The organism is Pseudomonas sp. URIL14HWK12:I5, from assembly GCF_900176445.1.
Classification (GTDB): domain Bacteria; phylum Pseudomonadota; class Gammaproteobacteria; order Pseudomonadales; family Pseudomonadaceae; genus Aquipseudomonas; species Aquipseudomonas monteilii.
The window spans coordinates 56,519-169,553 of sequence record NZ_FWXQ01000007.1; the positions used below are offsets into that span (position 1 = coordinate 56,519).

General features: G+C 63.3%; 108 protein-coding genes (2 of these 108 cut by a window edge). 36 read left to right on the forward strand and 72 right to left on the reverse strand.

Annotated features, from left to right (window positions below):
- Positions 1-152, reverse strand: the beginning of a protein-coding gene (gene ppc, locus B9A31_RS16970) for a phosphoenolpyruvate carboxylase (protein WP_025753734.1). 2,476 nt of this gene lie to the left of the window's left edge; 152 of the gene's 2,628 nt are visible here — the first part of the coding sequence; it begins with the start codon at positions 150-152; its stop codon lies off the left edge, out of view.
- 165 nt (positions 153-317) lie between these two features.
- On the opposite strand from ppc, the gene B9A31_RS16975 reads away from it, so the two are divergent.
- From B9A31_RS16975 to B9A31_RS16985, 3 genes are all read left to right on the forward strand, one after another.
- Complete coding sequence (locus B9A31_RS16975) at positions 318-662, forward strand: hypothetical protein (protein WP_025753735.1); 345 nt, start codon at positions 318-320, stop codon at positions 660-662.
- A gap of 276 nt (positions 663-938) precedes the next feature.
- Positions 939-1,352 (forward strand): DUF4398 domain-containing protein, encoded by a 414-nt coding sequence (locus B9A31_RS16980; RefSeq protein WP_016712966.1) that lies wholly within the window; start codon positions 939-941, stop codon positions 1,350-1,352.
- Positions 1,353-1,402: 50 nt separating this feature from the next.
- Entirely contained in the window at positions 1,403-2,194 is a 792-nt protein-coding gene (locus B9A31_RS16985; protein WP_016712967.1) for an OmpA family protein, read from the forward strand.
- Between the two features lie 166 nt (positions 2,195-2,360).
- On the opposite strand, the gene B9A31_RS16990 is transcribed toward B9A31_RS16985, so the two are convergent.
- The 15 genes from B9A31_RS16990 to B9A31_RS17055 form a co-directional block, all read right to left on the reverse strand.
- Positions 2,361-2,687 (reverse strand): hypothetical protein, encoded by a 327-nt coding sequence (locus B9A31_RS16990; protein ID WP_003252219.1) that lies wholly within the window; start codon positions 2,685-2,687, stop codon positions 2,361-2,363.
- Positions 2,684-3,607 (reverse strand): alpha/beta hydrolase, encoded by a 924-nt coding sequence (locus B9A31_RS16995; protein WP_016712968.1) that lies wholly within the window; start codon positions 3,605-3,607, stop codon positions 2,684-2,686. Before B9A31_RS16995 ends, B9A31_RS16990 begins: the two co-directional genes overlap by 4 nt.
- Positions 3,579-4,856: a flavohemoglobin expression-modulating QEGLA motif protein gene (locus tag B9A31_RS17000; RefSeq protein ID WP_027609570.1), complete on the reverse strand. Its 1,278-nt coding sequence runs from the start codon at positions 4,854-4,856 to the stop codon at positions 3,579-3,581. Before B9A31_RS17000 ends, B9A31_RS16995 begins: the two co-directional genes overlap by 29 nt.
- A 26-nt stretch (positions 4,857-4,882) precedes the next feature.
- Positions 4,883-5,431 carry a hypothetical protein gene (locus B9A31_RS17005; RefSeq protein WP_016712970.1) on the reverse strand — a complete coding sequence of 183 codons (549 nt, stop codon included), beginning with the start codon at positions 5,429-5,431 and terminating at the stop codon, positions 4,883-4,885.
- Between the two features lie 29 nt (positions 5,432-5,460).
- Complete coding sequence (locus B9A31_RS17010; RefSeq protein ID WP_016712971.1) at positions 5,461-6,165, reverse strand: TetR/AcrR family transcriptional regulator; 705 nt, start codon at positions 6,163-6,165, stop codon at positions 5,461-5,463.
- A gap of 96 nt (positions 6,166-6,261) precedes the next feature.
- The gene (gene lysS, locus B9A31_RS17015; RefSeq protein ID WP_019097638.1) at positions 6,262-7,764 is read right to left on the reverse strand and encodes a lysine--tRNA ligase; all 1,503 of its coding nucleotides are present in this window, start codon (positions 7,762-7,764) and stop codon (positions 6,262-6,264) included.
- Between the two features lie 92 nt (positions 7,765-7,856).
- A protein-coding gene (gene prfB / locus B9A31_RS27065) for a peptide chain release factor 2 (RefSeq protein ID WP_097083287.1) occupies positions 7,857-8,952 on the reverse strand; the annotation gives its coding sequence in 2 pieces (ribosomal slippage) (positions 7,857-8,879 and positions 8,881-8,952; 1,095 coding nt in all).
- 116 nt (positions 8,953-9,068) lie between these two features.
- Positions 9,069-10,073, reverse strand: a complete 1,005-nt coding sequence (wspR, locus tag B9A31_RS17020) for a Wsp signal transduction system regulator diguanylate cyclase WspR (RefSeq protein WP_019097639.1) — start codon at positions 10,071-10,073, stop codon at positions 9,069-9,071.
- Between the two features lie 51 nt (positions 10,074-10,124).
- The gene (gene wspF, locus B9A31_RS17025; protein WP_019097640.1) at positions 10,125-11,138 is read right to left on the reverse strand and encodes a Wsp signal transduction system protein-glutamate methylesterase WspF; all 1,014 of its coding nucleotides are present in this window, start codon (positions 11,136-11,138) and stop codon (positions 10,125-10,127) included.
- Positions 11,135-13,438 carry a hybrid sensor histidine kinase/response regulator gene (locus tag B9A31_RS17030; protein ID WP_025753738.1) on the reverse strand — a complete coding sequence of 768 codons (2,304 nt, stop codon included), beginning with the start codon at positions 13,436-13,438 and terminating at the stop codon, positions 11,135-11,137. The genes wspF and B9A31_RS17030 overlap by 4 nt, the downstream gene beginning before the upstream one ends.
- A complete protein-coding gene (locus B9A31_RS17035) occupies positions 13,435-14,100 on the reverse strand; it encodes a chemotaxis protein CheW (RefSeq protein ID WP_019097642.1) in 666 nt (221 codons plus the stop codon). Before B9A31_RS17035 ends, B9A31_RS17030 begins: the two co-directional genes overlap by 4 nt.
- On the reverse strand, positions 14,097-15,368 hold the full coding sequence (locus B9A31_RS17040; protein ID WP_027609567.1) for a CheR family methyltransferase: 1,272 nt from the start codon (positions 15,366-15,368) through the stop codon (positions 14,097-14,099). Before B9A31_RS17040 ends, B9A31_RS17035 begins: the two co-directional genes overlap by 4 nt.
- A complete protein-coding gene (locus B9A31_RS17045) occupies positions 15,365-15,871 on the reverse strand; it encodes a chemotaxis protein CheW (protein WP_016712980.1) in 507 nt (168 codons plus the stop codon). The genes B9A31_RS17040 and B9A31_RS17045 overlap by 4 nt, the downstream gene beginning before the upstream one ends.
- Positions 15,872-15,876: 5 nt before the next feature.
- Positions 15,877-17,499, reverse strand: coding sequence for a methyl-accepting chemotaxis protein (locus B9A31_RS17050; protein WP_016712981.1), 1,623 nt, complete (start codon positions 17,497-17,499; stop codon positions 15,877-15,879).
- A gap of 149 nt (positions 17,500-17,648) precedes the next feature.
- Positions 17,649-18,332, reverse strand: coding sequence for a tellurite resistance TerB family protein (locus B9A31_RS17055; RefSeq protein WP_019097644.1), 684 nt, complete (start codon positions 18,330-18,332; stop codon positions 17,649-17,651).
- 216 nt (positions 18,333-18,548) lie between these two features.
- Between B9A31_RS17055 and ydcS the strand changes: the two genes are divergently transcribed.
- From ydcS to B9A31_RS17080, 5 genes are all read left to right on the forward strand, one after another.
- A complete protein-coding gene (gene ydcS / locus B9A31_RS17060) occupies positions 18,549-19,700 on the forward strand; it encodes a putative ABC transporter substrate-binding protein YdcS (protein ID WP_016712983.1) in 1,152 nt (383 codons plus the stop codon).
- Between the two features lie 88 nt (positions 19,701-19,788).
- Positions 19,789-20,820: an ABC transporter ATP-binding protein gene (locus tag B9A31_RS17065; RefSeq protein WP_019097645.1), complete on the forward strand. Its 1,032-nt coding sequence runs from the start codon at positions 19,789-19,791 to the stop codon at positions 20,818-20,820.
- 1 nt (position 20,821) lies between these two features.
- Positions 20,822-21,733: an ABC transporter permease gene (locus tag B9A31_RS17070; protein WP_016712985.1), complete on the forward strand. Its 912-nt coding sequence runs from the start codon at positions 20,822-20,824 to the stop codon at positions 21,731-21,733.
- Positions 21,723-22,529, forward strand: coding sequence for an ABC transporter permease (locus B9A31_RS17075; protein WP_019097647.1), 807 nt, complete (start codon positions 21,723-21,725; stop codon positions 22,527-22,529). Before B9A31_RS17070 ends, B9A31_RS17075 begins: the two co-directional genes overlap by 11 nt.
- A 17-nt stretch (positions 22,530-22,546) precedes the next feature.
- Positions 22,547-23,971 carry a gamma-aminobutyraldehyde dehydrogenase gene (locus B9A31_RS17080; protein ID WP_084297167.1) on the forward strand — a complete coding sequence of 475 codons (1,425 nt, stop codon included), beginning with the start codon at positions 22,547-22,549 and terminating at the stop codon, positions 23,969-23,971.
- Positions 23,972-24,130: 159 nt separating this feature from the next.
- On the opposite strand, the gene B9A31_RS17085 is transcribed toward B9A31_RS17080, so the two are convergent.
- From B9A31_RS17085 to B9A31_RS17095, 3 genes are all read right to left on the reverse strand, one after another.
- Positions 24,131-25,237, reverse strand: a complete 1,107-nt coding sequence (locus tag B9A31_RS17085; protein WP_019097649.1) for an NADH:flavin oxidoreductase/NADH oxidase — start codon at positions 25,235-25,237, stop codon at positions 24,131-24,133.
- 135 nt (positions 25,238-25,372) lie between these two features.
- The gene (gene recJ, locus B9A31_RS17090) at positions 25,373-27,082 is read right to left on the reverse strand and encodes a single-stranded-DNA-specific exonuclease RecJ (protein WP_025753741.1); all 1,710 of its coding nucleotides are present in this window, start codon (positions 27,080-27,082) and stop codon (positions 25,373-25,375) included.
- 8 nt (positions 27,083-27,090) lie between these two features.
- Positions 27,091-27,633 carry a YaeQ family protein gene (locus B9A31_RS17095; protein ID WP_003252169.1) on the reverse strand — a complete coding sequence of 181 codons (543 nt, stop codon included), beginning with the start codon at positions 27,631-27,633 and terminating at the stop codon, positions 27,091-27,093.
- Positions 27,634-27,764: 131 nt separating this feature from the next.
- Between B9A31_RS17095 and B9A31_RS17100 the strand changes: the two genes are divergently transcribed.
- Positions 27,765-28,964 carry a CaiB/BaiF CoA transferase family protein gene (locus B9A31_RS17100; RefSeq protein ID WP_025753742.1) on the forward strand — a complete coding sequence of 400 codons (1,200 nt, stop codon included), beginning with the start codon at positions 27,765-27,767 and terminating at the stop codon, positions 28,962-28,964.
- A gap of 21 nt (positions 28,965-28,985) precedes the next feature.
- Positions 28,986-29,861 (forward strand): TIGR02285 family protein, encoded by an 876-nt coding sequence (locus tag B9A31_RS17105; protein WP_027615504.1) that lies wholly within the window; start codon positions 28,986-28,988, stop codon positions 29,859-29,861.
- A gap of 138 nt (positions 29,862-29,999) precedes the next feature.
- Here the strand turns inward: B9A31_RS17105 and B9A31_RS17110 are convergent, their stop codons facing one another.
- The 6 genes from B9A31_RS17110 to xerD form a co-directional block, all read right to left on the reverse strand.
- The gene (locus B9A31_RS17110) at positions 30,000-30,281 is read right to left on the reverse strand and encodes a DUF3509 domain-containing protein (protein WP_019097652.1); all 282 of its coding nucleotides are present in this window, start codon (positions 30,279-30,281) and stop codon (positions 30,000-30,002) included.
- Positions 30,282-30,360: 79 nt separating this feature from the next.
- On the reverse strand, positions 30,361-30,780 hold the full coding sequence (locus tag B9A31_RS17115) for an ANTAR domain-containing protein (RefSeq protein ID WP_019097653.1): 420 nt from the start codon (positions 30,778-30,780) through the stop codon (positions 30,361-30,363).
- 132 nt (positions 30,781-30,912) lie between these two features.
- Entirely contained in the window at positions 30,913-32,322 is a 1,410-nt protein-coding gene (gene thrC, locus B9A31_RS17120; protein WP_084297168.1) for a threonine synthase, read from the reverse strand.
- 55 nt (positions 32,323-32,377) lie between these two features.
- Positions 32,378-33,682 (reverse strand): homoserine dehydrogenase, encoded by a 1,305-nt coding sequence (locus B9A31_RS17125; protein WP_016712995.1) that lies wholly within the window; start codon positions 33,680-33,682, stop codon positions 32,378-32,380.
- An 83-nt stretch (positions 33,683-33,765) separates the two neighbouring features.
- Positions 33,766-34,509, reverse strand: coding sequence for a thioredoxin fold domain-containing protein (locus B9A31_RS17130; RefSeq protein ID WP_016712996.1), 744 nt, complete (start codon positions 34,507-34,509; stop codon positions 33,766-33,768).
- Between the two features lie 153 nt (positions 34,510-34,662).
- The gene (xerD, locus tag B9A31_RS17135) at positions 34,663-35,559 is read right to left on the reverse strand and encodes a site-specific tyrosine recombinase XerD (RefSeq protein WP_016712997.1); all 897 of its coding nucleotides are present in this window, start codon (positions 35,557-35,559) and stop codon (positions 34,663-34,665) included.
- A 68-nt stretch (positions 35,560-35,627) separates the two neighbouring features.
- On the opposite strand from xerD, the gene B9A31_RS17140 reads away from it, so the two are divergent.
- On the forward strand, positions 35,628-37,433 hold the full coding sequence (locus tag B9A31_RS17140; protein ID WP_027609561.1) for a cation:proton antiporter: 1,806 nt from the start codon (positions 35,628-35,630) through the stop codon (positions 37,431-37,433).
- 3 nt (positions 37,434-37,436) lie between these two features.
- Here B9A31_RS17140 and B9A31_RS17145 read toward each other — a convergent pair whose 3' ends face one another.
- The 6 genes from B9A31_RS17145 to ffh all read right to left on the reverse strand — a co-directional run bounded on the left by B9A31_RS17145 (position 37,437) and on the right by ffh (position 41,507).
- Complete coding sequence (locus B9A31_RS17145; protein ID WP_010952562.1) at positions 37,437-37,844, reverse strand: acyl-CoA thioesterase; 408 nt, start codon at positions 37,842-37,844, stop codon at positions 37,437-37,439.
- Between the two features lie 95 nt (positions 37,845-37,939).
- On the reverse strand, positions 37,940-38,290 hold the full coding sequence (gene rplS / locus B9A31_RS17150; RefSeq protein WP_003252148.1) for a 50S ribosomal protein L19: 351 nt from the start codon (positions 38,288-38,290) through the stop codon (positions 37,940-37,942).
- A gap of 42 nt (positions 38,291-38,332) precedes the next feature.
- A complete protein-coding gene (gene trmD, locus B9A31_RS17155; RefSeq protein ID WP_003252146.1) occupies positions 38,333-39,085 on the reverse strand; it encodes a tRNA (guanosine(37)-N1)-methyltransferase TrmD in 753 nt (250 codons plus the stop codon).
- 3 nt (positions 39,086-39,088) lie between these two features.
- Positions 39,089-39,625, reverse strand: coding sequence for a ribosome maturation factor RimM (rimM, locus tag B9A31_RS17160; protein WP_084297169.1), 537 nt, complete (start codon positions 39,623-39,625; stop codon positions 39,089-39,091).
- A gap of 5 nt (positions 39,626-39,630) precedes the next feature.
- Positions 39,631-39,882 (reverse strand): 30S ribosomal protein S16, encoded by a 252-nt coding sequence (rpsP, locus tag B9A31_RS17165; protein ID WP_008094480.1) that lies wholly within the window; start codon positions 39,880-39,882, stop codon positions 39,631-39,633.
- Between the two features lie 248 nt (positions 39,883-40,130).
- Complete coding sequence (ffh, locus tag B9A31_RS17170) at positions 40,131-41,507, reverse strand: signal recognition particle protein (protein WP_012270758.1); 1,377 nt, start codon at positions 41,505-41,507, stop codon at positions 40,131-40,133.
- Between the two features lie 256 nt (positions 41,508-41,763).
- On the opposite strand from ffh, the gene B9A31_RS17175 reads away from it, so the two are divergent.
- The 3 genes from B9A31_RS17175 (at position 41,764) to B9A31_RS17185 (ending at position 45,365) form a co-directional block, all read left to right on the forward strand.
- Complete coding sequence (locus tag B9A31_RS17175) at positions 41,764-42,573, forward strand: cytochrome C assembly family protein (protein WP_016713001.1); 810 nt, start codon at positions 41,764-41,766, stop codon at positions 42,571-42,573.
- A gap of 9 nt (positions 42,574-42,582) precedes the next feature.
- Positions 42,583-43,788, forward strand: a complete 1,206-nt coding sequence (locus B9A31_RS17180) for a transporter associated domain-containing protein (RefSeq protein WP_019098709.1) — start codon at positions 42,583-42,585, stop codon at positions 43,786-43,788.
- Between the two features lie 275 nt (positions 43,789-44,063).
- Positions 44,064-45,365: an MFS transporter gene (locus B9A31_RS17185; protein WP_016713003.1), complete on the forward strand. Its 1,302-nt coding sequence runs from the start codon at positions 44,064-44,066 to the stop codon at positions 45,363-45,365.
- A 33-nt stretch (positions 45,366-45,398) separates the two neighbouring features.
- On the opposite strand, the gene purT is transcribed toward B9A31_RS17185, so the two are convergent.
- The 5 genes from purT to B9A31_RS17210 form a co-directional block, all read right to left on the reverse strand.
- The gene (gene purT / locus B9A31_RS17190) at positions 45,399-46,580 is read right to left on the reverse strand and encodes a formate-dependent phosphoribosylglycinamide formyltransferase (RefSeq protein ID WP_019098708.1); all 1,182 of its coding nucleotides are present in this window, start codon (positions 46,578-46,580) and stop codon (positions 45,399-45,401) included.
- A 76-nt stretch (positions 46,581-46,656) separates the two neighbouring features.
- Positions 46,657-47,124, reverse strand: coding sequence for a 7-cyano-7-deazaguanine/7-aminomethyl-7-deazaguanine transporter (locus B9A31_RS17195; RefSeq protein WP_019098707.1), 468 nt, complete (start codon positions 47,122-47,124; stop codon positions 46,657-46,659).
- Between the two features lie 117 nt (positions 47,125-47,241).
- Positions 47,242-47,439, reverse strand: coding sequence for a DUF1289 domain-containing protein (locus B9A31_RS17200; RefSeq protein WP_027609560.1), 198 nt, complete (start codon positions 47,437-47,439; stop codon positions 47,242-47,244).
- Entirely contained in the window at positions 47,429-47,953 is a 525-nt protein-coding gene (locus tag B9A31_RS17205) for a gamma carbonic anhydrase family protein (protein WP_025753749.1), read from the reverse strand. The genes B9A31_RS17200 and B9A31_RS17205 overlap by 11 nt, the downstream gene beginning before the upstream one ends.
- A 44-nt stretch (positions 47,954-47,997) precedes the next feature.
- Positions 47,998-48,597: a CoA pyrophosphatase gene (locus B9A31_RS17210; protein WP_084297170.1), complete on the reverse strand. Its 600-nt coding sequence runs from the start codon at positions 48,595-48,597 to the stop codon at positions 47,998-48,000.
- A 123-nt stretch (positions 48,598-48,720) separates the two neighbouring features.
- On the opposite strand from B9A31_RS17210, the gene B9A31_RS17215 reads away from it, so the two are divergent.
- The gene (locus B9A31_RS17215; RefSeq protein ID WP_019098704.1) at positions 48,721-49,278 is read left to right on the forward strand and encodes an NUDIX hydrolase; all 558 of its coding nucleotides are present in this window, start codon (positions 48,721-48,723) and stop codon (positions 49,276-49,278) included.
- A 24-nt stretch (positions 49,279-49,302) separates the two neighbouring features.
- Positions 49,303-49,857 (forward strand): L,D-transpeptidase family protein, encoded by a 555-nt coding sequence (locus tag B9A31_RS17220; protein ID WP_016713010.1) that lies wholly within the window; start codon positions 49,303-49,305, stop codon positions 49,855-49,857.
- A gap of 30 nt (positions 49,858-49,887) precedes the next feature.
- Here the strand turns inward: B9A31_RS17220 and B9A31_RS17225 are convergent, their stop codons facing one another.
- From B9A31_RS17225 to B9A31_RS17280, 12 genes are read right to left on the reverse strand one after another with little or no spacing between them, the layout of a single operon-like run.
- Positions 49,888-50,547 carry a general secretion pathway protein GspN gene (locus B9A31_RS17225; protein WP_027615498.1) on the reverse strand — a complete coding sequence of 220 codons (660 nt, stop codon included), beginning with the start codon at positions 50,545-50,547 and terminating at the stop codon, positions 49,888-49,890.
- A complete protein-coding gene (gene gspM / locus B9A31_RS17230) occupies positions 50,544-50,930 on the reverse strand; it encodes a type II secretion system protein GspM (protein ID WP_027615497.1) in 387 nt (128 codons plus the stop codon). The genes B9A31_RS17225 and gspM overlap by 4 nt, the downstream gene beginning before the upstream one ends.
- On the reverse strand, positions 50,927-52,003 hold the full coding sequence (gene gspL, locus B9A31_RS17235) for a type II secretion system protein GspL (RefSeq protein WP_084297243.1): 1,077 nt from the start codon (positions 52,001-52,003) through the stop codon (positions 50,927-50,929). The genes gspM and gspL overlap by 4 nt, the downstream gene beginning before the upstream one ends.
- Complete coding sequence (locus tag B9A31_RS17240; protein WP_025753752.1) at positions 52,000-52,590, reverse strand: prepilin-type N-terminal cleavage/methylation domain-containing protein; 591 nt, start codon at positions 52,588-52,590, stop codon at positions 52,000-52,002. The genes gspL and B9A31_RS17240 overlap by 4 nt, the downstream gene beginning before the upstream one ends.
- Positions 52,587-52,955 carry a type II secretion system protein GspI gene (locus tag B9A31_RS17245; RefSeq protein ID WP_019098314.1) on the reverse strand — a complete coding sequence of 123 codons (369 nt, stop codon included), beginning with the start codon at positions 52,953-52,955 and terminating at the stop codon, positions 52,587-52,589. Before B9A31_RS17245 ends, B9A31_RS17240 begins: the two co-directional genes overlap by 4 nt.
- Positions 52,952-53,383 (reverse strand): type II secretion system minor pseudopilin GspH, encoded by a 432-nt coding sequence (gene gspH, locus B9A31_RS17250; RefSeq protein WP_025753753.1) that lies wholly within the window; start codon positions 53,381-53,383, stop codon positions 52,952-52,954. The genes B9A31_RS17245 and gspH overlap by 4 nt, the downstream gene beginning before the upstream one ends.
- 2 nt (positions 53,384-53,385) lie before the next feature.
- Positions 53,386-53,820 carry a type II secretion system major pseudopilin GspG gene (gspG, locus tag B9A31_RS17255; RefSeq protein WP_019098381.1) on the reverse strand — a complete coding sequence of 145 codons (435 nt, stop codon included), beginning with the start codon at positions 53,818-53,820 and terminating at the stop codon, positions 53,386-53,388.
- A 17-nt stretch (positions 53,821-53,837) separates the two neighbouring features.
- Positions 53,838-55,040, reverse strand: coding sequence for a type II secretion system inner membrane protein GspF (gene gspF / locus B9A31_RS17260; RefSeq protein WP_016713018.1), 1,203 nt, complete (start codon positions 55,038-55,040; stop codon positions 53,838-53,840).
- Positions 55,041-55,043: 3 nt separating this feature from the next.
- Positions 55,044-56,492, reverse strand: a complete 1,449-nt coding sequence (locus B9A31_RS17265) for a GspE/PulE family protein (protein ID WP_027615495.1) — start codon at positions 56,490-56,492, stop codon at positions 55,044-55,046.
- Entirely contained in the window at positions 56,492-58,246 is a 1,755-nt protein-coding gene (gspD, locus tag B9A31_RS17270; protein ID WP_176431023.1) for a type II secretion system secretin GspD, read from the reverse strand. Before gspD ends, B9A31_RS17265 begins: the two co-directional genes overlap by 1 nt.
- Before the next feature lie 3 nt (positions 58,247-58,249).
- Positions 58,250-58,675 (reverse strand): pilus assembly protein PilZ, encoded by a 426-nt coding sequence (locus tag B9A31_RS17275; protein ID WP_016713021.1) that lies wholly within the window; start codon positions 58,673-58,675, stop codon positions 58,250-58,252.
- Positions 58,672-60,312, reverse strand: coding sequence for a bifunctional UDP-sugar hydrolase/5'-nucleotidase (locus tag B9A31_RS17280; RefSeq protein ID WP_084297171.1), 1,641 nt, complete (start codon positions 60,310-60,312; stop codon positions 58,672-58,674). Before B9A31_RS17280 ends, B9A31_RS17275 begins: the two co-directional genes overlap by 4 nt.
- A 224-nt stretch (positions 60,313-60,536) precedes the next feature.
- Between B9A31_RS17280 and B9A31_RS17285 the strand changes: the two genes are divergently transcribed.
- Positions 60,537-62,612, forward strand: a complete 2,076-nt coding sequence (locus B9A31_RS17285) for a PhoX family protein (protein WP_019099597.1) — start codon at positions 60,537-60,539, stop codon at positions 62,610-62,612.
- Positions 62,613-62,831: 219 nt separating this feature from the next.
- Here the strand turns inward: B9A31_RS17285 and B9A31_RS27770 are convergent, their stop codons facing one another.
- Entirely contained in the window at positions 62,832-63,614 is a 783-nt protein-coding gene (locus B9A31_RS27770; RefSeq protein ID WP_371851092.1) for an RHS repeat-associated core domain-containing protein, read from the reverse strand.
- Between the two features lie 187 nt (positions 63,615-63,801).
- Positions 63,802-64,767 (reverse strand): type II secretion system minor pseudopilin GspK, encoded by a 966-nt coding sequence (gene gspK / locus B9A31_RS17295; RefSeq protein WP_016713024.1) that lies wholly within the window; start codon positions 64,765-64,767, stop codon positions 63,802-63,804.
- 145 nt (positions 64,768-64,912) lie between these two features.
- On the opposite strand from gspK, the gene tatA reads away from it, so the two are divergent.
- The 3 genes from tatA to tatC are packed head-to-tail and all read left to right on the forward strand — an operon-like array spanning position 64,913 to position 66,194.
- Positions 64,913-65,146: a twin-arginine translocase TatA/TatE family subunit gene (gene tatA / locus B9A31_RS17300; protein WP_025753757.1), complete on the forward strand. Its 234-nt coding sequence runs from the start codon at positions 64,913-64,915 to the stop codon at positions 65,144-65,146.
- The gene (gene tatB, locus B9A31_RS17305) at positions 65,146-65,436 is read left to right on the forward strand and encodes a Sec-independent protein translocase protein TatB (protein ID WP_025753758.1); all 291 of its coding nucleotides are present in this window, start codon (positions 65,146-65,148) and stop codon (positions 65,434-65,436) included. Before tatA ends, tatB begins: the two co-directional genes overlap by 1 nt.
- Positions 65,433-66,194, forward strand: a complete 762-nt coding sequence (gene tatC, locus B9A31_RS17310) for a twin-arginine translocase subunit TatC (protein WP_019098097.1) — start codon at positions 65,433-65,435, stop codon at positions 66,192-66,194. The genes tatB and tatC overlap by 4 nt, the downstream gene beginning before the upstream one ends.
- 41 nt (positions 66,195-66,235) lie before the next feature.
- Here tatC and B9A31_RS17315 read toward each other — a convergent pair whose 3' ends face one another.
- Complete coding sequence (locus tag B9A31_RS17315; RefSeq protein WP_019098096.1) at positions 66,236-66,547, reverse strand: YqfO family protein; 312 nt, start codon at positions 66,545-66,547, stop codon at positions 66,236-66,238.
- A 3-nt stretch (positions 66,548-66,550) separates the two neighbouring features.
- Positions 66,551-70,450 (reverse strand): phosphoribosylformylglycinamidine synthase, encoded by a 3,900-nt coding sequence (purL, locus tag B9A31_RS17320; protein ID WP_016713029.1) that lies wholly within the window; start codon positions 70,448-70,450, stop codon positions 66,551-66,553.
- A 335-nt stretch (positions 70,451-70,785) separates the two neighbouring features.
- Here purL and mltF point away from each other — a divergent pair, with 335 nt between their 5' ends.
- The gene (gene mltF, locus B9A31_RS17325) at positions 70,786-72,243 is read left to right on the forward strand and encodes a membrane-bound lytic murein transglycosylase MltF (RefSeq protein WP_019098095.1); all 1,458 of its coding nucleotides are present in this window, start codon (positions 70,786-70,788) and stop codon (positions 72,241-72,243) included.
- An 11-nt stretch (positions 72,244-72,254) separates the two neighbouring features.
- Here the strand turns inward: mltF and tadA are convergent, their stop codons facing one another.
- The 6 genes from tadA to B9A31_RS17355 form a co-directional block, all read right to left on the reverse strand.
- Entirely contained in the window at positions 72,255-72,734 is a 480-nt protein-coding gene (tadA, locus tag B9A31_RS17330; protein ID WP_016713031.1) for a tRNA adenosine(34) deaminase TadA, read from the reverse strand.
- A complete protein-coding gene (locus B9A31_RS17335; RefSeq protein WP_025753760.1) occupies positions 72,734-74,116 on the reverse strand; it encodes a multicopper oxidase family protein in 1,383 nt (460 codons plus the stop codon). The genes tadA and B9A31_RS17335 overlap by 1 nt, the downstream gene beginning before the upstream one ends.
- A gap of 203 nt (positions 74,117-74,319) precedes the next feature.
- Positions 74,320-75,897: a glutamine-hydrolyzing GMP synthase gene (gene guaA / locus B9A31_RS17340; protein ID WP_016713073.1), complete on the reverse strand. Its 1,578-nt coding sequence runs from the start codon at positions 75,895-75,897 to the stop codon at positions 74,320-74,322.
- Positions 75,898-75,975: 78 nt separating this feature from the next.
- Entirely contained in the window at positions 75,976-77,445 is a 1,470-nt protein-coding gene (gene guaB, locus B9A31_RS17345; protein WP_016713074.1) for an IMP dehydrogenase, read from the reverse strand.
- 86 nt (positions 77,446-77,531) lie between these two features.
- Complete coding sequence (locus tag B9A31_RS17350) at positions 77,532-78,089, reverse strand: hypothetical protein (RefSeq protein WP_019098221.1); 558 nt, start codon at positions 78,087-78,089, stop codon at positions 77,532-77,534.
- Positions 78,090-78,136: 47 nt separating this feature from the next.
- A complete protein-coding gene (locus B9A31_RS17355) occupies positions 78,137-78,892 on the reverse strand; it encodes a sulfite exporter TauE/SafE family protein (RefSeq protein WP_025753761.1) in 756 nt (251 codons plus the stop codon).
- Between the two features lie 97 nt (positions 78,893-78,989).
- Between B9A31_RS17355 and B9A31_RS17360 the strand changes: the two genes are divergently transcribed.
- From B9A31_RS17360 to leuA, 5 genes are all read left to right on the forward strand, one after another.
- Positions 78,990-79,868, forward strand: a complete 879-nt coding sequence (locus B9A31_RS17360) for a LysR family transcriptional regulator (RefSeq protein WP_025753762.1) — start codon at positions 78,990-78,992, stop codon at positions 79,866-79,868.
- Positions 79,869-79,961: 93 nt separating this feature from the next.
- A complete protein-coding gene (locus B9A31_RS27775; RefSeq protein WP_371058801.1) occupies positions 79,962-80,657 on the forward strand; it encodes an RHS repeat-associated core domain-containing protein in 696 nt (231 codons plus the stop codon).
- 104 nt (positions 80,658-80,761) lie between these two features.
- Positions 80,762-82,141: an exodeoxyribonuclease VII large subunit gene (xseA, locus tag B9A31_RS17370; RefSeq protein ID WP_026020419.1), complete on the forward strand. Its 1,380-nt coding sequence runs from the start codon at positions 80,762-80,764 to the stop codon at positions 82,139-82,141.
- 3 nt (positions 82,142-82,144) lie between these two features.
- Positions 82,145-82,972, forward strand: coding sequence for a M23 family metallopeptidase (locus B9A31_RS17375; protein ID WP_084297173.1), 828 nt, complete (start codon positions 82,145-82,147; stop codon positions 82,970-82,972).
- A gap of 433 nt (positions 82,973-83,405) precedes the next feature.
- Positions 83,406-85,079, forward strand: coding sequence for a 2-isopropylmalate synthase (gene leuA / locus B9A31_RS17380; protein ID WP_016713080.1), 1,674 nt, complete (start codon positions 83,406-83,408; stop codon positions 85,077-85,079).
- A gap of 137 nt (positions 85,080-85,216) precedes the next feature.
- Here the strand turns inward: leuA and B9A31_RS17385 are convergent, their stop codons facing one another.
- From B9A31_RS17385 to zwf, 3 genes are read right to left on the reverse strand one after another with little or no spacing between them, the layout of a single operon-like run.
- A complete protein-coding gene (locus B9A31_RS17385) occupies positions 85,217-85,897 on the reverse strand; it encodes a bifunctional 4-hydroxy-2-oxoglutarate aldolase/2-dehydro-3-deoxy-phosphogluconate aldolase (protein ID WP_019098216.1) in 681 nt (226 codons plus the stop codon).
- Positions 85,898-85,914: 17 nt separating this feature from the next.
- Positions 85,915-86,628: a 6-phosphogluconolactonase gene (pgl, locus tag B9A31_RS17390; RefSeq protein ID WP_016713082.1), complete on the reverse strand. Its 714-nt coding sequence runs from the start codon at positions 86,626-86,628 to the stop codon at positions 85,915-85,917.
- Positions 86,615-88,084, reverse strand: a complete 1,470-nt coding sequence (gene zwf, locus B9A31_RS17395) for a glucose-6-phosphate dehydrogenase (RefSeq protein WP_016713083.1) — start codon at positions 88,082-88,084, stop codon at positions 86,615-86,617. Before zwf ends, pgl begins: the two co-directional genes overlap by 14 nt.
- A gap of 211 nt (positions 88,085-88,295) precedes the next feature.
- Here zwf and hexR point away from each other — a divergent pair, with 211 nt between their 5' ends.
- Entirely contained in the window at positions 88,296-89,159 is an 864-nt protein-coding gene (gene hexR / locus B9A31_RS17400) for a DNA-binding transcriptional regulator HexR (RefSeq protein WP_169774905.1), read from the forward strand.
- On the opposite strand, the gene B9A31_RS17405 is transcribed toward hexR, so the two are convergent.
- The 10 genes from B9A31_RS17405 to edd all read right to left on the reverse strand — a co-directional run bounded on the left by B9A31_RS17405 (position 89,152) and on the right by edd (position 100,997).
- Positions 89,152-90,006 carry a D-hexose-6-phosphate mutarotase gene (locus B9A31_RS17405; RefSeq protein ID WP_016713084.1) on the reverse strand — a complete coding sequence of 285 codons (855 nt, stop codon included), beginning with the start codon at positions 90,004-90,006 and terminating at the stop codon, positions 89,152-89,154. The two genes, hexR and B9A31_RS17405, sit on opposite strands and share 8 nt — an antisense overlap.
- 117 nt (positions 90,007-90,123) lie before the next feature.
- Positions 90,124-91,467 (reverse strand): carbohydrate porin, encoded by a 1,344-nt coding sequence (locus tag B9A31_RS17410; protein WP_019098215.1) that lies wholly within the window; start codon positions 91,465-91,467, stop codon positions 90,124-90,126.
- A gap of 41 nt (positions 91,468-91,508) precedes the next feature.
- Positions 91,509-92,663 (reverse strand): ABC transporter ATP-binding protein, encoded by a 1,155-nt coding sequence (locus tag B9A31_RS17415; RefSeq protein WP_025753764.1) that lies wholly within the window; start codon positions 92,661-92,663, stop codon positions 91,509-91,511.
- 3 nt (positions 92,664-92,666) lie between these two features.
- Complete coding sequence (locus B9A31_RS17420; RefSeq protein ID WP_016713086.1) at positions 92,667-93,512, reverse strand: carbohydrate ABC transporter permease; 846 nt, start codon at positions 93,510-93,512, stop codon at positions 92,667-92,669.
- Positions 93,505-94,413: a carbohydrate ABC transporter permease gene (locus B9A31_RS17425; RefSeq protein ID WP_019098213.1), complete on the reverse strand. Its 909-nt coding sequence runs from the start codon at positions 94,411-94,413 to the stop codon at positions 93,505-93,507. Before B9A31_RS17425 ends, B9A31_RS17420 begins: the two co-directional genes overlap by 8 nt.
- Positions 94,414-94,546: 133 nt before the next feature.
- Positions 94,547-95,833, reverse strand: a complete 1,287-nt coding sequence (locus tag B9A31_RS17430; RefSeq protein WP_025753765.1) for an ABC transporter substrate-binding protein — start codon at positions 95,831-95,833, stop codon at positions 94,547-94,549.
- 145 nt (positions 95,834-95,978) lie between these two features.
- On the reverse strand, positions 95,979-97,433 hold the full coding sequence (locus tag B9A31_RS17435; protein WP_025753766.1) for an ATP-binding protein: 1,455 nt from the start codon (positions 97,431-97,433) through the stop codon (positions 95,979-95,981).
- The gene (gene gltR / locus B9A31_RS17440; protein ID WP_084297174.1) at positions 97,414-98,139 is read right to left on the reverse strand and encodes a two-component system response regulator GltR; all 726 of its coding nucleotides are present in this window, start codon (positions 98,137-98,139) and stop codon (positions 97,414-97,416) included. Before gltR ends, B9A31_RS17435 begins: the two co-directional genes overlap by 20 nt.
- A 72-nt stretch (positions 98,140-98,211) precedes the next feature.
- On the reverse strand, positions 98,212-99,174 hold the full coding sequence (locus tag B9A31_RS17445; protein ID WP_027609552.1) for a glucokinase: 963 nt from the start codon (positions 99,172-99,174) through the stop codon (positions 98,212-98,214).
- The gene (gene edd / locus B9A31_RS17450) at positions 99,171-100,997 is read right to left on the reverse strand and encodes a phosphogluconate dehydratase (RefSeq protein WP_016713092.1); all 1,827 of its coding nucleotides are present in this window, start codon (positions 100,995-100,997) and stop codon (positions 99,171-99,173) included. Before edd ends, B9A31_RS17445 begins: the two co-directional genes overlap by 4 nt.
- 264 nt (positions 100,998-101,261) lie before the next feature.
- Here edd and gap point away from each other — a divergent pair, with 264 nt between their 5' ends.
- The 6 genes from gap (at position 101,262) to B9A31_RS17480 (ending at position 107,946) form a co-directional block, all read left to right on the forward strand.
- Positions 101,262-102,263 (forward strand): type I glyceraldehyde-3-phosphate dehydrogenase, encoded by a 1,002-nt coding sequence (gene gap, locus B9A31_RS17455; RefSeq protein ID WP_027609551.1) that lies wholly within the window; start codon positions 101,262-101,264, stop codon positions 102,261-102,263.
- A 200-nt stretch (positions 102,264-102,463) separates the two neighbouring features.
- Positions 102,464-102,976 carry an RNA polymerase sigma factor gene (locus B9A31_RS17460; RefSeq protein WP_084297175.1) on the forward strand — a complete coding sequence of 171 codons (513 nt, stop codon included), beginning with the start codon at positions 102,464-102,466 and terminating at the stop codon, positions 102,974-102,976.
- Positions 102,977-103,064: 88 nt separating this feature from the next.
- Complete coding sequence (locus tag B9A31_RS17465; protein WP_025753768.1) at positions 103,065-104,027, forward strand: FecR family protein; 963 nt, start codon at positions 103,065-103,067, stop codon at positions 104,025-104,027.
- A 126-nt stretch (positions 104,028-104,153) separates the two neighbouring features.
- Positions 104,154-106,742 (forward strand): TonB-dependent receptor, encoded by a 2,589-nt coding sequence (locus tag B9A31_RS17470; RefSeq protein ID WP_084297176.1) that lies wholly within the window; start codon positions 104,154-104,156, stop codon positions 106,740-106,742.
- A gap of 142 nt (positions 106,743-106,884) precedes the next feature.
- The gene (locus tag B9A31_RS17475) at positions 106,885-107,478 is read left to right on the forward strand and encodes a biliverdin-producing heme oxygenase (RefSeq protein WP_019098205.1); all 594 of its coding nucleotides are present in this window, start codon (positions 106,885-106,887) and stop codon (positions 107,476-107,478) included.
- 54 nt (positions 107,479-107,532) lie between these two features.
- Complete coding sequence (locus tag B9A31_RS17480; RefSeq protein WP_019098204.1) at positions 107,533-107,946, forward strand: YbaN family protein; 414 nt, start codon at positions 107,533-107,535, stop codon at positions 107,944-107,946.
- Here B9A31_RS17480 and arcD (B9A31_RS17485) read toward each other — a convergent pair.
- Positions 107,926-109,353, reverse strand: coding sequence for an arginine-ornithine antiporter (arcD, locus tag B9A31_RS17485; protein WP_027609549.1), 1,428 nt, complete (start codon positions 109,351-109,353; stop codon positions 107,926-107,928). The two genes, B9A31_RS17480 and arcD (B9A31_RS17485), sit on opposite strands and share 21 nt — an antisense overlap.
- Positions 109,354-109,788: 435 nt before the next feature.
- On the opposite strand from arcD (B9A31_RS17485), the gene arcD (B9A31_RS17490) reads away from it, so the two are divergent.
- From arcD (B9A31_RS17490) to B9A31_RS17500, 3 genes are all read left to right on the forward strand, one after another.
- Positions 109,789-111,216, forward strand: coding sequence for an arginine-ornithine antiporter (gene arcD, locus B9A31_RS17490; RefSeq protein ID WP_019098202.1), 1,428 nt, complete (start codon positions 109,789-109,791; stop codon positions 111,214-111,216).
- 33 nt (positions 111,217-111,249) lie between these two features.
- The gene (gene arcA / locus B9A31_RS17495; RefSeq protein WP_025753771.1) at positions 111,250-112,503 is read left to right on the forward strand and encodes an arginine deiminase; all 1,254 of its coding nucleotides are present in this window, start codon (positions 111,250-111,252) and stop codon (positions 112,501-112,503) included.
- Between the two features lie 69 nt (positions 112,504-112,572).
- A protein-coding gene (locus tag B9A31_RS17500) for an ornithine carbamoyltransferase (RefSeq protein WP_016713102.1) crosses the window boundary here: on the forward strand, positions 112,573-113,035 show its beginning. Its footprint extends 548 nt past the window's final position; only the first 463 of its 1,011 coding nucleotides appear in the window; its start codon is at positions 112,573-112,575; its stop codon lies off the right edge, out of view.

Consider the following 113,035-nt stretch of genomic DNA (forward strand, 5'->3'; position numbering starts at 1 on the left):
TCGCCGGGGCCGCGCCGGTCGGCCTTGGCACTGTAGCGGATGTCCTCGATCTTCTGCAGGAACGCATCGCCATGCTGCTGGCGAATGGTTTCGCCGAGCAGCTCACCCAACACATGGACATCTTCACGCAAACGCACATCGATATCGGTCATTGGCCCTCTCTTTGGCGCGGCTCTGGCGCACTCCTGTACACAGCTCTCCCGAAGAGTGCCCCCAGGCTGGAGGCAATGGCAAGCCGTGATCGGCTAAAGCAAACTAAAGTGAAGGCATAACACTCCCATGCCATGCAGCCTTAGCAGGCGTAACCAGAGGTCATCATGAAAATCCGTGAACTCGCCCAGCACTGGGAACAGAATGCCGCCGGCACCCTCAGCCGCACGGGCCATGTCCTGCACCTTGACCTGGAGTCAGAGGCGCGTCTGGCCGCGCTGATCGACATGTACCCCAAACGTACCGCCGAGGAATTGCTCGGCGAACTGGTAGCCGCCGCCCTTGAAGAGGTGGAGGCCAGCTTCCCCTATGTGCAGGGCCGTCAGGTCATCGCCACCGATGAAGAAGGCGACCCGCTGTACGAAGATATAGGGCCTACCCCACGCTTTCTGTCGCTCTCGCGCCAGCACCTGCACAGCCTGAGCAACACCGCTGCCGACAGCGACGAATAACCTCCGCGCCACCGTTCCGGGCCTGCTCGAGGCCCGGAATACCGCTTTCGCCCGCGAAAGTTCAAGAAAATCCTCGCTGACCAATCAGTCAGAAATAATCGCTCGTGCGGATCACTTTTTTCGGAACCATTCGAAAAACGATCGAGTCGGAGCCAATAGCCATCACGCTAAAACCCTGCACACCTGTCCTTGTGCACCGTTCAGCTGAAGCGCACGGAGTTGTCAGGGAATGAGCGATGGACTGCTACGGACATCGTCGTAATCAGGAGTGATCCAATGGAGCTGACCACCATGAAAACCCGCACTAGCAAACTGTCATCCACTCACGTGCGCGGGTTCAAGCTGGCCGCGCTGGCCCTGGGCAGTAGCCTGGTCCTGGCCGGCTGTGCTGGCAACCCGCCTACCGAGCAGTATGCCGTTACCCAGTCCGCCGTGAACGCCGCCGTCAGCGCTGGCGGTACCGAGTTCGCCGCCGTGGAGATGAAAGCGGCCCAGGACAAGTTCAAGCAGGCCGAAATCGCCATGCACGACAAAAAGTATGACGAAGCCAAACTGCTGGCCCAGCAAGCCGAGTGGGACGCACGCCTCGCCGAACGCAAGGCCCAGGCGGCCAAGGCCCAGAAGGCCGTGCAGGACGCCCGCCAGGGTGTCCAGGACGTACGTGAGGAAGGCCTGCGCAGCGCTCAGTGAGCCCTGCCCCGCCAACCTTAGCCTTCGCACACGATCAAAGGATGAACACTATGCGCAATTACGTCATGATTCCCGCCCTGCTGGCCCTGAGCGTCGGCCTTGCTGCCTGCTCGCACGACCCTAACGCCAACCTGGAGGCGGCCCGCACCAACTTCTCCTCGCTGCAGAGCGACCCGCAATCGAGCAAGGTGGCGGCGCTGGAGACCAAGGACGCCCAGGACTGGCTTAACAAGGCCGACAAGGCCTACATGGACCGGGAAGACCAGAAGAAGGTCGACCAACTCGCCTACCTGACCAACCAGCGTGTCGAGGTGGCCAAGCAGACCATCGCCCTGCGTACCGCCGAAGGCGAGCTGAAAAACGCCGCTGCGCAACGCGCCCAGGCCAAGCTGGACGCCCGCGACGCACAGATCGCCAAGCTGCAGGACAGCCTCAACGCCAAGCAGACCGATCGCGGTACGCTGGTCACCTTCGGGGACGTGCTGTTCGACTTCAACAAGGCCGAGCTCAAGAGCAACGCCTACCCGAACATCACCAAGCTGGCCCAGTTCCTTCAGGAAAACCCTGAGCGCAAGGTGATTGTCGAGGGCTACACCGACAGCGTCGGTTCGGCCAACTACAACCAGAGCCTGTCCGAACGCCGCGCGGGTTCCGTGCGCATGGCGCTGGTGCGTGCCGGCGTAGACCCTGCGCGCATCGTCGCCCAGGGTTACGGCAAGGAGTACCCGGTAGCGGACAACGGCAGCAATTCGGGCCGGGCGCAAAACCGTCGGGTGGAGGTGACCATCTCCAACGACAACCAGCCGGTGGCGCCACGTTCGGTGAGCCAGGTCAGCCAGTAAGACCGGTTGGCTTAACCCAAGACCCCGCCTTCCTGGCGGGGTTTTTATTTGGGCGTTTGGTCTCGTGCCTTTAGAGATGTGGTGATTGGGAGACCGAGCGCCGCCCGCGCGGCGCATCGCGGGCGGCGCTCGATTTCCCAGGCGCCACAAAAATCACTTCGCTCCCTCACTGCACCTGCTGCGGTGTTTCCTCGCCCATGCAGCGCACGGCACGCTTGCGGTTGTCCACCAGCACGCCGGTCAGGCCTTTCTGCTGGGTGTCGAACAGCACCAGCACGCCATCGACGCACTGGGCCACTTGCGGCGCCGGGTCCAGCGAAACCTTGTAGTCCTCGCCCGGGATGGTCTTGAGCATGGTGAAGTCCTGCAACAACAGGGCATCCTCGGGTTTGGCGAAATGCAGGTAACCGTAGTACCACAAGGCCCCCACCGTCACGATGATGCTGCCGACGCCGGTCAGGATCAGCGGGATGGCGTTGCGCTCTTCACTCATTGCTTGTTCTTCTCGTCAGGGTAATTGGGCACTTCGGCCAGGCGCCGAAGGCCGTTGAAATGGCTGGGGTCGTCAAGGAAACGCAGCATCACCTGGCGCCAGGTAGGGTCGGCGAAGGTCTGCACATGGCCGCCTCGGGTCAGCTGCAGTACCCGTGGTGGCGGTGCGTGCTGGTACAGGCGGATGCCGTTGTCCATCGGCACCAGGTTGTCGTCGATGCTGTGGAAGAACAGCTTGGGCGGGCTGCTCAACTGCTCGATCGAACGGATTGCACTGTCGCCGTCCGGCACCAGCCACGACAGTGGCACCTGCAACGGCCAGGTCATCCATGACGTGCTGAGGGCATAGCGCCCTACCCCACGGTAACTGGCCGGTACGCCATCGAACACCAGGGCGCTGAAGCGCTGGCGCTGGTCGGGGTGGGCCGCCAGGTAGTGGATTGCCATGGCGCCGCCAAGGCTTTGCCCCAGCAGCACCAAAGGCTTGCCCTTGACCTCGGGTGCCTGGTCCAGCCAGGCCATGGCCGCCGCGATGTCTTCATACACCTCAGGCAGGGTCGGCGTGCCCTGCGACAGGCCATAGCCACGGTAATCGATCATCAGCACCTGGTAGCCCTGCTCCGGCAGCCAATAGCTACCCCCCAGGTGCCCAGGCAGGTTGCCGCCGTTGCCGTGCAAATGCAGTACCGTGCCCTTCACCTCGACACCCGCCTTGGCCGGCAACCACCAGCCGTGCAGGCGCAGGCCGTCCGACGTGACAAGGGTGACATCGCGGTAGTCGAGTCTGGCCCGTTCGGGGGTGAATGCCTGGCCACGCTCGGGATAGAACAGCAGGCTGCTGCAGCCGCCAAGGCCCAGCAGGACCAGGCCAAGCGCCAGCAGGCGGCAGCACTCAGAGAATGTTCGCGTAGTCGGCTTCAATACGGTCCAGGCTCAGGTGGTTGAGGAAGTTGGAGAAGCACATCCACGCCGACAGTGCGTTAAGGTCGCGGAACTGTTCGGGCAGGTACTTGGGCGGCTCGACCAGCCCCTCCTCCACCAACTGGCGCAAGGTACGCATGTCTTCCAGCGTGGTCTTGCCACAGAACAGCAACGGGATCTGTTCGAGCTTGCCCTTCTTCACGGCCAACTGAATGTAGTTGTAAACCATGATGAAGCCCTTGAGGTAGGACAAGTCCTTGGTGAATGGCAGGCCATTGGGCACCGAGCCGCGGAACACCCGGCTGGCGTTGCTGTAGCTCTGCGCCATCTCGAAGCCTTGCTCGCGGAAGAAATTGAACACCTGGAGGAAATCGGCGCCCTCCTCGACCATGTGGATGGCGCGGGTGCGGTTGGTGAGCTTGCGCAGGCGGCTGGGGTAGGAAGCAAAGGCGATGACCTCCATGAGAATCGCCAGGCCTTCCTGGGTTACCGTCGACGAGGGCGGGCCCTTGGCCAGGAAGGTGCAGATCGGCTGGTTCAGGCCGTTGAGCGTGGTGCCCACATGGACCAGCCCTTCGTGCACTTCGAGGGCACGCACATCACGGCTGTTGAACATGGCATCGGCGCGCACCTTGATGTAGTCGGCGCCAGCGGCGGCATCGGCCACGATCCCGTCAGATTCGAATACCCGAATGGTCTCCTCGGCTTCACCGAACACCTTGTTCAGCCGACGCTGGAGGATATCTACGGCCTCCTTGGCGGTGAGGTTTTTCGGTTCGTCCTTGAGATCGCCACGGCCATCGATGTTGTTCAGGTAATCCGAGAGCATGAGGCCGAGGTCGGCCAAGGTCGGGTCACCGGCGTGGAAGGCATCGGAGGCGGCGCCGTACAGTTCCTGAGAGATGAGGCCGAAATCCTCGGTGCCACGCGCTTCGAGCATGCGCACCACCATGCGGTATTCGCGGCACATACGCTTCATGATCTGCCCGACCGGGTTGAACTGGCCAAGCTGGCGAATGATGTCGCGCTCGATGGCCTGGAACTCGGCCTTGACCGCGCCGGAGTCGAACGCCAGCGGGCGCGACTGGTAATAAGCACGGTCGACGGCCGGCGGCTCCTTGCCCTTGGCGTTGAGAAAGCCCTGGCGAATGTTGTCGTCCCACTTCACCGCGTCCAGTACCCGGATCGGGGTCTGGGCTGCAACGATGCGGTCGGACAAGGCGCGGATGGTTCGCTGGTATTCGTCCACCGGGGACTCCTTTCTAGTACAGGCAACTACTTGCCAGAACGCTGGAACCGCGCCACTTCAACGAACAGGTCGGAGTTGGCCGGGTCATCCAGATAGGCCAGCACCCGCGCAGCCGGGCTGTCGATCAGCACGCCGTCGCCGTTGTCTTCCGGCACCTCGGTACCACGCCCGGTCAGTTCCTTCTTGTCCACCGCCTGCTGCACCTGCTCGACGTCCAGGTTGTACACCACCAGTTCCTTGCCATCGACGATATCGAAACCGCCAATCAGGAAGTTGCCACCCAGGCGCTTGGGCACGCCGGCCGACAGGTACCAGCGGTTGCCGTGGCGGGAGACGGTGAATACATATTCCTCAGGCTTCTTGCCCTTGGCCGTGGCAACGGCCTTATAGGCATCTGCACCGCTGCGGCTGATGGTCAGCTTCAACGGCTCGCCCCAGGCGTCCTTGCTGCTCCACTTGCCCAACAGGGCCTTGGGCGCCGCCTGGTTACTCGGCAACGGCTCATGGAAGGTCACCAGACAACCGCCCAGCAGCAGGAATGACAAAGTCAACAGCACCACACGCCAGGCTTTCATCAGGTTCTCCTTGAAAAGTCGGTCTCGGCTCAGGCCGATGCCAGCACCAGCTGCAGGTATCGGGTAAGCATAGCGAGCATCTGCCCATCGGCTTGCGCATTCGCATCCTTGAGCAGGCCCTGATATTCCATCTGCTCGATAATCGCCGTCAACATTTGGGCGTCCTGTTCCGGTTGCCGCGAGCCTACCACTTGCAGCAATTGCCGGGTCCCGTGCAACAGGATCTGCTCATGGGCGCGCACCAGCTCGGCCAGGCGTGGGCACAGCAATGCCTCCTGGCGGAAGGCCTGTTCGGCCATCAGGAAGTCGCGCCGGGTCAACAGTTGCCGCTGTACGTAGTCGGCCGTCATGCGGGCCACATCGTCAGCCAGCCGCGCCCGTGCCTGCGGGCTGCCGTCGCCCTGGGCCAGCAACTGGCGCAACACGACCTCGGTGTTGGCCCACAGCTTGGCCATGTAGGCCGCGCTGCGCTCGACGTACTGAGCGAAGGTGTCGGTGAGCAGGTCTTCGATGTCCTTGAAGTAGTAGGTGGTGGCCGACAGCGGCACACCGGCCTCGGCGGCCACGGCACGGTGGCGCACACCACGCACGCCATCGCGCACGACTATGCGCATGGCGGCGTCGAGGATCAGCTGGCGGCGCTGCTCGCTGCCTTGGCGGGCAGTCTTGCGGCCTTGGTATTGCACGCTTTCGGCGACGGCGGTGGCGATGCCGGCGGCGCCTTGGTCAGGCATGGCGGGTGTCACAGGGGTTACCTCATGGGCCAGTACAGACAACATAAAGCTTCAGGCAAGAAAAAGCCGCCTCGAAAGGCGGCTCGTTCACATCACTCAGGCCTGCGGACGCATGTGCGGGAACAGGATCACGTCGCGGATCGACGGCGAGTTGGTCAGCAGCATCACCAGGCGGTCGATGCCAATGCCTTCACCGGCGGTCGGCGGCATGCCGTACTCCAGGGCACGCACGAAGTCGGCGTCGTAGTGCATGGCTTCGTCGTCACCGGCGTCCTTCTCGGCCACCTGGGCCAGGAAGCGCTCGGCCTGGTCTTCGGCATCGTTGAGCTCGGAGTAGGCGTTGGCGATTTCGCGGCCACCGATGAACAGCTCGAAGCGGTCGGTAACCGCCGGGTTGTCGTCGTTACGGCGGGCCAGCGGCGACACTTCGAACGGGTACTCGGTGATGAAGTGCGGCTGCTCCAGCTTGTGCTCGACCAGCTCTTCGAAAATCATCACCTGCAGCTTGCCCAGGCCTTCGTGGCCCAGCACCTTGGCACCGGCCTTCCTGGCGATGTCACGGGCGCGGTCGACGTCCTGCAGGTCGGCAGCGGTCAGCTCCGGGTTGTACTTGAGGATCGAGTCGAACACCGACAGGCGGGCGAACGGTTCGCCGAAGTGGAACACCTTGTCGCCGTACGGCACGTCGGTGCTGCCCAGCACCAGCAGCGCCAGCTCGCGGAACAGTTCCTCGGTGAGGTCCATGTTGTCGCGGTAGTCGGCGTAGGCCTGGTAGAACTCAAGCATGGTGAATTCTGGGTTGTGACGGGTCGAAACGCCTTCGTTACGGAAGTTGCGGTTGATCTCGAACACCTTCTCGAAGCCACCCACGACCAGGCGCTTGAGGTACAGCTCCGGCGCGATACGCAGGAACATGGCCATGTCCAGGGCGTTGTGGTGGGTTTCGAACGGCTTGGCGGCGGCACCACCCGGGATGGTCTGCAGCATCGGGGTTTCCACTTCGAGGAAGTCACGCTCGATGAGGAACTTGCGGATGTGCGAAATCACCTGCGAACGCACACGGAAGGTGTGGCGGGTTTCTTCGTTGACCATCAGGTCGACGTAACGCTGGCGGTAGCGCTGTTCGGTGTCGGTGAGGCCGTGGTGCTTGTCGGGCAGCGGGCGCAGCGACTTGGTCAGCAGGCGCACGTTGGTCATTTCGACGTACAGGTCGCCCTTGCCGGAGCGGGCCAGAGTGCCTTCGGCGCTGATGATGTCGCCCAGGTCCCAGGTTTTGACGGCGGCCAGGGTTTCTTCTGGCAGGGTTTTGCGGTTGACGTAGACCTGGATGCGACCGGTCATGTCCTGGATCACCATGAACGAGCCACGGTTGAGCATGATACGGCCGGCTACCTTGACCGGGATCGCGGCTGCTTCCAGCTCTTCCTTGGTCTTGTCCGCGTACTGCTTCTGCAGGTCGTTGCAGTAGCTGTCGCGACGGAAGTCGTTGGGGAAGGCATTGCCCTTGGCACGCTCGGCGGCAAGTTTTTCCTTGCGCAGGGCGATCAAGGCGTTTTCTTCCTGTTGCAGGTCTTGCGATTCGGTCTTGAGGTCGCTCATGTCGTCATTCTTTCCATCAGGTGTTCGTTGCCCTTTTCGGGCAGGGCACGCGACACCGGCAGTTGCCAGGTATCGCGGCAGTGGTGTGCGGCTTACAGCCCTTGCTTGAGGCTCGCTTCCAGGTACTGGTCGAGGTCGCCGTCCAGCACCTTCTGGCAATCGCTGCGCTCGACGCCGGTACGCAAGTCCTTGATGCGCGAGTCATCCAGCACGTACGAGCGGATCTGGTGGCCCCAGCCGATGTCCGACTTGCTGTCTTCCAGCGCCTGCGAGGCGGCGTTGCGTTTCTGCATTTCCAGCTCGTACAACTTGGCCCGCAGCATTTTCATGGCGGTGTCCTTGTTGGCGTGCTGGGAACGTTCGTTCTGGCAGGCCACCACGGTGTTGGTCGGTACGTGGGTGATACGTACGGCCGAGTCGGTGGTGTTAACGTGCTGACCACCGGCACCGGAGGAGCGGTAGGTGTCGATGCGCAGGTCGGACGGGTTGATCTCGATCTCGACCTTGTCGTCGATTTCGGGCGACACGAACACTGCCGAGAACGAGGTGTGACGACGGGCACCGGAGTCGAACGGGCTCTTGCGCACCAGACGGTGCACGCCGATTTCAGTCCGCAGCCAGCCGAAGGCGTATTCACCCTTGATGTGCACGGTCGCGCCTTTGATACCGGCGACTTCGCCTTCGGAGAGCTCGATGATGGTGGCGTCGAAACCACGCTTGTCGGCCCAACGCAGGTACATGCGCAGCAGGATGTTGGCCCAGTCCTGCGCTTCGGTACCACCGGACCCGGCCTGGATGTCCAGGTAGGCGTTGTTCATGTCCATCTCGCCGCTGAACATGCGACGGAACTCAAGCTGGGCCAGATTTTCTTCCAGGCCTTCCAGCTCGGTCACGACGTCGCTGACGGCGCCTTCGTCATTTTCCTCGACGGCCATGTCGAGCAGGTCCTGGCAGTCGCCCAGGCCGTTGGACAGTTTGTCCAGGGTCTCGACGACCTGGGCCAGCATGGCACGCTCACGGCCCAGGGCCTGGGCGTACTCGGGTTTGTTCCAGACGTTGGGGTCTTCCAGCTCGCGGTTGACTTCGATCAGGCGGTCATGCTTGTGATCGTAGTCAAAGATACCCCCGAATTGACTGGGAACGCTCGGTGAGGTCCTTGATTGTGTTCAGGATCGGTTGGATTTCCATGGGCTGGCTACTCGTGCGAATTCGGTGAAAAGCCCGCGAGTATAACCGAGTCCGCCGCACGGCGGCAGACCCGCCGGGCAGTCAGCACACGCGAAAAGACCAACAAAAAACCCATGTCAGGCGATGCCGACCTGGTTACGGCCGCCATTCTTGGCCAGGTACAGGCCTTTGTCCGCCGCAGAAATCAACTGCCGGCAATGGCTGCCGACGGCCGGGGTCTGGGTGGCCAGGCCAATGCTCACGGTCAGGTACGAGTCGGCCACTGGCGCGGTATGCGGGATGCCCAGCCCCAATACGGTCTGGCGCAGCTTCTCGGCCACCAGGCGTGCCCCACCAGGCGAGGTGTTGGGCAGTACCAGGGCAAACTCCTCGCCGCCATAACGTGCCGGCAGGTCGGTGGGCCGCGAACACGAAGCCCGAATGGCTTCGGCGACCTGGCGCAACGCCTCGTCGCCGGCCAGGTGACCAAAGCTGTCGTTATAGGCCTTGAAGTAGTCGACGTCGATCATCAGCAACGACAACTGCTGTTGTTCACGCATCGCCCGGCGCCACTCCAGCTCCAGGTACTCGTCGAAGTGGCGGCGATTGGACAGCCCGGTCAGGCCATCGGAGTTCATCAGACGCTGCAGCATCAGGTTGGAATCGAGCAACTGCTGCTGGCTGACGCGCAGGGCACGGTAGGCCTCGTCGCGTTGCAGCAGGGTGAGGTACGAGCGCGAGTGGTAGCGGATACGCGCCACCAGCTCGATGGTGTCGGGCAACTTGACCAGGTAATCGTTGGCACCGGCGGCAAAGGCCGCGCTCTTGACCAGCGGGTCTTCCTTGGTCGACAGAACGATGATCGGGATGTCCTGGGTCGCCGGGTTGTTACGGTATTCGCGCACCAGGGTCAAGCCGTCCAGGCCAGGCATGATCAGGTCCTGAAGGATGACCGTCGGCTTGATGCGCATGGCCTGGGTCACCGCCTGGTGCGGGTCGGCGCAGAAGTGGAAGTCGATGTTGTCTTCATTGGCCAGGCCACGCCGCACCGCTTCGCCGATCATGGCCTGGTCGTCGACCAGCAGCACCATCGCCGAGTTTTCGTTGGGGGTCACGAAACCTTCGATCGGTAAATCATTCATACCTGTTCACCCGATCACGACCGGTCTGGCGGCGTGATTCAATACATTTCGTCATTTTGCGAAAAATTCCATCAAGCGCCCGGCGATGCGTTCCAGCGGGCGGATTTCCACGGCGGCATCGATGGCCGCAGCGGCCTTGGGCATGCCGTACACTGCACTGCTGGCCTGGTCCTGGGCAATGGTCAGAAAACCCTGCTGACGCATCAGTTTCAGGCCTTGGGCGCCGTCGCGCCCCATGCCGGTAAGCAGCACACCCACCGCATCGCCATTCCAGTAACGTGCCACGCTCTCGAAGAACACATCGATCGAGGGCCGGTAGATTTCATTGACAGGTTCGGCAGTGTAGGCCAGTTGGCCGTTCTGTAGCAGCCGAATGTGGTGGTTGGTACCGGCCAGCAACACCTGCCCGGGCTGCGGTGGTTCGCCTTCACGGGCCAGGCGCACCGGCAGGCCCGCTGCGCTGCTGAGCCATTCGGCCATGCCGGCGGCAAACACCTGGTCCACATGCTGGACCAGCACGATGGCCGCCGGAAACGCGGCCGGCAAGCCCTTGAGCAGTACTTCAAGCGCTGCCGGGCCACCCGCCGACGAGCCGATCGCCACCAGCCCGCGACGTTGGGAAGCCTCGCGCAACGGTGTCGCCACCGGCCTTGCTGCCGGGGCTCGCTGCTGGCCGACCAGCCAGCCGATATTGAGAATTTTGCGCAGCAGTGGTGCGGCCGCTTCACGGGCATCACCAGCCCCCAGCGCCGGCGTATCGACCACGTCGAGGGCGCCATGGCCCATGGCCTCGAACACCCGATGCACGTTCTGTTTGCGATCGACCGTAACGATGACGATGGCGCACGGGGTTTCGGCCATGATCCGCCGGGTGGCCTCCACGCCGTCCATGACCGGCATGATCAGGTCCATGAGGATCAGGTCCGGCAACTGTTCGGTGCAACGCTGCACCGCTTCGGCGCCATTGCTGGCTACCCACACCACCTGGTGCGCGGGCTCGAAGGCGACCGCGCGACGCAGCGCCTCGACGGCGATGGGCATGTCATTGACGATGGCGATCTTCATCCCTGAGCACCTCCGATCAGCTCCACCACAGCATCCAGCAACGCATCGTCGTGGAAACTGGCCTTTGCCAAATAGTAGTCAGCGCCGGCATCCAGGCCGCGCCGTCGGTCTTCCTCACGGTCTTTGTAGGACACCACCATCACGGGCAGCGATTGCAGGCGCTGATCGCGGCGCACCAGGGTCACCAGTTCGATACCGTCCATGCGCGGCATGTCGATGTCGGTGATCAGCAAGTCGAAGTCCTCGCCGCGCAGGGCGTTCCAGCCGTCCATGCCATCCACCGCCACCGCCACGTCGTAGCCACGGTTACCCAGCAGCTTGCGCTGCAGTTCGCGCACGGTCAGCGAGTCATCGACTACCAGCACCCGCTTGCGGGTCACGCCACGAACGCCACTGCTGCCGCGCTCGATGCGTTCCAGGCTGCCGGTGCTGAGCAGTTTTTCCACCGAGCGCAGCAAGTCTTCGACATCGACGATCAGTACCACCGAGCCATCATCCAGCAAGGCGCCGGAGGAAATGTCCTGCACCTTGCCCAGCCGGGGGTCGAGTGGCATCACCACCAACACACGCTCGCCCACCAGGCGCTCCACGGCCACACCGTAGAGTTGCTCGCGCTCACGGATTACCACCACCCGCAGGCTGGCTTCGTCACTTTGCCCGGCTGGACGGTTGAGCAACTGGCTGGCCGCCACCAGGCCAATGTGCCGGCCTTCGTGCCAGAAGTGCTGACGGCCTTCGATCTGAACGATCTGTTCAGCGGTCACCTCCAGCGTGCGTTCGATATGGGCCAGCGGGAAGGCGTAGGCTTCACCGCCCACCTCGACTACCAGGCTACGCACCACCGACAGGGTCAGCGGCACCTGCAAATGGAAGCGACAGCCCTGCCCCGCCACCTGCGTCAGCTCGATCGAGCCGCGCAGTTCGCGAACCATGTGCTGCACCGCATCCAGCCCCACGCCGCGCCCGGACACTTCGGTGACCTTGTCACGCAAGCTGAAACCGGGCAGGAACAGGAACGTCAGCAGTTCCGCATCGCTCATCCGCGCCACCGTGTCGGCAGGTGACAGGGCACGCTCGACGATGCTGCTGCGCAGGCGCTCCAGGTCGATGCCGGCACCATCGTCGATCAACTCCAGGCTGAGCATGCCGGCCTGGTGCGAAGCGCGCAGGCGGATCACACCCTCGTCTGGCTTGCCCGCCAGCAGCCGCCTTTCTGGCAGTTCGATACCGTGGTCGACGGCATTGCGTAACAGGTGAGTCAGGGGCGCTTCGAGCTTTTCCAGCACATCGCGGTCGACCTGGGTCTTCTCGCCGTCCACCACCAGTCGCACCGGTTTACCCAGCGAGCGCCCAAGGTCACGCACCATACGGCTTTGCCCGGTCAACACGTCGGCGAACGGGCGCATCCGGCAGGCCAGGGCGGTGTCGTAGAGCAACTGCGCACGCTGGCTGGCTTGCCAGCCGAACTCGTCCAGGTCAGCCGCCTGCTGCTGCAGGATTTGCTGGGTTTCCGCCAGCAGCCGCTGGGTTTGCGCCAGGGCTTCGAGCACCTCGTTGCTTTGGCCACTGTCCTCCAGTTGCAAGCGCAGGCCGTCGAGCGCCTGCATGCCCTGACCGTGCATGCGTTTGAGTCGCTGCAAAGTGGCCAGGTACGGCTTGAGCCGCTGGGTTTCCACGAGCGACTTGCTGGACAGGTCGAGCAGGCTGTTAAGGCGGTCGGCGGTGACACGCAGTACCCGCTCGGCACCTTCGCCAACGCGCTTGCCGGGTTTGCGCCGCAGGGCAGGCTCGGGCTCCGGCTCGGGTTCAGCCGGGTCCACTGGCACTACCGCCGGTTCAGACGGCAAGGTTGCCACCAGCGGTTCCGCTTGCAGGGGGGCCGCCAGCGGCACCGCAGGCACGGTTGCAGCGCCAGGGTCGAGCAAGCTGGCCATTTGCGCAAGAAATACCGGCAAGGTCGCCTGCGCCACGGCATCGCCTGGTGTGGCGATGCGCATCAGCAAGTCGGTCCCCTGCAACAGCGCGTCGATGTGCTCGGCGCTCAAACGCAAGCGACCCTCCTGGGCGGCTACCAGGCAATCTTCCATGACGTGGGCGACACTCACGCCGGCATCCACCCCGACGATACGCGCGGCCCCCTTCAGCGAATGGGCGGCGCGCATGCAGGCCTCAAGCTGGTCGGCCTGGGTGGGGTTGCGCTCCAGCGCCATCAGGCCGGCGCTGAGCACCTGGGTTTGCGCCTCGGCCTCCAGGCTGAACAGCTCGAGCAACGATGCATCGCGCATTTGCTCTGGGGTCATGACAGGCTCCGCTGCACGGCAGACAGTAAGTGTTGATCGTCCAGCACTCGCACGCTACGGCCGCGCCACTGCAGCACTGCGGCAGTGAAGCGCGTGGCGTCCTGGCCACTGTCCAGCAGCAGCGGGTCGAGCCGGTGAATACCGTCGATTTCCTCTACGGCCATTACCACAGGGCCACCTTCGGCAGCCAGAATCAGCATGCGTGGCATCACCCTGCCGCTACGTTGCTCGGCGGTGCCGGCTTGTACGCCCAGCAAATCGGCCAGTGACAGGCACGGCACCAGGGCACCGCGAACATTGGCAACCCCCTGCAACACCCGCGAGCGCTGGTGCGGCAGCGAATGCACAGCCTGCAATGGGGCGATTTCGGCCAGGCTGGCGGTGGCCAGTGCCAACCACTCTTCGCCCAGACGGAACAACAGCATGGAACGGCCAGTGTTTTCCTCGACCGGCTGCGCCGCCGCGGCCTGGTGGTCCTGCATCAGTGCGTAGCGGTCAAGCAGGCGTGTGGCCGCTGCCGCATACACGTCGCAATTGCGACAGTGAACATGACGTTCCAACAGTGGGCATTGCTTGTCGCCGTGCACACCAATACGGTTCCAGCAATCGTCGATGTGCGCGTCGTCTTCGGCGAGTAGCTGCATCGCAGAGTCACCCTTCATCGTTCAGGCTCCCGGCCAACCCGCGCTGCACGCTCCTGCAGGCGTCGGGCACCGGCCTGGTCGCCCTGGGCCGCCAGCAAGGCCGCCAGGTGCACCAGAGCCTCAGGGTGTTGCGGCTCAAGGTACAGCGCCTTGCGGTAGTGGGTCAGTGCCTGTTGCGCATCGCCGTCGGTATCACTGAGCAACCCCAGCCAGTAGTAAACCTGTGCCGACGGCGCGTACTGGCCCAGGTAGCGCTGGCATTCGGCACGCGCCTGTTCGCTGGCGCCAGCATTGGCAAGCCGGGCGATACTGGCCAGCAGTTCGTTTGCGTCCTCGCGTTTGGGTTCGCGGGCCGGCGCGGGTCTAGCGACCACCGGTACTGCCCGTAACGGACGCGGCAATGGCGCGACGGAGGGTGGATAACCCACCGAGGCCTGCGGTAGCACGGTACGCCGTGCAGGTTGTGCCGGGGCCACGACCTGTGGGGCGCTACTGCCTTGTTGGCGCACGTAGGCGAACGATTGGGCAATGCCCAGCGGGCGCATCCCCATCCGCGCCAGCAAGCTGCCTTCGGCCGGGCCGATGAACAACACACCCTGGGGATGCAGCAGACGCTTGAGCACTTCGAACACACGCTGCTGGGTCGCCACGTCAAAGTAGATCAACAGATTGCGGCAGAACACGAAGTCGTACAGGCCATCGCGGGTGGCCAACGCCGGGTCGAGCACATTGCCCACTTGCAGGCTCACTTGCTGCTGCACCCGATCATGCAGGCGATGGCCTTCGTCGAGGGCATCGAAGTAGCGCTCGCGAAAGCCCAGGTCGCTGCCCCGGAAGGCGTTGCGCCCGTATACGGCCTTCCCGGCCTTGGCCACCGAATTGGGGCTGATGTCCATGCCGTCGATCAGGAACGCCCCCGGCGCGATGCCGGCGTCGAGCAGGGCCATGGCCAGGGAATAGGGCTCCTCGCCTGTCGAGCATGGCAGGCTGAGCAGGCGCAGTGGCCGTGCCCCGGCCAATTCGGCCAGGCGCTTGTGTGCCAGGCTGGCCAGGGCTGTGAAGGATTCCGGGTAGCGGAAGAACCAGGTTTCCGGGACGATCACCGCTTCGATCAACGCCTGTTGTTCATCGGCCGACTGCTGCAGGCGCAGCCAGTAATCATCCAGGTCGATGGCGTTCATGGCCACGCAACGCTGGCGCAGCGCGCGCTCGACCATGGGCGCACCCACCGATTCGACATCCAGGCCAATGCGCTCGCGCAAGAAACGGAAGAAACGTTCGTTCATGTCGGCATCCCTGTCGGCTCAACCGTGTACAGCAGTTGGTGCACGGCATCTGGCAACAGATCGTTGACCTCGATGCGTTGCAGCAGGCCTTGGTCATCCTGGCGTACAGGCCCCAGGTAAGGGGCTTCGCCGCTGTCCACACCATAGGGCTGGAACTCGTCGGGGTGGCAGCGCAACGTCTCGGTGGCCTGCTCCAGGATCAGCCCCAGTTGCAGGCCACCCCGATAATGCACCAACACCAGACGGGTACTGGTGCGGTGTGCCGCTGGCTGGCCAAAACTCAGCGCAGCAAGGTCGATCACCGGTACCAATTGCCCACGATGGGAAAGGATTCCCGCGACCCAGCCTGGCGCCTGGGCTATCGGTTTGAGCGGCTGGCGCGGCAACACCTCGATGACCTCGTGCACGCTCAGGGCAAAACGCTGTTCCCCGATACGAAACTGCAGGTACAGCGCCCCTTTGGCGTTGTCCGCCCGTGCGGCGTGCGGTTGCAAGTGGTTCATCGCGGTCAGACTTTGAAGCGCGACACGCCGCCACGCAGGCCGGCGGCCACCTGGCTCAGCTCATCGATGGCAAAACTGGCCTGGCGCAGCGACTCGACAGTCTGGGTGCTGGCATCGCTGAGCTGGGCCAGCGCCTGGTTGATCTGCTCGGCACCGGTCGCCTGGGCCTGCATGCCTTCGTTGACCATCAGCACACGCGGCGCCAAAGCCTGCACCTGGTGAATGATCTGGCTGAGCTGCTCGCCCACCTGTTGCACCTCGAACATGCCGCGGCGCACCTCTTCGGAGAACTTGTCCATGCCCATGACCCCGGCCGATACCGCCGACTGGATCTCGCGCACCATCTGCTCGATGTCGTAGGTGGCCACGGCGGTCTGGTCGGCCAGGCGGCGCACTTCAGTGGCCACCACGGCAAAGCCACGGCCGTACTCGCCGGCTTTTTCCGCTTCGATGGCAGCGTTGAGCGACAGCAGGTTGGTCTGGTCGGCGACCTTGACGATGGTCACCACCATCTGGGTAATGTTGCTGGCCTTTTCATTGAGGATGCCGAGCTTGGCATTGACCAGGTCGGCAGCGCCCATCACCTGGTGCATGGTCTCCTCCATGCGCGCCAGGCCCTGCTGGCCGGAGCCTGCAAGGCTGGAAGCCTGGTCGGCAGCCGAGGTGACTTCGGTCATGGTGCGCACCAGGTCACGCGAGGTGGCGGCAATCTCCCGCGAGGTAGCGCCAATTTCCGTGGTGGTGGCGGCCGTCTCGGTAGCGGTGGCCTGCTGTTGTTTGGATGTAGCGGCGATTTCAGTGACCGAAGTGGTTACCTGCACCGACGAGCGCTGGGCCTGGGCCACCAGGTTGGCCAGTGCCTCGGCCATTTCGTTGAAACCGCTTTCGATGGCGCCGAACTCGTCTTTGCGGTCCAGGCTCAGGCGCATGCTCAGGTCGCCGGAGCGCAGCTTGTCGAGGGCATGGACGATGCGCTGCATGGGGGCGGTGATGGCACGCATCAGCAACAGGCCGCAAATGCCGGCGGCGACGATTGCCAGCAGCAGCGAAACCACCATGCTGCCTTTGGCCGTGCTCACGGCGCTGACGATTTCGTTGGTGGCCGCGTCGGCAGAAGCCCGGTTGTTCTCGATCACTTCATTCAGGTGCTTGCGCCCGTCCACCCAGGCAGGGGTGAGTACATCGGTAATCAGTCGCTGGGCTTCGTCGTAATTGTGCTGGCGATAAGCATCCAGTACCTGGCCTATCAGCTTCATGTAGGTCTCTTCGAGCTGAACGAAGGCATCGAAGCGGGTCTGGTCGTCTTTTTCTTGAATGGTGGCCTGGTAGCTGGCCATGTGTTGCTTGAGCCTGTCTTCAAAGCTTTTGAACAGCTCCATGTCGGCCGAAGTGATTTCGCGGTGGTTGGACAGGCCCACCAGTTGCTGGCTGGTGACATAGCTGTCGACCCAGGCACTGCGGATCATCGAGCTGTAGTAGACCCCGGGAATGCTGTCGGTCCCCACCGCCTCTTCGGCGGTTTCGATGGCGACCAACCGCGAGTAGGCGGCCACGATCATCAGCAGCATGATGGCGATGATCACGGCGAAACTTGCCAGGATCCGTTGGCGCAAGGTCCAGTTCTTCACATTCAGCCCTCAGGAATTCACAACGAGCGGGAAAATCGCCGAAGTATAGCCCAGAGGCCTTACAGATTTGCGGGTGAAATGAGGGGTAAACAGGCATCCCTACTGATGGACATGCCACTGGGGCTGCTTTGCAGCCCCAGTGCGCTCAATCACTGGCCTGCGGCTATCCGTGCCTGGCTCTCCAGCTCCTGGCGCAGCGCCGGGTCCAGGCGCAGTTGGCGGGCCAGTTCATCCAGGTAGGCACGCTCCATGAAGTTTTCCTGATCGACCATCAACACGCTGGCCAGGTACATCTCGGCCGCCATCTCTGGCGTTTGCGCAGCGCGGGCCACTTCGGCCGGGTCCAGCGGTTTGTTCAGTTCGGCATGCAGCCAGTGCTGCAGTTCGCGGTCGCTGTCCAGGCGGGTGAATTCACCTTCGATCAGCGCCCGCTCGCGCTCGTCGATGTGGCCATCGGACTTGGCCGCCGCCACCAGCGCCCGCAGCACGGCCTGGCTGTGCTGCTCGGCCTGGGCGGGCGGCAGGCGGTCGACGGTTTGCGGTTCGGCTGCGGCCACCCGCTGGTTGGCCTGCCAGTTGCCGTAGGCTTTATAGGCCAGCACCCCCAGCGCGGCCAGGCCACCGTAGGTCAGGGCCTTGCCGCCGTACTTGCGGGCCTTCTTGCTACCCAGCAGCAGGCCCAGTGCCCCGCCACCCAACAGGCCGCCACCGGCTCCGGACAACAGCCCGCCAAGCCCACCGGCAGCGCCGCCAGCCTTGCTGGCGCCCCCTTGCTTTTCGAGCAGTTGCTGGCCGGATTTGAGGAGTTGATCAAGCAAGCCCCGGGTGTTCATTCGCGTGTCTCCACGTAAGGAAATTCAATCGCCAGAGTAAGGCTTGGCGCAGTACACGCCATCGTGGATTTGCTTCGGGATGTTGCATTGGCTGGCAAAAAGCCAACTAGACTCGATATCGCCAATACCTCGCGCAACCGCACTACGCTTATAACAATTGCTTCACGGCTTGCTTGATGACTGCCCCGACCAAGATCTCCAAGAAGAGGGAACACCATGTCAGTGCACAAGACCGCATTGCTCGGCGCCATGACGGGCGCCGTGCTGGCCAGCGCCAGCCTGCAGGCTGCCGAACCGCCCAAGGCCCTGGGGCCTGGCGAGGGGCGCCTGGATATCGTCGCCTGGCCCGGCTACATCGAGCGCGGTGAAAGCGACAAAGCCTACGACTGGGTGACCGGTTTCGAGAAGGAAACCGGCTGCAAGGTCAGCGTGAAAACGGCCGCCACCTCGGACGAAATGGTCAGCCTGATGACCAAGGGCGGCTACGACCTGGTCACTGCCTCGGGCGATGCTTCGCTGCGGCTGATCGTGGGCAAACGCGTGCAACCGATCAACACCGCACTGATCCCCAACTGGAAAAACCTCGACCCTCGCTTGCAGAACGGTGGCTGGTACGTGGTCGACAAGCAGGTTTATGGCACCCCGTACCAGTGGGGGCCGAACGTGCTGCTGTACAACACCAATACTTTCAAGCAGCCCCCCACCAGCTGGGGCGTGGTGTTCGAGCCGCAGAACCTGCCCGACGGCAAGCCGAACAAAGGCCGCGTGCAGGCCTACGACGGGCCGATCTACATCGCCGACGCGGCGCTGTACCTGAAATCGGCCAAGCCGGAGCTGGGCATCAAGGACCCGTACGAGCTGAACGAGGCACAGTACAAGGCCGTGCTCGAGCTGCTGCGCCAGCAGCAACCGCTGATCCACCGTTACTGGCATGACGCCACAGTACAGATGAGCGATGTGAAGAACGAAGGCGTGGTTGCCTCCAGCTCCTGGGGCTACATGGTCAATGGCCTTAAGGCCGAGAACCAGCCAGTAGCCTCGACCATTCCCAAGGAAGGTGCGACCGGCTGGGCCGACACCACCATGCTGCACAGCGAGGCCAAGCACCCCAACTGCGCCTATAAATGGATGGACTGGTCGCTGCAGCCGAAGGTGCAGGGTGACGTGGCGGCCTGGTTCGGCTCGTTGCCGGCGGTACCGGCAGCGTGTACCGGTAGCGAGCTGCTGGGCGCCGAGGGATGCAAGACCAACGGGTTCGACAACTTCGACAAGATCGCCTTCTGGAAAACCCCGCAGGCCCAGGGGGGCAAGTTCGTGCCTTATAGCCGCTGGACCCAGGATTACATTGCGATCATGGGTGGTCGCTGAGGTTGCCTGAATGCCTGTACTGGCCTCTTCGCGGGCAAGCCCGCGAAGAGGCCAGTACAGGAGAAACATTGATGTCCGGAGCCCACGCATGCCCCTAGCCGTCCAGTTCACCCAGGTTTCCCGCACCTTCGGCGAGGTCAAGGCCGTCGACCAGGTCAGTATCGACATCATCGATGGGGAGTTCTTCTCCATGCTCGGCCCTTCCGGCTCGGGCAAGACCACCTGCCTGCGCCTGATCGCCGGCTTTGAACAACCCACCAGCGGCTCGATCCGTATCCACGGTGTCGAGGCCGCTGGCGTGCCGCCCTATCAGCGTGACGTCAACACCGTGTTCCAGGACTACGCCCTGTTCCCGCACATGAACGTGCTGGACAACATCGCCTATGGCCTGAAGGTAAAAGGCGTGGCCAAGGCCGAACGCCACAAACGCGCCGAAGAGGCTCTGGCCATGGTGGCCCTGGCCGGTTACGGCGCACGCAAGCCGGCGCAGCTGTCCGGCGGCCAGCGCCAGCGCGTGGCTTTGGCCCGGGCACTGGTCAACCGGCCGCGGGTGCTGCTACTGGACGAGCCGCTGGGCGCGCTGGACCTGAAGTTGCGCGAGCAGATGCAGGGCGAGCTGAAAAAGCTGCAGCGCCAATTGGGCATCACCTTCATCTTCGTCACCCACGACCAGACCGAAGCGCTGTCGATGTCCGACCGGGTTGCGGTGTTCAACCGCGGCCGCATCGAACAGGTCGACACACCGCGCAACCTGTACATGAAGCCTGCCACCACGTTCGTTGCCGAGTTCGTCGGCACCTCCAACGTGGTGCGTGGCGAGCTGGCCATGGCGCTTAACGGCAGCTCGGCACCCTTCTCCATCCGCCCCGAGCACATCCGCCTGGGCGACCCTGTGGTGACCAGCCATGAGGTGCAGGTCAACGGCGTGCTGCGCGATGTCCAGTACCAAGGCAGCGCCACTCGCTATGAGTTGCAACTGGACAACGGCCAGCTGCTGGCAGTCAGCCAGGCCAACGACCGCTGGCAAGCACAGGGCCAGGCCTGGCAGCCCGGGCAACAGGTACTGGCGCACTGGCCCCGCGAGGCCATGACGGTGCTGCAGGAAACCGAGGCCCGCTGACATGAGTGCACTGCGTAGCCTGTCCAACCTGCTGTACCGGCGCCCCAACCTGTACCTGGCGCTGCTGCTGGTACCGCCGCTGACCTGGTTTGGCGCGATCTACCTGGGCTCATTGCTGAACCTGCTGTGGCAGGGCTTCTATACCTTTGACGACTTCACCATGGCGGTGACCCCGGACCTCACCCTGGGCAACTTCGCCGCGCTGTTCAACCCGTCGAACTTCGACATCATCCTGCGCACCCTGGGCATGGCCGTGGCCGTGTCGTTGGCCAGCGCGGTGCTGGCCTTCCCCATCGCCTACTACATGGCGCGCTACACCAGCGGCAAGACCAAGGCGTTTTTCTACATCGCGGTGATGATGCCGATGTGGGCCAGCTACATCGTCAAGACCTATGCCTGGACCTTGCTGCTGGCCAAGGGCGGCGTGGCGCAGTGGTTTGTCCAGCAGCTGCACCTGGACGGGCTGCTGCAAGCGGTGCTGGCCGTGCCGGGTGTGGGCGGCAGCACGCTGTCGACGTCGCACCTGGGGCGCTTCATGGTGTTCGTGTACATCTGGCTGCCGTTCATGATCCTGCCGATCCAGGCCTCGCTGGAGCGCCTGCCGCCTTCACTGCTGCAAGCCTCGGCAGACCTCGGCGCACGGCCTGGGCAAACCTTCGTCCAGGTGATCTTGCCGCTGTCGATTCCGGGCATTGCGGCCGGCTCGATCTTCACGTTCTCGCTCACCCTGGGCGACTTCATCGTGCCGCAACTGGTCGGCCCGCCCGGCTACTTCATCGGCAGCATGGTCTATGCCCAGCAAGGGGCGATCGGCAACATGCCGATGGCCGCCGCGTTCACCCTGGTGCCGATCGTGCTGATTGCGGTGTACCTGTCCATCGTCAAGCGCCTGGGGGCCTTCGATGCACTCTGAAAAAGCGTCAACGGGGCTGCGCCTGGCGGCCTGGGGCGGGTTGCTGTTTTTGCATTTTCCGATCCTGATCATCTTCCTGTATGCGTTCAACACCGAAGACGCGGCATTCAGCTTCCCGCCCAAGGGCTTTACCCTGAAGTGGTTCGCCGTGGCCTTCGCCCGGCCCGATGTGCTGGAGGCGATCAAGCTGTCGCTGCAGGTGGCCTGCATGGCCACGCTGATCGCCCTGGTGCTCGGCACCTTGGCCTCGGCGGCGCTGTACCGGCGCAGCTTTTTCGGCAAGGAAAGCATTTCGCTGATGCTCATCCTGCCCATCGCCCTACCCGGCATCATTACCGGTATCGCCCTGCTCTCGGCGTTCAAGACGCTGGGCATAGAGCCCGGTGTATTCACCATCGTGGTCGGCCACGCCACGTTCTGCGTGGTCATCGTCTACAACAACGTGATCGCCCGCCTGCGGCGCACCTCGCAAAGCCTGATCGAAGCCTCGATGGACCTGGGTGCCGATGGCTGGCAAACCTTCCGCTACATCATCCTGCCCAACCTCGGCTCGGCGCTGCTGGCCGGTGGCATGCTGGCCTTTGCCCTGTCGTTCGATGAAATCATCGTCACCACCTTCACCGCCGGCCACGAGCGCACGCTGCCGATCTGGTTGCTCAACCAGCTCAGCCGCCCACGCGACGTGCCGGTGACCAACGTGGTCGCCATGCTGGTGATGCTGGTGACCATGCTGCCGATCCTTGGCGCCTATTACCTGACCCGTGGCGGCGAAAGCGTCGCGGGCAGTGGCAAATGACCCTGGAGGAGTTCCCGATGCAAACGCAGATGCTGATCAATGGCCGGCTGGTCGCAGGCGAAGGCCCGGCCTGGACCGTACTGAACCCGGCGCTGGGCACTGCGCTGGCGCAGATCAACGAAGCCACCGAAGCCCAGGTGGACAGCGCCGTGCGCGCCGCCGACCAGGCCTTCGACAGCTGGTCGCAAACCAGCCCCAAGGACCGCTCGCAAGCCTTGCTGGCGCTGGCTGATGCCATCGAAGCCCATGGCGATGAACTGGCCCGGCTGGAATCGCAGAACTGCGGCAAGCCGCTGAGTGCCGCGTTGAATGACGAAATCCCCGCCATTGCCGACGTGTTCCGCTATTTTGCCGGTGCTGCGCGCTGCCTGGGCGGTTTGGCGGCCGGCGAGTACCTGCCGGGCCACACCTCGATGATCCGCCGCGACCCGCTGGGCGTGGTCGCTTCGATTGCCCCGTGGAACTACCCGTTGATGATGCTGGCCTGGAAGATCGCCCCCGCTCTGGCCGCTGGCAACACCGTGGTGATCAAGCCTTCCGAATTGACCCCACTGACCGCCCTGCGCCTGGGTGAGCTGTCTCAGGACCTGCTGCCACCGGGCGTACTGAACATCCTGTTCGGCCGCGGCCAGACGGTGGGCAACCCGCTGGTCAATCACCCCAAGGTGCGCATGGTGTCGCTGACCGGCTCGATCCCAACCGGCGCGCACATCATCAGCGCCACCGCCGACAGCGTGAAACGCATGCACATGGAACTGGGCGGCAAGGCCCCGGTGCTGGTGTTCGACGATGCCGACATCGACGCTGCTATCGACGGCATCCGCACCTTCGGCTTCTACAACGCCGGCCAGGACTGCACCGCCGCCTGCCGCCTGTATGTGCAGGACGGGATCTACGAGCGCTTTGTCGAGCGCCTGGGTGAAGCCGTCGCGAGCCTCAAACCTGGCCTGCAAGATGCCGAGGACACCGAACTGGGGCCACTGATCAGTGCCCAGCACCGCGACAAGGTAGCCGGCCTGGTACAGCGCGCCATCGCCCAGCCGCACATTCGCCTGGTGACGGGGGGCAAGGCGATCGATGGCGAGGGCTTCTTCTTCGAGCCGACCGTACTGGCCGATGCCCAGCAGGATGACGAGATCGTGCGCAACGAAGTGTTCGGCCCGGTGGTGTCGGTCACGCGCTTCACCGACGAAGCGCAGGCGCTGGCATGGGCCAACGACTCCAACTACGGCCTGGCCTCATCGGTATGGACCCGCGACACCGGCCGCGCCCATCGCCTGGCGGCGCGCTTGCAGTATGGCTGCACCTGGGTGAACACCCACTTCATGCTGGTGAGCGAAATGCCCCATGGCGGGCAGAAGCATTCGGGGTATGGGAAGGATATGTCGATGTATGGGCTGGAGGATTACACCTGCGTGCGGCATGTGATGATCAAGCACTAGCCCACTGAGCATACCCGATCGTTGTAGGAGCGGCCTTGTGTCGCGAAAGGGCCGCGAAGCGGCCCCGGCAATTTCAGCGGCGAAGCTGAAAACCTGGGGCCGCTTCGCGGCCCTTTCGCGACACAAGGCCGCTCCTACAGGGACCGCGCAAAGCTTGAGTCAGTCGCGCAAGTCCGACTCGTGAATCGGGTTGGCCCGGCTGGTCGCACGTTGGTACTGCGCGGGCCAGGTAGCTTTGTTACCGCCCAGATCATCATCGGCATGCAGCGGCCAGTATGGGTCGCGCAGCAGTTCGCGGGCGAGGAAGATGATGTCGGCCTGGCCGGTGCGCAAAATGTGCTCGGCCTGGGCCGGTTCGGTGATCATGCCCACAGTGCCGGTGGCGATTTCCGATTCCTTGCGCACGCGTTCGGCGAAGCGGGTCTGGTAGCCGGGGCCGGTGGGGATCTCGGCGTTTACCGAGGTGCCGCCGGAAGATACGTCGATCAGGTCAACCCCCAACCCGCGCAGTCGGCGGGCCAGTTCGACGGTTTCATCGGGGTTCCAGCCGTCTTCGACCCAATCGGTTGCCGATACCCGCACCAACAGCGGCAATTCGGCCGGCCAGATCTTGCGCACGGCCTCGACCACCTGCAGGGTCAGGCGGATGCGGTTCTCGAAGCAGCTGCCGTACTCGTCGCGGCGCTGGTTACTCAACGGGGACAGGAACTGATGCAACAGGTAGCCATGGGCGGCGTGGATTTCGACCACCTTGAAACCGGCCTTCAAGGCGCGCTCGGTCGAGGCGACGAAGGCAGCGATCACACCCTGGATCTCTTCGTGGTTCAATTCATGTGGCGGCGTGTGTTGTGGGTCGAACGCGATCTTCGATGGCCCTACTGGCTGCCAGCCACCGTCTTCGAGCTTGACGCTGCCCTGCTTGCCCAGCCATGGGCGATAGGTACTGGCCTTGCGACCGGCGTGGGCCAACTGGATGCCAGGCACGGCACCCTGTGCGGTAATGAAGCGGGTAATACGTTGCAGCGGGGCGATCTGTGCGTCGTCCCACAGGCCAAGGTCTTCGGCGGTGATGCGGCCATCGGCGGTTACCGCCACGGCTTCAGTGATAACCAGGCCCGCACCACCCACGGCGCGGCTGCCCAAATGAACAAGGTGCCAGTCGTTGGCCAGGCCATCGACGGCGGAATACTGGCACATCGGTGACACAGCGATGCGGTTGGGCAGGGTCAGCTGACGCAGGGTGTAAGGCTCGAGCAGCAGGCTCATGAGGGCACCTCCCAAGGACTCCAATGGTGATCCGGCCCGGACACTCAATTGCACGTCCCTGGCCCAGGTCCGGTCATAACTTCAGACTAGACCAGAATGGGTGGGGGGTAGGTTCCCTCGGATTTGTCGGTGCGCTCAGCGCGGCTCCATGTGGGCAATCATCAACTGCACACTTTCGTTGCCACGAAACTCGTTCACATCCAGCTTGTAGGCCAGCTCGACCCAGCGCACGGTCGGGTTCGGCCACACTTCGCGGTCGATGCCGAAGGCAATACCATCCAGCCGCACCGAACCGCACTCGCTCTTGAGCACCACCTTCAGGTGCCGTTCGCCCACCACACGCTGCTCCACCAGCTGGAACACGCCATGGAACAGCGGCTCGGGGAAGTGCTGCCCCCAAGGGCCGGCGTTGCGCAGGGCCTTGGCCAGGTCGAGGTGGAACTCTTCCACGGCCAGGCTGCCATCGGACAGCAACCGGCCGGTGAGGTCTTCCTCACGCAACTGGCGCCGCACTTCTTCGTCGAATGCTTCGGCAAATGCGGGGAAATTACCCTCGGGCAACGACAGCCCCGCAGCCATGGCGTGGCCGCCGAACTTGCTGATCAGCTCTGGGTGGCGGGCCGCCACGGCATCCAGTGCATCACGGATGTGGAACCCCGGCACAGAGCGCGCCGAACCTTTGAGCATGCCCTCGCCGGCATCGGCAAACGCGATAGTCGGCCGGTGATAACGTTCTTTCAGGCGCGAAGCCAGAATACCGATCACGCCTTGGTGCCAATCTGCATCGAACAGGCACAGGCCATAAGGCATGGACTCGACCGGCAGGTCCTTGAGCTGGGCCAGGGCTTCGCGCTGCATGCCCTGCTCGATGGACTTGCGGTCCTGGTTCAGGTCGTCCAGCTGTTGAGCCATGTCCTGGGCCAGGGCCGCGTCTTCGCACAGCAGGCACTCGATGCCCAGGCTCATGTCGTCCAGGCGACCGGCAGCGTTCAACCGAGGGCCAAGGATGAAACCCAGGTCGGTCGAGGTAATGCGCCGGTGGTCACGGCGGGCCACTTCCAGAATGGCTTTCAGCCCTGGCCGGGCACGGCCGGCACGAATACGCTCGAGGCCCTGATGCACCAGGATGCGGTTGTTGGCATCCAGCGGCACCACATCGGCCACGCTGCCCAGCGCGACCAGGTCGAGCAGTTCGCCGATGTTCGGCTGCGGTTGCGTCTCGTAGCGCCCCAGGCTGCGCAAGCGGGCGCGCAGGGCCATCAGCACATAGAAGATCACCCCGACCCCGGCCAGCGCCTTGCTCGGGAACGTACAGCCCGGCTGGTTGGGGTTGATGATGGCATCGGCGTCAGGCAGTTGCTGACCCGGCAGGTGGTGGTCGGTGACCAGTACCTTGAGCCCGGCAGCCTTGGCAGCGGCCACACCCTCGACGCTGGAAATGCCGTTGTCCACGGTAATCAGCAATTGCGGCTGACGCTGCAGCGCCACCTCGACGATTTCCGGGGTCAGGCCGTAGCCGTACTCGAACCGGTTGGGCACCAGGTAATCGACATGGGCCGCGCCCAGCAGGCGCAGGCCCAGCACCCCGACAGTGCTGGCGGTGGCACCATCGGCATCGAAGTCACCCACAATCAGGATACGCTGGCGCTGGTCGAGGGCCTCGACCAGCAGGTCAACACCGGCCTCGATGCCCTTGAGCTGCTGATACGGCAGCAGACGCGCCAGGCTTTTGTCCAGCTCGGCCTCGCTTTGCACGCCACGCGCGGCGTACAGGCGGGTCAGCAAGGGAGGCAGGTTACCGAGGAATGGCAGGGTCGGCGGCAGGGGGCGAGGTTCGATACGCATGGGTTGCTTCAGCCACGCTCACCGAGCAGCCACTGCAGTTGCACTTCATGCTGGCCACGGTCGTCAGTCACGAACACCGTGCCTTCGCTGATCATCACGTCCCACTTGATGCTGCGCGGCATGTCGGTGGCCAGGGTTTCCAGCACTTCCTGTGGCACAGCGGCAATGCTCAGGTTCTTCAGGTTCTTGACCGCGCTCACCACTTTACCTTCCCACACGCGCAGGCTGCCGTAGGCCAGCAGGCTGGTGCGCTCGGTACGGCGCGAGCACCAGGTCAGGCGGTCGGCATCGGGTTGGCCGACTTCGATCCAGTGCAGCACGCGGTCGTCCAGGCTCTTTTCCCACAGCGCCGGCTCATCGACATCCGACAGGCCACGGCCAAACGACAAGTTCTCGTTGTACCAAAGCGCGTACGCCAACAAACGAACTGCCATGCGCTCTTCGGTTTCCGACGGGTGACGAGCGATGGTCTGCTTGACGCTTTCGTAGACATTGCGATCAAGGTCGGTGAGATTCAATTCGAACTTGTAGGTGGTGGACGGCTGGGCCATGGTCGAGGGGCTTCGTGCAAAAGAAAAGTGGCACAGTCTAACCCATCCGCACCGTCCATGCGCCGCAGCAGTACCCGGCGAAACCGACGTGTGATAAAACCACGGCTCTGCCCAGCTGCCACGGATGCCCCATGTCGACGCCCAGCAAACCCCTCGCCGGCCTTAAAGTTGTGGAACTCGGCACGCTGATTGCCGGGCCGTTCGCCTCGCGCATCTGCGCCGAATTCGGTGCCGAAGTGATCAAGGTCGAGTCTCCGGATGGGGGCGACCCGCTGCGCAAGTGGCGAAAGCTGTATGAGGGCACTTCGCTGTGGTGGTTCGTGCAGGCACGCAACAAGCAGTCGCTCACGCTTAACCTCAAGCACCCCGAAGGCCGCGAGGTGCTGAAAAAACTGCTGGCCGAAGCCGACATTCTGATCGAAAACTTCCGCCCGGGCGTGCTCGAAAAGCTCGGCCTGGGCTGGGATATGCTGCATGCCCTTAACCCGCGCCTGGTCATGGTACGCCTGTCGGGCTTTGGCCAGACCGGGCCAATGAAAGACCAGCCCGGCTTCGGCGCGGTGGGCGAGTCGATGGGTGGCCTGCGCTACATTACCGGCTTCGACGACCGCCCGCCGGTGCGCACGGGCATTTCCATCGGTGACTCGATTGCTGCCCTGTGGGGGGTGATTGGCGCGTTAATGGCGCTGCGCCACCGTGAGGTCAATGGCGGCCAGGGCCAGGTTGTGGACGTGGCGCTGTATGAAGCGATCTTCGCCATGATGGAAAGCATGGTGCCGGAATTCGATGTGTTCGGGTTTATCCGCGAGCGCACCGGCAACATCATGCCGGGCATCACACCCTCCTCCATCCATACCAGCGCCGACGGCAAGCATGTGCAGATTGGCGCCAACGGCGATGCCATCTTCAAACGTTTCATGCTGGCGATTGGCCGCACCGACCTGGCGGATGACCCTACCCTGGCCACCAATGATGGGCGCGACCTGCGCCGTGACGAGCTCTACGGGGTGATTGACCGCTGGGCCAACAGCCTGCCGCTGGACCAACTGATGCAGGTGCTGACCACGGCAGAGGTACCTGCCAGCCGCATCTACTCGGCCGAGGACATGTTCAACGACCCGCAATACCTGGCGCGAGAGATGTTCCTGCAGGCCAAGTTGCCGGATGGCAAGCCGTTCCGCATGCCGGGCATCGTGCCCAAGCTGTCGGATACACCTGGCTCCACCGAGTGGGTCGGCCCGGCGCTGGGCGAACACACCGAGGCACTGCTCACCCGCCTGGGCTATGACGCAGCGGCCATTGCCGGACTGCGCCAGGCCGGCGCGGTCTGACGCCTGCCGCTGCCCTTGCCGATGCGCGCTGCCTACTGGCTACGCCACCTGATCCTGCTATGCGGGCTACTGCCCGCATTGCTCATGCAACCTGCCAGCGCCAAGGAGCGCATCTTCTGGCTGGTGCGCGACCTGCCACCCTTCACCATTTTCGAAGGCCCGGAAAAAGGCCAAGGGGTGATCGACCAGCTATTGCCGCTGCTGACCAGGCAGATGCCCGAGTACGACCACACCATCGTGCGGGTCAACCGGGCGCGCGGCATCCAGATGCTGCAAGACCGAAACACATTCACCTGCGACCCGACCCTGCTGTGGACCCCGGAACGGGCCAAATATGCGCTTTTTTCCATGCCAACGCTGGGTGTGCTCAGTGGTGGCCTGGTGCTGCGCAAGGAAAACCAGGCACTGGTAGCGTCCTACCTCGACAGCCAGGAAGTGGACCTGCATGGCCTGCTGAGCAACGCCCCGGTGAAACTGGGCATTGTTGCCGAACGTAGCTATGGCACGCAGATCGACGCCATTCTGCAGCAGCTACCTGATACTGCGCTTAGCCGGCACTATGGCAACGACGCCACAGCTAACCTGCTGCAAATGCAAAAACTGGGGCGCCTACGCTTGGTGCTCGGCTACTGGCATGAAGTTCGTTACTTGCTTCAGCAGCAAGGCGGCTCACTGGCCGACTATCAGTTTCATCCTGTCCAGGGGGTGGAGCGCTATCAGTTTCTCCATGTCGCCTGCTCTGACAATCCGTCGGGCCGCAAAGTGGTAGCGCATATCAACCAGCTATTGCCTGCTTTGCGCCGTGACGTGCTGCCTGGCTTGTATGCGCACTGGCTGGACCCGTCGTTGCAGGAAGACTACCTGGAAGACAGCAAGCGCTTCTTCGAAGCCCCTTGATCACCTGAAAAAAGAAACCCCGGACGCTGGGGAAGACGCCCGGGGCCAAGCGAAAGTCCTTGGGGACTTCCCGTGACAGCCTTGCCAGCGCCGGAGCAAAGCACTGGCTGGCTGCCCCTACAGTGTCTGATAAGCCACTCAGGCAAAGGTTCCCTGCGGTTGTTGACGCTGTTGCAATGCCGCGATCACACAGGGCTGCAAGCGCCCTTCGGCAATCTGCAGGTCACGGTGCAGGCCATCCACCAGATCGATCAACAGGCGTTGCTCCTGCAACTGGCGCTCGCTGACCGTGCGCTGCAGGGTGATGCCGGCGAGGCGGTCATGAACGGTCAGTTGGCGATTGCCATTGGCATCGGTGATGCCGAGGTGGATCTGATAGGGGGTCAGGGCGTCGTTGAGCAGGCTGCAGATTCTTTCCATCCGGATCACTCGCTGCGTGGTGGGATCTAAAGGAACTGACCAGCAGGCGCTGCAGAAAGTTCGTCAAACCGCGCCCGCGTCAGTGAGCATGCGGGGATGAGATGACAGTTTGAATACGCTGCCTGGGGCGTGCCTGCAGTGTTTGCAGGGCACGCTGCAGGCGCGGCATCGACAGCGGCCAGGGGAGCTCGGCGAGCACCCACAGGCCTTGGTTTCTTGCCTCCTGAGCTAGGTTCTGATGCTTCGGTGTGGCCTTGCCGACGAACAGCAACGCGCGTGACCGATGCTGCCGGGCGAGCAAGGCGAGGCCTGAGCGAGTTGGCATGGCATGGTCGAGAATCAGCAGGTCGGGGCGACGCTCAGCGTTCAGGCAGGCGTCCAGGTCGTTGGCGTTTGCGCTGATGCGCACGTTGAACAGGCCTTGGGCGTTGAGGGCCTGGTGCAGAAGGATCTGATGGGATGGGCGAGGCTGGTGAATCAACACGTAGGGCTGGTACATGAGCCGCTCCTGGTGGGAGGACCGGCTAATTTAGGCTTTGCGCGGGGCAGCCTTAATAGGACTTTTCTGTGGTGACCACGGGAAAAGTCCTAGGGACCGGGCCGCGCTGCGGCCCCCTTTCGAAGGTAATGCTTAAAGCGGCTTGCCGCGGTTGCCGTGCTGGCTGACAAAGTCCTGCACTGCTTTCAGGTCATTGGCCAACACCGTGCAACGCTCTTCACGGCTGAACAGGTCGCTGAGGTGTGCTGGCAGCTCCAGCGCCTTGCCAACACCTGCCTTCTCCACCGCTTCCGGGAACTTGACCGGGTGTGCGGTACCCAGCACCACCATCGGCGTGTCCAGGCTGCGACGGCACTCGCGCGCGGCTTTGACGCCGATTGCGGTATGCGGGTCGAGCACTTCACCCGTGGCGGCGAACACCTCGGCAATGGTCTCGCAGGTTTGCTCGTCGCTGACGGCCAGCGAGTCGAACAGCTTGCGCGCTTCGGTCCAGCGGTCTTGCTCGACGCTGAAACCACCGCCCTGCTTGAAGTTGGCCATCAGTTCGGCGATGGCGCCACCGTTGCGGCCGTGCAGGTCGAACAGCAGGCGCTCGAAGTTGGACGAAACCATGATGTCCATCGACGGCGACAGGGTCGCGTGCAGGGTTTCCTTCACATACTGGTTGCCGCTCATGAAGCGGTGCAGGATGTCGTTGCGGTTGGTGGCGACGATCAGCTGGCTGACCGGCAGGCCCATGTTGCGGGCCAGGTAACCGGCGAAAATGTCGCCAAAGTTGCCGGTAGGTACCGAGAACGCGACCGAACGCGCCGGGCCGCCCAACTGCAGGGCTGCATGGAAGTAGTAGACGATCTGGGCCATGATCCGCGCCCAGTTGATCGAGTTGACCGCTACCAGGCGGGTGCCCTTGAGGAACGACTGGTCAGCGAAGCTGGCCTTGACCATTTCCTGGCAGTCGTCGAAGTTGCCTTCGATGGCGATGTTGTGGATGTTGTCGCCGAAGAGGGTGGTCATCTGGCGGCGCTGCACTTCCGACACGCGCTGGTGCGGGTGCAGGATGAAGATGTCGACGTTGTCGCAACGGCGGCAGCCTTCGATGGCGGCGGAGCCGGTGTCACCGCTGGTGGCACCGATGATCACCACGCGCTCGTTGCGCTTGGCCAGCACGTGGTCGAGCAGGCGGCCGAGCAGTTGCAGGGCGAAGTCCTTGAACGCCAGGGTCGGGCCGTGGAACAGCTCCAGCACCCACTCGTTGCTGTTCAGCTGACGCAGCGGGGCGACTGCGGCGTGGGCGAACTCGCCGTAGGTTTCTTCAAGGATTTTCTTGAAATCGGCGTCGGCGATGCTGCCTTCGACGAACGGACGCATCACACGGAAGGCCAGTTCGTGGTACGGCAGGCCGGCCCACGAGGAGATTTCTTCCTGGGTGAAGCGTGGCAGGTTCTCGGGAACGTACAGGCCGCCGTCACTGGCCAGGCCAGCCAGCAGCACGTCTTCGAAATTCAGGGCCGGTGCCTGGCCGCGGGTACTGATATAGCGCATGGGTGCAAACCTTCGATGCTAAGGCCCGGGCCGCGCCGGCGGCCCGAGAACAAAATTAATTGAGCTGTTCGACGCGGATGCGCACGACCTTGCCGACCACGTCCTGCAGGGCTTCCAGGGCGACGATGGCATCGTTGATACGCTGCTCGACCACGCCGTGGGTCAGCAGGATCATCGGTACCAGGCCGTCCTGCTCCTCGGCTTCCTTCTGCATGATCGACTCGATGTTGATGCCACGCTCCGACAGGATGCTGGCCACCTGGGCCAGTACGCCCGGGTGATCCTTGGCCTGGATGCGCAGGTAGTAGGCGCTTTCGCAGGCTTCGATCGGCAGGATCGGGTGAGCCGACAGCGCGTCTGGCTGGAAGGCCAGGTGCGGCACGCGGTTTTCCGGGTCGGAGGTCATGGCACGCACCACATCCACCAGGTCACCGACCACCGACGAAGCGGTAGGCTCCATGCCGGCGCCCGCGCCGTAGTACAGGGTGGAACCGGCGGCGTCACCGTTGACCATCACGGCGTTCATCACGCCGTTGACGTTGGCGATCAGACGGTCAGCCGGGATCAGCGTGGGGTGTACGCGCAGCTCGATGCCTTCGGCAGTACGACGCGCCACACCCAGGTGTTTGATGCGGTACCCCAGGGCCTCGGCATAGTTCACGTCAGCAGTGGTCAGCTGGGTGATGCCTTCGGTGTAGGCCTTGTCGAACTGCAGCGGGATGCCGAAGGCGATGGACGCCAGGATGGTCAGCTTGTGCGCGGCGTCGATGCCTTCGACGTCGAAGGTCGGGTCGGCTTCGGCGTAACCCAGCGCCTGGGCTTCGGCCAGCACGTCCGGGAAGGCACGGCCCTTCTCGCGCATTTCGGTGAGGATGAAGTTGCCGGTGCCGTTGATGATACCGGCCAGCCAGTTGATGCGGTTGGCCGACAGGCCCTCGCGGATGGCCTTGATCACCGGGATGCCGCCAGCCACGGCCGCTTCGAAGGCGACGATGACGCCCTTCTCGCGGGCCTTGGCGAAAATTTCGTTGCCGTGCACGGCAATCAGCGCCTTGTTGGCGGTGACCACGTGCTTGCCGTTTTCAATGGCCTTGAGTACCAGGTCGCGGGCGATGGTGTAGCCACCGATCAGCTCGATGACAATGTCGATCTCCGGGTTGCTCGCAACTTCGAACACGTCAGCGGTAATGGGGGTACCGGTAATCTGGCAGTTCGGGTTCTGCGAGCGCATGGCGATCTGTGCCACTTCAATACCGCGCCCGGCACGGCGGGCAATCTCCTCGGCGTTGCGCTGAAGTACATTGAAGGTTCCGCCACCGACGGTCCCCAACCCACAGATGCCTACTTTGACCGGTTTCACTGTGAACTCCCCATTGAACGGCCGGCACGTTTGCCGACCGTGAAACATGCCGTCACCCCATGACGACGGCGTACTGAATTGGATTACTTGGCCAGTGCCAGCTTGGCGACCTGCGGTGCCGGCTGGTAGCCCGGAATGACCTGGCCGCTTTCAAGCACGATGGCCGGCGTACCGTTGACGCCGATCGACTGGCCCAACTGGAACTGCTTGCTGACCGGGTTGGTGCACTTGGCAGCCTTGATTTCTTCGCCTTCGACCATCTTGTCCATCGCCCCACGACGGTCGCTGGAGCACCACACCGCCTGCAACTGCTGGTCACCCGGCGAGCCGAGGCCCTGACGCGGGAAGGCGACGTAGCGCACTTCGATACCGCGGCGGTTCAGCTCGGGCACTTCGGCGTGCAGCTTGTGGCAGTACGGGCAGGTGGTGTCGGTGAATACGGTAATGTGCGACTTGGTCTCACCCTTGGCAGGATAAACCACCATCTCGGCGGCTGGAATGCCGTTGATGAGCTTGGCGATGCCTTGGCGCTCGGTTTTTTCGGTGAGGTTGACCGGCTTGCCGTCCTGGATCTGGAACAGGTAGCCCTGCATCACGAACTGGCCGTCGGCGCTGGCGTACAGCACACGGCCGCCCTGCAGCTTCACTTCATAGAGGCCGTTGAGCGGGCTGCTGGCCACGCTTTCCACGGGCACTTCCAGCTCAAGGTTTTGCAACGATTTACGGATGGCCTGCTCGGCACCGGCATTGTTATCGGTTGCCGCAGCTACGGCAAACGTACTGGCCAGCGCCAACGCGGCGGCGGCGAAAAACTGGGTCACGCGCATGGGAACTCCTGAAGGCGGACAGGGGCCGGAGGGCGCCACCTGCGGAAAATACGCGGTGGCCGTGCGGCCCTTGGTGCAAACCGCCCAAGCCTACCACATCACACCGCCGGTGAAGGGCCTTGCAAGGACCAGTCGGCGGAACATGAAAAACATTCATCCACGCGGGTGGTGCTGGGCGTGCAACTGCTGCAGACGGGCCTTGGCGACGTGGGTGTAGATCTGCGTGGTGGACAGGTCGCTGTGGCCAAGCAGCATCTGCACCACGCGCAGGTCGGCGCCATGGTTGAGCAGGTGGGTGGCGAAGGCGTGGCGCAGGGTATGCGGCGACAGCGGCTTGTCGATGCCGGCAACCCGGGCATGGTGCTTGATGCGGTGCCAGAAGGTCTGCCGAGTCATCTGCTCGCCACGCAGGCTGGGGAACAGCACGTCGCTGGGGCGGCCATTGAGCAGTTCGGCGCGACCGTCACGTTGATAGCGCTCCAGCCACACGACCGCCTCTTCCCCCATCGGCACCAGGCGCTCCTTGCTGCCCTTGCCCATCACACGCAGTACACCTTGGCGCAGATTGACCTGATCGAGGGTCAGGCTGACCAGTTCGGTGACGCGCAGGCCGCAGGCATACAGCACTTCGAGCATGGCGCGGTCGCGCTGGCCAATGGCTTCGCCCAGGTCCGGGGCTTGCAGCAAGGCCTCGACGTCGGCTTCGGAGAGCGACTTGGGCAGCGGCTTGCCCAGCTGCGGCATTTCGACCTGCAGGGTCGGGTCGATGGCCACCAGTTTTTCCCGCAGCAGGTAGCGGAAGAAGCCGCGCAGGCCGGAAAGGAAGCGCGCCGTGGAGCGTGGCTTGTAGCCTTGGTCGAGGCGCCAGGCCAGGTGGTCGAGGATCAGGTCACGGCCGGCATCCGGCAGGGAAACCGAATGTTCCTGTAGCCAGCCGTTGAACAGGGCCAGGTCGCTGCGGTAGGACACGCGGGTGTTGTCGGACAGGCCTTTTTCGAGCCACAGGGCATCAAGAAACTGGTCGATCAGGGGATGGTCGAGGGCGGACATGAAAACTCGGTGGCAAACGGCGGATTGATGCTTAGTCTTTCATAACAGCGCAGGCATAGGGAGCCCACATGAGCGAAGAGCAGATACTACTTAGCGTCGGCGGCATCGGCGCCGCTGCACTGGCCTGCCAGTGGCTGGCCTGGCGCCTGAAGCTACCGGCGATTCTGTTTCTGCTGCTGACCGGGATCATTGCCGGTCCGGCACTGGGCTGGCTCGACCCCGAGGCGTTGTTCGGCCCGCTACTGATGCCGCTGGTGTCGCTGGCAGTGGCGCTGATCCTGTTCGAAGGTAGCCTCACCCTGCACCTGTCGCAGTGGCGCGAAATCGGCAGCGTGGTGCATCGCCTGGTCACCGTGGGCGCGCTGGTCACCTGGCTGGTCATCGCCCTGGCGACCCACTGGCTGCTGGGATTCGACTGGCCGCTGGCGATTCTGTTCGGCACCTTGACCCTTGTGACTGGCCCCACTGTGATCGTGCCGATGCTGCGCGTGGTGCGGCCAAAGTCGACCATCGCCAACATCCTGCGCTGGGAAGGGATCATGATCGACCCGATCGGTGCGCTGCTGGCCGTGGTGGTGTACAGCTTCATCATCGCCAGTGCAGACGGCAATGGCCTGTTCCAGAGCCTCACTACCTTCGCGGGGGTCATTTTCTGCGGTAGCGCCCTGGGTGCGGCCGGGGGTTGGCTGCTGGGGCAGATCATGCGCGAACAATGGCTGCCGGAATACCTGCACAACCTCGCATCACTGGCGGCGGTGCTGGGTATTTTCATCGCAGCCAACCAGATCGTGCATGAGTCCGGGCTACTGGCAGTGACCGTGATGGGCATGTGGCTGGCCAACATGCGCGGGGTGGATGTGCGGCAGATCCTGCACTTCAAGGAGAACCTCAGCGTACTGCTGATTTCCGGCCTGTTCATCCTGCTGGCTGCGCGCCTTGACCTGCATGCCCTGCTGGGCCTCGGCCCGGCGGTACTGGCGTTGTTGCTGGTGATCCAGCTGCTGGCACGCCCACTGAACGTGTGGCTGGCAACACTGGGCTCACCGCTCAGTTGGCGGGAACGGGCACTGCTGGCCTGGATTGCGCCACGCGGCATCGTTGCCGCCGCCGTTTCAGCGATTTTCGCCATCCGCCTGCATCAGGCCGGACACCCGGACGCCTTGCTGCTGGTGCCGCTGACCTTCGCCGTGATCATCGGCACGGTGGTACTGCAAAGCGCCACGGCCAGGCCGCTGGCACGTCTGCTCAAGGTCGCCGAACCGGCGCCCAGTGGTTTTCTGGTGGTCGGTGCCAACGAGCCGGCCCGGGCCATCGCCAAAGCCCTGCAGCAATTGGGCTGTCGGGTTTTGCTCACAGACTCCAGCTGGGAAAACATTCGCGCCGCGCGCATGGACGGACTACCGACCTACTTTGGCAACCCCGCCTCGCAACATGCCGACGCGCACCTGGACCTGGTCGGCCTCGGGCACTTGCTGGGGCTGTCTCCCGCTGGCGAAATCAACGCCCTGGCCTGCGCAAGGTTCCGCCATGACTTCGGTAACGGCCGGCTGTTCGTGCTGGCCAGTGGCCTGGAGAAGCAACGCAGCGACAAGCACCGAGCTGCCGAAGAGCATCGGGGGCATCTACTGGGAGCCAGCCCAATGACCTATCTGCAACTGGCCAACCGGCTGCATCAGGGCGCCGAACTGTACAGCACCAACCTGACCGAAGGCTTTGGCTGGGATGCCTACCAGGCACTGCATGGCGAGCGTGCGCACTTGCTGTTCGCCCGAGACGGGCATGGCTGGGTACATGTAGCCAGCCCCGACAACCCGCTACAGCCGCAACCGGGATGGACCCTGGTGGCGTTGATCGAGCCAGCCCCGGAGCCCTGACACTCAGGCGCCCGGGAGCACCGGCACCGGGCGCTTGTCCTCGTCAATGGCGACAAAGCTGAACACACCGTGAATGGCCCGTTCGCGGCCGTCCAGGTACATGTTCTCGACAAACACGTCCACCTGCACCTGCAAGCTGGTATTGCCGACCTTGATTACCGTGCCTACCAGTTCGACGATCGAGCCCGCCGGAATCGGGTGCTTGAAGTCGATGCGATCGGTGGACACGGTCACCAGCGGCAGGCGGCAGAAGCGCGTGGCGGCGATGAACGACACTTCGTCCATCCAGGCCAGGGCGGTGCCGCCGAACAGGGTGTTGTGGTGGTTGGTGGTGTTTGGGAACACCGCCTTGGTCACGCGAGTCACCGACAGCTCGGTACGGCGCTGGATTTCCTGGTCTCGGGTAGTCATGGCATTCACATCTTTGAAAGGTTCAAAACGCAAAAAAGCAGCCCGAAGGCTGCTTTTTTCTCGCTAGGCGGCCTCGGCCACCGGGCAAACTGTACTCAGGACAGTTTTTCCTTGATGCGAGCGGCTTTGCCGGACAGGTCGCGCAGGTAGTACAGCTTGGCTTTACGCACGTCACCACGACGTTTCACGGCCAGGCTGTCGATTTGCGGGCTGTAGGTCTGGAAGGTACGCTCTACGCCAACGCCGCTGGAGATCTTGCGCACGGTGAAGGCGCTGTTCAGACCGCGGTTACGCTTGGCGATAACAACGCCTTCGAACGCCTGCAGACGGGAACGCTCACCTTCCTTCACTTTAACCTGAACGACAACGGTGTCGCCTGGTGCGAAGGTCGGGATTTCCTTGCTCATCTGCTCGGCTTCGAGCTGCTGGATGATCTTGTTGGTCATGCTGTGCTCCTAAGATGGATACGCGATCCACCATCGATACGTTTAACTATCGTCCCGCTCGCGGAGGTATTCCTCGAGCAGCTTCTTCTCTTCTCCAGAAAGCGAGCGACTTTCCAGAAGATCGGCGCGTCGTTCGAAGGTCCTACCAAGGGACTGCTTCATCCTCCAACGCCGGATATGTGCATGGTTGCCACTTAGCAACACGTCGGGAACACGCTGATCCGCATACACCTCAGGTCGGGTGTAGTGCGGGCAATCCAGCAGACCGTCGGTGAAGGAATCTTCTTCCGCCGAGTCCACATGCCCTAAAGCTCCGGGCAGCAGCCGTGTAACCGCATCGATCAGTACCATGGCCGGCAGCTCGCCACCGGAAAGCACATAGTCGCCAATCGACCACTCCTCATCGACATGAGCCTCGATAAAGCGCTCGTCGATGCCTTCATAACGACCGGCGATCAGGATCAACGATTCCTGTTCGGCCAGGCCTTTGACCGCCTGCTGAGTCAGCTTGCGGCCTTGTGGCGACAGGTAGATCACCTTCGCCGCTGCTCCGGTCGCTTGCCTGGCGCTAACCAGGGCGTCTTCCAGAGGCTTGATTTTCATCACCATGCCCGGACCACCGCCAAACGGCCGATCATCTACCGTGTGGTGACGATCTGTGGTGTAGTCCCGCGGGTTCCAGCAAGTCACCTGAAGCAACCCCTGTTTCACCGCGCGGCTGGTAATGCCGTACTCCGTGATGGCCGAGAACATCTCGGGGAACAACGTGATGACGTCTACGCGAAGGTTACCCATCGTTTAGAAGTCCGCGTCCCATTCAACCCGCATCACGCCTGCTTCCAGGTCGACGTTGAGCACGCATTGCGCCGTATAGGGCAACAGACGCTCGCGATCATCCAGGCTGCCTGCGCAGGGCTTGACCACCATTACATCGTTCGCACCGGTCTCCAACAGGTGATCGACCTTGCCGAACAGTTGTTCGTCCTGGTTGATGACCTTCAGGCCTTCCAACTGGTACCAGTAGTACTCGTCGGCAGCCAGGTTGGGCAAAAGGCTCCGCGAAATGCAGATTTCATAACCGCTCAGAAGACGGGCTTCATCACGATCCTCGAGGCCTTTAAGCTTCACGACCAGGCCCTTTTGGGAGCCACGACCGCTGACCAGCTCGACCTGCTTTACCTTGCCTTCGTGCCGAAGCGTCCAGCGTGGATAATCCAACAGGTTTTCAATCGGATCGGTAAAGGAATACACCTTCACCTCGCCGCGAACGCCGTGAACCGAAAAAATCTTGCCGACGACGATGAGGTCATCAGCCTTTTCTGGCGTCGCGTTCATACTGTTCAGGCAGCGGCCTTGGCAGCGTCCTTCAGCAGCTGAGCAACGCGCTCAGACGGCTGTGCGCCCTGGCTCAGCCAGTAGGTGACGCGCTCTTGGTTGACCGACAGCTTGACTTCGGCGCCCGATGCGATCGGGTTGAAGAAGCCAACGCGCTCAACGAAACGGCCGTCACGGGCGTTACGCGAGTTGGTCACGGTCAGGTGGTAGAATGGGCGCTTTTTCGAGCCGCCACGGGCCAGACGAATGGTTACCATGTGAACATCGTTCCTATAGTCGGTGTTGCAGTTTGTACTGCAAATCTGAATGCCAAATAGGCACACGGGTGCCCAAAAGGCCGCATATTCTCGGGGAATACACGGACATTTGCAAATGACTTTTTCGGCAAGGCCCTGCCCCACCGTCCAGATTTGCCGGTTGCGCCGCGAAATCCGCGGCCGTTGCCCCGCCAAGGCGGGGGTTCTGGGCGCCTGTCCGACAAAAGGCAGGCGCCCGGAATAGAGGTTTACAGCTTCGGCATACCGCCGCCAGGCAGCATGCCGCCCAGGCCGCGCATCATCTTGGCCATGCCGCCTTTGGCAGAGAATTTCTTCATCATCTTCTGCATCTGCTTGTGCTGCTTGATCAGCCGGCCGATGTCCTGCACCTGAGTGCCGGAACCCAAGGCGATACGGCGCTTGCGCGAACCACTGATCAGGTCAGGGTCGCGGCGCTCGGCCGGGGTCATGGAGTTGATGATCGCTTCCATCTGCTTGAACTGCTTCTCGGCCGCGCCTTGTGCGTTGCCCATCTGCGACAGGTTGACCCCACCGATGCTCGGCAGCTTGTCCATCAGGCCGCCCAGGCCGCCCATGTTCTTCATTTGCTGCAGCTGGTCACGGAAGTCTTCGAGGTCGAAGCCCTTGCCTTTCTTCAGCTTCTTGGCCAGCTTGTCGGCCTTGGCCTTGTCGATGGTCTGCTCGGCCTGCTCGATCAGGCTGAGCACGTCGCCCATGCCGAGGATGCGCGAAGCAACACGGTCGGGGTGGAACGGCTCAAGGGCCTCGGTCTTCTCGCCCATACCGATGAACTTGATCGGCTTGCCGGTGATGGCACGCACCGACAGCGCAGCACCGCCACGGGCATCACCGTCGACCTTGGTCAGCACCACGCCGGTCAGTGGCAGCGCCTCGCCAAACGCCTTGGCGGTGTTGGCGGCGTCCTGGCCGGTCATGGCGTCGACCACGAACAGGGTCTCGATCGGCTTGACCGCAGCGTGCAGCGCCTTGATCTCGTCCATCATGTCGGCGTCGATGTGCAGACGGCCGGCGGTGTCGACGATGACCACGTCGATGAACTTCAGCTTGGCTTCGCGGATGGCCGCTTCGGCAATGGCCACCGGCTTCTGGCTGATGTCGGACGGGAAGAAGGTGACACCAATGTCGTTAGCCAGGGTTTCCAGCTGCTTGATCGCCGCCGGGCGATAGACGTCGGCGGACACCACCATCACGCTCTTTTTCTTGCGCTCTTTAAGGAAGCGCGCCAGCTTGCCGGCAGTGGTGGTCTTACCGGCGCCCTGCAGGCCGGCCATCAGCACGACGGCTGGCGGGGCGGCGTTCAGCGCGAGGTCTTCGTTGGCCGCGCCCATCAGGCTTTCCAGCTCGGCCTGGACGATTTTCACGAACGCCTGGCCCGGGGTGAGGCTGCGCGACACTTCGGTGCCGACCGCACGTTCCTTGACGCTGTTGACGAAATCCTTGACCACCGGCAGGGCAACGTCGGCCTCGAGCAGGGCCATGCGCACTTCGCGCAGCGTGTCCTTGATGTTGTCTTCGGTCAGCTTGGCCTTGCCGGTGACATGGCGCAGCGTCTGTGACAGGCGGTCGGTCAGGTTTTCGAACATGGTGATCCTTTCAGGCCCAGTAAAAGCCGAGGTTTGTCAGGCGCCCTGGGGGAAATACACACCCGCCGGGCACAGCAAGGCGGCGATTATAGCGAAGTGCGGCGGCGGCGCACACCTTGGTGGAGGCCTGGGAGATATTCGGTGGCTGCCAGGGCCTGTTCGCGGGCAAGCCCGCTCCCACACGGCCTACCAGTCTTCCTAGAGCAGCGGAATCTATGCCACACTCCGTCTCTTTAAGGCTCGCCAACCAGGACTTATGGTCTCCTCACCCAGCCTCATCCCCAACCTGATCGCCGCCGGCCTCTATATAGCAGCGGCCATCTACCAGGGCACACACCTCGCCCAGGGCCGCAAGGCCGACAAGCGCCTGCTTGGCCTGCTGGGTGCCTTCGCGGTGCTGGCCCAGGCCGGTGCACTGTTCTTCCAGCTGATCACCCCGCTGGGCCTGAGCCTGGACTTCTTCAGTGCCGCCAGCCTGATCGCCGTAGCCGTCATTGCCCTGACCCTGCTGGCCTGCCTGCGCATACCGGTGGAAAACCTGTTGGTGCTACTGTTCCCGCTGGGTGCGATAACCGCGCTGCTGGCGCAGTTCGCGCCACCCGGCACGGTGCCGCTGATCAACGAAGAACCCGGCATCCTCGCGCACATCCTCCTGTCGATCCTGGCCTACGGGTTGTTCACCATTGCAGTATTCCAGTCACTGCTGTTGCTACTGCAGGACCACCAGCTGAAGAACAAGCACCCGTCCGGGCTGATCCGCAACTTCCCGCCCCTGCAAACCATGGAAAGCCTGCTGTTCGGCTTCCTCTGGGCCGGCTGGTGCCTGTTGTCGCTGTCGCTGATCTCCGGCTGGCTGTTCCTCGACAACCTGTTCGCCCAGCACCTGGTGCACAAGACCTTGCTGGCCTGTGTCGCCTGGGTGGTGTTCAGCGTACTGCTGTGGGGCCGCACCCGCCTCGGCTGGCGCGGCCACAAGGCTATCCGCTGGACGCTGGCCGGTTTCTGCCTGCTGATGCTGGCCTACTTCGGCAGCAAGCTGGTTCGCGAATTCATCCTGCATATCTGACGGCCGCCCATGGACACCCTGCCGTACGCACCGCTATTCGGCACCCTCGCACTGGCCCTGTTGTGGTCAGCACTGTTCACTGCCGTGGATGCCGCCCGCCTGCAGCTCAATGGCTCGCTGCGCAGCCACGAAGACGGCATGCACGCCCTGCCGGCCCAGGCCCTGGTGCTGTGTGCCAGCCTTGGCAAGCTGCTGGTGCTAGGCCTGGCCTGCCTGCTGGGTCAGCGTCATAGCGGCGAGCACGGCTTCTGGCTGGCGGGGTTGGCCGCTACCTTCACCTTGCTGGTCTTTGCCGAGTACCTGCCACGGCGGCTGGCCCGGCGCAACCCGCAGGCGTTCGTCAGCCTTGGTGCCAGCCTGCTGAAAGCACCCCTCGCCCTGCTGCAGCCGCTGGCCTGCCTGCTGGACGGCTTCGCCAAACTGCTGCTGCGCCCGTTCCGCGTGCAACCAACCGCAGTGGCCCTGCACCCGCAGGAAGTCGATGACTTCGACGAAGACGAAGAACACGAAACACCCCGCCACGGGCTGCTCGACGGCCTGCAATCGCTGGACAAGATCACCGTCAACGACATCCTGGTACCGCGCAATGAAGTGGACGGCATCAACCTCGACGAGCCGATCGAGCGCATCATCGAGCAGCTGATCGTCAGCCGCCATACCCGCCTGCCGGTTTACCACAACGACATCAACCAGGTTGAGGCGATCCTCAACACCAAGCTGATCAGCCACCTGCTGCCCAAGGCCGAGCTGACCCTGGAGGCGCTGCACAGCGCCTGCTACGAACCCTATTTCGTGCCGGAAAGCACGCCGCTGCAAATGCAGCTGCTGAACTTTCACAAGCAACAGCGCCGGCTGGGCGTGGTGGTGGACGAGTACGGCGAGGTGCTTGGCATTGTCACCCTGGAAGACATCCTCGAAGAGATCGTCGGTGAGTTCGAGGACGAGCAAAGCCTGGACAACCCCCATGTACACCCGCAGACCGATGGCACGTTCGTCATCGATGGCACCGCTTCGCTACGCGAAATCAACCGCACCCTGGGCTGGCACCTGCCTTGCGACGGCGGGCCGAAAACCCTCAACGGGCTGGTGACCGAGGCGCTGGAGAGCATCCCGGAAAGCGCCGTTTGCCTGAAGATCGGCCGCTATCGCCTGGAAATCCTCGAAACAGAGGACAATTGTGCCAGCAAGGTACTGGTGTGGACCGTGACCCGATAGCTATACTCGGGTCACGCTTACCCAGCCCCGCCGTCCCGCCTGCTACCCGCACCCGGCGCTACACGGCCAGTCCGCTCCACTGACACGCCCTGCGGCCCTGCTTCAACACCCCGAACAGAGCCCGCCCCGCCCCTATCCCCCTTGGGCTATCGTCAGTCGGGCGCACACAACAACAAAACGCTCCGGCGTCCGCGCATCTGTGCCTGCCCTTTTGCATTGCACACCGTCGCGGGCAAAGCCCATGGAGCCGGACCAGACTGTTAGGGACCTACTTAATGACAACCAGCAGCACCTATGCCGAAGCGCCTGCCGCGCCGGTCAACTCGCCGGCACGGGTGGCCACAGCCAGCTTTATCGGCACCGCCATCGAGTTCTACGACTTTTACGTTTACGCCACCGCCGCTGCCCTGGTGATCGGCCCGGTGTTCTTCCCGTCGGGGTCGGGCACTGCGCAGATGCTGGCGGCGTTCCTCACCTTTGGTATTGCCTTCCTTGCCCGCCCATTGGGCTCGGCGCTGTTCGGCCATTTCGGCGACCGCATCGGCCGTAAATCAACCTTGGTCGCGTCGCTGCTGCTGATGGGTGTGTCCACCACGGCCATTGGCGTGCTGCCAGGCTATGACAGCATCGGCGTGTGGGCGCCGATCATCCTCTGCCTGCTGCGCTTTGGCCAAGGCCTGGGCCTGGGCGGCGAATGGGGTGGCGCGGCGCTGCTGGCCACCGAGAACGCCCCGGAAGGCAAGCGCGCCTGGTTCGGCATGTTCCCGCAACTTGGGCCGTCGATCGGCTTTTTGGCTGCCAACGGCCTGTTCCTGACCCTGGCCCTGCTGCTCAGCGACGAGCAGTTCCGTGAGTGGGGCTGGCGTATTCCGTTCCTGCTCAGCGCTGCGCTGGTGCTGGTGGGGCTCTATGTGCGCCTGAAGCTTGAAGAGAGCCCGGTGTTCGCCAAGGCCGTTGCCCGTCACGAGCGGGTGAAAATGCCGGTGGTCGACCTGTTCTCCAAGTACTGGGTGCCAACCCTGCTGGGCGCTGCGGCCATGGTGGTGTGCTACGCGCTGTTCTACATCTCTACAGTGTTCTCGCTGAGCTATGGCGTGACCACACTGGGCTACAGCCGCGAGACGTTCCTTGGCCTGCTGTGCTTCGCGGTGGTGTTCATGGCCTTGGCCACGCCCCTGTCGGCCTGGCTCAGCGACCGTTACGGGCGTAAGCCGGTGCTAATCGTCGGTGGCCTGCTGGCGGTAGCGTCGGGCTTTACCATGGAGCCGCTGCTGACCTCGGGCTCGACCACGGGCGTAGCGCTGTTCCTGGCCATCGAACTGTTCCTGATGGGCGTGACCTTTGCGCCAATGGGGGCACTGCTGCCTGAACTGTTCCCGACCCACGTGCGGTATACCGGCGCTTCGGCGGCGTATAACCTGGGCGGGATTGTCGGGGCCTCGGCGGCACCGTTCTTTGCCCAGAAGCTGGTGAGCATGGGTGGGTTGAGCTGGGTGGGAGGGTATGTGTCGGCGGCGGCGGTGATCAGCCTGATTGCCGTGTTGTGCCTGAAAGAGACCCGCAATACCGAACTGTAAACAAATGGGGGCCGCGTTGCGGCCCCAATCGGATCAGAACTCGACCTTGACCGCTTGCGATGCACGGGTCGCCTTGGCCCGCGCCTGCTCTACCGACTCATCACGCGCCAGGCACACGCCCATGCGGCGGGTGCCGTTGATTTCCGGCTTGCCGAACAAGCGAATGGCGGTATCCGGCTCGCTCAGCGCTGCGCCCAGGTTGGCGAAGCTGGTCTGCTGCGACTGCCCTTCCGGCAGGATCACCGCCGAGGCCGACGGGCCAAACTGGCGCACCACCGGAATCGGCAAGCCGAGAATGGCGCGGGCATGCAAGGCAAACTGCGACAGGTCCTGGGAAATCAGGGTGACCAGGCCCGTGTCATGCGGGCGTGGCGACACTTCGCTGAACCACACCTGGTCGCCCTTCACGAACAGCTCAACACCAAACAGGCCACGACCGCCCAGGGCATCGGTGACCGCCTTGGCCACGCGTTGCGATTCGGCCAGCGCTTTCGGGCTCATGGCCTGCGGCTGCCACGATTCCTGATAATCGCCCTTCTCCTGGCGATGACCAACCGGCTCCAGGAAGGTGGTACCCCCCACATGGCGCACGGTCAGCAGGGTGATTTCGTATTCGAAGTCGATAAAGCCCTCGACGATCACCCGGCCCTTGCCAGCGCGGCCGCCTTCCTGGGCGTAGTCCCACGCCTTCTGCAAGTCGGCATCGCTGCGCAGCAGGCTCTGGCCCTTGCCCGACGAGCTCATTACTGGCTTGACCACGCACGGGTAGCCGACATCGGCCACGCCCTTGGCGAAGTCTTCATAGGTGTCGGCGAAGTGGTAGGGCGACGTTGGCAGCTCCAGCTCTTCGGCGGCGAGGCGACGAATGCCTTCGCGGTTCATGGTGAGCTGGGTGGCACGGGCAGTCGGCACCACGTTGAAGCCTTCGTTCTCCAGCTCGACCAGGGTGGCGGTGGCGATGGCTTCGATTTCCGGAACGATGTAGTGCGGTTTTTCGGCTTCGATCACGGCCCGCAGGGCCACGCCATCGAGCATGTTGACCACGTGGCTGCGGTGCGCCACCTGCATGGCCGGGGCATTGGCGTAGCGGTCGACGGCGATCACCTCGACGCCCAGGCGCTGCAGTTCGATCACCACTTCCTTGCCCAGCTCGCCACAGCCGCACAGCAGTACACGGGTCGCGGTGGGCGACAAAGGGGTTCCGATACGGGTCATTTCAGGTCCTCGAAGGCATCCGGGGTCGCACCAGGCTTGGTACGGCCCGCTGAAAAAGGACCGCTATTCTACACCATCAGCCCGCAACGGCGGCCCGTCGGGCGCGAAATGCCATGGCCAGCCACACGGCGGTGACACCGGCAAACTTCGAGGCCATGGCGGTGCCGACTATCACCGGCGTCAGGGCGCCGATCATGCCGAAGAAGATGAAGGTATCCACCGGAATGCTCAGTGCCGAGCTCAGCCACAGGCGGTCGCGCAGCGGCCGGCGGGTGATGCTGAACACCAGCCAGTCGATCAGCTCGGAAATGAAGAACGCGGTGGCGCTGGCCAAGGCGATGGCCGGCTCCGAGGTGACGTAGGACAGCACCAGGGCCACCAGCATGGCCACCAGGGCGCCGTGGCCGAAGCGGGTCTGCACCATGTCACGCAGGATGAACACCAGGCCGCCCCAGGCGGACCAGATGATGTCCAGGTGCGGGGCGCTAGAGAAGGCGTAGTTGATCAGCACTACGCTGCTGATGTAGGCAATCAGATAGAACATGGCGAGTCGTCTGTGGGCAAGCCCTACAGATTACCGCTGGCTTCTTCGCGGGTAAACCCGCAGGCACCGCACCACATAACCTGTGGGAGCGGGCATGCCCACAGGTTCTGCGTCAACCTACAGGATGAGGCCGGCGGCTACTGCCCGTTCATGGCAGAGCTTCAACACCGCCCGGCGCTCGTCATTGTCCATCCGCCCCCAGCGGCCAATCTCCGCCACGGTACGCTGGCACCCGGTGCAGACATCCTGCTCGTCCAGCGCACAAATGCTCACGCACGGCGAGGCTACCGGCCGCTCTACAACATCACTCATCATCAATCACCAGTTCCTGCGCATAACGCCGGGCATTATGCACATAGTGCGCGGCGCTGGCTTCGAGCATTCGCTTTTGCTGCTCGGTCAATTCACGTACCACCTTGCCCGGCGAGCCCATTACCAGCGACCCATCAGGGATTTCCTTGCCCTCGGCGATCAATGCATTGGCGCCGATGATGCAGTGCTTGCCGATGCGCGCGCCGTTGAGAATCACCGCATTGATACCGACCAGGCTGTAGTCGCCCACCGTGCAGCCATGCAACATGGCGTTGTGGCCAACGGTCACGCCCTTGCCCAAGGTCAGCGGCGAGCCCATGTCGGTGTGCATCACCGTGCCATCCTGCACGTTGCTGCCCTCGCCAATGTCGATCAGCTCGTTATCCCCGCGCAGTACCGCGCCAAACCATACGCTGGCATCGGCCTGCAGGCGCACGTTGCCAATCAGTGTGGCGTTGGGTGCGGCCCAACTGGTGGGGTGGCTCTCGACCCGCAGGTCGCCCAGGCGGTATTTCATGCTTGCTCCTCAGGCTGGAACGCAGACGGCGGGGTTGGCCCCGCTCAGTTTTTGATGTAACGCTCAGGGGGCTGGTGCAGGCTGATGCCGGCATCGAACAACAGGTTGACCAGTTCCACGATCATGATCGCCGACAACCCCCAGATCTTGTATTCGCCATAGCGGTAGCTGGGCACATACCAGCTGCGCCCCTGGTAATCGATACGGTGGGTATGGTCGCGCGGGTCCTGGCGGAAGAATTCCAGCGGCACGGTGAATACTGCCGCGATTTCGGCGTCGTTGGCGCGGTATTCGACGAAGTCGGGAATAACCCCGACGAATGGCGTCACTTTGAGGCCGTGCAGCGAAATCAGCGGGCTGAGCGGGCCGATCACTTCCACCAGCCCCGGCGGCAGGCCGATTTCTTCTTCGGCTTCACGGAGCGCGGTGAACACCAGGTCCGGGTCTTCCGGGTCGCGACGGCCACCGGGAAAGGCCACTTCGCCACCATGTGTGGACAGGCCCTTGGCGCGCAAGGTAAGGACCAGTTCGGGCGCTTCGCTGCGGGTAATGGGCAAAAGAACCGCCGCTTCAGGGAACCGCCGGTCGGTTTCCAATGACGCGGGTTGGTGGTTGCTCATTCGGCGAAGTAGCTCGTCCAGCATTGCGCACACTCGTATCCAAGGCCTGCCTTGCATGATGCACCAAAGCCGCGAAGCACCCAAGCCCCTGTGCTTGCGGCGGCCTTGCCGGCGCGCCAAGATAGCCCCAAGCAAAAGGACCTACACATGAAATTCTGCAGCGCGTGCGGCCAGCCGGTCATACAGCAGATCCCCGAAGGCGACAGCCGCCTGCGGTATGTCTGCGAGTCTTGCCAGACCATCCACTACCAGAACCCCAACATCGTTGCTGGCGTGTTGCCAACCTGGGGCAGCCAGGTGCTGTTGTGCCGGCGTGCCATCGAGCCCCGCCGGGGCTATTGGACCTTGCCCGCCGGCTTCATGGAGAACGGCGAAACCCTCGACCAGGCCGCCCGTCGCGAAACTGTCGAGGAAGCCTGCGCCCGGGTCGGGTCGATGAGCCTGTACCAGCTGTTCGATTTGCCGCACATCAACCAGGTGCACGTGTTCTTCCGCGCCGAGCTGGCGGACCTTGCCTTTGATGTGGGTATCGAAAGCCTGGAGGTGCGCTTGTTCGAAGAACATGAGGTACCGTGGGGCGAGCTGGCTTTTCGCACCGTCACGCGCACACTAGAATGCTACTATCGCGACCGCATCGGGCATCACTACCCCATTGGCCATGAGTACCTGCCGCCGATGAACGTCTCGACCACGACCTCTACATAGAAAAGCCTTCAGGGATACCGTTACATGCGTTGGTTGCTTGCCCTTTTCTGCCTTTGCGTTACCTCGGTGTCCCAAGCGGCCTTCACCGAGACCATCATCCGCAAGCCCGTACCGGCAGCGCAAACGCCTTCGCCTTCGCAGCAGGCCATGCAACCGCTGATCGACAAGGTGCTGGTGATCAAGTCCGAGCGCCGCCTGCAGCTGATCAGCCGTGGCGAGCCGCTGAAAACCTACCGCATTTCCCTGGGCAAGCAGCCCAAGGGCGCCAAAGAGCGCGAAGGCGACAAAAAAACCCCCGAAGGCCTGTACTGGCTGGACTGGCGCAAGCAAAGCGACCGCTTCAACCTGGCCATGCACATCAATTACCCGAACGTCAGCGACGCCGCCCGTGCCACCCGCGAAGGGGTGAGTGCCGGCAGCATGATCATGATCCACGGCACGCCGATCAACGACGAATACCCGGAATGGTACTTCCATACCCTGGACTGGACCGATGGCTGCATTGCCATGCGTAACCGTGACATGCAGGAAGTGTGGGACCTGGTGCGGGATGGGACGTTGATCGAGATTCGGCCTTAGCCCTACAAGCAAGTACCCGCTTCGACAGGTTTACCAGCGCAAGTCGCGTTGCCCTGCCAACGCCTGCGGCCCCAGCCACTGCGCCCCTCGCAACAAAGGCGTCAACGCAGCCTCCGGTTGCAACTCGAATACCAGCTGCGCCCGACGACCTGGCAGGTCAGCATCCACCGCCAACTGATGCTGCCCCTGCTGCGCCAGTTGGCCACGCAGGCGCCAGCCACTGCGGCAGTCCATTTCCAGCCAGCCCTGCCCCAGGCCCAGCGACCAGGGTTGGCTCAGTGCCAGATCACTCACTGTTACGCGGCCTTCGCTGGCCAGGCACCGGCGCCCTACCCCGTTCAGGTGCACTGCGCCCTGCCACTGCCCGGCCAGGCGGTAATCAGCCGCCACCGTAGCCTGAGGCCCCATGGCCGCTGCTTCCAGCCGCCAACGCCAAGGCCAGCCTTCGGCACGCAGCTGCCAGGCTTGCCCTTGGAACCCCAGCTGCGCAGTGGCCTGCATGCGCCAAGGCTCCACCGACCAACGCAATGGCCCGACTGGCCCCAACTGTTGTGCGTGACCTTGCCACAGGCTGCCACGGGCATCCTGCATTGGCAGGCCGAGCCCGCGCGCCACCCAGCTAGCAGGTGGTTCCACCAGCAGTGTCACGGCGAACACGAGCAGTACCCACGCCGCAGCTTTACGGCTCATGGCTGCACCACCAGATCGAAGCGCAGCACCTTGCCATCCTGCTCAAGCCCCCATTGCAGCGGCTGTACGCCTTCGGTGCGCAGGGCCTGCAACCAGTCTTGCAGCGCCCGCTCATCGGCCACCTGCCCGCGCAGGTGCCAGGTTTTGCCTTGTTCATCGACCTCGGCCAGCGCCACCCGCCGCGCCTCGGCCGACTGCTTCAAACGCTCCATGCTCAAGCCAGGGCCACCCTGCAAACTGGCGGCTTGTGCAGCCAACCCTTGCCACTGACTGAGTTCGCGCCATTGCGCCAAGCCACCGCGCAGGCCCAGGAAGGCCAGCAACACGGCAATCAACAACCAGGCGAACTTCAACCGATGACGTTGCATCCAGTCGCGGCTCATACGGCTGCTCCCAAGTCGAAGATCACTTCGCCACTCAGCACCTGCACGGCGGCGCCCGCTGCGCTGGCCATGTCTTGCCAAGGTGGCGCGGCCCCCTCGCCCGCCAACCGCACGCGCCAGCGCTGGCCATCGAAGCGCACGGCTTGCAGGCGCCAGCCGGGGTGATCCCGCAGCCACGCCTGCAACGTTGCCTGCAAGTCTTCGAGCTGGCGTGTGCGCACTTGCTGTTGCAACCCACTTTCACGCAGGCGCTTGAGGGCCTGAGCAGCATGCCGTGGGCTGGCCTGTTCGCCTGTCACGGCAATGACCTGGGCCCGCCAGAGTTGCGCCTGGCGCCATTGCTGGCTCAACCACAGGCTGCCCCATACAGTCGCCAGTACCAGGCAAGCAGCCAACAGCCGTTGCTGCGGACGCGAAACGGCAGGCAATGAAGGTGCCTTGCGGCCACGCTCGAACAAGCCAGGCAGCGAAGCGAGGGGCGCCAGCGCACTTGGCCAGTCGCCACTCAGTGGCACCTTTTGCAGGTGTGCCCAAGGTTGCTGCGGCATTTCTTCCAGTACATCCGGCCACGCCAGCCAGTGTTCCTGTTCGTCTTCGCCCAACCCTTTGTACAAGGACATGCCGGGTGGGCGCTGCCAGTGCCAGGCAGTGCCTGCTTCTAACGCAGGTAGCAACTGCAGCTCTGCCCAGCAACGCTCCACTTGCAGGCCCCATGCGGCACACTGCCCGCGCCAGCCCTCCAGTTTCTGCCGTGCCACAACCAGCAGACGAAGGTGCCCGGGTTCTCGGGCCAGGCAGGCACAGGCCACTTCGTCCGGCGGTTGCAGCAAGCAGTCCTCAAGCAGCAACGACCACTCTTCACGCTTGAGCCCCGGTGGAGCCGGTACGCGGAAGCAGCTGCACGCCTCGGCAGGCAGAATCAGTGCAACCCGGGCTTGCAGGTTCGCCGGTGGCTCACCCTGCCCTTGGCGCTGCACGATGCCGCCCTCGGTCAGTGCCCAGTGCCAGACAACGCCGGGGCGCAGCAACAACCACGGCTGAGCCGGCGTTCGTCGCCGCCATTCAAATTTCATGAGTGCCCCCACGGGAGGGCGAAAGTGCAGACATAGGGTGCTCCATCACGCTGCAATTCCAGGCGCACACCACGGCCGGGATGCGCGGGCTGGTCAGAAGGCCAGGTCAGCCAGCGGCCGCCCTGGTAATAAAGGACATTCATCACGCTGACCCGGTCGAGGTGTTCGCGTTGTATCCAGCGCGGGGCGGCGGCCGCGTACAGGTCGGCCGAGCTTTCCAGCAGCAGGCGTTGATCGCGGGCCTCAAAGCGCAAGCGTTGGCGCTGCAGGCGCGATCCGCCCTCGGCCTCTGGCAGGCCGGTGGCGGCGACCCATTGCAATTGGTGGCTTGCCGGTTGCCAGTCCAGCCAGCGGCTGGTCAAGGGCAGGCGCTGGTCATAGACCCGGCGCAGCACCGGGCTGTCGAAGCGACGCTCCAAGGCCAGGCAAAAGTCCAGCACCGAGGTTTGTTGGCTGGTGACCTGAAGGCGTTCGCGGACCTTGAGCCAGCCGTTGACCAAAGCGGCGAGCATGATGCCGAGCAAGGCTGTCAGGGCCAGGGCGACCATCAGCTCGATCAGGGTCAAGCCAGCCTGGCGGCGCTTCATGGGCGCTCCAGAAACACGGTGTACTGGCCCAGCGGCAGGCGCTGGTCACGGTCGGCGAACAGTTGCAGCTCGCCCCGGCGCAAGTCGCGCACGCCGGTGCGGCGCAGTTGCAATTGCCAATGGCACGGCTGGCCGCCCTGGTTCAGCTCGCCGTTAGCCTGATTGGCGGCAGGCCAGAACTGCTCGACAGCGAAGCGGGTTTGCAGCTCACGCGCGCACAGCAGGCCAAGGCGATGCTGCTGCAGGTTGTCCTGCACGGCCAGGCGCTGACGCAGGACCTGGCTGGTGATCACCGCCAGCACAGCAGCGATCGCCAAGGCTACGGTCACCTCCAGCAAGGTGAAGCCACGCTGACGTTGCTTCATGGCGCCACCTGCAAGCGACCATCGCGGCCCCAGGCCCATTGCTGGCTGCCATCGGCCCAGCGCCAGATCACGCTGCCCGGCTGTGCCCAGCCATGCGGCGTGAACACCAGGCGCGGCTGCGGGCTGACGGGCCAGTCCGGGTGCAGGCCTTTGGGCCAGTCGCCCACCGCAACGGCTTCGACGACCCAGGCATTGCCCTCGCGCCGCACAAACTCCGGACGCGGGCCATTCCAGCGCAGCCCGCGCAGCTGCCCGGTATGTCGGGCCAACGCGGCCTGCGCTCGGGTTTCGGCCGCCAGGCGCTGCAACGCCTGGTCGACATTGGCTTGACCGCTGCCAAGCCCCGCCACCGCCAGGCCCGTCATCAGGCCGGCGATGGCCAGCACCACCAGCAATTCGATCAGGCTGAAGCCCCGCTGACGGCGCACCTTTACAGTTCCCAGTTACCCAGGTCGGCATCCTGGCCTTCCCCCCCGGGCAGGCCGTCCGCGCCCAGCGAGTAAACATCCACCCGACCATGTTCACCGGGCATGCGGTACTGGTACGGAGTGCCCCACGGGTCTTCCGGCAGGCGGCGCACATAACCGTCGTTGCGCCAGGCCCGTGGCAGTGGTTCCTGGCTCGGCTTTTTCACCAGTGCGGCCAGGCCCTGCTCGCTGCTGGGGAAACGCAGGTTATCCAACCGGTACATGTCCAGCGCCTGCTCCAGGGTGGCCAGGTCGGCCATCACTTTCTGTTTCATGGCCTTGTCCTGGTTGCCCAGCACGCTGGGCGCGACCACGGCGATGAGCAGGCCGATGATGAAGATCACCACCATGATTTCCATGAGGGTGAAACCGCGCTGGCGGTTGCGTCGATGCAGCATGGCAAAACTCCTTGTCGTCACAGTTGCAGGCCCTGGTTGAGTTGCATGATCGGCAGCAGCACCGCCAGCACGATGAACAGCACCACGGCGCCCATCACCAGGATCATCAGGGGTTCGAACAGCGCCATGGCGGTATCCACCTGGCGGGCAAAGCCGCGCTCCTGGTCGTCGGCCACGCGTTCGAGCATGTCGGCCAGGGTGCCGCTAGCCTCGCCGCTGCCGACCATGTTCACCAGTAGCGGCGGGAATTGCTGGCTGGCATCCAGCGCTCGGTGCAGGCTGGTGCCGCCCTGCACTTGCTGGCGCACCTGCTCCATGGCCAGCCGGATGCGCCGGTTGCCGACGGTTTCGGTGGCTACTTGCAAGGCTTCGAGCAGGGCCACGCCACTGCCACTGAGAATCGCCAGACTGCGCGCCAGGCGGGCGCTTTCCAGCACCTGCAGCAGGCTGCCGATGCGCGGCAGGCGCAGCAGCAACTGGTCGCGGCGCAAGCACCAATGCGGCTTGCGCAGCAACCAGCCGCCGAGCACGCCAAGCATCAACGCTACCCCCAACAACCACGGCCCGGCGTGTACCAGCCCCTGGCTCAGGCCGATCAGCAGCGAGGTGATCAGCGGCAGGCTTTGCCCCGCGTGGGCGAATTGTTCGGTGAGTTTGGGCACGACGAAGGTCATCAGGCCGACGACCACGGCAAGTGACACACCCATCAATACGGTGGGGTAGATCAGCGCAGTACGGGCTTTGTGCTGCTGGCGCTGTACCTGCTCCAGGTGGTCGGCCAAACGTGTAAGCACCTGTGCCAGGCGCCCGGAACGCTCGCCGGCCTCGACCAGTGCGCAATACAAACCCGTGAACGGCGCCCCCTGGCGCGCCAGGCTGCGGGCCAGGCCCAGGCCTTCGGCGAGCGATCCACGCAGGGCCACCAGCACACTGTGCAGGGCGGGCTGGCGCAGTTGGCGTTCAAGGGTACCCAGCGCATCGACCAAGGGGATGCCAGCCCCGATAAGGGTCGCCAGCTGGCGGGTCAGTTCACAGAGCTGGGCGCGGCTTAAACGCTGGCGCCTGGCTTGCCGGGCTCCGGCTTCCTGGCGCTGCAACTGTCGGGCGAACAGGCCCTGCTCGCGCAACAACTGGCGTGCATGGCGCTCGCTGTCGGCTTGCAGGCTGGCTTTGTGCGCTTTGCCGGCGAGGTCGACGGCCTGGTAGCGATACGTCGGCATGCCTTAACCCTGCACCACACGCAGCACTTCGGCCAGGCTTGTCTCGCCACGGGCAAGGCAATCACTGGCCATCGCCACCAGGCTCTGGCGACGCTCGGCCAGGTAATCCTGCATGGCCAGTTCACTGGCGCCGTCGTAGAGCAGACCAATCAACCCGGCATCCAGCTCGATGAATTCGTACAGGCCCAGGCGCCCGACATAACCGCTGCCCTGGCACTGTTCGCAGCCCACCGCGTGGTAGCTGCTGCCCAGTGCCGCCAGTTCTGGCCACAGCTCACGCTCGGCAGGTTGCAGCGGGTACGACACGGCGCAACGGCACAAGCGCCGTACCAGGCGCTGGGCCAGCACACCACGCAGGCACGAGGCGATCAGGAACGGCTCGATGCCCATGTCGCGCAGACGGGTTACTGCCCCCACGGCGCTGTTGGTGTGCAGGGTGGACAGCACCAGATGGCCGGTGAGGCTGGCCTGTACCGCGATCTGCGCGGTTTCCTGGTCGCGGATTTCACCGAGCATGATCACGTCCGGGTCCTGGCGCAGGATGGCGCGCAGGCCACTGGCAAACGTCAGCCCGGCACGTGGGTTTATGGCTGTCTGGCCAATGCCGGCAATGGCGTATTCGACGGGGTCTTCGACCGTGAGGATATTGCGGCTGCCGTCGTTGAGGCTATTGAGGCTGGCGTACAGGGTGGTGGTCTTGCCCGAGCCGGTCGGGCCAGTGGACAGCACGATGCCATTGGGACGCGCCAGGCAACTGCGCAGGCCCTGTAACACGGCGGGCGGCATGCCCAGGTTATCCAGCGCCAGCAGGCTGGCCTGCTTGTCGAGCACGCGCATGACCACCCGCTCGCCATGAATGCCGGGCAAGGTCGAAACCCGTACATCCACTTCACGGCCTGCTGCACGCAAGGTGATACGGCCGTCCTGGGGCTGGCGCTTTTCGGCGATGTCCAGGCGCGCCATGACCTTGATCCGCGACACCAGCATGGCCGACAGCGCTCGCGGTGGGCGCAACACTTCACGCAGGTGCCCATCGATCCGCAGGCGCACCACCAGGCTCTGCTCGAAGGTTTCGATATGGATGTCCGAGGCGCGCAGGCGCAGCGCCTGGCCAAACAGGCCATTGATAAGACGGATGACCGGGGCTTCGTCATCGCTTTCCAGCAGGTCTTCGATACGCGGCATCTCGCTCATCAGGCTGTCCAGGTCGACCTGGTCACCAATGCCTTCGATCAGCGCTTCAGTGGCGGCATCACCCACCTCATACAACTGGCCCAGGCGCTCGTCGAACACGGCCGGTTCCAGATATTCCAGCGCACTGGGCTGGCCATGTACACGCAGCAGCTCCTGCAACTGGGCGCTGTCGGCATCGCGCCGTAGCCACAGCTGCCAGCCCTCGGCCGCCGGGACCATGGCCACCCCGCTTTGCCGTGCCTGGCGATAAGGCAGCATCACCAGTCACCGCCTTCCAGGCGCGCGCGGCTGGCGGGGAATACCTGCAACAAAGGGGTGCCCTCGGTCAGGTCCGGCAGTTGCAGCGGCGTGGTCTGCTGCAAGGTGCGGTACTTGTCTTCGCTAAGCCCGGCCAGGCTTGGCCCGTCCCGCAAGATGCGCGGGCGGATGAACACCATCAGGTTCTGCTTGGTGTTTTTGGTGGCGTCGGAACGGAACAGCCGGCCCAGGTAAGGGATGTCACCGAGCAGCGGCACGCGCTGGTTGCTGGTGCTCAGTTCGTCGCTGATCAGGCCGCCGAGGATCACCAGGCCGTTGTCCTCGACCATGACCTTGGTCTTGATCTCGCGCTTGTTGGTGATCACATCGCTGGCCGCGCTGGATTCGGCGATCGATGACACCTCCTGGACAATGTCCAGGCGCACGCTGTTGTCGACGTTGATCTGCGGCTTGATGCGCAGCTTCACCCCGACCTCTTTACGTTCGATGGTCTGGTACGGGTTGGCGTTGTTCTGTGTGACCGAACCGGTGACAAAGGGCACCTCCTGGCCGACCAGGATGGAGGCCTCGGCGTTGTCCAGGGTCAGCAAAGTAGGTGTGGACAGCAGGTTAAAACCACTCTTGCCCTTTAGCGCATTGACCAACATGGCGAAGTTGAACCCGCCGCCGAAATGGCCGATGCCCGCCGTGGCGCCGGTAGTGGCGGACAGCAGGTCGCCAAGCGCCTCGTTGTCGCCACTGGCAGCCGCCCCGGCGATGTTGGCGATGTTCACCCCGTTGCTGCCGAAGTTGACGATGCCGGCACCGAACTTTTCGTCGGCAAACAGCCATTGCACGCCCAGCTCCTGGGCGCTGCTATCGGACACCTCGGCAATGATCGCTTCCACCACCACCTGGGCACGGCGAATGTCCAGCTGCTCGACGATGGCGCGGTAGGCGGCCAGCTCGCTGTCTGGGCCGACCATGACCACAGCATTGGTGCCTTCTTCGTATTCAAGGCGAATGCCCGGGCCACCACTGGTAGCCACCGCGGGCCTGTCCTTACCCTCACCTTCACCCGCCCCTTCAGCCGGCACCACACCTTCCTGGCTGAGCCCCCGTAACACCTTGACCACTTCTCCGGCATTGGCATGGCGCAGGTAGATCACCTGGGTGCTGCCATTGCCAGGCGCCTCTTGCGGGCGGTCGAGCTGGCGCAGCAGGCTGGCGATGCGGTCGAGGTTACTGCGCCAGTCGGTGACCACCAACTGATGCGCTGCCGGGTACGGGGTGATCACCCCAACGCGCGGGTCGATCAGGGGTTTGAGGATACCCAGCACCTGTTCGTTGGCGGCGTTGCGCACATTGAATACACGGGTGGCCACGCTGTCGCTGCCTTCACCCTGCTGCCCGCCCGCCTCCACCGGCACCGGTTCCAGGCGCGCGGCCTGGTCGGGGACGATCTTCACGCTGCCGTTGGGCAGGTCGACAGTGGCATAGCCTTGGGCGCGCAACTGCGCGAGGAAGATGTCGTAGATGGCATCGGCGTCGTGCAGGTCGACGGTGCGCACAGTGACCTTACCCTTTACCCGGGGGTCGACGATGAACGTCGTGCCGGTGATACGCGACACGCTGTCGATGAACTCGCCCAGTTCGGTGTCGACGAAGTTCACCTCGTACATGGGCGTCCCGTTGTCATCGAACACCGGCTCTTCGGCGCAGGCCAAGGACAGCACCAGGCTCAGCGCAGCAGCCACGCAGTATCTAACAGGCATCGTTCATCCTTGCCGCTTGAAGCCGGTCACGGCGGGGCGTGGCGGCCAGGGCAGGCGTTCGCGCCGCCCCTGGTTGTTGAAAATCAGGCCATCACTGTCGATGTCCTGCAGCACGATCCCCGGCGCCAGGCGTTGGCCACGCGCCAGCGTGCGTACTTGCTCGCCGTAGCGCAGCACCACCACGCTGGAGGCCAGTGGCTCAGCCTTCAGGCCCCCGAGGTATTGCAGTGGCAGGCGGGTAATGGCGATTGCACCGTCGTCGATGGGCGCCTGCCAGTGACCGACCATCAGCCCAGGCAACGGACCGACAGCCACCGCAGGTGCTGTCGCCGGTTGTGGCTGGCGGCTCAGTTGCAGCACGCACTGGGCAGCCAGCCAGCCTGCCAAGGTCAGGCCTGCGCCCGAGAGCAGGCGCGAAGCGAACGTCACGAAGCCAACTGCCGTGGGTGCCAGCCCGGGTGCCCCTGCACATAGCGCACGTCTGGCCATTGCAACGGCACCAGTTGCCAGCCGGGTGCCTGACGGGCAAGCCAGGCTTCAACCCGCTGCCACAGGGGCTCGCCCGCCTGGCTTTCAAACTGCAGGCCAAAAGTGCGGCACAGGCCCTGCACCGGCTCCAGCCCGGTGATGCGCTTGCCTTGCGGGCTGTAGCTGACCCCCCAGGCCTGGCTCTGCCAGCGTGGCAGGTCTTGGCTGTTGTCCAGCAGTAGCGGGTCGCCGAACAGTTGCTCTGCGGCGTTCTCCAGTACTTGCTCCACCTGCCGGGCCGGCGCTTCGACCACCGGGGCCGGGTAGCCACCGGTCAGGCTGATCAGGTGTTCGCGGGTAATGGGGGCACCCGCGGGCAGCGGGTAGTCATAGCGCAGGCCCGGCAGCAGCACGGGCATGCTGCTGTCATCGGCCAACGCTTGATGCAGCAAGCGGTCCCAACTGCCGCCACGGGTGTCGCGGCGCCACAAAGCCTGTGGCGCACGGGCCAGCGGTTGGTCGAGCCAGGCCGCATGGCCGGCGCGTTGCTGGCGCAAGGTAGCCTGCAGCTGCCCCACCCGCAGTTGCGCAGCGGGTGACAGTTGCTGTTCGAACGCCGGGAAGAAACGCCCATCGAATTGCCATGCGCCAGCCATTCGCTGACAACGCAAGCGGAAGACGCCGCTGCCCCGACAGCCGGCGAACAACACCGGCACGCGCCGGCCACTCGCCTGGGTGACCTCGACCGGCGCCGGCCACAGGTCCTGGCCACGGGCGCACAACAACACGTCGATTTGCGGCACCCGCTCGGCCAGCCACAAGCCAGGGCCTGTGCCGACGTCGGCCATGGCTACCACCAGGTCGGCTTCGCGCCGGGCTTGCTCGAACACGGGTTGTAATGATTGGTACCACAGTTTCAGGGAGGCTTTCTGGTCCTGGGCATAAGGGTCGGTCACGCCGACCACGGCAACGCGGGCACCGCCGCGCTCGAAGACGTGCAAAGCCTCCAGCCCCAGTGCCTGACGTTGCGCGTCCGCCAGCCCGGCGCCCAAGGTAATGGCGCTAGCCTGGCGATACAGCCCATGGCTACGCTGCGGCCACAGCACGCGTTCATCGCTGCTGACACGCACCTCACTGCCCAGCATCTGGCTGCCTTGAACGCCGCTCTCACCTTGAGTCAGGTAGGCCAGGCCACTGCCATTCCAGCCTTGGCCGTTTTCCAGGGTCAGGCTGTTACCTGCACCGGCCTCCTCCCGCAGTTGCTCCAGCAACGCCGCCAGCACGGCAAAACCGCCCAGCTGGGCTGTAGTTGCCTGGCTGGCATCGAGCAACGACGCCAGTTGCGGGTAGGCCAGGCTGGCGCTGCTGCCGGTCATCCAAGGTGCGCGGCCCAGGTGGCTGACCGGCCCCAGGCGAGTCGCCGGCACCACCGCCTGGCCGGGTTGGCGGGCATCGAGGGTATCGGCCACGTACAGCAGGTCGAGGTGGGCGTTACCGCCCTGCTGTGCCGGGAAAGCAGAACAGGCGCCGAGCAGCGGGGCCATGGCCCCGACACCCATCCAGCTGATCACTTCGCGCCTGTGCATGCTGCTTGCCATCGAACCCGCCATCCTTATCCATGTTCATTCAGGGCTCCGGATGTTGCGGCGTTGGCATTACAGTTTGATGGCAGAATTCCGACAATCATTCCAAATCGATCTGTCAGCGTATGTTCTAAGAGCGGGCCGTTTTAAAACGCCGTTAACATTTCTGCCAATGAATCATCATATTTGCGCACTAAAGTCGCGGTTTCCTCTAACTCAGCCAACATAAGGACACCCTGATGAGTCGAGATACCGGCGACAACCTGGACCGGAACCAAAGCGGCAACCTGCCGATGGCCAACGTCATGGACGCCTACCTCAGCCGCCGCAGCGTGATGCGCGGCAGCCTGGGCGCCGCCATCGCCATGATCGCCGGTACCGGCCTGACAGGCTGCTTCGACGGTGGTGGTTCCGATCACGATGATCCGGTCACCGAGCCACCGGTGACCGAGCCGCCTGTTACTGAACCAGAGGTACCGAAACTGGCGCTGGGCTTCCAGTCCATCCCGGGCTCGCGCACCGACGCCTGCGTGGTGGCCGCCGGCTACAGCGCCTATGTACTGGCGCCGTGGGGTACGCCCATCAACAGCAATGGCAACCCGTGGAAGTCCGACGGTAGCAACACCTCGACCGACCAGGCCAATGCCATGGGCATGCACCATGACGGCATGCACTTCTTCCCCATCAACGGCAGCTCGGAAGACGGCTTGCTGGCGATCAACTTCGAATACATCGACACCGCCGCCCTGCACCCGGCCGGCCCCACCACCGACGTGAACGGCAAGCGCCCGGTCGAAGAAGTGCGCAAGGAGATCAACGCCCACGGAGCTGGCGTGGTGCGCCTGCAGAAAATCGGCGGACGCTGGCAGGTGGTCGACAACGACCCGCTGAACCGCCGCTTCACCACCGCCTCGCGCATGGAAATCACCGGCCCGCTGCGTGGCACCGACCACGTCAAGACCAAGTACTCCACCGCCGGCACCCATTGCCGTGGCACCAACAACAACTGCGGCAACGGCTACACCCCGTGGGGCACCTACCTGACCTGTGAAGAGAACTGGCCGGGTATCTTCGTCAACAAGGGTACCCGCCCCGAAGACCAGCGCCGCATTGGCGTGGGCACCTCCAGCGGCCAGTACAAGTGGGAAACCGCTGCCGGTGACAGCACCGAGGTGGCCGACGAGTTCGCCCGTTTCGACGTCACCGTCAAAGGCGCCAGCGCCACCGACGACTACCGCAACGAAGCCAGCACCTACGGCTACATCGTCGAAATCGACCCGTACAACAGCAGCACCCTGGCCACCAAGCGCACCGCACTGGGCCGCTTCCGCCACGAGGGCTGCGCCCCAGGTCTGCCGGTCGCCGGCAAGCCGCTGGTGTGGTACATGGGTGACGACTCGAACAACGAGTACCTCTACAAGTGGGTGTCCACCGCGGTGTGGGACGCCGCCGACGCCAACCCGGCCGACCGCCTGGCCACCGGTGCCAAGTACCTTGACCAGGGCAAGCTCTACGTGGCCCGCTTCAATGCCGACGGCACCGGCGTATGGCTGCTGCTGGATGTGAACACCGCTACCACTAACGGCAGCACCCTGGGTGCGCTGTATGGTGACTTGCCAGGCATCATCCTCAACACCCGTGGCGCCGGCGATGCCGTGGGCGCAACGCCGATGGACCGTCCGGAATGGACCACGGTCAACCCGCTGAACGGCGATGTATACCTGACCCTGACCAACAACAGCGCGCGTACCCCGGAAAAGGTCGATGCGGCCAACCCGCGCGGCCCGAACCGCCATGGCCACATCATTCGCTGGCACGACAGCGACGACCAGTTGAGCTTCACCTGGGACATCTTCGTGTTCGGCGCCAACGCAGCCGGTACTGCCGATATCAACCGTTCCGGCCTGACCGAACTGAACCAGTTCGCCAGCCCCGACGGCATGAGCTTCGATAGCCGTGGCGTGCTGTGGTTCGAGACTGACAACGGTGAAAGCACCCTCACTGATTACACCAACGACCAGCTGCTGGCAGTGATCCCCACCGACCTGGTAGACGCCAGCGGCAAGCAGGTGCCGGTGAACGCGCAGAACCAGGTGGACCTGCGCCGCTTCTTCGTTGGGCCGAATGAATGTGAGGTGACCGGGATTACCTTTACGCCGGACAACAAGACGCTGTTCGTGAACATTCAGCACCCGGGGAACTGGCCATATACCGACAAGGCGACCGACGCTACGCCGGCTGGGACTACGGTACGGCCGCGGGCTTCGACGGTGGTGATTCAGCGTATTGATGGCGGGGAGATCGGGACTGCCTGATCGACCTGTGCACGGGGGCCGCTTTGCGGCCCTTTCGCGACACAAGGCCGCTCCTACAGTGGGTACGCGATCTCTTGTAGGAGCGGCCTTGTGCCGCGAATGGGCTGCACAGCAGCCCCGGCAACCTCAAGCCCTACCAAGCCATCGGCTCGCGGCTGCGCACCCGCACCTGCTGCGCCGGCCCCCGGGAAACTGCCCAATCACCGACCAACCATTTCTTCAGAAGTGGAACCAGCTGAGTGCGTCAACACCAAGTCGACTGCGGATTTGGTCTGCGTGCGCTCTGATATTGGATATGTCTCGCTCATAACTCAGACGTTGTTCGGTGCCTTCTACCAAATATGAAAGATTCTGACTAAAGTTTTGCTCGTGCCGATTCATGTCAATAAGTTGCTGATACAGAGACTCTGCCTGAGCGAGGTCAAGTGGCTGTAGTCCCGCAGCTTCATGGCGGGGCGGAGTTCGAGCCCCGTTGGCCAATGGCAGCTGTTGAGCTGTACTACCCGCTGGTGCAAGACGGTTAGCCAGATACACTGTACCCTGCTGAGCCATAGGGTTTCTCAGTGTTTGCCTAACAGGTTGTGTTGGCATATGGGCTTGTGTTTGTTGCCGCTGTTGTAGTCTGGCACGCAGTGCCTCCACACGCTGTTCTGCAGTCTGCCGCGGAGCCCTTTGTGCCCCTGCCCTTCGTGATTGCTGCAATAGCTTTTGCGGTACTTTACGCAGACCACTTAGATCCGCGTGACCACTTGGATCCAGCCCCATGACTGGATCTCCTGAGCAGTAGCTATAAGCATTTGGCCCGCCAGCACCAAAAGGACTCCAGCCATCAGGTGAAAGAAATCGCCTCAGGGCTGGGCTGTAAGCCCGATAACCATTGCCTAGCAGGTAGGTGCCGGAGCGGCAGTCTTCTCGCTCACCATTGTAGCCAAGCATGAATGCCGAGCTAGCTTGGTTTTGGTGGTGCCCGTAAGGGCAATAGGCACGCAGAGCTACTGACACAGGGTTTTGCCTCGCAAGACGGTGAGCTGAAGTTTTGGTCTTTCCGAGGCCAGGCGCAACTAGCAAGATTATCAGTACACGCTGCTGGTTTCAGCTCACGATCACAGGTTCTGAATACCGTGCAATTCCTGAATGTGACTGGCTTGCCAGCGAATAGGCTGCACAGCAGCCCCGGCAACCTCAAGCCCTACCAAGCCATCGGCTCGCGGCTGCGCACCCGCACCTGCTGCGCCGGCACCCGGGCATGCCATTGCACCACCCCCAACGCCTCCACCTGGAATTCGCTGCGTATCGCCCGCCCCTCTTCCTCGAACGACAACTGCAACAGGAAATACCCGCTGTTCAGCAGCAACCCTTCGCTCAGCCGTTCGAACGTTTCGTCATCCACCGCCCCCAACGCCTGACGCAAGGCACCTGCATCCACATACCCCGACGCCGGCCGCCCGCTGATGATGCGGCTGAGCAACGAGCGCGAATAGCGCCCTTCGTATAACGCCTCCAGCAGCGGCAAATGCTCCAGCCCAAGCGCATTGGCGTTCAGGCGCCAACCGGTCACCTGCGGCAAGGCACACAACATCGGATAGCGGCCCTGCCGACTGGCGTCCGGCTCCAGCAGCAGGTTCAGCTCGCTGGTGTCGAGCATCGGCTGGTTGGCCGCCAGGCGTGGTGGCTGCTGACGCAGGTACTGGGCGCTTTCGGCGCCTTGCAGGCGGGTATCGCTATCGGCGTCGAGCCAGTCGGCCAGCGCATCGACCAGCCGCTCAGCCGCCATGTCGTCGCCTAGCAAATAGCGCAACTGACGCTCGGCTCGCTCGCCATCAGCACCTAGCAGCGCATTGACGTTGAAGCAGGTGTGCTGGTCGCGCACCCGCAACTGCGCCTGGCCAGCGCCAAAGTCATAGTTCAACGGCTGCCCACGCAGGGCCTGCCAGAACAATGGGCTAAGCCGCCAGGCGGGATCGCGCAGGGCTTGCTCGGCGTAGGCCAGGCCGGCCTGCTCCATGGCCCGCGCTTGCACCCGCTGGTGCAACAGGCGCACTTCATCCACCTGACGCCGGCCGTCTTCCACCAGCCAAGCCATACCCGCCGCCAACATTGCCAGCACCACCATCACCATCAACAGGGCCGCCCCCCGCTGTTGCCTGCCACCCATCCGTGCGTGCCTCGCTCGCAGAATAAAGACGCCAGTCAACACGCGGTGTGTTGCAGGTAGATGGCAATGCCCGTCCGTCATGTGTACGTCATCTACACGAGGCAGGATTAGCCTTCCTTTTCATGACCTTACAGGAGTGGTCGCAATGGGTGGCATTGGAATCTGGCAACTGGTGATCGTACTGCTGATCGTATTCCTGCTGTTTGGCACCAAGCGCCTCAAGGGCCTGGGCAGCGATGTGGGTGAGGCGATCCAGGGTTTTCGCAAGTCCATGGGCGGTGACAACGATGTCAATGCCGCTGGCCAGGCTCAGGTACAGCAGCAGGCGCCGCTGAACGGCCAGGCCACACAGCAGCCTCAAGCGGATCGTCAGGCCTGATGTTCGAGGTAGGCTTCAGCGAGTTGCTGTTGGTCGGCATCGTCGCGTTGCTGGTGCTGGGCCCGGAACGCCTGCCGGTGGCGGCGCGTACCCTGGGGCGCGGACTGGGCCAGGCGCGCCGGGCCATGCACGCCTTGCGCACGCAGGTAGAACGCGAAATCGACATGCCGAACCTCGACAGCGCCCCATTACAGCGCCTGGAGCAGGAGATCCGCCAAGGCATAAGCCTGAACGCGGAGCCGGCCAATGATGCAGCCACGGTCGCCCAGCCCAAGGAAAACGCCTCATGAGTATTGCCATGGACCCGGCGGCCAGCATGCCGTTGACCGAACACCTGCGCGACCTGCGCAAACGCCTGGTGCGTTGCCTGGCACTGGTGGCATTGGTGTTCGCCGGCCTGTTCCCCTTTGCGCAAACGCTGTACACGCTCATTTCCGAACCACTGCGGCGCTTTTTGCCAGAAGGCGCGAGCATGATCGCTACCAGCGTCACCTCGCCGTTTCTGACACCGTTCAAACTGACCGCGATGTGTGCGCTGTTCGTGGCCATGCCGCTGCTGCTGCACCAGGCTTGGGGCTTTCTGGCGCCGGGGCTGTACCGCCGTGAACGGCGCATTGCCCTGCCGCTGCTGGTGTCGAGCATCGTGCTGTTCTATGCCGGCATGGCCTTCGCGTTCTTCCTGGTGTTTCCGATGATGTTCGGCTTTTTTGCCAGCGTGACGCCGGACGGCGTGGCGATGATGACCGACATCAGCCAGTACCTGGACTTTATCCTGGCGCTGTTCCTGGCGTTCGGGCTGGCGTTCGAGATCCCGGTGGCGACGTTCATCGTGGTCTGGGTGGGGTTGGCCGATGTGGCCACGTTGCGGCGCAGCAGGCCCTACGTGATTGTCGGGTGCTTTGTGGTGGGGATGATATTGACGCCGCCGGATGTGTTTTCGCAGACGATGCTGGCGGTGCCGATGTGGGTGTTGTTCGAGGTGGGGTTGCTGGCTTGTGGCTGGTTGAAGCGGCCGGTGCCTGGCAAGGACATTGTGGCTGGCGTTTAGGGCCTATTCGCGGGCGTGCCCGCGAATGGCCTTGATGCGGTCTAGAACTCGGCGAGCCGCCAGGCTTCATAGGCTGGCGTCTCGTACGGGTGGCTCTGCTTGAGCGCAGCGACGACCTGAGATATCAGATCGTCAGTCACCACCAGCTCCACCTTCCACTCTTCCACCACCTCGACCTGGCCGGCTTGCCCGAGGAACGGCTGACTGCCGTCCAGCGGGCGGAACTGGCCCTGGCCGAGGGTTTGCCAAGCGCAGTGGTCATAGTCACCGATGCGCCCGCCACCGGCGGCGAACACGGCGGCCTTGACCACTTCGACATGGCTGTCGGGGACGAAAAAGGCGAGCTTGTACACGCCTTAGTTCACCCACACCCGTGCGTTGCGGAACATACGCATCAGCGCGGCATCTTCCTGCCACTCGTCCGGGCGCCACGAGTTCTGCACGGCGCGGAACATACGCTCCGGGTGCGGCATCATGATGGTCACACGGCCGTCGCGGCTGGTGAGGCCGGTGATACCACGCGGCGAGCCGTTCGGGTTGGCCGGATAGGCTTCGGTGACCTTGCCGTGGTTGTCGACGTAGCGCAGGGCCACGCAACCGGACACGTCGGCTTCCAGCAGTGCCGCTTCGTTGGCGAACTCGGCGTGGCCTTCGCCGTGGGCGATGGCGATCGGCATGCGCGAACCGGCCATGCCCTGCAGGAAGATCGAGTTGGACTTCTGCACCTCGACCATGGCCACACGCGCTTCGAACTGCTCCGAGCGGTTACGCACGAAGTGCGGCCAGTACTCGGTGCCCGGGATCAGCTCGTGCAGGTTGGACATCATCTGGCAACCGTTGCACACGCCCAGGGCGAAGCTGTCGGTACGCTCGAAGAAGGCCTGGAAGGCGTCACGGGCACGGGCGTTGAACAACGCCGACTTGGCCCAGCCTTCACCGGCACCCAGCACGTCACCGTACGAGAAGCCCCCGCAGGCGACCAGGCCCTTGAAGGCCTCGAAGTCGACACGGCCCGCGAGGATGTCGCTCATGTGCACGTCGATGGCGGCGAAGCCGGCACGGTCGAAGGCTGCGGCCATCTCGACCTGGCCGTTGACACCCTGCTCGCGCAGGATGGCCACTTGCGGGCGCACGCCCTTCTTGATGTACGGTGCGGCGATGTCGTCGTTGACGTCGAAGCCCAGCTTCACCGACAGGCCCGGGTTGTCTTCCTCGAGCAGCAGGTCGAATTCCTGGTCCGCGCAGTCGGCGTTGTCGCGCAGGCGCTGGATCTGGTAGCTGGTTTCAGCCCACTGGCGCTGCAGCATGCGGCGGTCATCGTCGAACAGCACTTCGCCGTTCAGGCTGATGGACACTTCACCGTTGTTGACCGGCTTGCCGATCACCGCGACGCAACCTTCGCCCAGGCCAGCGGCGCTGAACTGTGCCAGTACGTCAGGGGTAGCATCCTGGCGAACCTGGATGACTGCGCCCAGCTCTTCGTTGAAGAGGATGGCTGGCACGTCGCCCTTGCTGTCGGTCAGCGGGTCGAGGTGCAGGTCGAGGCCGCAGTGGCCGGCGAAGGCCATTTCCAGCACGGTGGTGACCAGGCCGCCATCGGAACGGTCGTGGTAGGCCAGCAGGTGGCCGTCGGCGTTCAAGCCCTGGATCACGGCGAAGAAGGCCTTGAGGTCTTCAGCATCGTCGACGTCCGGTGCCTGGGCAGCGATCTTGCCGTAGGTCTGGGCCAGGATCGAGGCGCCCATGCGGTTCTTGCCACGGCCCAGGTCGATCAGGATCAGGTCGGTCTCGCCCTTGTCCATGCGCAGTTGCGGGGTCAGGGTTTTACGGATGTCGGTGACCGGGGCGAAGCCGGTGATGATCAGCGACATTGGCGAGGTAACGCTCTTCTCGCCGCCCTCATCGCTCCATTTGGTCTTCATCGACATCGAGTCTTTGCCGACCGGAATGGTGATACCCAGCTCCGGGCACAGCTCCATGCCGACAGCCTTGACGGTGTCGTACAGGCGGGCGTCTTCACCCGGGTGGCCGGCGGCGGACATCCAGTTGGCCGACAGTTTGATGTCGGACAGCTTCTCGATGCGCGAAGCGGCCAGGTTGGTCAGGGTTTCGCCGATGGCCATGCGGCCGGACGCCGGGGCATCCAGCAGCGCCAGCGGAGTACGCTCGCCCATGGCCATGGCTTCACCGGTGTAGACGTCGAAGCTGGTAGCGGTAACGGCGCAGTCGGCCACCGGTACCTGCCACGGGCCGACCATCTGGTCGCGGGCAACCAGGCCGGTGATGGTGCGGTCGCCGATGGTGATCAGGAAGCTCTTGCTGGCCACGGCCGGGTGGCTAAGAACGCGCTGGACGGCGTTGTCCAGGTCCAGCTTGCTCGGGTCGAAGTCATCGCCCAGCTCGGCTTCACGGGTAACCGAACGGTGCATGCGTGGGGGCTTGCCCAGCAGCACGTCCAGCGGCATGTCCACCGGGGTGTTGCCGAAGTGGCTGTCGCTGACGGTCAGGTGTTGCTCTTCAGTCGCTTCACCCACTACGGCGAACGGGCAGCGTTCGCGCTCGCAGATGGCCTTGAAGCGCTCGAAATCGACGGCGCTGACGGCCAGCACGTAACGCTCTTGCGATTCGTTGCTCCAGATTTCGTGCGGGGCCATGCCCGGCTCGTCGTTGGGCACGTTACGCAGTTCGAAGCGGCCGCCACGGCCACCGTCGTTGACCAGCTCAGGGAAGGCGTTGGAGATACCGCCGGCGCCAACGTCGTGGATGAAGGCGATCGGGTTGGCGTCGCCCAACTGCCAGCAGCGGTCGATGACTTCCTGGCAACGGCGCTCCATTTCAGGATTTTCGCGCTGTACCGAGGCGAAGTCCAGGTCTGCCGAGCTGGCACCGGTCGCCACCGACGAAGCGGCGCCGCCGCCCAGGCCAATCAGCATGGCCGGGCCGCCGAGCACGATCAGCTTGGCGCCGACGGTGATCTCACCCTTCTGCACGTGGTCTTCACGGATGTTGCCCATACCACCGGCGAGCATGATCGGCTTGTGGTAACCGCGCACTTCTTCGCCGTGCGGGGTGTTGATGGCCTGCTCGAAGGTACGGAAGTAACCGGTCAGGGCCGGGCGACCGAATTCGTTGTTGAACGCCGCGCCACCCAGAGGGCCTTCGATCATGATGTCGAGGGCGTCGACGATGCGCTCAGGCTTGCCGTAAGGCTGCTCCCATGGCTGCTCGAAGCCCGGGATGCGCAGGTTGGACACGGTGAAGCCGGTGAGGCCAGCCTTGGGCTTGGCGCCACGGCCGGTAGCACCTTCGTCGCGGATTTCACCACCGGAGCCGGTGGAGGCACCAGAGAACGGGGCGATGGCGGTCGGGTGGTTGTGGGTTTCCACCTTCATCAGGATGTGCACCGGCTCCTGCACCGCGCCGTACTGGCGGGTTTCAGGGTTCGGGAAGAAGCGGCCGGCCACGTTACCGACGATGACCGAAGCGTTGTCCTTGTAGGCGGACAGCACGCCTTCGTTGTGCATCTGGTAGGTGTTCTTGATCATGCCGAACAGGCTCTTTTCCTGAGCCTGGCCGTCGATGTCCCAACTGGCGTTGAAGATTTTGTGGCGGCAGTGCTCGGAGTTGGCCTGGGCGAACATCATCAGTTCGATGTCGTTCGGGTTGCGCTTGAGGCCCTGGAAAGCGTTGACCAGGTAGTCGATCTCGTCTTCGGCCAGGGCCAGGCCCAGGTCGATGTTGGCCTTGGCCAGCGCGTCGCGGCCACCGGCCAGGATGTCGACCGAGGTCATCGGCTTGGGCTGGGCGTGGCTGAACATGTCGGCCGCCTGCTCCAGCTGGCCCAGCACGCGCTGGGTCATGCGGTCGTGCAGCTCGGCGGCGATCAATGCAGCGTCAGCATCGCTCAGGGTGCCGGCCACGTAGTAAGCGATGCCGCGCTCAAGGCGCTGGATCGACTGCAGGCCGCAGTTGTGGGCGATGTCGCTGGCCTTGCTGGCCCACGGCGAAATGGTGCCCAGGCGCGGCACGACCAGGAACAGGCGACCGGTCGGCTCCTGTACCGGCACACTCGGGCCGTACTTGAGCAGACGGCCCAGCACCTGCTGCTGGTCGGCGGTCAGTTCGCCATCAACATCGGCGAAGTGGGCGAATTCGGCATACAAACCAGTAACAGCGGGGACTTTCTGGCTCAGTTGCTCGAGTAATTTACCGTGGCGAAAGGCAGAAAGGGCAGGAGCGCCGCGCAGGATCAACATCGTCGGGACAGCCTCAGGAAGGGGTGTGCTTAGAGGCCGTGCATTCTAGCCTAATTCGATGGCTTTCGGCACCCGCTCTACGCCACGGCTGCCGGGCGGTGGAACCGGACTTTCGGGTCAATATTTCGGGTGCTCGCCTCAAGAGGTTTATGGCCTGTGAGATCGAGCGCCGCGCGGGCGGCGCTCGATCTCACAGGCGCCACACCTCTCACGGCAGGCACTTGGTGGCCCAAACACAATCCACCGCCACGCCCCCACATCACATAAACCGCTACCAGACAAGCTAACCGTTGTCGAGATATGGTTGAACCGGTCCTTTGCGTATACTGCAACCTATGTTCGCCCACACTGCTTTGCGCCAGCGTTGCGCCAAATGGCTTCTCGCAACCGGACTCTTTCTGCTGCTCGGTGCCTGCGTTGAAAAACCCAGCACCCTCGAGCGCGTGAAGGAGGATGGCGTGCTGCGCGTCATCACCCGCAACAGCCCGGCCACCTATTTCCAGGACCGCAACGGCGAAACCGGCTTCGAATACGAGCTGGTTCAGCATTTCGCCGAAGATCTGGGCGTAAAGCTGCAAATCGAGACCGCCGACAACCTCGACGAGCTGTACGACGCCCTCGGCAAGCCCTCCGGCCCGGTGCTGGCCGCTGCCGGCCTGGTCAGCAGCGAGCGGCGCAAGGCACAGGTCAGATACTCTCACCCGTACCTGGAGGTGACCCCGCAGGTCATCTACCGCAACGGCCGCCCGCGCCCCACAGACGCCAAGGGCCTGGTCGGCAAGAAGATCATGGTGCTCAAGGGCAGCAGCCATGCCGACCAGCTGGCCGAACTGAAGAAGCAGTACCCGGGCCTGCAATACGAAGAGTCCGACGCCGTCGAGGTGGTCGACCTGTTGCGCATGGTCGACGAAGGCCAGATCGACCTGACCTTGGTCGACTCCAACGAGCTGGCGATGAACCAGGTGTACTTCCCCAACGTGCGGGTTGCCTTCGACCTGGGCGATACCCGTGACCAGCGCTGGGCAGTGGCCGCAGGCGAAGACAACAGCCTGCTCAACGAGATCAACGAATTTCTCGACAAGGCGCAGAAGAACGGCACCCTGCAGCGCCTGAAAGACCGTTATTACGGCCATGTCGACGTGTTGGGCTATGTGGGCGCCTACACCTTCGCCCAGCACCTGCAGCAACGCCTGCCCAAGTACGAGAAGCACTTCAAGAGCTACGCCAAGGTCGAGCAGGTAGACTGGCGCCTGCTGGCCGCTATCGGCTATCAGGAATCGATGTGGCAGCCGGAGGTCACCTCCAAGACCGGCGTGCGCGGCCTGATGATGCTGACCCAGCGCACCGCCCAGGCCATGGGCGTGTCCAACCGCCTGGACCCGAAACAGAGCATTCAGGGTGGCGCCAAATACTTCATGAAGATCAAGGAAGAGCTGGACGACAGCATTCAGGAGCCGGACCGCACCTGGTTCGCCCTGGCTGCCTATAACGTCGGCAGCGGCCACCTGGAAGACGCCCGTACCCTGGCCAAGCGCGAGAAGCTCAACCCGAACAAGTGGCTGGACGTGAAGAAGATGCTGCCGCGCCTGTCGCAGAAGCAGTGGTATCGGCAAACCAAGTACGGCTACGCCCGGGGTGGCGAGCCGGTGCACTTCGTGGCCAACATCCGCCGTTACTACGACATCCTCACCTGGGTGACCCAGCCGCAGCTCGAAGGCCAGGTGGCCGAGGGCAACCTGCATGTGCCTGGGGTGAACAAGGACAAGCCGGCAGATCAGTCGCCGCCCATGTAAGCCTGTACAGGTTAAGCCTTGGCCCGGCGAGCCTTGAAGAAATCACTGAGGATCTGCCCGCACTCCTCCGCCAGCACCCCGCCTTCCACCATCACCCGATGGTTCAGGAACCCCTGCCCGAAAAACTGCCCTTGGCTCTGCACGATCCCCGCCTTGGGCTCCAGGGCGCCAAACACCACGCGCATCACCCGCGAATGCACGATCAGCCCCGCACACATGCTGCACGGTTCCAGGGTCACGTAAAGGGTGCTGCCGGGCAGCCGGTAATTACTGGCAGACTTCGCCGCTGCGCGGATGGCCACCATCTCGGCATGCGCACTGGGGTCGCTGTCGATGATCGGCCGGTTGAAGCCCTGGCCGATCACCTGGCCATGCTGCACCAGCACTGCCCCCACCGGCACTTCCCCCATGCTTGCGCCTTGCGCAGCCAGTGTCAGTGCAAGGCGCATGAATTCCTGATCGCGGCTGCGATCGATGATCTGCGGGCGCATCAGACCACCGCGATCGCGGCCATCAGGCCGGTTTCCATGTGGTCGATGACGTGGCAGTGGAACATCCAGGTGCCCGGATTATCCGCCACCAGCGCCACCTGGGCGCGTTCGTTCTTGCCCAGCAGGTAGGTGTCGGTGAACCACGGCTCCTTGATGTCGTGGCGATTGGAGCCGATCACCTTGAAGCTCATGCCGTGCAGGTGGATCGGGTGCTGGTACTGGGTCATGTTCTTCAGCTCGAAGATGTAGCTCTTGCCCTTCTGCAACGTGGCGATGGGGCGGTCCGCGCAGGTCTTGTCGGTGATGTCCCAGGCCTGGCCGTTGATCTGCCACATGCTCGACGGTTTGTCCGGGTCAGGGGTGACAGTGACGTTGGCCGCCCATTCGAAATTGAAGTTGAGCTTTTCGGCATTCTCCAGGTCCGGCTCGGCGATCGGGTTGGGCGGCAGCGCTGGCGGCCAGTCACTCGGCACGTCCTTGCTGGCCACAGAACGCAGGGTGCCCAGGCGCACGAAACCGTCTCGCAGGGAAATCTCCTCACCCGCCTCGGGAATACGGATGGCCAGGCAGATACGCATGCCGGGGCCGAGCCAGTACTCGTCTTCCAATGGGCGCGGGGTCACCGGGTTGCCGTCGAGGGCATAGATTTTTGCCTCGCAGTTGCCCTTGAGGTTGAGGCGGTAGGTCCAGGTGTTGTCCAGGTTCAGCAGGCGCACCCGCACCACGTGGCCGGCCGGCAGCTCGGTCACCGAGTCGGGCTGACCATTGATGGTGATCAAGCGCCCGGCGGTGCCGTTGCGCGCGGCCTCGCGCGGGATGCTGAAAGGCAGCCAGGCGCCCTGCTCGTCCACGTGCCAGTTCTTCAGGCTAAGGGTGCGCTCATGCTGGAAACCGGTCGGCTCGCGCTCCTCGACGATTAGCGGGCCAACCAGACCGCGCCCCAGCTCTTCGGAGCTGCTGACATGCGGGTGATACCAGTAGCTGCCGGCATCCGGTACGCGGAACTTGTAGTCAAAATACTCGCCCGGCTTGACCGGCAGTTGCGAGACGTAGGGCACACCGTCCATTTCCAGCGGCAGGCGAATGCCGTGCCAGTGAATGGTGGTTTCCACCGGCAGGTGGTTGATGAAGCGTACCCGCAGCCAGGTACCCTGGCGCACGCGAAGCTCGGTACCCGGCGCCGACGGGCCGAACGCCCAGGCCTCGGTCTTGAAGCCCGGCACCAGCTCGACGTCCAGCGGCGCTGCAATCAACTCATAATCGTGGCCGGCGTTTTCGTCTTCGACCTTGCCCAGCCAGTAACGCGCCGCGCCACCGGCGCCCAGGCCAACCACAACCAGGCCAGTCAGGCCCTTGAGCATTTGTCGACGGGTGAAGGACATCGGTGCGGGTACCTCGTGTTTTGCGCAATCAAGCTGCCAGCATGGCTGACGGTGAAGGGCGAATACGATACACCTGCAAATGGGAAAGATTAAGTGAAGTCTCGTTTTTGCCTGTGCTGGCCTCTTCGCGGGCAAGCCCGCGAAGAGGCCGATACAGAGGGCAGATACAACAAGGGCGCCTCGCGGCGCCCTTGTGGCTCAACTTATTCCCACTCGATAGTGGCCGGCGGCTTGCTCGACACGTCGTAGGTCACGCGCGAGATGCCGTCGATTTCGTTGATGATACGGCCGCTGACGGTTTCCAGCAGTTCGTACGGCAGGTGCGCCCAGCGCGCGGTCATGAAGTCCACGGTCTCGACGGCACGCAGGGCCACGACCCAGGCGTAGCGACGGCCGTCGCCAACGACGCCAACCGACTTGACCGGCTGGAACACCACGAACGCCTGGCTGGTCTTGTGGTACCAGTCGGCCTTGCGCAGTTCTTCGATGAAGATGTGGTCGGCGCGACGCAGGATGTCGGCGTATTCCTTCTTCACTTCACCCAGAATGCGCACGCCCAGGCCCGGGCCCGGGAACGGGTGGCGGTAGACCATGTCGTACGGCAGGCCCAGTTCCAGGCCGATCTTACGCACTTCGTCCTTGAACAGCTCACGCAGCGGCTCGACCAGCTTGAGGTTCATTTCCTCCGGCAGGCCGCCCACGTTGTGGTGCGACTTGATCACGTGGGCCTTGCCGCTCTTGGCGCCAGCCGACTCGATCACGTCCGGGTAGATGGTGCCCTGAGCGAGGAACTGGATGTTTTCCAGTTTGCTGGCTTCGGCATCGAAGATGTCGATGAAGGTACGGCCGATGATCTTGCGCTTCTTCTCCGGGTCGGCTTCGCCTTCCAGGTTATCGAGGAACTGCTTTTCAGCATCGGCGCGGATCACTTTGACGCCCATGTTCTCTTTGAACATGGCCATCACCTGGTCGCCTTCGTGCAGGCGCAGCAGGCCGTTGTCGACGAATACGCAGGTCAGCTGGTCGCCGATGGCGCGGTGCAGCAGCGCGGCAACCACCGAGCTGTCGACGCCGCCGGACAGGCCCAGCAGGACGTTGGCCGAACCGACTTGCTCACGCACCTGGGCGATGGCGTCTTCAACAATGTTGGAAGGCGTCCACAGGGCTTCACAGCCGCAGATGTCCTGCACGAAGCGGGACAGGATGCGACCGCCTTGCTTGGTGTGGGTCACTTCCGGGTGGAACTGCACGCCGTAATAGCCACGGGAATCGTCGAACATGCCGGCGATCGGGCAGCTTGGGGTGCTGGCCAGCACGTGGAAGTTGCCCGGCATCTGGGTAACCTTGTCGCCGTGGCTCATCCACACGTCCAGGCCCAGTACGCCGTCGCCGTCAACGTGGTCTTCGATGCCGTCGAGCAGGCGGCTCTTGCCGACCACGTCTACGCGGGCATAACCGAATTCACGCAGGTCAGAACCTTCTACCTTGCCGCCCATCTGCTCGGCCATGGTCTGCATGCCGTAGCAGATGCCCAGCACCGGTACGTTCAGGTCGAACACGGCCTGCGGAGCGCGTGGGCTGTTGGCTTCGTGGACCGACTCGGGGCCGCCGGCGAGGATGATGCCGCGCGGGTTGAATTCGCGGATCGCTTCATCGTCCATGTCGAACGGGTGCAGTTCGCAGTACACGCCGATTTCGCGCACGCGGCGGGCGATCAGCTGGGTGTACTGGGAACCGAAATCGAGGATCAGGATGCGGTGAGCGTGAATGTCGAGGGCCATGACTCAATCTCGTCAGTGGAAATCGGAAACGACGCGGGGCTGTCGTGACAGCCCCGCATGCTTATATTGCTGGAAGCCTCAGCCTACACGGTAGTTAGGGGCTTCTTTGGTGATCTGCACGTCATGCACGTGGGACTCGGCCATGCCGGCACCGGTGATACGCACGAATTCCGGCTTGGTGCGCATCTCTTCGATGGTTGCGCTGCCGGTGTAGCCCATGGACGAACGCAGGCCGCCCATCAGCTGGTGGATGATCGCGGCCAGGGCGCCTTTGTAAGGTACGCGGCCTTCGATGCCTTCCGGTACCAGCTTCTCGGCGCCGGCCGAGGAGTCCTGGAAGTAACGGTCGGACGAGCCTTGCGCCTGTGCCATGGCACCCAGCGAGCCCATGCCACGGTAGGCCTTGTAAGAACGGCCCTGGAACAGCTCGACTTCACCCGGAGCCTCTTCGGTACCGGCGAACATCGAACCCATCATCACGCAGGAAGCACCGGCAACGATGGCCTTGGACAGGTCACCGGAGAAGCGGATACCGCCGTCGGCGATCAGTGGCACGCCAGTGCCTTCCAGTGCGGCGGCAACGTTGGCGATGGCGCTGATTTGCGGCACGCCGACACCGGCAACGATACGGGTGGTGCAGATGGAGCCTGGGCCGATACCGACCTTGACGGCGTCAGCGCCCGCTTCGGCCAGGGCCTTGGCAGCGGCGCCGGTGGCGATGTTGCCGCCGATGACCTGCACTTGCGGGTAGGTTTCTTTTACCCAGCGAACGCGGTCGATCACGCCTTTGGAGTGACCGTGGGCGGTGTCGACAACCACCACGTCAACGCCAGCGGCAACCAGGGCGGCAACGCGCTCGCCGGTGTCCTTGCCGGTGCCGACCGCAGCGCCAACGCGCAGACGACCTTGGTCGTCCTTGCTGGCCAGCGGGTAGGCCTTGGCTTTTTCGATGTCCTTGACGGTCATCATGCCCTTGAGGTTGAACTTGTCGTCAACGATCAGGACCTTTTCCAGGCGGTGCTTGTGCAGCAGCTCGCGCACTTCGTTCTTGTCGGCGCCTTCGCGGACGGTGACCAGACGCTCTTTTGGCGTCATCACGTCGCGGACCTTGGCGTCCAGGCGGGTTTCGAAGCGCACGTCACGGGAAGTGACGATGCCGACCAGGTCACCGTTCGCCAGCACCGGTACGCCGGAGATGTTGTTCAGGCGGGTCAGGTCGAACAAGTCGCGCACGGTGGCGTCGGCGTCGATGGTGATCGGGTCCTTGACCACGCCAGCCTCGAACTTCTTGACCTTGCGCACTTCGCCGGCCTGCTGTTCGATGGTCATGTTCTTGTGGATGATGCCGATACCGCCTTCCTGGGCCATGGCAATGGCCAGGCGCGCTTCGGTCACGGTATCCATGGCGGCGGAAACCAGCGGAATGTTCAGCTCGATGCCACGGGTCAAACGGGTCTTGAGACTGACTTCATTGGGCAGTACCTCGGAATAACCAGGTACAAGGAGGATATCGTCGAAGGTCAGGGCTTCTTGGCTGATACGCAGCATCGCGGGGGCTCCCGGGCGGGAAAAATGGAAGCGCGCCATTATACTCATGCACGGCGCGCCGCTCAATGCAAAATAAGGGCCTTCGGTCAGCCTTGTGGCAGTTTTACCTGCACCACGGCCACCGGCTGGTCGAGCCAGTCGGCGAAGCTGTCGAGAAAGGCCTGGGTGAAGCCGGCCTCGCCCCAGTTGTTGAAGATGAACCCCAGGTTGGAAAAGGCACATGGCTGCAGGTAAATGAAGCCATTGATGTCATCTTCGAAGCCGCACAGCGGGCAGGTGAAGTTGTCACTTACCCCCGGCATCCACTCTTCCAGGCTTTCGAACAGCGGCTCGCCCACCTCGCGCCGGCACTCCGGGCAACCGGCTTCTTCAAGAAAGCCTTCGGTAGGGGTATAGATGCATCGCTTGAGCATCACCTCCAACCCGTTGACCTGCTCGCCGAAAGGCAGTTTTTCGGGGTGCAGGGCCACTTTGCGTGCCCCGGCGGCCAGGGCATGCCCCATGCGGTTACCAGTGCGACCACAGGTAGTGAGTTGCTCCTCGACGACCTTCTCGCGCACCAGCCAACGCAGGATGGCGCGGGCGCGGGCTTCATGCACCGGGACGGTGGACAGTTTGGGGACGATGATGCTCTGGGTGTTCATGAACAGGAAAAACCTGAAAAACTGCGGTAATGACGCAATTCTACCGCTCAGGCGCTCAGGTAGCGACCAATCAACGCCAGGCCGCTGGCCAGCACCAGCCAGGTGACCAAGCGTACAAAGGCTTCACGTGACAGTCGATTGGTCAGTCTGCGCCCCACCCAGAGGCCCACGAACATGACGGGTAGCAAACAGACGGCGAGCAGCAACAGGCTTTGGTCGGCATAGACACCGGCAATAAGGAACAGGGACAACCGAACGATGGTACTGCAACTGATCAGTGCACTCTGCGTCGCGCGCACCTGCTCTTTTACTTCAAGACGTGCACTCAGGTAGATCGCATAAAGGAAGCCACCACTGCCGAACAGCGCGCCGAACAACCCGCCTACCGTGCCCATCGGCACTGCCCAGATGCCCGATAGTTTCGCTGGCCGTACCTTCACCGCCAGGCCATAAACGGCGTAGGCAGTCACGAACAGCCCCATCAGTAGCAACAGCAGATCGGACTTCAGTTGCAGCAGGAATACCACGCCCAGCGTGCAGCCCACAGCCATGAACGGTAGCAGCCGCAACAACTCGCTGCGCACCACGTCCCGGCGCGATGGCAGCAGGTTGCCGAACGCGGCAACGAAGTCTAGCAACACCAACAACGGGATGATGCGTGACAACGGCATGAAGTGGATCAACACAGGGCCGGCCACCAGCGCCGTGCCGAAACCGGCGATGCCAAAAACGATATAGGCGGCACCGACACCGAACAGGATGGGCAGCCAGTCAAGGCCGGAAAACGACAGTTGGGCAAGCATGGCAGCAGTTCCTGAAAAGTCAGGCCAAGGTTAGCCAGCCATGAGCCATGCCGACTAATATGACTTTATCGCCATAGCTATCTTGAAAAGGCATGACATGACGTCGATCCGCCAGTTGCGTTACTTCGTGGAAATTGCCGATTGTGGCAGCTTCAGCGGTGCCGCCGAACGGCTATACATCGCCCAGTCGGCGCTGAGCCGGCAGATCAAGGAGCTGGAGCAGCAACTGGGCACGCCACTGTTCGAACGCACGGCACGCCTGCCACGCCTGACGCTGGCCGGGCAGGCCTTTCTCGAACGGGCACGCCGCTTGCTGGCCGACCTGGCGCAAGCAGAGCGCGTAACGCGCGACATTGGCGAGGGGTTGCAGGGCAGCCTGCGCCTGAACCATTCCAGTACCGTGCCGCTGATCGGCCCGTTGCTGGCTCGCCTGGGGGACTATCTGCGGGAAAACCCGGGGGTTTCGCTGGAGATCGCGCAGCAGTCGTCGGAGGCCCAGCTGGAAGATATTGCGGCCGGGCGGCTGGATATTGGCCTGCTGCGCTTGCCAGTGCTGCGCCAGCATGAAGGCGTGGTGCTGCATGAACTGTTCAGCGAACCGCTGTTACTGGCGGTCGCCGCTGGGCACCCGTTGGCCAATGCGCAGTACGTTCAACTGGAGCAATTGAGGGAAGAACGTTTTATTTCCATCCCGCACCGGGACCGTGGCGGGCTGAGTTACCTGTCGGCTTCGTTGTGCATGGGGGCCGGTTTCTTTCCGCGCGCGGCGCAGGTGCTGTCGCGCAAAACTACGCAATTGCAGCTGATTCAGGCGGGCTTCGGGGTGGCGTTACTGCCAGCGTGCATGCGTGAAATTGCGCCGGCTTCGGTCAGTTTCGTGGCGCTGGAGGGGAGCTGCGAGAGCACCGTAGCGCTGGCTTGCCGACGTGATGCAGGGCAGATGGTGCGCCAGTTCGTGGCAGCAATGCAGCGTTGAACCAAGCCACCACCATACCTGTCAAAACTGCCAGTTGAGTTTGCCCCGCTAGATGGTTTGAATAACATCTGGAAGCGAAGAAGGGCGTTCACCGTGGAAGGGTTCAAACCACACCAAAGCATCAAGTGCTGCGCACTTCAACGCGCAAAGCCGTACTGCCCTTACGGGCACCGCAAATCGGAAGGCCACCTCACAAGCTCGCTGGGATTCAACGGAGAACCCCAAGACCAACAATCTGGGTGCTACATACTGGGCAGTGGATATCGCACCTACAACCCACGCCTGTTGCGTTTCCATTCGGCTGATAGCTTGAGCCCCTTCGGCAAAGGTGGAATCAATAGCTATGCCTACTGTGCGGGTGACCCGGTGAACTTTACCGACCCTTCTGGACATTTAGCGCCTTTGAAACGTATTACCCAAACACGCCGAGCAACCCCTTCCAGGCGACCCAGCCTGACTTCAGTATTCGAGAGCCTTGCGCAGCAGCAAGAAACGACTGGAGCCGCACTTCAAATTGCACAAGCTGAGCGAGCTAACACCCTGCAACGGGAACTGACCCAGCGTATACAACCCCGCCCGCAGGAGCCTATCAATAGCGCTGAAGCGACCCCTTACGCGTCAATGGAGAGCCTGCAAAGCAGTGGAAACAACTCGCTCACCGATATCCCGTCTGCGACGCAACAATCGGTGCAAACTACAACTCCGAACTCGACGGATGTAACAGATATCGGAATGCAGGCACATGAGTTGCGAACCAGTTCACTCAGTCGTCGCCGAGCCTCAATTTGAGCCAATCTACAATATGTCAGGTCTGAGCTGAGGTGGCGCCAATCTGGCAAATGGAGGCTCATATTGCTTGAAGCTCTCTGCTTTCAACTGCGATGATGCCCGCCATGATCAAAGACCCCTTCGAACGACTCGGCCTGGACCGTGAGGTCCTTACCGTCAGCCAACTCAACGGCCGCGCCCGCGTGCTGCTGGAAGACGTGTTCCGCAGCGTGTGGGTGGAAGGCGAGATTTCCAACCTCGCCCGCCCGGCGTCCGGCCACATGTACTTCACCCTCAAGGACAGCGGCGCCCAGGTGCGCTGTGCGTTGTTCCGGCAGAATGCCACCCGCGTACGCCAGGCACTGCGAGACGGCCTTGCCGTTCGTGTGCGCGGCAAGGTTTCGCTGTTCGAGGGGCGTGGCGACTACCAGCTGATTCTCGACACCGTCGAGCCGGCCGGCGATGGCGCACTGCGCCTGGCGTTCGAAGCCCTGAAGGAGAAGCTCGGTGCCGAGGGGCTGTTCAGCGCCGAACGCAAGAAGCCGCTACCGGCCCACCCCCAACGCATCGGCATCATCACATCACCCACCGGTGCAGTGATCCGCGACATCATCAGCGTGTTCGGCCGCCGAGCTCCACAGGTAGAGCTGAACCTGATCCCGACAGCGGTACAGGGCCGCGAAGCCATCGCGCAGATCGTGCGTGCCATCCGTCTCGCCGACAGCCTCGGTTTCGATGCGCTGATCCTGGCCCGTGGGGGCGGCTCGCTGGAAGACTTGTGGTGCTTCAACGAAGAAGCCGTGGCGCGTGCGGTCGCCGCCTGCGTAACGCCGATTGTCAGCGCCGTGGGCCATGAAACCGATGTGTCGATCAGCGACTTCGTCGCTGACGTGCGCGCCCCCACACCGTCTGCTGCCGCGGAACTGCTGGCCCCCGACAACAGTGGCCTGCAGCAACGCCTGGATGGCCTGCAACGGCGCCTGCTGCTGCGCATGCAGAACCGCCTGACCCACGACCGCCTGCGCCTGGAATCCCTGGCCCGGCGCCTGCGCCACCCGGGCGAGCGTTTGCGCCAGCAAGCCCAGCGCCTGGACGACCTGGACATGCGCTTGCGCCGCGCCTTCATGCTCAGCCTCAACCAGCGCCGCGAGCGCCTGGCACGCCTGGATACGCGCTTGGCCGCACAGCATCCGGGGCGTAACCTGAAACTGCTGAGCCAGCGCCTGGACAGCCTGGCCGAGCGCCTGCCGCGGGCCATGCGCGACGTGCTCAAAGATCGCCGCCAACGCTTCCAGGCTCAGTTGCAAACCCTGCAGGTGGTCAGCCCGCTGGCCACCCTTGCCCGCGGCTACAGCATTTTGCTGGATGAACAAGGCCAGGCCATCCGCAGCGCCGAACAGACCCGCAACGGCCAGCGCCTGACCGCTCGCCTGAACGAAGGCGAGCTGCTGGTGCGGGTCGAAGACAACCACCTGACCCCGGTCACCCTCTCACTACTGGACTGACACATGCCCCGCCTGCTTGCGCCTTTGCTTGCCCTTTCCCTGTTGCTGCTGGCCGGCGGCGTTCAGGCCAGCTACATCACCCGCACGCTGAACAAGCCGGTGCCCGGCGGCGTTGCAGTGGTCGACCTGGGCCCCGCCGCCAGCGCGCCCAGTGCCCGCTTCGACGGCAAGCCGGTGCTGGTGGTGAAAGAGCAGGATACCTGGCTTGCCATCGTCGGCATCCCGCTGACCCAGAAGCCCGGCACCGCCACGCTGAACCAGGGCGGTCGCACGCTGCCCTTCAGCGTGGGGAGCAAAAAATACCCCGAGCAGCGCATCACCCTGAAGAACACCCGCCAGGTCAACCCGAACCCCGCCGACCTCAAGCGCATCGACCGCGAACTGGCCGAGCAGATCAAGGCCTACCGCAGCTTCAGCCCGAGCCTGCCGAGCAACCTGATCCTCGACAAGCCGGTCAACGGCCCGCTGTCGAGCAAGTTTGGCGTGCGCCGCTTCTTCAATGGCGAAGAACGCAACCCGCATGCAGGGCTGGACTTCGCGGTGCCGGCGGGGACGCCAATCAAGACCCCCGCCAATGGCAAGGTGATTCTGGTGGGGGACTACTTCTTCAATGGCCGCACAGTGTTCGTCGACCATGGGCAGGGCTTCATCAGCATGTTCTGCCACATGTCGAAGATCGATGTGCAGGTGGGGCAGCAACTGCGCCGTGGCGAGGTGGTCGGGCGGGTGGGCTCCACCGGGCGGGCGACCGGGCCGCATATGCACTGGAACGTCAGCCTGAATGATGCGCGGGTGGATCCGGCGATTTTCATTGGGGCGTTCCAGCCCTGAAACCGCAGCGCCTGCTTCGCGGGTAAACCCGCTCCTACAGGGGGCGCGCCGCATCCGAAGGCTGCGCTGCAGCTGGTAGGGGCGGGTTTACCCGCGAAGAGACCGGCACTGCCGACATCAATTCCACTGTGTTGCGCCATCGAAAAATACCGCGCAACATTCAATAATCACCCAGCAAATTCCAGCTATAAAATCTCGCACAAGATCTTTTTTTAAGCATTCCTCTCAATTTTCCTCGAACGCTTGCCATCCCCCACCCCACTGGTTAAGTTTGAAGGCATGAAAACCTTCAGCACCCTCATCCTGCTCCGACAACATCGCAGCCTCTGCCTGGTCAGCGCCCGACTACCAGGTTGAATCGCGTCGCCTCGCCTCTTCATCTCGTTATCGCTCGGCAGGCCCGATCTCGGCCGCACACAAAAGGATTGCTTCCATGACCATGCTCAAAGACCCTTCGAAGAAGTACCGCGCTTTCCCGACCATCGACCTGCCTGACCGCACCTGGCCGTCGAAGACCATCACTGCCGCGCCGATCTGGTGCAGCTCTGACCTGCGTGATGGCAACCAGTCGCTGATCGAGCCGATGGATTCGGAGAAGAAACTGCGCTTCTGGAAGACCCTGGTGCAGGTGGGTGTGAAGGAAATCGAAGCCTCGTTCCCGTCCGCTTCGCAGACCGACTTCGACTTCGTGCGCATGCTGATCGAAGAAGGCCACATCCCCGACGACACCACCATTCAGGTGCTCACCCAGGCCCGTGAAGACCTGATCGCCCGTACCTTCGAGTCGCTGCGCGGTGCCAAGAAAGCCATCGTCCACCTGTACAACGCCACCAGCCCGTCGTTCCGCCGCATCGTCTTCAACCAGGACAAGCAAGGCGTGAAGGACATCGCGGTGAACGCGGCCAAGCTGTTCGTCAAGTACGCTGCCCAGCAGCCGGAAACCCAGTGGACCTTCCAGTACTCGCCAGAAACCTTCAGCGCCACCGAAATGGAGTTCGCCAAGGAAGTCTGTGACGCAGTCATCGAAGTGTGGAACCCGACGCCTGAGCACAAGATCATCCTCAACCTGCCGGCCACCGTGGAAGTGTCCACCCCGAACATCTACGCCGACCAGATCGAGTGGTTCTGCCGCAACGTCAGCCGTCGCGACAGCGTGATCATCAGCCTGCACTGCCACAACGACCGCGGCACCGGCATTGCCGCCACCGAACTGGGCCTGATGGCGGGTGCCGACCGCGCCGAAGGCTGCCTGTTCGGCAACGGCGAGCGTACCGGTAACGTCGACCTGGTGACCTTGGCACTGAACCTCTACACCCAGGGCATCGACCCGTTGCTGGACTTCTCCGACATCGACGGCGTGCGCAAAGTGGTCGAAGAGTGCAACCAGTTGCCGGTGCACCCACGCCACCCGTATGTGGGCGATCTGGTCCACACCGCGTTCTCCGGCTCGCACCAGGACGCCATCCGCAAAGGTTTCGCCAAGCAGCAGGAAGGCGAGCTGTGGGAAGTGCCTTACTTGCCGATCGACCCGGCCGACATCGGCCGCAGCTACGAGGCGGTCATCCGCGTCAACAGCCAGTCGGGCAAAGGCGGCATCACCTACCTGCTCGAGCAGGAATACGGCATCAGCCTGCCACGCCGCATGCAGATCGAATTCAGCCAGGTCGTCCAGGGTGAAACCGACCGCCTGGGCCTGGAAATGACCGCCCAGCAGATCTACAGCCTGCTGCACAAGGAATACCTCCAGGCCAACGCGCCGTACGCGCTGGTCAGCCACCGCCTGCAGGAAGAAAACGGCCACAGCGCCGTGGAAGTGGAAGTCGCCGGCGAAGGGGAAACCACCCTGCACTGGCGCGGCAAGGGCAACGGCGCCCTGGAAGCCCTGGTAGCCGGCCTGCCGATCTCGGTGGAGATCATGGACTACAACGAGCATGCCATTGGCGCAGGCACCAATGCCAAGGCTGCTGCCTACATTGAATTGCGCGTGGCCGGTGGCCGTCCGGTGCATGGTGTGGGTATCGATGAAAACATCACCACTGCCAGCTTCAAGGCGCTGTTCAGCGCGCTGAACCGCTCGCTGAGCCAGCAGGAAGCGAAGGCGGCCTGAGCCCTGGTGTGATGAATGAAAAAGCCCGCATCGTTTGATGCGGGCTTTTTTGTTGCCTGTTCTGGCCCTACAAGAATGACAGGCAAAAAAAGGGGCGCCGACCAAGCACCCCATAAGCCGTAAAGCACACAACAAATTCAGTTGGCGTCCAGCAACGCCATCGCCTCGGCACTGCACGCCTCGATCCGCGCCCAGTCGCCGTTCTTGATCCAGCCGCTGTCGAGCATCCAGGTCCCGCCCACGCACATCACATTGGGCAAGGCCATGTAGTTGCGCACGTTGGCCGGGTTCACGCCGCCCGTAGGGCAGAAGCGGATATCACCGAACGGCCCGCCAAAGGCCTTGATCGCTGCAACACCGCCGCTGATTTCCGCCGGGAACAGCTTGAAGCGGCGGTAGCCCAGGGCGTAGCCCATCATGATTTCGGACGGGGTGCTGATGCCCGGCAGCAGCGGGATTTCACTGTCCACGCCAGCTTCGAGAATGTCCTGGGTAATGCCCGGGGTAACAACGAATTGCGCGCCCGCCGCTTCAACGGCGGCAAACATGCTGCGATCAAGCACGGTACCGGCACCAACGCACAGCTCCGGGCGCTGTTCACGCAGCACCTGGATGGCCTTCAGGCCATGCTGCGAGCGCAGGGTCACTTCCAGGGTACGGATGCCGCCAGCGGCCAGGGCATCAGCCAGTGGCAGGATGTCTTCCTCACGGGCGATGGTGATCACCGGCAGGATGCGCGCCTTTTCGCAGATGGCATCGATCCGCGCGGCTTTATCGGCCATCGAGAGCTTGGGCTGTGGGCGTTCAAGGGTGGTCATGACTGTGGATCCTTGGCTCATGGGCACCAGTAGATGTCCAGGGGGTCGTGAAGAAAAGCGCGAATCGGCATTTCAGTGAGGTCGTTGCCAGCCAGCGCGGCGCGCAGGGTAGCGAGTTTGCCCTGGCCTTGCACGGACAGCGCAGTAAAGGCGGCACTGGCCAGCAGCGAGCGGGTCATCGACAGGCGCTGGTGCGGCACGCTCGGTGCCAGCAACGGCAGGCAGCGGCGCGGGCTGGACAGGTCCAGGCCTGCTTCCAGGTTGGGGCTGGCCGGGAACAGCGAGGCGGTATGGCCATCGTCGCCCATGCCCAACACCAACACATCGATAAGTGGCAGCCCGGCCAAGGCCTGGTCGGCCTTGAGCGCGGCGGCTTCGAGGTTCTCCGCCTGCTGGTACAGGCCAACAAAGCGGGCCTTGGCCGCTGCACCCTTGAGCAGGTGGCGGGCCAGCAGGCCAGCATTGCTGTCGGCGTGCTCCACGGGCACCCAGCGCTCATCGGCCAGGCTGACGGTGACCTTGGACCAGTCCAGGTTTTCGCTGGCCAGCTTCTCCAGGAACGGCACCGGGCTGCGGCCGCCGGACAGCACCAGGCAGGCCTGGCCCTTGGCAGCAATCGCCGCACGCAGGCGCTCGGCCACGTCGTGGGCTTGAGTGGCGGCCAGCGCCTTGGCATCTGCCAGCGCGTGTACCTTCACAGCCGCTGGCAGTTTCAGTTCAGATATCCCCATACCACGCCCTCCCATCGCGTGTGATCAGTGCAATCGAGCTCATCGGCCCCCAGGAGCCCGCCGCGTAAGGCTTGGGCGCATCGCCTGCATTACGCCAGCCGGCGATCAACTGGTCGCACCATTTCCAGGCATATTCGATTTCGTCCTTGCGCACGAACAGGTTCTGGTTGCCACGCATCACTTCGAGCAGCAAGCGCTCGTAGGCATCCGGAATCCGCGTGCTGCGCCAGGTGTCGGAAAAATTCAGCTGCAACGGGCCGCTGCGCAGCTGCATGCCCTTGTCCAGGCCCTGCTCCTTGGTCATTACCCGTAAAGAAATGCCTTCGTCCGGTTGCAGGCGGATGATCAGCTTGTTACCGATCTGCAAACGCTGTTCCGGGGCGAAGATGTAGTGCGGCGTTTCCTTGAAGTGGATAACGATCTGCGACAGTTTCTGCGGCATGCGCTTGCCGGTACGCAGGTAGAACGGCACGCCCGACCAGCGCCAGTTGCGAATGTCGGCACGCAGTGCGACGAACGTTTCGGTGTCACTCTGGGCATTGGCGTTGTCTTCCTCCAGGTAGCCCGGCACCGGTTTGCCTTCGCTGTAGCCGGCAATGTACTGGCCACGCACCACACGGGTGCTTAGCCCGTCGCCGGTGATCGGTGCCAGGGCCTTGAGCACTTTTACCTTTTCGTCGCGAATGGCATCGGCCGACAGTTCGCTGGGCGGGTCCATGGCGATCAGGCACAGCAGCTGCAGCAGGTGGTTCTGGATCATGTCACGCAGTTGGCCAGCCTTGTCGAAATAGCCCCAGCGGCCTTCGATACCGACTTTTTCGGCAACGGTGATCTCCACATGGGAGATGGAATTCTGGTTCCACTGGGTTTCGAACAGGCTGTTGGCGAAGCGCAGGGCAATGAGGTTTTGCACCGTTTCTTTGCCCAGGTAGTGATCGATACGGTAAACCCGGCTTTCGGGGAAGAACCGTGCTACGGCATCGTTGACCCGGCGTGACGACTCCAGGTCGTGGCCGATAGGCTTTTCCAGCACCACACGGGTGCGCGGGGCCAGCCCGGCCTTGTCGAGGTTTTCACAGATTGCCCCATACACCGCTGCCGCCGTGGCGAAGTAGGCGATCAGCGGCAGCTCGCCTGGCAGTTGCTCGGCCAGGGCCTGGTAGCCCTCGGGCTGAAGAAAATCCAGATGCTGGTAATTCAGCCTGGCGAGAAAGCGCCCCAGCGCTGCTGGCTCGATATCCGCCTCGGGCACATGCCGGCGCAGGTGCGCCTCGATGCTGTTCAGGTGCTCCTGCGCACTGCCGGCTTCGCGGGCCAACGCCAACAAGCGGGTGTCCGGGTGCAACAGGTTGGCCCGGTCAAGCTGGTAAAGCGCAGGAAACAGCTTGCGCAATGCCAGGTCGCCGAGGGCGCCAAACAGGGCAAAGGTGCAAGGTTCGACACTGATCGCAGCCATGATGTTGGTTCTTTCCTAAAGTTGGTCTAGGAATACCGCTTTCACATGCGGTTTTCAAGGGATAATGTAGTAAAAACCACAACATTACACGCAAGTGTTACAGACAAGTGGTACGCCAACCGCGCCGACAGTACGATAGACGACCGTGCAAAAAGCCTGCTGCTTCCACAGCCGGCTGTCTTCCCGACCCAAGGACACACCCATGGACCGCGTGCGAAACCTCCTGGAGCAGATCCAGGGACGCCTCGACGAGCTGAACAAGGCCGAACGCAAAGTCGCCGAAGTCATCCTGCTCAACCCGCAACAAGCCACCCGTTTCAGCATTGCTGCGCTGGCCCAGGCAGCCAAGGTCAGCGAACCGACCGTCAACCGCTTTTGCCGCTCGTTCGGCGTCAGCGGCTACCCCGAACTGAAGCTGCAGCTGGCACAGAGCCTGGCCAGCGGCGCCGCCTACGTCAGCCGCGCAGTAGAGGCCGACGATGACCCGGCCGCCTATACCCAGAAGATCTTCGCCAGCGCCATCGCCTCGCTCGACAGCGCCTGCCAGCAACTGGACCCGCAACAGGTCAGCCGCGCCGTGGACATGATGATCCAGGCCCGGCAAATCCACTTCTTCGGCCTGGGCGCCTCGGCGCCGGTAGCCCTGGATGCGCAGCACAAGTTCTTCCGCTTCAACCTGGCCGTGTCGGCCCATGCTGACGTGCTGATGCAGCGCATGCTGGCCTCGGTGGCGCACACCGGCGACCTGTTCGTGATCATTTCCTACACCGGGCGCACCCGTGAACTGGTCGAAGTGGCCCGGCTGGCCCGTGAAAACGGCGCCTCGGTACTGGGCCTGACCGCTGCCGGCTCGCCCCTGGCCAACGCCTGCAGCCTGAGCCTGCACATTCCGCTGCCGGAAGACACCGACATCTACATGCCGATGACTTCGCGGATCATTCAGCTGACAGTGCTCGATGTGCTGGCCACCGGCATGACCCTGCGCCGCGGCGTGGACTTCCAGCCGCACCTGCGCAAGATCAAGGAAAGCCTCAACGCCAGCCGCTACCCGATCGAGGACGACGAGCTCAACTGAGCCGGTGCGCCTGCAGGCGCAGGTGGGCACGCTGCCCCGGCGCCAGGCTCAGGCCCTCGCCACTGCCGCTGGCGGCCTCGACACAGACGAAGCGTTGGCATTCACGCCCGGTCACGCCCATCAACGGGCGGTTGCCCGGGTGCCAGACCACGGTGTCGTCGCTGTCCCCCGTATCGATGCACAGCTCACGCTGCCAGGCCGGGTCCTGCAGTTGCACACGCGGTGTGCCGGGGTAGACCTTCTGGCAGCCCCCCTTGAGCTTCAGCGCGCCATCTTCTCGGCAGGCCTGGCGGTTCAAGCGGTCGTAACCTTCGATGTCCTCAAGCCCGGATAGCGCTATCTCGGACACGTCACTGATGCGCCAGTAAGCCAGCAGTGCATGGCTCAACTGGCAGGGTTCGCTGTCCTGATGCTCGGTGCTCAGGCTCAGTTCCATGCGGCTACCCAGCCGGGCATGCAGGTCTACCTGCCAGTCACACAGGTCCAGTCGCCACTTCAGGGTCACGCCCTCCTCGTCCTCACGGCTGTCCACCAGCTTCCAGTCCAGCAGCCGTGCCCAGCCATGGGCAGGCCACAAGTCTTCGCTGGGGTGGCGGCCATACCACGGCCAGCACACCGGCACGCCACCACGGATCGCCCCTACCTGCGGCCACTGCTCGGCGCACCACAGCCAAGGGCGTTCACCCGCTGGCTGAAAGTGCAGCAGTTGCGCGCCCTGGCGACTGAATACCGCCTGGCAACGGGGGTGATCGATGATCAGCACATCGCGCTGCTGGTAACGCTCCCACTCGAATGTCGGCCTGGGCCGCTGCGAGGAAAAGAAGCGATGGAGCGGATGTTCGGGCATGGTTCAGAGCTCTTGTTGTTTGAGATAGCGCTGTCTCGGCCTATCCCTGGCACCCACTGCAGGCCAGTGGGTGCCGGGAACCGAAAAGGGATTGGCGTAAATTTACAACAATTGCCCTCAGAATGACGACTGAATCTTCAAACCAGCGACCAGCGCATTGTCCACCTCGTCCACCCCGCCAGGGCTCTTGATGTACTGCAGGTTGGGCCGCACGGTCAGCCAGTTGGTGACGTGAAAGCCGTAATAGAGCTCGGCGTTGTACTCGGTGCGCTGCAGCGGCACGAAGCCTGGGTTGTCGTAATCGCTGATACCGCTCTGGGCATTGAGCAGTTCGGCACGCTTCTTCACGTCGTCATTCACATGAATACGCGCCACGCCGAAGCCGATGTCATCCTTGGGCCGGGCATCGAAGGCGCCCTTGTAGACCAGCCCCACCTGCTGGTAATTGTCGACCACGTTGGTGGCCTTGTCGTGCACGGTGAAGTTGGCGAACAGGCTAAGGCCACGGTTGACGTCACCCGCCTGTGCAGTGACCTGCTGCTGTGCCACCACCCACCAGCCATGCTTGCTGGAATGCGACTTGAAGGCCTCGCCGCTCAACGCCTGCGGGTTGCCGTTGACGTCGTCGAACACATCGTCGGCCTTGGCCGTGCTGTAGTAGTAGCCCAGGCGGTACTCGCCCGGCAGGCCGTTGACTTTGGGCGACCACACCGCCTCTACCGGGAGGATCGCGCCCTTGGTTCCGCTGCCGCTGAGCTTGAAGCCGTTGCCGGTTTCCAGGTTGGAGGGGTTCTGCTCGAAGGCGCCGACCTGCACGAAAAATTCCGGGGTGATGTTGTATTTCACCCGCAGCGCCCACTGGCTGACCGGCCAGTTGTACCAGATGCCGCCCACCCAGTTGCCCACCTGCGAGCCGCAGAACGCCAGGTTCTGGAAGTCGCAGGGGAAGCTGTTGAAGTCCTCGCCCTCGCCGAAGCGGCCGAATTTCACATCCAGCGCGCCATCGAAGTACTTCTGCTTGATCCACATCTGGGTCAGGCGCCAGGTCTGGCCACGGCCCCACACCTCTTGCACCGAACTGAACTGCCCAGCGCGCGGGTCGCTGATGCGGTCGTTGGACAGGTTACGACCACTGCGCTCGGTGATCGCCAACTTGAACTCGGCATCGTGCCAGCCAAGAATCTTTTGCAAGTCCAGGTGTGCGCCAAGGGCAAACTGGTCGCTGTAGCGGGCCGTCTTGTCGTCGTTGTAGCCGCCGTGCAGGTTGCCAGCCACCTCGCCGACGTAGTCGAGGGTGAAGTCGTAGCCCTTCTCCAGCAATTCGGTGCGGGTGCCGCCCCAGTCGCCGGTCATCCATTTCGATTCGCTGGAAAAGGCCTCGGCAGCCTGCGCGCCGCTGCTGCCGACAACGGCGAGCAAAGCCAGCGAGCCCAATGTCCTGATGCGTTTGCGCTGTTCCATCCCTTTGCGTCCTCTTTTTTCTTATTGATGGTGTAGACGAGTCAACGGCCTTTGAAGTGAGCCACGTTGTCCTTTACCGCTGCGCCTGGGCTGGCCGGGTGCAGGCGCGCGCCCGTGCCGGCATCGAACAGCAGCACCCGGGCCGGGTCGAATTGCAGGTTGAGGGTGTCCCCCACCCGGCACGCCACATCGGGCGCCAGGCGGCAGCACACCTTGGTCTGGTTGAGGGTGACGAACACGAGCAGGTCCGGCCCGGTGGGCTCGGTTACCTGCACCTCGGCACGAATGCCCGGCAGGCCGTTGCCCTCGACGGTGCCCAAGGCAATCTGCTCGGGGCGGATGCCGAGGATGATCTCGCGGCCGTCCAGTTCGTCACCGGCGACGCCCAAGGGCAGCTCGCAGCGTGCCTGGCCGCTGTCGAGCACGGCCAACAAGCGCCCCTCCTGCTGCGTGAGGCGCACCGGGATGAAGTTCATCGGCGGCGAACCGATGAAACTGGCGACAAACTGGTTGGCCGGGTCGTTGTAGATCTGCTGGGGGGTGCCGAACTGCTGGATGATGCCGTCCTTCATCACCGCCACCTTGTCGCCCAGGGTCATGGCCTCGATCTGGTCATGGGTGACGTACACGGTGGTGGTTTTCAAACGCTGGTGCATCAGCTTCATTTCGGTGCGCATCTCGACCCGCAGCTTGGCATCGAGGTTGGACAGCGGTTCGTCGAACAGGTAAATCTTCGGCCGCCGCGCCAGCGCCCGCCCCATGGCTACCCGTTGCTGCTGGCCACCGGACAGCTGCGCCGGCTTGCGCGCCAGCAGGTGCTCGATCTGCAGCAGCTTGGCCACCCGCGCCACCTCTTCGTCGATGGCGGTCTGTGGCAGCTTGCGGATCTTCAGGCCAAACTCGATGTTCTCGCGCACACTCATGGTCGGGTACAACGCGTAGGACTGGAACACCATGGCGATGTCGCGGTCCTTGGGGCTCATGCCGCTGACGTCCTGCTCGTCGATGAGAATCGCACCGGCAGTGATCTGCTCCAGGCCGGCAATGCAGTTCATCAAGGTTGACTTGCCGCAGCCCGAGGGGCCGACCAGGATCAGGAACTCGCCATCCCTGATCGACAGCTGGATGTCCTTGAGGGTATCCGGCAGGCCACTGCCGTAGGTCTTGTTCACATTGCGAAGTTCGAGCGTTGCCATGGCTTACCCCTTGACCGCGCCGGCCGTCAGCCCGCGCACGAAATATTTGCCTGCCACCACATAGACCAGCAGGGTTGGCAGGCCGGCAATCATCGCCGCCGCCATGTCGACGTTGTATTCCTTGGCCCCGGTGCTGGTGTTGACCAGGTTGTTCAGGGCCACGGTGATCGGTTGCGAGTCGCCACTGGAGAACACCACACCGAACAGGAAGTCATTCCAGATCTGGGTGAACTGCCAGATCAGGCAGACCATGATGATGGGCGTCGACATCGGCAGGATGATGCGGCGGAAAATGGTGAAGAAGCCGGCACCGTCCAGGCGTGCTGCCTTGACCAGCGCATCGGGAATGCTTACGTAGAAGTTGCGGAAGAACAGCGTGGTGAAGGCCAGGCCATAGACCACATGCACCAGTACCAGGCCGCCGGTAGTGCTGGCCAGGCCGAGCTTGCCGAGGGTGAACGAAGCCGGCAGCAGCACGGTCTGGAACGGCAGGAAGCAGCCGAACAGCAGCAGGCCGAAGAACAGCTGCGAGCCGCGAAAGCGCCACATCGACAGCACATAGCCGTTCAGCGCGCCGATGGCCGTGGAAATCAGCACGGCGGGCACAGTGATCATGATCGAGTTCCAGAAGTAACCGCTGACCGTGCCCCAGGCCTTGACCCAGCCAATGCCGGTCATCACCTGCGGCCAACTCAGCAAGTTGCCGGTGCTGATGTCTTCCGGGGTCTTGAAGCTGGTCAGCAGCATCACCACCAGCGGCACCAGGTACAGCGCCACGGCCAGCAGCAGCACCGCATGGATGGCGATACGGCTCATGCTGAGCACGGGCTTTTCGACAGGGCTATGCATGGCGTTTGCTCCGCAGCTCCGAGTACAGGTAAGGCACGAGGATCGCCAGGATCGCCCCGAGCATGAGAATGGCACTGGCCGAGCCCATGCCCATCTGACCGCGGCTGAAGGTGAACGCGTACATGAACATCGCAGGCAGGTCGGATGAGTAACCCGGGCCGCCAGCGGTCATCGCCGCCACCAGGTCGAAGCTTTTGATGGCGATGTGCGAAAGGATCATCAGCGCACTGAAAAACACCGGGCGCAGGCTGGGCAGAACCACGGTCCAGTAGATGCGCGGCATGCTGGCGCCATCCATTTGCGCCGCGCGGATGATCGAAGGGTCGACACCGCGCAGGCCGGCCAGGAACATCGCCATGATGAAGCCCGAGGCCTGCCACACGGCCGCGATCACCAGGCAGTACACGACCCGGTCGGGGTCGATCAGCCAGTCCAGCCGAAAGCCCTCCCAGCCCCAGTCGCGCAGCAGCTTGTCCAGGCCCATGCCGGGGTTGAGCAGCCACTTCCAGGCGGTGCCGGTAACGATCATCGACAGCGCCATGGGGTAGAGGTAAATGGTGCGGATGAAGCCTTCGCGGCGGATGCGCTGGTCCAGCAGCACTGCCAGCAACACACCGATGGCCAGGCTGATGGCGATGAACAGGCCACCGAACAGCAGCAGGTTCTTGCTGGCTACCCACCAGCGGTCGTTGTCGAATAGCCGGGCGTATTGCGCCAGGCCGGCCCATTTGTAGGTGGGCAGGAAGGTCGAGGTGGTGAAGGACAGCACGAAGGTCCAGAGGATGTAGCCGTAGAAGCCCACCAGGACGATGAACATGCTCGGCGCCAGCACCAGTTTGGGCAGCCAGCGCTGAAGCGCGTCCAGGGGTGAGGCCCGCAGTTGGGCGGTCGTTGTGGTCATAGATCGGATCCCGAGGTAATGGCGATGCTCTGCATCGCTTCGCGGGCAAGCCCGCTCCGACATGGGCCCTGCTCGCCGCAAGTCTCAGGCAGAACGCCAGACCTGAGGGAGCGGGCTTGCCCGCGAATAGCGGTTACTGGGCTGCCTTGATCGCCGCCGCCAGTTTCTTCGCCGCATCGGCCGGGTCGGCCTTAGGGTCGTTGATGTAGTTGGTCACCACATCGAAGAACGCGCCCTGCACGGCCAGCGTGGTGGCCATGTTGTGCGCCATGCTAGGCTGCAGGCCGCCATTTTTGGCATCCGCCAGGAAGTCTTTGGCAGACGCCTGCGCACAGGCATCGAAGCCATACTTGCCCATGTCGGCGAGCATGTCGTTGCGCACCGGGATCGACCCCTTGTTGGTGCTGAAGACCTTCTGGAAGTCTTCACCCAGCACCTTGCGGGCAATGTCCTGCTGGCCGGCAGCCGTACCAGGGTTGTTCTGCTTGAACACCACCAGCGAGTCGATGTTGTAGAGGAAGGCTTTTTCGGTGCCGGGGAATGGCACGCACTGGTAATCCTTGCCAGCGGTTTTCTTCGCCAGGGTCCACTCACTCTTGGCCCAGTCACCCATGATCTGCATGCCGGCCTTGCCGTTGATGACCTTGGCCGCTTCCAGGTTCCAGTCCTGGCCTTTGCCGTCCGGGTCCATGTAGGTGGCGACCTTTTTCAGCTCGGTCAACGCCTTGACCATGTCCGGGCCGGTCAGCGTGGCGCTGTCGAGATCGACCATGGCCTTCTTGTAGCCTTCGGTGCCCATTACCGACAGCACCACGCTTTCGAACACGGTGCTGTCCTGCCACGGCTGGCCGCCATGGGCGAGCGGGATGAAGCCGGCAGCCTTGAGTTTGTCGGCGGCGGCGTAAAATTCGTCGAGTGTGGTGGGGGCCTTGTCGATACCGGCTTTCTTGAAGACTTCCGGGTTGATCCACAGCCAGTTGGTACGGTGGATATTTACCGGTACGGCGACGTAGTCACCGTCGTACTTCACAGTGTCGGCGACCTTCTGGTCGAGCAGTGTGTCCCACTGTTCGGCCTTGGCCACATCCTTGAGCACATCGCCATCGAGCAAGCCGGTGGCCGCCCAGTCCTGGATGTCAGGCCCTTTGATCTGCGCCACGCCTGGTGGGTTGCCGGCTACAGCGCGGCTCTTGAGCACGGTCATGGCTGTGGCACCGCCACCACCCGCGACGGCGCCATCTTTCCACGTAAAGCCGTCTTTTTCGACCTGGGCCTTGAGCACATCGGCAGCAGCTTTTTCACCACCCGAAGTCCACCAATGCACGACTTCGACGCTGCCTTTGGGTTCGGCAGCCTGGGCGCTGAGCGGGAGTAGAGAAGCCAGGGAGATTGCGGCAGCGAGCCGGAGCGTGGAATTCATCGGAGCACCTTTCTTGTTGTTATGCCGTGCAAGTCGAGCGCTTGCGTTGCTTGAAGTCTAAACAGCCTGCCCACCTCGCCAGGTAACGAAGCGATGCGTGAATGTCATCGTTTGGTTACATTGCCGGCACCTGCCACACACAGACTCACTCCATGCCACGCGGCAGATACAAGGTCACCCGCAAACCACCTTCCCTCAGGTTCAGCAGGCTCACCTCGCCCCCATGGCTGTGGGCGATGTTGCGGGCAATCCCCAGCCCCAACCCATAACCTTGCTGCTGCGCGGCCAGGCGGAAGTGCGGTTCGAACACCTGCTCCAGCTGCTGCTGCGGCACCCCCGGGCCCTGATCGTCCACCTGCAGCACAAACCCCTCGGCACTGTCGATGATGCGCAGCCGTGCCCGCTCGCCGTACTTGATGGCGTTGTCGATCAGGTTGCCAATGCAGCGGCGCAGCGCCAGCGGCTTGCCGGGGTATGGCGCCAGCGCGCGGCCTTCAACCGTGATACGGCCATCGCGCAGGTAGGGCTCGGCCAGGATTTCCAGCACCTGGTTGAGGTCCACCGGCTCGATGTTTTCGTGGATGTCGGTGTCTTTCACACACTGCAAGGCGCCTTTCACCAGCAGTTCCAGTTCATCCAGGTCCTGGCTGAACTTGGCCTGCAAGTGTTCGTCTTCCAGCAGTTCGACGCGCAGGCGCAGGCGCGTAATCGGGGTGCGCAGGTCATGGGAAATGGCGCTGAACAGCTGGCTGCGCTCCGTCAGGTAGCGGCTGATGCGCTCGCGCATGCTGTTGAACGCCCGGCCCACCTCGACCACCTCGCTGCCACCGCCTTCGGCCACCGGCGCCACATCGGCGCCCAGCGACATCTCCCGCGCGGCCCTCGCCAGGCGCTTGAGCGGCCAGCTTTGCCAGTGCACCAGCAAGCCGATGAACAGCAACAGCAAGGCCGTGGTGAGCACGATGAAGCCGATCTGCTGGCGAGGCAGGCGTTCGGCCTCAAGGCTGGTGTAGGGTTCGGGCAGCAGCGAGGCGATGTACAGCCACTCGCCCTCGCCCAGGCGGATCTGCGTGACCAGCACCGGCGGGTTGAGCGGTTCCAGGGTCAACGAGTAATGCGCCCAGGAACGTGGCAGCTCGTCGAGCTTCAGGCCGCTGTTGAAGATGCGCAGGTCATCGGGCCCGACGAATTCCACGGAAATGTCCATCTGCGAACCCAGGCGCTCATGCAGCACCTGCTGGAACACATCGATCACCGCCTGCTTGCGCGGGGTAACGGGCAGCACCGGCATATCCAGTGGTTTGGCATTGAGTGACACGAAAAAGCGTGTTCCCCCCATGCTGCGCAACTGGTCGAGCACCATGGGCCGGTAGGCCACCGGCAGCGAGCGGAAGTAACTGACACTGGCGCTCATCGAGTGGGCCAGGCTGCTGGCGCTGGCACGCAGGCCCTGCAACTGGCTGGCACGCAGCTGGGCCACCCAGATGATGCTCGACAGGCCCTGGGCCAGCAGCACCACCAACAGGGTCAGCAGCAGCATGCGCCCCAGCAGCGAACGCGGCAGCAAGCGCCAGCGCCGCTCAGGGCGCATTGCAGACATGCGTCGCCAGCAGGTAGCCGCTGCCGCGCACCGTGCGGATCAGCCGGGGTGGTTTTTCAGTATCGCGCAGGCGCTGACGCAGGCGGCTGACCGCCATGTCGACAATGCGGTCCAGCGGCATGGGCTCGCGGCCACGGGTGGCATTACCGATGGTGTCGCGGTCGAGAATCTGCTGCGGGTGGTCGAGGAACAGCTTGAGCAGGGCAAAGTCGGCGCCCGACAGCATCACCTCTTCACCGTCGCGATGGAACAGCCGGTGGCTGACCGTGTCCAGGCGCCAGTCATCGAAGGCCAGCACGGCATTGCCGGGTGCCGCCGTGCCGAATTCGGCGCGGCGCAGCAGGGCCTTGATTCGCGCTTGCAGTTCGCGAGGGCTGAAGGGTTTGCCCAAGTAGTCGTCGGCACCCAGCTCCAGGCCGATGACCCGGTCGGTTTCATCGGAGCTGGCCGTCAGCATGATGATCGGTACCCGCGCCTGGCGCGGGTGCTGGCGTACCCAGCGGCACAGGCTGAAGCCGTCTTCGTCGGGCAGCATGACATCGAGGATGACCAAGTCGTAGGGGGTGCTTTCCAGAGCGCGGCGAAAGCCTGCGCCGTCGGCTTCGGCATGCACCTGAAAGCCGGAGCGGCTCAGGTAGGTTTGCAACAGTTCGCGGATTTCCTGGTCGTCGTCGACCATCAGGATCGATTTGCCGGCAGTGCTCAAGGTGGTCCGTCCTCTTGTTGGTTACAGGTCTTGGTTGCCTGTTATTGGGGGCGCGAAGCGGCCCCCGTACACCTATCTCCGATCCAACGCTTGCTGCAAAGCCACCCCGGCCCCCAGCAACCCGGAAAACTCCGCCGTCACCAGCCACACCGGCACGCCAGCGAAGTAGCCGCTCATACAGCCCTTGTCAGCAAAACTCGCCGCAAACCCGCTACGCAGGAACAGCTCGGCAAAGCGCGGAATCACGCCACCCACAATATAAACCCCGCCTCGCGCGCCCAGCGTCAGCACATTGTTACCGGCCACACGCCCTAGGAACCGACAGAACTGCTCGACCACCGCCAGCGCACGCGGCTCGCCGCCCAGCGCAGCATCGGTAACCTGCGCCGGCGTCTCGTGTCTGGGTGTTTCGCCGTCCAGCGCGCAGATTGCCTGATACAGGCGCACCAGGCCGCCACCACTGAGTACGGTTTCGGCGCTGACATGGCCAATCTGGCCATGGATTTGCTGATGGATCGCCGCTTCACGGGCATTGCCAACCGGCAGGTCGACATGCCCACCCTCCCCCGGCAAGGCCTGCCAGTGCTGTTCACCAAGGCGCAACAGCGACCCCACGCCCAAGCCTGTGCCCGGCCCGATAACCAGCGCCGGCCGCGACGGGTCAGCCTGGCCTGGGCACACTTCTCGGAACTCGCCCTCGCGCAGGCGGGTCATGCCCAGCGCCATGGCCGTGAAATCGTTGATCAGCAACAGCCGCTCGACCTGCAAGGTCTTGCAGAAGGCCGCGCGGCTCAGGCGCCAGTGGTTGTTGGTGAAGCGAAATTCGTCGCCATCGACCGGCCCGGCCACTGCCAGGCACACCGCTGCCAGGCCGCCGCGGGCAATGCCCAGGCTTGCCAGATAGGCTTCGATGGCCTGCTCCGGGCTGGTGTAGTCCGCCGTGGCGAAGACTTTGACTTCATGCAGCTGGTTGTCACGCCACAACGCAAAACGAGCATTGGTGCCGCCGATGTCGCCAACCAGCAGGTCCTTCATTTGAGGTTCTCCAGGGCCGAGGTGAAGGCGCTTGCGCCCTGCTCTGCCGGGCTGAACGCCATGCGCATGAAGCCGAACAGCTCGCGCCCGCAACCCAGGTCGTTGCCCTGAGGCGCTGGCGGCAGGTCGCGGCTGGCCAGTTCTTCGGCCGATACCATCACCCGCAACGTGCCTTCGACACCGTCGACCCGCACGATATCACCATCGCGCACCCGCGCCAGCGGGCCGCCATCATAGGCTTCGGGGCATACGTGAATCGCCGCCGGGATCTTGCCCGAGGCACCGGACATGCGCCCGTCGGTGACCAGCGCCACCTTGAAGCCACGGTCCTGCAACACACCCAGGAATGGCGTGAGCTTGTGCAACTCGGGCATGCCGTTGCAACGCGGCCCCTGGAAACGCACCACAGCGACAAAATCACGCTCCAGTTCGCCGGCCTTGAACGCATCGGCCAACGACTGCTGATCGTGGAACACCCGTGCCGGGGCCTCGACCACCTGATGCTCGGGGGCCACGGCAGACACCTTCATCACGCCACGGCCCAGGTTGCCCTCCATCACCCGCAAGCCGCCTTCGGCCGAAAACGGTCGCGCCACCGGGCGCAGGATGGTTTCGTCCAGGCTCTGCTGTGGCCCTTCGCGCCAAACCAGCTTGCCGTTGTCGAGGAACGGTTCCTGGGTGTAGCGGCGCAGGCCATGGCCGGCCACGGTGTTGACGTCCTCGTGCAGCAGCCCTGCATCGAGCAGCTCGCGGATCAGGAAGGCCATGCCACCGGCGGCCTGGAAGTGGTTGATGTCGGCCTTGCCGTTGGGGTAGACGTGGGACAGGGTCGGCACCACTTCGGAGAGGTCGGCCATGTCCTGCCAGGTCAGCTGGATACCTGCCGCCTGGGCAATCGCCGGGATGTGCAAGGTGTGGTTGGTCGAGCCGCCCGTGGCGTGCAGGGCGACGATGGAGTTGACCAGCGCCTTCTCGTCGACGATTTCGCCCAGCGGCATGAAGCTGCCGCTGGCCTTGGTCATGCGCGTTACCTGCTGCGCGGCCTCGGCGGTAAGGGCATCGCGCAGCGGCGTGTACGGGTTGACGAACGAAGCACCCGGCAGGTGCAGGCCCATCACTTCCATCACCAACTGGTTGGTGTTGGCAGTGCCGTAGAAGGTGCAGGTGCCAGGGCTGTGGTACGAGTTCATCTCCGACTCCAGCAGCTCTTCGCGGCTGGCCTTGCCTTCCGCATAGCGCTGACGCACGTCGGCCTTCTGCTTGTTGGAGATGCCGGACACCATCGGCCCGCCGGGGACGAAGATGGTCGGCAGATGGCCGAAGCGCAGCGCCCCCATCATCAGGCCGGGGACGATCTTGTCGCAGATGCCCAGCATGAGCGCCGCGTCGAACATGTTGTGCGACAGCGCTACCGCAGTGGACATGGCGATGACTTCGCGGCTGGCGATGGCCAGTTCCATGCCTGGTTCGCCCTGGGTCACACCGTCGCACATGGCCGGCACGCCACCGGCAAACTGGCCGACCGAGCCAACCTCGCGCAGGGCCTGCTTGATTTGCTCGGGGAAGTGCAGGTACGGCTGGTGGGCAGACAACATGTCGTTGTAGGCCGAGACGATGGCCACGTTGGCCGCGTTCATCAGGCGCAGGGTCTGTTTGTCCTCGCTGCCGCAACCGGCCACGCCGTGGGCGAAGTTGGCGCACTGCAGGCTGGCGCGCATGGGGCCTTCACTGGCCGCACCGCGAATCAGCTGCAGGTAGCGTTCGCGGGTGGCACGGCTGCGTTCGACCAGCCGTTGGGTGACCTCAAGGATGCGCGGATGCATGTACTGGACTCCAGGCTAATTGTAAGGGCGGTTTACCAGGCATTTCCCCTCCAAACGATTGCGGCCTAGGCTCAAGGTAAGGAGCCCGCTGCATCGGTGGAGGCCCATCGCCCGACCACTCGTTGTATGTTTAAACAAAATACTGCCACTAAAAAGGCTTGTTTTCTATCTGCCAGTGAATAATCTTGTAATTCCAACAACAAAACCGTTTCAGTGAAGCTCCTTTTTGCCACAGGTTTCACTCGGACTGCCAGAGGTACTCCCATGACCCTACGCATCGCCATCAATGGATTCGGCCGCATCGGGCGCAACGTCCTGCGCGCACTGTATACCCAAGGCTACCGCCAGGACCTGCAGGTCGTCGCCATCAACGACCTGGGCGACAGCGCCATGAATGCCCACCTGCTCAAGTACGACAGCGTGCACGGCACCTTCGACGCCACCGTCGAGGCCGACCACGAGAGCCTGACGGTCAATGGTGACCGTATCGCGGTCAGTGCCATCCGCAACCCGGCCGAACTGCCATGGAAGGCCGAGGCGATCGACGTGGTGTTCGAATGCACCGGGCTGTTCACCGACCGTGCCAAGGCCGCTGCACACCTGGCCGCAGGGGCTGGCAAGGTGATTGTTTCGGCGCCGGCCAAGGGTGCCGATGCCACCGTGGTGTACGGGGTCAACCATGACATCCTGCGTGCTTCGCACCAGGTCATTTCCAACGCCTCCTGCACCACCAACTGCCTCGCGCCGATTGCCCAGGTGCTGCACCGCGAGTTCGGCATCGAGCAAGGCCTGATGACCACGATTCACGCCTACACCAACGACCAGGTGCTGACCGACGTGTACCACAGCGACCCGTACCGCGCGCGCTCGGCCACCCAGTCGATGATCCCGAGCAAGACCGGCGCCGCCGAAGCCGTAGGCCTGGTACTGCCGGAGCTGGCCGGCAAGCTGACCGGCATGGCGGTGCGGGTACCGGTGATCAACGTGTCGCTGGTGGACCTCACCGTCAACCTCAAGCGAGAGGCCACGGCCGAGCAGGTCAACCAGCTGTTCCTTGAAGCCAGCAAGCATTCCAGGGTATTGGGCTACAACGCCTTGCCGTTGGTTTCCTGCGATTTCAATCACAACCCGCTGTCGTCCATTTTCGATGCCAACCATACCCGGGCCAACGGGCGTATGCTCAAGGTGCTGGCCTGGTATGACAATGAATGGGGGTTCAGCAACCGGATGCTGGATAACTGCCTGGCGTTGTGCCGGGCCGGGTGAGTATGGCGTGACATTTCTGGCGCCTATGAGATCGAGCGCCGCCCGCGCGGAGCTCGATCTCATAGGCGCTGAAACTGCTGTGGCAAGCACAAACATACCCCCGCCACTCACAATCTTTACCTTTTCCTAACACTTCCACACTTGACCTTCGGCATAGATGATAAGCATTATCATTATCCTTTCGTCGACCAGGTCCCCCCGTGAGTCAGTCCCGGTTCAACTCCGTCTTCCTCGTCCAGCGCCTTACCCTGCTGCGCACGCTGCAACGCATGGTCACTAACCCCAGCACGGCCGAAGACCTGCTGCAGGAAACCTACCTGCGGGTGTCCCGTGCCTTGGGCGAGCGGCCCATCGAGCATATCGAGCCGTTCGTGTTCCAGACCGCGCGCAACCTGGCACTGGACCATCTGCGCGCACGCCGGGTGCAGGCACGGATGCTGGTCGACGACGTGCCCGACGAGGTCCTGCACAGTGTGGCTGCCCCCGCCACCAGCAGCGAGGACGCCGCCCATGCCGAGCAACTGCTCAAGCAACTCAGCATCAGCCTCAACCAGCTGAGCGAGCGCCAGCAGCGCATCTTCATCCTCAGCCGGCTGCATGGCGCCACCTACCTGGAAATCGCCGAACAGCTGAATGTGTCGCCCAGCACGGTGCAGAAGGAGCTGAAACTGATCATGGCGATCTGCATGGGTGTCGCCGACCGCCTCAAGTGAGCCGACCGCTGCCCGGCGGTTACGCAAAGCCCTTGCCACACCCCACCTTAGCCTTGATCATTCGCGAAAAACCATTCAAGGATTTCCCGTGACCGACAGCCCCGCCCCTCGCCCGTCACCCGCCGGGCCCAGCGCCCGTGCTCGTGCCATGGACGAGGCGCTGGACTGGCTGGTGCGCCTGCAATGTGCCGATGCCGCAGATACCCAGGCTTTCGAAGCCTGGCTGAGCGCGGCTCCCGAAAACGCCGAGGCCTATGTCGAGGCAGAAGCGCTGTGGAACGGTGCCCCACTGCACCACGCAGCCGCGCAGATGCACCAGCAGCAGCGCCGCTCATGGCGCGGGCGCCTGCGCAGCCACTGGAAACCCCTGGCCACTGCGGCTGTGCTGCTGGTCGGGCTGTTCACCGTCGGTAACCTGCCCATGCGCCTGCAGGCTGACCACCTGACCGTGGTGGGCGAGCGCCAGCGCCTGCAGCTGGAAGACGGCGCAAAAGTGCTGCTCAACACCAATTCGGCCTTTGCCAGCGACCGCCGCGACGGCCGGCAGATCGCCCGCCTGCTGCAAGGCGAGGCCTACTTCCAGGTACCCGAGGATGCGCTGCTGCCGCTGGAGGTAGAAGCCGGGCCGTTGCGTGCCCAAGTACGCGACACCGACTTTGCCGTGCGCTACCTGGACGGCGAGGCTCAAGTGCGGGTGCAACGCGGCGATGTCGACCTGCAGGGGGCACGCGACCAGCGCATCCGCCTGAGTGCTGGCGACAGCATCAGCGTCGGCCCGCAGGGCTTTGGCCAGCGCCAACGCGCCGACATGCAAAAAGACCTGGCCTGGGTCGATGGCCGCCTGGTGTTCGAGAACTGCCCCTTGAGCCAGGTGCTGGCCGAAGTACGGCGCTACTACCCCGGCTGGATCATCAACCGCAATGCTCAACTGAAAGACGTGGCAGTCACCGGCAACTACCGCCTCGACCAGCCGCTGGAAACCCTGCGCGCGTTGGCCCACATCACCTCGGCACAGCTGCATGAGTACCCGGCGTTGGTCATTCTGAACTGACCCGAAAATTATTTTTACGCAATCGCGCTACCCCACCCGTCTCGTTATAGCCAATGCAACTGATTCTTGTTTGAAAACGAGAACAGCCATCACCTATAACAGCCCGCGCGTCTGGGAGCGCTTCCGATGTCCACTGGTCCTACCCGCTCGTCCACCCTTCCCCGTCGTACGGGGCAACTGTCCCTGTTGACCTTGGCTCTGCTCGCCAGCGGTGCCTGCAGCCTGCCAGCGCTGGCCGCCGAACCGGCCCAGGCCAGCAGCCCGCGCATGGGCGACTATCGCTTCAGCATCGGCCAGCAGCCGCTGGTGTCGGCAATCAACGCCTTCAGCCAGGTCACCCGCTGGCAGGTCGGCTTCAGCGCCGAACTGGCCGACGGCGTGGCTTCGCCGGGCGTGCAGGGCTCGCTGCCGCCAGAGGCCGCTCTCAAGCGCCTGCTGCAGGGTACCGGCCTGAGCTTTCGCAAGATCAGCAACGGCAACGTGGTGCTCGAACGCCAGGCGAGCGGCAATGTGATCGCGCTGCAGCAGGTGACCGTCAGCGCCACCCGCAGCGCCCAGGATGTCAGCCAGGTGCCGAGCACCGTCAGCGTGCAGACCCGCGAGCAACTGGACCGCCAGAACGTCAACAACATCCAGGACCTGGTGCGCTACGAGCCGGGCGTATCGGTGGCCGGTACCGGCCAGCGCAGCGGCCTGAACGGCTACAACATCCGCGGTATCGACGGCGAGCGCATCCTCACCCAGGTCGACGGCGTGTCGATCCCCGACAGCTTCTTCTACGGCCCCTACGCCCAGACCCAGCGCAACTACGTCGACCCGGAAATCGTCAAGCGCGTGGAAATCCTGCGTGGCCCGGCCTCGGTGCTGTACGGCAGCAACGCCATCGGCGGCGCGGTAAGCTACTTCACCCTCGACCCGGACGACATCGTCAAGCCTGGCAAGGACGTAGGCGCCCGCCTGAAGACCGGCTACAGCTCGGCCGACGAAAGCTGGCTGACCTCTGCCACCGTCGCCGGCCGCGAGGGCGACTTCGATGGCCTGCTGCACCTGAGCCAGCGCAACGGCCACGAGACCGAAACCCACGGCAGCCAAAGCGGTGACGGCCTGTCGCGCACCGAAGCCAACCCGATGGATGTACGCACCACCAACGTGCTGGCCAAACTGGGCTGGAACTACGCCGACGACGCACGCCTGGGCGTGACCTACGAGCGCTACAAGGATGACCGCGACCAGAACATCCTCAGCGCAGTGGGCGGGCCGTTCATTCCCGGTTTTGGCGGCATGGGCTACTACAAGGCGCGTAATGGCAACGACACCATCACCCGCGAGCGCTTCGGCATCAATCACGAATTCGGCCTGGACTCGGTGGTCGCCGACCAAGTGAAGTGGAGCCTGAACTACCAGATCGCCAAGACCGACCAGCACACAGAGGAAGTCTACGCACCGCCTGGCCGCCAGGTTCTGCGTACCCGCGACACCACCTACAAGGACCGTCAGTGGGTGTTCGATGCCCAGCTCGACAAGGCCTTCAGCATCGGCGCCACCGACCACCTGCTGACCTACGGCACCACGCTCAAGCATGAGAAGGTCACCGGATCGCGCAGTGGCACCGGCACCTGCCTGACCATTGGCTCCGGTTGCACCACCATCGGCGCCGACCGTCCGGCAGACGGCCAGGCGCTGGTCAGCGACTTCCCGGACCCGACCGTGAACACCTACAGCCTGTTCGTGCAGGACGAAATCCGCTGGAACAACTGGACCTTCATGCCAGGCGCGCGCTACGACTACACGCGCATGGCGCCCAAGTTCACCGAAGAATTCCTGCGTGGTCTGGCATCCACCGGTACCGCCCCAACATCCCAGGACGATTCGGACAAGAAGTGGCACCGCGTCTCGCCCAAGTTCGGCCTGACCTACGCCTTCAACGACAACTACACCTGGTACGGCCAATACGCCGAAGGCTTCCGCACGCCGACGGCCAAAGCCATGTATGGTCGCTTTGAAAACATCGAGCAAGGTTACCGTGTAGAGGGCAACCCGAACCTCGAACCGGAGAAGAGCAAAAGCTACGAAACCGGCCTGCGCGGCAACTTCGACGCCGGCAACTTCGACGTGGCGGTGTTCTACAACAAGTACCGCGACTTCATCGACGAAGACGCCGTGCAAAGCGCCAACCTGGAACAAACCTTCCAGGCCAACAACATCAAGCACGCCACCATCAAGGGTGCCGAGGTCAAGGGCCGCCTGAACCTCGACCACTTCGGTGCGCCGCCAGGTCTGTATACCCAGGGCTCGATTGCCTACACCTACGGCCGCAACGATGACACCGGAGAACCGCTGAACAGCGTAAACCCACTGAAAGGCGTGTTTGGCCTGGGTTACGAGCAGCAAAACTACGGTGGCCTGCTGAGCTGGACACTGGTCAAGCGCAAGACCCGCGTCGACGACAGCACCTTCTATTCGCCTGACGGCTCGACCTCGAAGTTCCGTACACCGGGCTACGGCGTGCTGGACCTGACCGGCTACTACAAGGTGACCGACGACGTCACCATCAACGCCGGCCTGTACAACCTGACCGACAAGAAATACTGGCAGTGGGATTCGGTACGCAGCTACGACGGCCAGGGTGAAGCGGCTGTGACCCAGCCCGCCAACATCGACCGCCTGACCATGCCGGGGCGCAACTTCGGTATCAATGTGGTTTGGGATATCTGATTCCCTCCGCCTGGACCGGCCTCTTCGCGAGCACGCCCGCGAAGAGGCCGGTCCAGGCAACACTAATACCCAGTTTTTTTACTGTCCCGCCCCCGCTGCTTCGTCTTGTATCTAGACGCCCCTTTTTCCAAGGACTGCCCCCATGACCGAACGCCCAGCCCTGCGCTCCCAGCGCCTGAACCAGATCACCCACGCCCCGCACGCCGAACTGGATGCCCTGGTCAAATCCCACGCGCCCTTCGACAGTCGCGAAAGCTTTGCCCGCTTCGTCGTTGCCCAATACCTGTTCCAGTCTGAATTGCAGGCCCTGTACAACGACCCGCAACTGATCGCCATCGTCCCGGACCTGGCCGAGCGCTGCCGCGCCGATCAGGCCCGCCGGGACCTCGCCGACCTCGACACCGAAGTACCGGCAGCCGTGCCGGGCGCCCTGGGCAAACCGAGCCTGGGTGAGGCAATGGGCTGGATCTTCGTCTCCGAAGGCTCCAAACTGGGCGCTGCGTTTCTGATCAAGCGTGCCGTGGCCCTGGAACTGTCCGACAGCTTCGGTGCCCGCCACCTGGGCGAACCGGCCGGTGGCCGTGCCGAAGGCTGGAAGCAGTTCACCCGCATCCTCGATGGCCTGGCATTGTCGGCCGAAGAGGAAGCCGCTGCCGAACGCGGCGCAGTTGCCGCCTTCGAACGCTTCACCGAGCTGCTCAAGCACGCCTATGCTGCTGATGCCGCGCTGGTTTGATACGCCGTAGCCGGCCACCCTTCCGGTGGCCGCACCGTTTTATGCAGTGAGACCATGACCCGACCCGCCCGCTCCAAACTCGCCCGCCTGCTGTATGGAATACTGGCTTACGTGAGCCTGGGCGTGGGCCTTGTCGCCATCGTGATTCCTGGCTTGCCGACCACCGAGTTCATCCTGCTGGCCGCCTGGGCTGCTACGCGCAGCTCACCGCGCCTTTCAGCCTGGCTGGAAAACCACCGGTTGTTCGGGCCAATCCTTTACAACTGGCGCAATGGCAAGGTGATCCAGCGCCGGGCCAAGGTAAGCGCGACCGTCAGCATGCTGCTGTGTGCTGGCCTGATGCTGACCTTTCTCGAACACCGCTGGCCGGTGTTCCTGGCCGTCGCCGGCATGACCCTGGGCAACCTGTGGATCTGGTCGCGCCCGGAGCATGCCTGCCCTGCCCCGTCACAAGCTCAGCAGCCCTGAATACAAGGCGTAGGCCGCCAGCGCAGCACCCACAAGCACGGCAGCAAAAATCAGTTTTTCCCAGGTGGTGAACAAGGTCTGCCCCTGCTCATGCTTGGCCCTGGCGAACAGGACCACACCGGGTGCGTACAACAGCGCAGAAAGTAGCAGGTACTTCAGCCCCCCCGCGTACAGCAGCCAAACGGCATACAGCAGGGCAACCAGCGCCACCAGCAGGTCCTTGCGGCGCAGGCCCGGTTGCCCGGCGTAGGTTTCCCCACGCACCGCCAGCAGCACGGCATAAGCCGCCGACCACAGGTAGGGCACCAGTATCATCGAAGAAGCCAGGTAGATCAGGCTGGTGTACGTACCGGCCGAGAAAAGCGTGATCAACAGGAAGCCCTGGATCATGCAGTTGGTCAGCCACAGGGCGTTGGCCGGCACATGGTTGGCGTTTTCCCTGGCCAGAAAGCGCGGCATGGTCTTGTCCCGCGCCGTGGCGTACAGAATCTCGGCGCACAGCAGCGCCCAGGACAGCAAGGCACCGAGCAGAGAGACCGCCAGCCCGAGGCTGATCAGCAACGCGCCCCAAGGGCCGACAATGTGCTCCAGCACCGAGGCCAGTGAGGGGTTCTGCAGCCCGGCCAGTTCCGGCTGGGTCATCACCCCCAGCGACAACACGTTGACCAGCACCAGCAACGCCAGCACACCGAGAAAACCGATGACCGTAGCCTTACCCACGTCCGAACGGCGCTCGGCTCGCCCGGAATACACGCTGGCCCCCTCGATACCGATGAACACGAACACGGTCACCAGCATCATGTTGCGCACCTGCTCCAGCACGCTGCCGAACTGCGGGTTGCTCATGCCCCAGATATCCCGGGTGAAGATATCGGCGCGGAAGGCAAACGCGGCAATCACCACGAACATCAGCAATGGCACCACCTTGGCCACGGTGGTCACCTGGTTGATGAACGCTGCCTCCTTGATGCCGCGCAGCACCAGGAAATGCACCGCCCACAGCAGCAGCGAGGCACAGCCGATGGCGATTGGCGTGTTGCCTTCGCCAAACACCGGAAAGTAAAAGCCCAGGGTGCTGAACAGCAGTACGAAGTAACCGACGTTACCCAGCCAGGCGCTGATCCAGTAACCCCAGGCCGAGGAGAAGCCCATGTATTCACCGAAGCCCGCCTTGGCGTAGGCGTACACCCCCGAATCGAGCTCCGGCTTGCGGTTGGCCAGGGTCTGGAACACGAATGCCAGCGCCAGCATGCCGACAGCGGTGATGCCCCAGCCGATCAAAACCGCCCCTACATCGGCACGCGCCGCCATGTTCTGCGGCAGCGAGAAGATCCCGCCACCAATCATCGAGCCAACCACCAGCGCGATCAGCGCGCCCAGGCGCAGCTTCTGTCCCGGTTCGCTCATGAGCCTCCCTTTTTTATGCACTGTCACGCATTTGAAACAGCGTTGCGGGCCATATAAACGCTGATACTTATAATGAAGCATGGCATTGAAGCTATAGCACTCATAACGGCTTTGTCTATGCACCTGCCCTGTAAAAACTAGCAGCTGCGCGGCAACTAGAAAAGAAACTGATAAAACTCGAAATTCTTGTGAAAAATTTGCGAAAGCGGCAAAAGCGGCTAGCTTCAAGCATCGCAGGCTGAACAGAGCGTTTGCTCTAGAACGACATGGAGGTGCCAGCGCGCAAGGCTTGCAGCTTAAGCTGCCGGCACTCTCCAGGAGCACCCGTGAAGGAAATTTCCTACCTTCACGTAGCCATAAACTGACGCAAGTCAGCGTACGGCAAAGGCGTCAGATTTATGCTGATGTCAACTTTCTCCTGGCAGGAGTTGTTAAATGTCTGATTCATCTGGAAAACTAAAGCTCGGCGCGTTAGTTGCACTCGTCGTCGGTTCGATGATTGGCGGCGGTATCTTCTCGCTGCCGCAAAACATGGCCGCCAGCGCGGGCGTTGGTGCGGTATTGATTGGCTGGGGCATCACCGCCATCGGCATGCTGACCCTGGCCTTCGTGTTCCAGACCCTGGCTAACCGCAAGCCTGACCTGGATGGCGGGGTGTATGCCTACGCCAAGGCCGGTTTCGGCGACTACATGGGCTTTTCCTCCGCCTGGGGCTACTGGATCAGTGCCTGGCTGGGCAACGTCGGCTACTTCGTGTTGCTGTTCAGTACCTTGGGGTACTTCTTCCCGATTTTCGGTGAAGGCAACACGCCGGCCGCCATCATTGGCGCATCGATCCTGTTGTGGGCGGTGCACTTCCTGGTGCTGCGCGGCATCAAGGAAGCAGCGTTCATCAACCTGGTCACCACCGTGGCCAAAGTGGTGCCGCTGGTGCTGTTCGCACTGATCTGCCTGTTCGCCTTCAGGCTCGACATCTTCAGCGCCGATATCTGGGCCGTAGGCACACCAGAGCTTGGCAGCGTGATGAACCAGGTGCGCAACATGATGCTGGTCACCGTGTGGGTGTTCATCGGCATCGAGGGTGCGAGCATCTTCTCGTCCCGGGCGGAAAAACGCTCTGACGTGGGCAAGGCCACGGTCATCGGCTTCGTCACCGTGTTGCTGTTCCTGGTGCTGGTCAACGTGCTGTCGCTGGGCATCATGACCCAACCCGAACTGGCCAAGCTGCAGAACCCGTCGATGGCGGCCGTGCTGGAACATGTGGTCGGCCACTGGGGTGCGGTGCTGATCAGCGTCGGCCTGATCATCTCGCTGCTGGGGGCCCTGCTGTCTTGGGTGCTGCTGTGCGCCGAGATCATGTTCGCCGCCGCCAAGGACCACACCATGCCGGAGTTCCTGCGCCGCGAAAACGCCAACCAGGTGCCGGCCAACGCCCTGTGGCTGACCAACGCCATGGTGCAGATCTTCCTGGTGATCACGCTGTTCTCAAACAGCACCTACCTGTCGCTGATCTACCTCGCCACCTCGATGATCCTGGTGCCTTACCTGTGGTCGGCGGCCTACGCCTTCTTGCTGGCACTGCGCAGCGAAACCTACGAACAAGCCCTGGCCGAACGCAAGAAAGACCTGATCATCGGCGGTATCGCCCTGTTGTACGCCATCTGGCTGCTGTACGCCGGCGGCGTGAAATACCTACTGCTCTCGGCCCTGCTCTACGCACCTGGCGCCATCCTGTTCGCCAAGGCCAAGCGTGAGGTAGGCCAACCTGTCTTCACCAACGTGGAAAAACTGATCTTCGCAGCCGTGGTCATCGGCGCCCTGGTGGCAGCCTTCGGCCTGTACGACGGCTTCCTGACCCTTTGACCCACGTCTTCGTCCAATTGGAGGAATGAAACCATGTCCGCTGAAAAACAGAAGTACGGTGTCCACTCCGAAGCCGGCAAACTGCGCAAAGTGATGGTTTGCGCCCCGGGCCTGGCGCACAAGCGCCTGACGCCGAGCAACTGTGATGAACTGCTGTTCGACGATGTGATCTGGGTAGACCAGGCCAAGCGTGACCATTTCGACTTCGTCACCAAGATGCGCGAGCGCGGCGTAGATGTGCTGGAAATGCACAACCTGCTGACCGACATCGTCCAGCAACCCGAAGCACTGAAGTGGATCCTCGACCGCAAGATCACTCCCGACACCGTGGGTGTGGGCCTGACCAACGAAGTGCGCAGCTGGCTCGAAGGCCTTGATCCTCGCCACCTGGCCGAATTCCTGATCGGTGGCGTGGCGGGCCAGGACCTGCCACAAAGCGAAGGCGCCGACGTGGTCAAGATGTACAACGACTACCTGGGCCATTCCAGCTTCATCCTGCCGCCGTTGCCCAACACCCAGTTCACCCGCGACACCACCTGCTGGATCTACGGTGGCGTGACGCTGAACCCGATGTACTGGCCGGCGCGACGTCAGGAAACCCTGCTGACCACAGCCATCTACAAGTTCCACAAGGAGTTCACCGGCGCCGACTTCCAGGTGTGGTATGGCGACCCGGACAAAGACCACGGCAATGCCACCCTCGAAGGCGGTGACGTGATGCCGATCGGCAATGGCATCGTGCTCATCGGCATGGGCGAGCGCACCTCGCGCCAGGCCATCGGCCAGTTGGCGCAGAACCTGTTCGCCAAGGGCGCCGTCAAGGAAGTGATCGTCGCCGGCCTGCCGAAGTCGCGCGCCGCCATGCACCTGGACACCGTGTTCAGCTTCTGCGACAGCGACCTGGTCACGGTCTTCCCGGAAGTGGTGAAAGAGATCGTGCCGTTCATCATCCGCCCGGACGAAGGCAAGCCGTACGGCATGGACGTTCGCCGCATCAACAAGTCGTTCATCGAAGTGGTGGGCGAGCAACTGGGGGTCAAGCTGCGCGTGGTCGAGACCGGCGGCAACAGCTTCGCCGCCGAGCGCGAACAGTGGGATGACGGCAACAACGTGGTGGCCATCGAGCCGGGTGTGGTCATCGGCTACGACCGTAACACCTACACCAATACCCTGCTGCGCAAGGCGGGCATCGAGGTCATCACCATCAGCGCCGGCGAACTGGGCCGGGGCCGTGGCGGCGGCCACTGCATGACCTGCCCAATTGTGCGCGACCCTATCGATTACTAACGCCCATTACCCCCGGCCGCCCTCACAAAGCGGCGGCCGGTGCGTTCACCAAACTCAAGGAGAAAAGTCATGGCGTTCAACATTCACAACCGCAACCTGCTCAGCCTGGAACACCACACCACGCGCGAGTTGCGCTACCTGCTGGACCTGTCCCGCGACCTGAAGCGCGCCAAGTACACCGGCACCGAGCAGCAGCACCTGAAGGGCAACAACATCGCCCTGATCTTCGAAAAAACCTCCACCCGTACCCGCTGCGCGTTCGAAGTGGCGGCCTATGACCAAGGCGCCAACGTCACCTACATCGACCCCAATTCCTCGCAGATTGGCCACAAAGAGAGCATGAAAGACACCGCCCGCGTGCTCGGGCGCATGTACGATGCCATCGAGTACCGTGGCTTCAAGCAGGAAATCGTCGAAGAGCTGGCCAAGTTTGCCGGCGTGCCGGTGTTCAACGGCCTGACTGACGAATATCACCCAACGCAAATGATCGCCGACGTGCTGACCATGCGTGAGCACAGCGACAAGCCGCTGC

What these genes read in the sequence shown, in the direction of transcription:
- B9A31_RS16975 (WP_025753735.1), top strand. Translation starts at nt 318, where the DNA reads ATGAAAATCCGTGAACTCGCCCAGCACTGGGAACAGAATGCCGCCGGC.
- B9A31_RS16980 (WP_016712966.1), top strand. Translation starts at nt 939, where the DNA reads ATGGAGCTGACCACCATGAAAACCCGCACTAGCAAACTGTCATCCACT.
- B9A31_RS16985 (WP_016712967.1), top strand. Translation starts at nt 1,403, where the DNA reads ATGCGCAATTACGTCATGATTCCCGCCCTGCTGGCCCTGAGCGTCGGC.
- B9A31_RS16990 (WP_003252219.1), bottom strand. Translation starts at nt 2,687, where the DNA reads ATGAGTGAAGAGCGCAACGCCATCCCGCTGATCCTGACCGGCGTCGGC.
- B9A31_RS17005 (WP_016712970.1), bottom strand. Translation starts at nt 5,431, where the DNA reads ATGAAAGCCTGGCGTGTGGTGCTGTTGACTTTGTCATTCCTGCTGCTG.
- B9A31_RS17010 (WP_016712971.1), bottom strand. Translation starts at nt 6,165, where the DNA reads ATGCCTGACCAAGGCGCCGCCGGCATCGCCACCGCCGTCGCCGAAAGC.
- lysS (WP_019097638.1), bottom strand. Translation starts at nt 7,764, where the DNA reads ATGAGCGACCTCAAGACCGAATCGCAAGACCTGCAACAGGAAGAAAAC.
- wspR (WP_019097639.1), bottom strand. Translation starts at nt 10,073, where the DNA reads ATGAATGATTTACCGATCGAAGGTTTCGTGACCCCCAACGAAAACTCG.
- wspF (WP_019097640.1), bottom strand. Translation starts at nt 11,138, where the DNA reads ATGAAGATCGCCATCGTCAATGACATGCCCATCGCCGTCGAGGCGCTG.
- B9A31_RS17030 (WP_025753738.1), bottom strand. Translation starts at nt 13,438, where the DNA reads ATGACCCCAGAGCAAATGCGCGATGCATCGTTGCTCGAGCTGTTCAGC.
- B9A31_RS17035 (WP_019097642.1), bottom strand. Translation starts at nt 14,100, where the DNA reads ATGAAGGGTGACTCTGCGATGCAGCTACTCGCCGAAGACGACGCGCAC.
- B9A31_RS17040 (WP_027609567.1), bottom strand. Translation starts at nt 15,368, where the DNA reads ATGAACGAACGTTTCTTCCGTTTCTTGCGCGAGCGCATTGGCCTGGAT.
- B9A31_RS17045 (WP_016712980.1), bottom strand. Translation starts at nt 15,871, where the DNA reads ATGAACCACTTGCAACCGCACGCCGCACGGGCGGACAACGCCAAAGGG.
- B9A31_RS17055 (WP_019097644.1), bottom strand. Translation starts at nt 18,332, where the DNA reads ATGAACACCCGGGGCTTGCTTGATCAACTCCTCAAATCCGGCCAGCAA.
- ydcS (WP_016712983.1), top strand. Translation starts at nt 18,549, where the DNA reads ATGTCAGTGCACAAGACCGCATTGCTCGGCGCCATGACGGGCGCCGTG.
- B9A31_RS17065 (WP_019097645.1), top strand. Translation starts at nt 19,789, where the DNA reads ATGCCCCTAGCCGTCCAGTTCACCCAGGTTTCCCGCACCTTCGGCGAG.
- B9A31_RS17070 (WP_016712985.1), top strand. Translation starts at nt 20,822, where the DNA reads ATGAGTGCACTGCGTAGCCTGTCCAACCTGCTGTACCGGCGCCCCAAC.
- B9A31_RS17075 (WP_019097647.1), top strand. Translation starts at nt 21,723, where the DNA reads ATGCACTCTGAAAAAGCGTCAACGGGGCTGCGCCTGGCGGCCTGGGGC.
- B9A31_RS17080 (WP_084297167.1), top strand. Translation starts at nt 22,547, where the DNA reads ATGCAAACGCAGATGCTGATCAATGGCCGGCTGGTCGCAGGCGAAGGC.
- B9A31_RS17085 (WP_019097649.1), bottom strand. Translation starts at nt 25,237, where the DNA reads ATGAGCCTGCTGCTCGAGCCTTACACCCTGCGTCAGCTGACCCTGCCC.
- recJ (WP_025753741.1), bottom strand. Translation starts at nt 27,082, where the DNA reads ATGCGTATCGAACCTCGCCCCCTGCCGCCGACCCTGCCATTCCTCGGT.
- B9A31_RS17095 (WP_003252169.1), bottom strand. Translation starts at nt 27,633, where the DNA reads ATGGCCCAGCCGTCCACCACCTACAAGTTCGAATTGAATCTCACCGAC.
- B9A31_RS17100 (WP_025753742.1), top strand. Translation starts at nt 27,765, where the DNA reads ATGTCGACGCCCAGCAAACCCCTCGCCGGCCTTAAAGTTGTGGAACTC.
- B9A31_RS17105 (WP_027615504.1), top strand. Translation starts at nt 28,986, where the DNA reads ATGCGCGCTGCCTACTGGCTACGCCACCTGATCCTGCTATGCGGGCTA.
- B9A31_RS17110 (WP_019097652.1), bottom strand. Translation starts at nt 30,281, where the DNA reads ATGGAAAGAATCTGCAGCCTGCTCAACGACGCCCTGACCCCCTATCAG.
- B9A31_RS17115 (WP_019097653.1), bottom strand. Translation starts at nt 30,780, where the DNA reads ATGTACCAGCCCTACGTGTTGATTCACCAGCCTCGCCCATCCCATCAG.
- thrC (WP_084297168.1), bottom strand. Translation starts at nt 32,322, where the DNA reads ATGCGCTATATCAGTACCCGCGGCCAGGCACCGGCCCTGAATTTCGAA.
- B9A31_RS17130 (WP_016712996.1), bottom strand. Translation starts at nt 34,509, where the DNA reads ATGCGCGTGACCCAGTTTTTCGCCGCCGCCGCGTTGGCGCTGGCCAGT.
- xerD (WP_016712997.1), bottom strand. Translation starts at nt 35,559, where the DNA reads ATGTCCGCCCTCGACCATCCCCTGATCGACCAGTTTCTTGATGCCCTG.
- B9A31_RS17140 (WP_027609561.1), top strand. Translation starts at nt 35,628, where the DNA reads ATGAGCGAAGAGCAGATACTACTTAGCGTCGGCGGCATCGGCGCCGCT.
- B9A31_RS17145 (WP_010952562.1), bottom strand. Translation starts at nt 37,844, where the DNA reads ATGACTACCCGAGACCAGGAAATCCAGCGCCGTACCGAGCTGTCGGTG.
- rplS (WP_003252148.1), bottom strand. Translation starts at nt 38,290, where the DNA reads ATGACCAACAAGATCATCCAGCAGCTCGAAGCCGAGCAGATGAGCAAG.
- trmD (WP_003252146.1), bottom strand. Translation starts at nt 39,085, where the DNA reads ATGGGTAACCTTCGCGTAGACGTCATCACGTTGTTCCCCGAGATGTTC.
- rimM (WP_084297169.1), bottom strand. Translation starts at nt 39,625, where the DNA reads ATGAACGCGACGCCAGAAAAGGCTGATGACCTCATCGTCGTCGGCAAG.
- rpsP (WP_008094480.1), bottom strand. Translation starts at nt 39,882, where the DNA reads ATGGTAACCATTCGTCTGGCCCGTGGCGGCTCGAAAAAGCGCCCATTC.
- ffh (WP_012270758.1), bottom strand. Translation starts at nt 41,507, where the DNA reads ATGTTCGAAAACCTGACCGACCGCCTGTCACAGACGCTGCGCCATGTC.
- B9A31_RS17175 (WP_016713001.1), top strand. Translation starts at nt 41,764, where the DNA reads ATGGTCTCCTCACCCAGCCTCATCCCCAACCTGATCGCCGCCGGCCTC.
- B9A31_RS17180 (WP_019098709.1), top strand. Translation starts at nt 42,583, where the DNA reads ATGGACACCCTGCCGTACGCACCGCTATTCGGCACCCTCGCACTGGCC.
- B9A31_RS17185 (WP_016713003.1), top strand. Translation starts at nt 44,064, where the DNA reads ATGACAACCAGCAGCACCTATGCCGAAGCGCCTGCCGCGCCGGTCAAC.
- purT (WP_019098708.1), bottom strand. Translation starts at nt 46,580, where the DNA reads ATGACCCGTATCGGAACCCCTTTGTCGCCCACCGCGACCCGTGTACTG.
- B9A31_RS17195 (WP_019098707.1), bottom strand. Translation starts at nt 47,124, where the DNA reads ATGTTCTATCTGATTGCCTACATCAGCAGCGTAGTGCTGATCAACTAC.
- B9A31_RS17200 (WP_027609560.1), bottom strand. Translation starts at nt 47,439, where the DNA reads ATGATGAGTGATGTTGTAGAGCGGCCGGTAGCCTCGCCGTGCGTGAGC.
- B9A31_RS17205 (WP_025753749.1), bottom strand. Translation starts at nt 47,953, where the DNA reads ATGAAATACCGCCTGGGCGACCTGCGGGTCGAGAGCCACCCCACCAGT.
- B9A31_RS17210 (WP_084297170.1), bottom strand. Translation starts at nt 48,597, where the DNA reads ATGCTGGACGAGCTACTTCGCCGAATGAGCAACCACCAACCCGCGTCA.
- B9A31_RS17215 (WP_019098704.1), top strand. Translation starts at nt 48,721, where the DNA reads ATGAAATTCTGCAGCGCGTGCGGCCAGCCGGTCATACAGCAGATCCCC.
- B9A31_RS17220 (WP_016713010.1), top strand. Translation starts at nt 49,303, where the DNA reads ATGCGTTGGTTGCTTGCCCTTTTCTGCCTTTGCGTTACCTCGGTGTCC.
- B9A31_RS17225 (WP_027615498.1), bottom strand. Translation starts at nt 50,547, where the DNA reads ATGAGCCGTAAAGCTGCGGCGTGGGTACTGCTCGTGTTCGCCGTGACA.
- gspM (WP_027615497.1), bottom strand. Translation starts at nt 50,930, where the DNA reads ATGAGCCGCGACTGGATGCAACGTCATCGGTTGAAGTTCGCCTGGTTG.
- gspL (WP_084297243.1), bottom strand. Translation starts at nt 52,003, where the DNA reads ATGAAATTTGAATGGCGGCGACGAACGCCGGCTCAGCCGTGGTTGTTG.
- B9A31_RS17240 (WP_025753752.1), bottom strand. Translation starts at nt 52,590, where the DNA reads ATGAAGCGCCGCCAGGCTGGCTTGACCCTGATCGAGCTGATGGTCGCC.
- B9A31_RS17245 (WP_019098314.1), bottom strand. Translation starts at nt 52,955, where the DNA reads ATGAAGCAACGTCAGCGTGGCTTCACCTTGCTGGAGGTGACCGTAGCC.
- gspG (WP_019098381.1), bottom strand. Translation starts at nt 53,820, where the DNA reads ATGCTGCATCGACGCAACCGCCAGCGCGGTTTCACCCTCATGGAAATC.
- gspF (WP_016713018.1), bottom strand. Translation starts at nt 55,040, where the DNA reads ATGCCGACGTATCGCTACCAGGCCGTCGACCTCGCCGGCAAAGCGCAC.
- B9A31_RS17265 (WP_027615495.1), bottom strand. Translation starts at nt 56,492, where the DNA reads ATGCTGCCTTATCGCCAGGCACGGCAAAGCGGGGTGGCCATGGTCCCG.
- gspD (WP_176431023.1), bottom strand. Translation starts at nt 58,246, where the DNA reads ATGCCTGTTAGATACTGCGTGGCTGCTGCGCTGAGCCTGGTGCTGTCC.
- B9A31_RS17280 (WP_084297171.1), bottom strand. Translation starts at nt 60,312, where the DNA reads ATGGCAAGCAGCATGCACAGGCGCGAAGTGATCAGCTGGATGGGTGTC.
- B9A31_RS17285 (WP_019099597.1), top strand. Translation starts at nt 60,537, where the DNA reads ATGAGTCGAGATACCGGCGACAACCTGGACCGGAACCAAAGCGGCAAC.
- gspK (WP_016713024.1), bottom strand. Translation starts at nt 64,767, where the DNA reads ATGGGTGGCAGGCAACAGCGGGGGGCGGCCCTGTTGATGGTGATGGTG.
- tatA (WP_025753757.1), top strand. Translation starts at nt 64,913, where the DNA reads ATGGGTGGCATTGGAATCTGGCAACTGGTGATCGTACTGCTGATCGTA.
- tatB (WP_025753758.1), top strand. Translation starts at nt 65,146, where the DNA reads ATGTTCGAGGTAGGCTTCAGCGAGTTGCTGTTGGTCGGCATCGTCGCG.
- tatC (WP_019098097.1), top strand. Translation starts at nt 65,433, where the DNA reads ATGAGTATTGCCATGGACCCGGCGGCCAGCATGCCGTTGACCGAACAC.
- purL (WP_016713029.1), bottom strand. Translation starts at nt 70,450, where the DNA reads ATGTTGATCCTGCGCGGCGCTCCTGCCCTTTCTGCCTTTCGCCACGGT.
- mltF (WP_019098095.1), top strand. Translation starts at nt 70,786, where the DNA reads ATGTTCGCCCACACTGCTTTGCGCCAGCGTTGCGCCAAATGGCTTCTC.
- tadA (WP_016713031.1), bottom strand. Translation starts at nt 72,734, where the DNA reads ATGCGCCCGCAGATCATCGATCGCAGCCGCGATCAGGAATTCATGCGC.
- B9A31_RS17335 (WP_025753760.1), bottom strand. Translation starts at nt 74,116, where the DNA reads ATGTCCTTCACCCGTCGACAAATGCTCAAGGGCCTGACTGGCCTGGTT.
- guaA (WP_016713073.1), bottom strand. Translation starts at nt 75,897, where the DNA reads ATGGCCCTCGACATTCACGCTCACCGCATCCTGATCCTCGATTTCGGT.
- guaB (WP_016713074.1), bottom strand. Translation starts at nt 77,445, where the DNA reads ATGCTGCGTATCAGCCAAGAAGCCCTGACCTTCGACGATATCCTCCTT.
- B9A31_RS17350 (WP_019098221.1), bottom strand. Translation starts at nt 78,089, where the DNA reads ATGAACACCCAGAGCATCATCGTCCCCAAACTGTCCACCGTCCCGGTG.
- B9A31_RS17355 (WP_025753761.1), bottom strand. Translation starts at nt 78,892, where the DNA reads ATGCTTGCCCAACTGTCGTTTTCCGGCCTTGACTGGCTGCCCATCCTG.
- B9A31_RS17360 (WP_025753762.1), top strand. Translation starts at nt 78,990, where the DNA reads ATGACGTCGATCCGCCAGTTGCGTTACTTCGTGGAAATTGCCGATTGT.
- xseA (WP_026020419.1), top strand. Translation starts at nt 80,762, where the DNA reads ATGATCAAAGACCCCTTCGAACGACTCGGCCTGGACCGTGAGGTCCTT.
- B9A31_RS17375 (WP_084297173.1), top strand. Translation starts at nt 82,145, where the DNA reads ATGCCCCGCCTGCTTGCGCCTTTGCTTGCCCTTTCCCTGTTGCTGCTG.
- leuA (WP_016713080.1), top strand. Translation starts at nt 83,406, where the DNA reads ATGACCATGCTCAAAGACCCTTCGAAGAAGTACCGCGCTTTCCCGACC.
- B9A31_RS17385 (WP_019098216.1), bottom strand. Translation starts at nt 85,897, where the DNA reads ATGACCACCCTTGAACGCCCACAGCCCAAGCTCTCGATGGCCGATAAA.
- pgl (WP_016713082.1), bottom strand. Translation starts at nt 86,628, where the DNA reads ATGGGGATATCTGAACTGAAACTGCCAGCGGCTGTGAAGGTACACGCG.
- zwf (WP_016713083.1), bottom strand. Translation starts at nt 88,084, where the DNA reads ATGGCTGCGATCAGTGTCGAACCTTGCACCTTTGCCCTGTTTGGCGCC.
- B9A31_RS17405 (WP_016713084.1), bottom strand. Translation starts at nt 90,006, where the DNA reads ATGCCCGAACATCCGCTCCATCGCTTCTTTTCCTCGCAGCGGCCCAGG.
- B9A31_RS17410 (WP_019098215.1), bottom strand. Translation starts at nt 91,467, where the DNA reads ATGGAACAGCGCAAACGCATCAGGACATTGGGCTCGCTGGCTTTGCTC.
- B9A31_RS17415 (WP_025753764.1), bottom strand. Translation starts at nt 92,663, where the DNA reads ATGGCAACGCTCGAACTTCGCAATGTGAACAAGACCTACGGCAGTGGC.
- B9A31_RS17420 (WP_016713086.1), bottom strand. Translation starts at nt 93,512, where the DNA reads ATGCATAGCCCTGTCGAAAAGCCCGTGCTCAGCATGAGCCGTATCGCC.
- B9A31_RS17425 (WP_019098213.1), bottom strand. Translation starts at nt 94,413, where the DNA reads ATGACCACAACGACCGCCCAACTGCGGGCCTCACCCCTGGACGCGCTT.
- B9A31_RS17430 (WP_025753765.1), bottom strand. Translation starts at nt 95,833, where the DNA reads ATGAATTCCACGCTCCGGCTCGCTGCCGCAATCTCCCTGGCTTCTCTA.
- B9A31_RS17435 (WP_025753766.1), bottom strand. Translation starts at nt 97,433, where the DNA reads ATGTCTGCAATGCGCCCTGAGCGGCGCTGGCGCTTGCTGCCGCGTTCG.
- B9A31_RS17445 (WP_027609552.1), bottom strand. Translation starts at nt 99,174, where the DNA reads ATGAAGGACCTGCTGGTTGGCGACATCGGCGGCACCAATGCTCGTTTT.
- edd (WP_016713092.1), bottom strand. Translation starts at nt 100,997, where the DNA reads ATGCATCCGCGCATCCTTGAGGTCACCCAACGGCTGGTCGAACGCAGC.
- gap (WP_027609551.1), top strand. Translation starts at nt 101,262, where the DNA reads ATGACCCTACGCATCGCCATCAATGGATTCGGCCGCATCGGGCGCAAC.
- B9A31_RS17470 (WP_084297176.1), top strand. Translation starts at nt 104,154, where the DNA reads ATGTCCACTGGTCCTACCCGCTCGTCCACCCTTCCCCGTCGTACGGGG.
- B9A31_RS17475 (WP_019098205.1), top strand. Translation starts at nt 106,885, where the DNA reads ATGACCGAACGCCCAGCCCTGCGCTCCCAGCGCCTGAACCAGATCACC.
- B9A31_RS17480 (WP_019098204.1), top strand. Translation starts at nt 107,533, where the DNA reads ATGACCCGACCCGCCCGCTCCAAACTCGCCCGCCTGCTGTATGGAATA.
- arcD (WP_027609549.1), bottom strand. Translation starts at nt 109,353, where the DNA reads ATGAGCGAACCGGGACAGAAGCTGCGCCTGGGCGCGCTGATCGCGCTG.
- arcD (WP_019098202.1), top strand. Translation starts at nt 109,789, where the DNA reads ATGTCTGATTCATCTGGAAAACTAAAGCTCGGCGCGTTAGTTGCACTC.
- arcA (WP_025753771.1), top strand. Translation starts at nt 111,250, where the DNA reads ATGTCCGCTGAAAAACAGAAGTACGGTGTCCACTCCGAAGCCGGCAAA.